Below are 113,761 nucleotides of genomic sequence, written 5' to 3' on the forward strand. Positions count from 1 at the left end.
CGATTCTGCCAGTTCGATCGCCGCGCGCAAGCCGGAACCGCCGGTGCCGATGACCAGAACAGAGGTGGATATTTGCTGTTCATTTCTCATGTTTTCCAGCATCGACCCGTGCCTGGAATACGTCCAATGAATTATTAGCATGATGTTGATAGCAGTAGGCTATCTATCATGAATCTAGAGCAATTGCGCGGCTTCACCACCGTCGCCGAGGTGGGGCACTTCACACGAGCTGCCGAGCAGCTGCATCTTGCCCAGCCATCGCTCAGCCGGCAGATCGCCACCCTGGAGCAGGAGCTGGGCTCCGAGCTGTTCCACCGGGCGCGCGGAAATATCACGCTCACCGCTGCCGGGCAGGCGTTGCTGCCCCGAGCCCGGCGGATGCTGGCCGACGAAGAATCAATCCGCACCGAAATGGCAGATTTGGCTGGACTGCGACGCGGGAGGGTTCGCCTGGGTGCACCGCCGACCCTCTGCGTGTCGCTGGTCGCCGAAGCGCTAACCATCTTCCGCGCCCGCTACCCCGGGGTGCAGCTGCAGATTATCGAAGCAGGCTCGCACAGGCTGCTCGAACAACTCAGCGGCGGCGAGCTGGACCTGGCGCTCATCGTGACCTCGGAGCACGCGGTGAACGACAAGCACCTGGAGAACCTGCCCCTGCTCGAAGAGGAATTGGTGGTCATCGATTCGCTGGAGCACCCGCACCTGGCTGGCTCGGAGCTGGATCTGCGCGCCCTGGCCTCGGTGCCGCAGCTGGCCTTCTCGCACAGCTACGATCTGCGCGCCAGCACCGCCCTTGCCTACAAGAACGCCGGCCTGGCCCCGAATATCGTCGTGGAAGGCGGGGAAATGGATGCGGTGCTGCGCTTCGTGCAACGCGGGCTCGGCGTTGCCGTGGTTCCGGCGACGGTGGCCCTGGATGCACCGGGAGTGTGCTCCATTGCCTTGCCCGAACCACTGACCCGCACTATCGGACTGGCGCATCGGCGCGATGTCTCACTGACCCGCGCCGCGACTGCCATGGCGGGGCTGCTGGCAGACACTGCCGGGCAGCTGGCCTCCGGGAACGGGCAAATCAGTTCGCTAGCTTGATCCCCAGATATCCGGCCATCTCTTCGGCCAGTACCCCCAGCTGCAGGGCGCTGATCTGCGCTCCACGCAGGAATTCAATGCCCTGCACTTGCGCAAAATCCAGCCCTTCGACGTTCACTTCGCGCAGTTGCGCCCCGGTGCAGGTCAGCAGGCCGGTACGCGAATCCTCAAAGGCCACCCGCTGGATCCTGCCGCCCAAGTCGATCTCCTCGAACTGGCAGTTGCGGAAAACCACGTCGCGCACTATCGCGCCGGCAAGGTTCAACCAGCCGAATTTGCAGTTCTCGAACACCACGCCATCCAATTCGGCCTCAGCGAAGTCGGCTGACCCGAAGCGGCTGTGTTCCACCCTCACGTCGTTGAGGAACGCCCCGGCGCCGGCCAAGGCCGGCGCCCCTGATTGTTCCAGTTCGCACTGGATCAGCCGGGCATTGCGCAACGACTGGATCTGCACGGAGCTGAACCTGCATTCTTCCAGCCGCGCGCCATCGGCCGCCAGCGGTTCGGCGAAATCCTTGAAGTGCAGCAACTCGATGTAGTCATCGCCAAAGTCGCCCGGGTAGCCAGTGGCCAGATCGGACAGGGTGAAGCGGCGGATTTTGGGTTTCATGGTTCCTAGCGTCGGGTTGGTGAAAGGGTGGCGGCCACGTCGTCCAGGGCCGGATCCAGATCCGGGTAGCGGAAGGTGTAGCCGGTGCGTTCCAGCACCGCTGGCAGCGCCCAGCGGGATTTGAGCAACATTTCCGGTTCCACGCGGAGCACGAACATGGCTGGTTCCAGCATCCACCGGTAGGAAGGCAGCCCGAATTTGGCGCCGGCCACGCGGCGAAGCGATGCCATGAGGGCGCGGTTGGCCACCGGATTCGGTGCGGCCAGATTCACCGGTCCGGAAATTTGCGGGTGCTCGATAATGTGCCAGATCGCTCCGAGCACATCCTCGACATGGATCCAGCTGAAAAGCTGGTTGCCGCCGCTGCGGTACCAGGTGCTGCGCTCCGGTCCGCTCGGGTTCGTGCCGATGCCGCGGTAGCGGCGGTGGGCCGGCCACCAGCTGTCGTGTTGCGCCCCGCCCAGGCCCCAGCGTGCGACGTTGAGCAATTTGGTGGTGGCAGGGCCATCGCCCAGCACGATCGCCATGCGCAGGGCGACCCGGCGCGTAGGAAGATCGCCGTTGAAGAATTCGCGCTCCCAGCTGCGTGCCACATCCACCGAGAAGCCTTCGCCGATCCGCCCATCTTCCTCGGTGTTCGGCGCATCCATGCTGTGCCGGTAGATGGTCGCGGTGGACGCGTTCAGCCACAGCTGCGGCGGGTTGGCCGCCCGGGACACCGCTTGATGCAGCACCCGGGTCGTTTCCACCCGCGAGGACAGGATTTCGTTGCGGGCCGCCTCGTGATAGCGGCAGCCGACATTCTTCCCGGCGAGATTCACCAGCAGCGCCGCACCATCAACCAGCGGACCCAGGTCCTCATCCCAGCTGGCATCGGCCTGCGAGGTTCGGCCGATGGTGGCCACCTGGTATCCGGCTTCGCGCAACCGCGCAACCAGCAGCCTGCCGATAAATCCGTTGGCCCCTGCAACCACTGCCCGGCGTTCGCTCGCCATGGATCCCCCGCTAAAATTCGTCGATCACCAGTTTCTTCATGCTCAGCATATGCTCGAAAGCATCTGGACGTTCCATCAGCTCGCCCATGTTCTCTGGCACGATTTGCCAACTCACCCCGAATTTATCGGTTAGCCAGCCACAGGCTTCGGCTTCGGGCACGGCAGACAGGGCCTGCCAGATGCGGTCGATCTCCGCCTGGTCGGCACAGGGCCATTCCAAGGAGACTCCGGTGGTGAAACTGAAGTCCTGCGGCACGGCCGAGTCCATGGCCGCCACACAATCATCGCCGAGGGTGAATTGCGCGAACATCAGTGCTTCAGCAGTGGCGGACTCGGTGGCCTGGCCATAGGGGAAGGCGCTATCGAGCTGCGCGCCCAGGACCTGCCCGTAGAATTCGATGGCTTCGGCGGCACGGTTCTGCGCTTCTCCGCCGAACATCAGCGAAGGGATCACCGATTCGGCCACAGCCACCGGCTCATCGGATTCCATCAGCTGCCAGGAAACCCCGTACTTGTCGGTAACCCAGCCATAGCGGGCGCTGAACGGGTAGGAATCCAGCGGCATCAGCGCGCTGCCGCCTTCCATCAGGGCCGTCCAGGTGCTCTCCAGCGAGGCCCGGTCATCGGCGTTGAAGCACAAGATGATCGAGATCGAGGGATTCGGACTGAATTCACCGCCGGCGTTGATCATGGTGATTTTGGTTTCGCGCACCCACAGCGAGACGGTCAGCGCCTTGCCGGCGAAAGGCTGCTGGAAGTCCAACAGTCCTTCGGTGGGATAACGTGATTCAATTTCGGTGCGGGCCTGCGGCAGGGCGCCGGCATAGAACTGCCCGGCCTCCTCGGCGTTGCCCTGCATCCATAGGTTGACGGTGAGCTTTTGCATGAGTCCTCCTTGGCGGGATGATGCTCATATGCTACCGCCGCGGCTTCGCGGCCAACAGGTGCGTCAGCGAACTTCCAGCCGCTCTTCACCGGTTGTTTCCCCTGTCCGCCCGGTGAACTCGTCCATCGAATGGTAGACGCCGATGACCTTGTCCGCGACGAAGTCCCAGGCCGGCCGCGGCAGCGCCCCACGCAGGAATTGGCCAAGCTTGCTGGTCCACGGCATGAGCACCAGCGGGGTACCGGCCAGCATCGCCCGCCAAGCGCGATCGACCACGACTTCAGGCTGCATCATCGGGATGAGCAGCATTGACTTGGCCCCGGCGAACATGCCGGTGTTGATGTAGGTCGGGCAGATGGTGCTGATGCCGATATTCGGATTGGCTTCCAGCTCCAGGCGCAGCGAGTCGCTCCACGACATGGCCGCGGCCTTGGAGGCGGCATACACGCTCATATTCGGATTCGATACCAGAGCGGCGGCCGAGGCCATGGTCAGCACCCGACCCCTTCCGCTGCGGCCCAGCTGTGGCAGCAAGGCATGGGTCAGATACATCGGTGCAAGTGCGTTGACCGCCATGGTGGCGGTAATCTGTGCGCTGCGGTGCTCGGCGAAGGAAGATCCGGTGACCACTCCTGCGTTGTTCACCAGCACGTCGACTCCCCCGGACTCGATCACCTGGGCAGCCTGTTCTTCGATCTGCTGCTGCTGGGCCAGATCCACGCGGTGGGCTTGGACGTTTCCGCCCAGCTGGCGCAGTTCTTCGGCAGCGGCCGCAAGCTTCGCTTCGTCGATATCCCAGATCACCACGCGGGCCGCACCCTCTCGGCAAGCCTGCTTGGCGAAGAGCAAGCCCATCCCCTGTGCTGCTCCGGTGATTAAAACATGCAGACCAGCAACCGATTCCATCTTTTCCACTGCCATGCCGAACTCCCTCATCACGTGCCATCGCCTTGGTGCCCTCCAGCTTATCCCGTGGCACAGCTAACACTTGGAACATTTTCGCAGGGGCCTTCCAAGGAACCGGGCTAGCCTAGGAACAGGACAGCTTTACCCATGAACTGAAGGGATGACCGTGCGCATTGACCGGCTCGACGCGGATTTGATCGAACTACTTACCGATTCGCCGATGCTCCCGGTTATGGAGTGTGCCCGACGGCTGGGCGTGGCCCGTGGCACCGTCAGCGCGCGCCTGGCCCGCCTGCATGAAGCCGGCGTCATCCAGGGCATCATCCCGCGAATCAAGCCGGCCGGGTTCGGCTACTCGCTGGTGGCCTTCTGCCAGGTGGAGATCATCCAGCGCTACGGGCACGACCCGGTAGCCAACGCATTGGAACAAACCATCCCGGAGATCGTGGACATGTACACCGTGACCGGCAGTTCGGATTTGCAGCTGCGCGTGGTCGCCCGGACCCCGGAAGACCTGCAGGCCATCTTCAACCGCATCAACAAGGTACCCGGTGTGGCCCGGACCTCATCATCCTTCGCACTGCATGAGCACTTCCAAGGAAGAACCCTGCCGCTAGTGGCAGCCTGCGCTAGAGAAGAACGCGATATGGAAAAGACTGCGCACAATGACTAGTAAAATGGGCTAGTTGGCGGCAATCGCTATACAACCTGCATAGAGACGGGTGCTGCGATTGCGCCGGAAGAACTAACCAACCTACAGTCGATGCTTGTGAATCGCGACACGCGAGGATGTAAGCAAGGCCACCGCTGCTCTTGACGGCTTGGTCAAACAATCAACTGCCACCCTCGATCAGTTATGGCAGCCGGAGAGGAAACTCATGACCCTTCACCAGCGTCCTTCGTTGCAGGAGGTCCCCGCTTACAAGCAGGGCAAGCCCGCAGCCGCTGGAGCTTCCAAGCTCTCATCCAATGAATCCCCGCACACCCCGTTGCCCTCGGTACTGGCCAGCATCCAGGAGGGCCTGGCCACCATCCACCGGTACCCGAGCATCGCAGCACCGGAATTAACCGGCGCGTTGAGCCAGCAGTTCGACATCCCGGCCGAGCACATCACCTTGGGTGCCGGTTCGGTCGAGGTCGCTGCCCAGCTCATCCATGCACTGGCCGCCGAAGGCGACGAGGTCATGTACGCATGGCGCTCCTTCGAGGCCTATCCTTCGCTGGTGCGCATCGCCGGAGCAACCCCGGTAGAAGTACCGCTGAACGCCGAGCACTGCCACGATCTGCCCGCAATGCTTGCCGCAATCACCAAGAAGACCCGGCTGATCTTCATCTGCAACCCGAACAACCCGACCGGTACCGTGGTGCAGGCAGAAGGGCTGGATGAGTTCATCAACGCCGTGCCGCGCAACGTGCTGGTCGTCGTCGACGAAGCCTATGTGCACTTTGACCGTTCGGAGCGCGCCGATGGTGTGGCTCTGTTCCGCAAGTACCCGCACGTGGCCGTGCTGCACACCTTCTCCAAGGCCTATGGCCTGGCCGGACTGCGCGTCGGCTACGCCATCAGCCCGCTGGAAGTAGCCGCCAACCTGCGCAAGGTAGCGGTGCCATTCGGCGTCTCGGACCTGGCCCAGCGCGCCGCGGTAGCCTCGCTGGCCGCCATCGAAGAACTCTCGGTACGCATCGAGGAAGTCGTTACCCAGCGCGAACGCATGTACGAGGGACTGGCCGCTGCCGGGTACCCGGTAGTGAAGTCCCAAGCGAACTTCGTCTGGGTCGATGCCGGTGAAGCCACCGAGCTGCTGGAAGCCAAACTCTCTGCAGGCGGTGTAGTGGTGCGCGCCTTCCCAGGCGAGGGCCTGCGCATCTCCTCGGGCACCGCAGAAGATGTTGACCGTGTGCTCGCCGCCCTGCCGGTAAAGGAGGCCACCGCGTGAGCGCAGTTAAAGCTCCCGAGCAGCTGCACACCGGGCTGACTCCGCGCCAGATCTCCATGATGGGACTGGGCGGGGCGATCGGCGCAGGCCTGTTCGTCGGTTCCGGCCAGGCGATCTCCATCGCCGGCCCGGCAGTGCTGGTCTCCTACCTGATCGCCGGCACCGTGATCATCGTGATCATGGCGATGCTCGCCGAAATGGTCGCGGCCAACCCATCCTCCGGCGCATTCTCCACCTTCGCCGGCAAGGCAATGGGCCGCAGTGCCGGTTCCACCCTTGGCTGGCTGTACTGGATCCAGCTGGTCGTGGTGATCGCCGCCGAAGCTACCGGTGCAGCGGCGATTACCGCCGGCTGGATCCCGTCCTTCCCGCAGTGGGCCTGGGTGCTCAGCTTCGTGGTGATCCTCACCGGAGCGAACCTGCTCGGCGTGCGCAACTACGGACGCTTCGAATACTGGTTCGCGGTGATCAAGGTGGCCGCCATCTTGGCCTTCCTGGCCTTCGGCGTCTTGGTGCTGACCCACGTGATTCCGACTCCGGAAGCGATCGGGTTCGCCAACCTGGCCGCGCATGGCGGATTCGCTCCCGGCGGCATGGCCGGCATTGCTGCCGCCGTGCTGATCGTCATCTTCTCCTTCGGCGGTACCGAAGTGGTCTCGATCGCCGCCGCTGAGTCCAAAGACCCGGCTGGCAATATCAAGCGCGTGGTCAAGTCCGTGATGTTACGCATCCTGTTCTTCTACCTCGGCTCGATCCTGGTGATCGTGGCCCTGGTGCCGTGGAATGACCCAGCAGTAGTTGACGGTCCGTTTGCCGCTGCGTTGAACGTCATCCACCTGCCGGGTGTGGGCTTCTTGATGAACGCCGTAGTCGTAGTTGCATTGCTCTCTGCGATGAATGCGAACATCTACGGTTCTTCGCGCATGCTCTACTCGCTGGGTCAGCGCAAGCTTGCCCCGAGCGCCGTCACTCATGTGACCGGCAAGGGCGTGCCTTCCAAGTCCGTCATCAGCTCGGTGGCTTTCTCGTTCCTGGCCGTGGGCCTGAACTGGATCTGGCCTGATGCGGTAATGCCGATCCTGCTGAACGTGGTGGGCTCGACCATCATCGTGATCTGGTCGTTCATCGCAGTAACCCAGCTGATTCTGCGTCGCCGCGCGGACCGCAATGGCGAGCACCTGCCGCTGCGCCTGTGGGGCTTCCCAGGGCTGTCAATCGCAACCATCGTAGTCTTGGCAGCAATCGTTGCCATTGCGATGACCGATCCAGCAGCACGCACCCAGCTCCTGCTCACCGGCGGGTTGACCGCCTTGATCTGGGTAGTCTCCAAGCTTGTGCTGCGTGATGATAATTCCGAAGCAGTCGATTCCTAATCAATTGCCCAAGCCTAGGTTCAGCATTCGCTGGACCTAGGCTTTTCTTTTTACCATCTCGGTGATCCAGATGGGTGCGAACGGAGAAACGCACCCGGCTGAGGTCGGGTAATCCGCAAGCACCTGCAAGGATTCTCCGATGGCCAGGGCTCGTGGGCGCAACGCCTCGTTTTCGATGCCGATCTGCGCTAGCGTCGTATTCATGGCCCACTGCAAGCGATCTGGGGCCGTGAGCATCTGGGCTTCGATCGTGTCCAGCAGCTGCTCCAGGTCCAGCAGTTCGGGTGCTTTCACCACCTGGTGGGCAGTTAGCTCCCAACCAGCCGCCAGCTGCACAGGATCTCCTTGTTCCAAGAGCACCAGACGCAGCTCTTCAAGCAGCTTGGTCTTTTTCACGATGTAGTTCAGGAACCAGGCTTGGACTTTGGGAGTTGTTGCGTCCTTGCTCCAAGCTTGCAGCTTTTCCACGCTGAAGGTGCGTGGTTTGGCAATGAGCAGTGCCACCAGCCGGCAGCCGGTGTCAGAGGTGGCCCAGAGGGCATCTGCAAGCTCCTGGTTGCTCTTCAGCGCTTTGGCCAAGGCACGGAGCTTGCTCAGGTTCACCCCAAAATCATCACCGTGTTTCTCATTGATCGTACGATGCTTGGGGTCCTCAAGTTCTTCTAGTGCTAACTGCACGTCTCGAACGCTGCTTTGTGGTGTCAGTTCCATTTCTCCCCTAATCACAATTATTCTACGGGTTGGCGCAGAATCGTACGAAGCTTTTCCGGCGCAGTCCTGCGCGGATCGCCGAAGTAGATTTCATGATGTTTTCCGGTCATGCGAAACCCATGGCCGGGGATGACCTCGTCATGCATCGCGGACAACGTTTCAGCCTCTGCGTCGTAGGGTCCGATGTGCAATGTCTGCACGCATTGACCTTCGGCGAGGGTTTCGAACCGGAGCTTCTCTGCACAAGGTAGTGGCTTTTGGGTATGGGCCGCTTCGAGAGACTTCATATAGTCATCTTCGCCGATCCAGGCAGGAACCATCAGCATCATGGTCCAGCACCATTTATTCTTGTCCCGCCGTTCGGTAAAGACGGCCATGTCTTCGGCCCACCATAAGCCTTCTAAAGGCGGGACGACGTAGTCGCGTCCGTGGGACTTACTCGCGAATTTGAGCTTGTAGGCCACCGGATACAGGGTTTGCAAGGCGTGTTGGTACGAGTCGCTGGTGTTCGGATCCCCAGCACCGTCAAGCATCAAGAACTGCATCACCGGAAGCTGCAGGACGCGGAATTGCCCTGCCTTTGCATGGTAGCCATCCAGCGTCTTCTTGAAGTCGATTTTCTCGGTCAATGTCCCACCTGAAGTTCTTCGGCTTAGAACCACTTACGCCATTTGAATACACCATACAACGCAGCGGCAAAGCCGAACATTACAAGGACAGCAACGGGATACCCGAAGGACCAGTCCAGTTCAGGCATGTTCTTAAAGTTCATCCCGTAGATCGCCGCGATCAGTGTCGGGGCAAAAAGGATCGCAGCCCAACCGGATATCTTCTTCATATCTTCGTTTTGGCGTTGGGCGACGAGGGTGGAGTTCACGCTCAAGATCTGCGAGAGCGCATCGCGGTATTCTACGGCCTGGGTATGAGCTCGGGTGAGGTGGTCGGTGACATCTTGCAGATAGGTTTCCAGCTCGTCGGGCACCGGATATTTTTTGAATCCGTCATCAAGCGACTGCACAACCTCTAGCAAGGATGCGGTCGCGTGCTGCATGTCGATAACTTCTTGGCTCAAGCGGTAGATGCGTTCGGTAACTGCGGCATCGCCGCTAAAGACTTGGCGTTCGATTTGCTCCTTGTCGATTCCCAATCCGTGGAGCACCGGGGCATATCCATCGACAATCTCGTCCAAGATCCGGTACAGCACGGACTCTGCCCCCAGACGGAGCAATTCAGGGTCTTTAAGCAGCACCTGGTCCTTGCGAAGATTGCCGCTCCTGATGGACTGGACAAACCCCTCACCGTCAGTACCGTCGATCCATCGGTGGTCCTGGCAGAGCACCGCTACAGCACCCTTGCGCATCAGAATGTGGAACTCGGACAGCTCGACTTCTTCTGTTTCATCCAGGTACAGGGCCGAACGGACTACCAGGAGCATGACTTCACCGTAGCGTTCGAGTTTTGGCCGCTGGCGCGCATGGACGAGGTCTTCGACGAGTACCGGGTGCAGTTGCCACGCTTCGGTGAGTTCTCGAATGTCAGCTTCATCCGGCGTCGGATAGAGGGACAAGGCAATGCGCTGATCGCCGGACTGGCCAAACGCCAGCGCATCGGCGGCGCTGGTTCCTTCCGGAGCAGTCGCTACGGTGCCATCGTCAATATAGCGGACGGTCATTGACGTATGAGACGAATTCTGGGTACCGAAGAATGGTCGGGCATCCGCGGCCCGGCGTTGAACACGTGACATTTTTGCTCCTGAATGATCCTCGTTCATTCAAGTATCGCAAGTCCGGGGAGAATTTCGTCGCTGATTCTTGCCAGTCGGGAGCCTAGGGATCGACTATTTCGACCTCTAGCTGCCCGGCACGCCACTTCGCAGTGGTTTCATCGGCTAGCGCTTGGGCTTCCAGTGCCTCTGCCGGGGTCATGAAATAGGTATTGATCCGCAGCTTCTGTTCGGGATCCAATTCCGGTGAAAGCAGCACCATCGGCCTGCTTCCTGGAATCTTTACTGCATGGAATAGCCCGCAATGCCGGCCAGTATGATGTATCAGGCAACTGAGTCCTGCAGATTTGATATCTGTTCGTCCGCCCTTTTCCCAGGCATCCAGATGATCAATTTCGCACCGTTCTGCGGGCATGCTGCACCCAGGGTAGGAACAGCCTCGGTAGGCTGCCCGAATTGCACGACGCTGGGCCCTGGAATACAGGCGTTGGGTCCGCCCTAGATCGAGAGGCAGGCTCTTGCCGTTGAGCACCACCGGATAGATTCCGGAATTGCATAGTGCGGCTCTTGCTTCGCCTGGTGAAAGTTGAATTCCTGAGGAAGTAACCGCAAAATCCTTAGCCTGGGCGAGCATTTTCTCGTAGTTCAAGATGATGCTCACCTGCGGGGTGGCCAGTGCCAACTTTCGATGTGGCCGACTACCGGTGCGATCGCTCATCAGCAGCGTCATCAGCCCAACCAGCCGCCTGCGTTCGGGCTTCAGATCCTCCCAGGAAGCTGATGCGGTGCGGTGCTCCGGCTGCTCGCCGGTTTCGGCTTCGGAGCTGTCTTCCGCCGTGGTTTCTTGGCTAGAGGACTGAGTGGCTTCGGCATCGCTAGTATCCGGGTGCTGGCTATCGTCAGCTGACTCTTCGTGTCCTGCCTCAGGCTGGGCCCAGTCGGGCATGGACGCCTCATCATCCCACTCGTTGACCTGTTCCCCCGTGAACTGTGCTTCGGCATCTTTGAGTCCCTCGCGATTGCCTGCCACTGTGGCCGGGTTATCGATCGAAGCGAAGAACGCTTCAATATAGGCTGCTTGGGACGGAAGCACACGCAGCACGTACTCGATCAGCCCTTGGCGTAGGCCCTTTTTGAAAATGCCGATGCTCTCAAGCAGAGCCTTGAGCGGACGTTGTCCAGCCTTCACTTCAGCGACCATGGCGCTGATGTGCTTGCGGGCGCTCTTCGGCTCAGCGTGCATGAAGGCCACGGATTCTCGTTCAAGTTTCGCCTTTTTGGCATTTGCCGCGGCACCTTCACCCAGGTCCTTGCGGGCCGAATGGAGTTTCGTGCTTGCTGCCATGACTAGCCGGGGGTCTATCGTCGGATCATTGTATTCTGCCGCCAGTTCAGGAAGCCACGGAGCCGTGGGTTGCCCGGAGTCGTCGACTCCGCCTAGTAGGCAGTCAGCAAGGATCAGCCGGTCACTGGCGGTGCCACGCGGGATGTCGAGCCAGTCGTGCATCATGCTGCGCGTGTTCCTGAAATGAGTGCGGCCGGTAATGGTACGTCCGGCAGCATCTTGCATGCTCTGCAGTGTTGGCTGTTCGAATGCTTTGCCAAGGTGCTGGAATGAAGCTTGATCAAGCTTGTGGGCACCGGTACGACGCAGCGCATGTGCTGCCCGGATTTTGGCACGGGACAGGCTCTGGTCGATTTCTTCGGTGTACTTGGCGTAGCCGGCGGCATGGCCGGGTGGAAGAGCAGCGGCGCCGAGCACAGCGTTGGCAGCGTCAATGAGCTCGCGTGCTTTAGCGAGCTGCAACGGGGCGTACGCTGTGTCGGTGGTCATGGGTACAGGATGTACCGATGGAGCCGGTCGTGGCCGTGGGTGTCGCCGAGCTGTGGAAAACAAAAAATCCCAAGATTCCGGCGAACCGAAATCTTAGGATTTAATTTGGTGGAGGTAAGGGGATTCGAACCCCTGACCTTCTGCATGCCATGCAGACGCGCTACCAACTGCGCCATACCCCCAAAAGGATTGCCGCCCTGATCAGGCAACTCCATAATCATAGATGACTACCTGATCAGGATGCAAATTGAGGATTACTTCTGGTCTGCAGAAAGTTCCTCAGGCAGCTCGATTACTGGGCAGTCGGCCCAGAGTCGTTCAAGGGCGTAGAAGATGCGGTCTTCCTGGTGCTGAACGTGAACGACGACGTCGCCGTAATCCAGCAAGACCCAGCGGCCCTGGCCGAAGCCTTCGCGGCGGATCGGACGCATGCTGTACTCTTCGAGTACTTCAGCGACGATTTCGTCGACAATGGCGTTGACCTGAGGTTCTGACCCACCAGAGACAATCAAGAAAGCGTCGGTAACGCCCAAGCGGTCGGCAACATCGAGTGCGACCATATTTTCTGCCATCTTTTCGGATGCTGCGTGTGCAGCAACCTTCACGAGGGCAATTGAATCTGCGTGTGCTCCCATAGAGTGGGGTGTCTCCTTATAGAGGTGTAGATCGAGAACTTAATTGTCCTACGAAAACTAGTTGCCTAGCAACATGATCAAGCCCGCAATCAATGCGGCGCCGCCCAAGCTGAGTGCGACGATCATCGCGATTAGCATGTTGTTGGCTCGGCGAAGGCCATGGGCCTGCACGTCAAGTGGCTGCAAGCCCTGTGCGTTGACCGCGTCGATGCGTGGCATTTCCACTCCGGCGGCGGGCTCGGAGGCCTGCGTCTTCGGCTTGGATCTTGCTGGCTCTTCGGCCACTGGCTTCGCTAGTGGTTTGGCAACCGGCTTTGCTGCTGGTTTCGCCGCAGGCTTGGCCGGAGCCTTCGCTGCTGGCTTTACCGGGGTCTTGGCTGCTGGTTTGGCCGGCTTGGCCATTGGCTTCTTGGCTGCAGGTGCGGCCTCATCCTTCTTGGAGCTGAGCTTGCCATCCGCATTCAGGTCCAGCGCAACGCTTTGGGTCTTGGGACCCTGCACGCCGATCTTGGCAATGCGGTCTTCAACCTCGCGAATGTTCCCCATGGCGCCAGTGAAAGGATCGGAAGCCTTATCGTCCTTGCCCTGGTTAGCGTTCTGGATGCGAAGGCGTTCACGTTCGGCGGCACGACGGGAAATGATAGCCGCGCGGGCAGCCATTTCGCGCTGGTGGGCGAGAACTTCCAAATCGATCTCGGAGTCGTCTTCCCCCAGCAGGTTAGGGTCGACCGGAGCATTAGGTGCGTGGGCGCGGCGGGCGGCCAGCGCCTGCTCGACACTCATAACCGTGGTTTCTGGGGTGTCTTCCTTGCCGGCAGGCTTGGCGGGGGCCTTAGGCTGCGGTTCGACCTTGCCCTGATCGGCCAGCGCCTGCAGGCGCAGCTGACGGCGGGTCAGCGGCTTGGGATCCTCGGCCGGGGAGACGGTTGGGATGTTGGTGGTCAGTGCGCCGACTTCTTCTTCCAGACGGCGGCGTTCGCGCAGGGCCTCGCGGTCACGGGCACGGCGCAATGAGGCGCGCTCCCCCAGTGGCTCTTCGGCCCCAGGTGCGGAAGCTGGCTTTGCCGCAGGCTTGGCGTTTTCAGCCTTAGCTGGGGCCTGCGCAGGCTTCGCTGCTGGTTTAACGGCTTGCTGCTTGGCGCCTGCTGGCTTGGGGTTTTCAGCCTTGGCGGCTGGTGCTTCCGAAACAGCTGGCTTGGGTGCTGGCTTAGCTGCAGGCTTGGCCTCGGATTTAGCCGCTGGCTTGGCCGCGGCGGATTTTGCAGGCTCTGCCTTGGGTGCTGGCTTGGCCTGTGGGGCCTGTCCAGATTTAGCTGGCTTAGCCGGCGCTTCAGCCTCGGCTGCGTTCTTTGACGCGAGCTCCTTGGCTGCTTGTTCGGCCTTGCTGTTTGCCAGCATTGCTTCCATCTCAGCACGTCGTTTTTCGCGCAGAGCTCGCCTGCTTGAAACCGGCTGCGAGTTATCGCTCATCCTGATACTTCTCCCGACCGCATAGACAAATACCGTCACCCTTACCTAGAGATTATGCCGTGTTACCCCACCCTATGTGAGGTTACGACTCGGTATACAGCCCATATTTTGCAATGTACTGCACCACACCGTCCGGCACAAGATACCAAACTGGCTTATCGGCTGCGACTCGTGCACGGCAATCCGTGGAGGAAATTGACAGTGCTGGAATTTCCAATTGCGAGACGTTGTCGCGACCCAAATCCGCGATGACATAACCTGGCCGGCTCACGCCAACGAAGTGCGCGAGATCGAAGACCTGGTCGATATCGCGCCAGCTCATAATCTGGCTCATCGCGTCCGCGCCGGTGATGAAGAATAGCTCCGCATCGGGGCGCAGTGCGCGTAGGTCGAGCAAGGTATCGCGAGTGTAGGTGGCGCCTTCACGGTCGATATCCACGCGGCTTACGGTGAAGCGCGGGTTCGACGCGGTGGCGATCACGGTCATCAGATAGCGGTGCTCGGCGCTGGTGACCTGTCGGTCTGCCTTCTGCCAGGGCTGTCCGGTGGGAACGAAAACAACCTCATCCAGGTCATATTCGGCCGCCACCTCGCTGGCAGCGACCAAGTGGCCATTGTGGATGGGGTCAAAAGTACCGCCCATTACGCCGAGGCGCAATGGGCGGTCTTGAGGCTTATGCTCTGCCAAGACTAGTGGCTGTGTGGCGTGTGAGTCTTGAACTGGCGGTGGGTATCCTCTGGTTCAGGCTTTGCATCGTGGCGGTTACCTACGTTGGTGTAGGAAACGGTGATCAGCAGCAGAACCATAAGTGCTGCGAAAATGCCGCCACCGACGAGCACAGCAAAAGTGTGTGGGTCCATGCCGTTGGAAGCGGCTTCCGAAGCCAAAATCAGCGCGTTCAAGATAATTCTCCAGTCGTTTTTACGAGTTCGCCGAGCCAGGCGCGAAGGCACCTGGATCAGCGGCTCGAAAAGTAACGTTACGTTTCTTCTACATCGTACCGAAAACGGCGGTCAGAAACTATTTGCGAATGTGCCCGTCGCCTTGGACGATCCACTTGGTCGTAGTCAGTTCGGCCAGGCCCATCGGACCACGAGCGTGCATCTTCTGGGTGGAGATGCCCACCTCTGCGCCCAGACCCAGCTGTCCACCATCGGTGAAGCGGGTCGAAGCGTTGACGATGACTGCCGCCGAGTCGATTTCCGCGACAAACCGCTCCGAAGCTGCCAACGACGAGGTGATGATTGCCTCGGTATGGCCGGTGGAGTAGGTGCGGATGTGCTCCAGCGCCTGGTCCATGTCGTCAACGACCTTCACTGCAATATCCAGATCCAGGTACTCATTGCGCCAGTCGTCCTCCCCTGCCGGGGTGGTTTTCAGCTGCGGAACCAGCGCCGCGGCACGATCGTCGGTGTGCAAGCTCACGCCGGCTTCGGACAGGGCTTTGAGCACTGCCGGAGCTACTGCTGCGTCCTTGTGGATCAACAGGCTCTCCACGGTGTTGCACACGCTTGGACGGTGGGTCTTGGCGTTGAGCAGGATATCGACGGCCATTTCCTCATCGGCGCTCGCGTCGAGGAAGATGTGCACGTTGCCTTCGCCGGTTTCAATGACCGGAACCTTGGCGGTGGTGACCACGCGCTGGATCAGCTCGCGGCCGCCGCGTGGGATCAGCACGTCGATCTTGCCGCGTGCGCCCATCATCGCGTCGGCGCCGGGGCGGCCGAATTCATCGATGGAGATCACGATGTCGCGAGGCAGGGAGACTGACTCCAGCGCGTCGCGGATTACCGCAACCAGCGCCTGGTTGGAGTTCAACGCCGCCGAACCGCCGCGCAGCAGTACTGCGTTGCCGCTCTTCAGCGCCAGGCCGGCGATATCGACGGTGACGTTGGGGCGTGCCTCGTAGATGGTGCCAATGACACCCATGGGCACGTTGACCTGGCGCATGCGCAGGCCATTAGGCAGGGTTTCGCCGCGTACGACGCGGCCCACTGGGTCCGGCAGGCCAGCGAGTTCGTGCAGGGCGCCGATCAGGCCGTCGATGCGCTGATCGTCGAGCTTCAGGCGGTCCAAAAGCGCTTCGGAGGTGCCGTTGGCCCGGCCGTTTTCCAGATCCTTTTCATTGGCGCGCAGGATCATCGCGCGGTTCTCATCGATGCGCGAAGCCATGGCTTGAAGCGCACGGTCTTTCCAGTCGCGGTTGGCGCGCTTGAGGATTCGTGATGCGCGGCGTGCGCGGTCGGCCAGCTGATGGACCGAGTTGGTGATGTCGGTATTCGTTTCTTCGGTGTTTACGGCATCCATACTCATGCTCCTCATTCTAGAAAATGGGTTCGATCAAAGCTAGGTCGTCGACATGCACGACGGATTTGTCGTATCCTTCGCCCAGTTCCTCGACCAGATCCGTGGTGTTGTGCCCGAGCATATCCGGCAGTTCTTCGGAGCCGAAGTTCACCAGGCCGCGGGCGAATGGCTTGCCCTTGGAATCGCAGATCTCTACTGCGTCTCCGGCCTCGAACTCGCCGCGAACCTCGATAATGCCGGCGGCCAGCAGCGAGTTGGTGCCGCGGGAGATGGCCTTGACGGCACCGGCATCCAGGATCAACTTGCCTTCGATCGAGGCCAGGTAAGCCAGCCAGACATCGCGGGCGGAGCGGCGGGAGTTGCGGGCGGCGAACCAGGTGCCGACATCTTGGCCGCGCAAGGCCTTGGCCGCGTTATCGGTGCTGGTCACCAGGGTCGGAATGCCCGCCGAGGAACTCATGGTCGCGGCGTCGACCTTGGTGATCATGCCGCCGGTGCCTACCCCGGCCGCACCTGGAGTGCCCAGGTCCACGGCTTCGAGTTCGTCGGGGTGCTCGATGGTGGTGATGCGGCTGCCGCCCTCATCCGGGTGCGCGTCGTAGACCGAGTCGACATCGGAGAAGAGCAGCAGCGCGTCGGCCTTGACCAGGTGGGCCACCAGGGCGGCCAGGCGGTCGTTGTCGCCGAAGCGGATTTCGCGGGTGGCTACCGCGTCATTTTCGTTCACAATCGGCAGTACGCCCAGGTTCAGCAAGCGGACCAGCGAACGCAGGGCGTTGGTGTAGGTTGAGCGGCGCATCAGGTCATCTGCGGTCAGCAGCACCTGGGCGACGCGAAGATCGTGCTCATCGAATAACTGGGTGTACTGCGCCAGCAGCAACCCCTGGCCCACTGCGGCGGCCGCCTGCTGGGTGGCCAGGTCCTTGGGACGCTTGGCCAACCCCAGCGGGGCGATGCCGGCTGCAATTGCACCGGAAGAAACGAGGATGACCTCGGTTCCGTTATTCACAGTTTCGGCGAGTGTGTCCACCAGAAACTTCAGTCTCTCATGCGATATTCCCCCGCTGACCGTGGTCAGCGAGCTGGATCCAACTTTCACTACAAGCCGCTTGGCCTGAGGTAGTTCGTGAGGTGAGGTAATAGCTGAAATTGTCTTAGTGGCGCTTTCACTCATACTTTAATTTTCCTCCTGGGTTGCCTTTGGTTCAGCGGTCTTTCGTCCGTACTTGGAGTCAACGGATTCAGTCCAGATACCGGCCTTGCGTTCGGCTTCCAGCTCTTGGCGAGCGGCAGCCTTGGCAGCTCTGCGCTCATCATGCTCGGCGCGCTTCTCTTCGCGGGTCTTGCGATCCCCGCGGTCCTCAAGGCGGATGTCTTCACCGCGTCGGCTTCCGCCGAGCAGTTCTGCACCGGCAGCCATGGTTGGCTCCCAGTCGAAGACCACTGCGTTGTCTTCTGCACCGATGATTACGGCGTCGCCTGGCTTGGCTCCGGCCTTGAACAGCTGGTTTTCAACACCCAGCTTGGCCAGGCGGTCAGCCAGGTAGCCCACTGCTTCGTCGTTGCGGAAGTCAGTCTGCATGATCCAGCGTTCGGGCTTCTCACCGATAACACGCCACATTGGTTCAAAGTTCTGTTCCTCGCGGCGGATGGTGAACTCAGCACGCTTGCTGGTATGCGGACGGATCACAGGTACCTCGACTACTGGGGCTTCAACCACCTGTTCGGCGCGGGCCTGTTCTACCAATTCAGCCATAGCGAAGGACAGATCGCGCAATCCGTTACGCGAGAGGGCCGAAATCTCGAAGACGCGGTAGCCGCGCTTTTCCAATTCCGGGCGCACGAATTCAGCCATGTCAGCGCCGTCCGGCATATCAACCTTGTTAAGGGCGATCAGCTTCGGGCGTTCGATCAACGGCACGATGGTGCCGTCGGTTCCAGCGAAGGTGGAGTCGGCCTCGTAATTGGCCAGCTCGGCTTCGATGATGTCCAGGTCGCTGATTGGATCGCGGTCCGCTTCCAGCGAAGCGCAGTCCAGCACGTGCACAATGGCAGCGCAGCGTTCGACGTGGCGCAGGAACTCGTGGCCCAGTCCCTTGCCTTCGGAGGCTCCTGGGATCAGACCTGGAACGTCGGCGACGGTGAAGCGGGTTTCGCCGGCTTCCACGACACCCAGGTTAGGCACCAGGGTGGTGAATGGGTAGTCGGCGATCTTCGGGCGCGCTGCCGAGACGGCGGCGATCAGCGAGGACTTGCCGGCCGATGGGTAGCCAACCAGCGCGATATCGGCCATGGACTTCAGCTCCAGGACGACGTCCTGGCTGGTGCCGGGAATGCCCAGCAGTGCGAAGCCCGGGGCCTTGCGCTTATCCGAGGCGATGGACGCATTGCCCAGGCCTCCCATGCCGCCAATGGCAGCAATGAATTCGTCGCCCTGCTTGACCAGGTCGCCGAGGATGTCGCCGTCCTTGGTCTTGATGACGGTGCCAGCTGGCACGCCGAGGATCAGGTCCTCGCCGTGCTTGCCCGGGTGCAAACCACCCTTGCCTGGTTCACCGTTGCCGGCCTTGCGGTGCGGCAGGTGGTGGAAGTCCAGCAGCGTGGTGACCTGCGGGTCAACGCGAAGAATGATGTCTCCGCCTTTGCCGCCGTTGCCGCCATCTGGACCGCCAAGCGGTTTGAACTTCTCACGCTTGATGGACACACAACCGTGGCCACCATTACCTGCGGTGACATGAAGGGTTACGCGATCAACGAATGCAGCCACGGGGCCATCTTCTCCTAGTACGGGGTTGCGAGGGATACTCGCTTAAAGTCTAACTATGCACGCAAGGGGCGGACCGAAATCGGCCCACCCCTTGTGTACTAAAAAATTTGCCTGTTGCCTGAAATTAGGCAGCAGCCACGATGTTCACCACGCGGCGACCACGACGGGTGCCGAACTCGACTGCGCCAGCAGCCAATGCGAACAGGGTGTCATCCTTGCCACGGCCTACGCCGGCGCCTGGGTGGAAGTGGGTGCCACGCTGGCGAACGATGATTTCGCCTGCCTTGACTTCCTGACCACCGTAGCGCTTTACGCCTAGGTACTGTGCGTTGGAATCGCGACCGTTGCGAGTGGAACTCGCACCTTTCTTATGTGCCATGCCTTTTAGCCTCTTTCGCTACAAAAATGGATTCTACGATTGCCTGAATTAGGCGATCGAGGTGACCTTGACCTTGGTCAGAGCGGCACGGAAGCCCTGGCGCTTCTTGTAACCGGTCTTGTTCTTGTACTTCTGGATTACGATCTTCTCGCCGCGAAGGTTTTCTACAACCTCAGCGGTGACCGTGACCTTAGCCAGATCGGCAGCTGCGGAAGTTACCTTCTCGCCATCTACCAACAGCAAAGCTGGAAGCTCGATGGAGCTGCCTGGGGCAGCCTGAAGACGGTCAACGGTGATGAGGTCTCCAACGGAAACCTTCTCCTGGTGGCCGCCTGCGCGGACAATTGCGTACACCACGTGGGTACTCACTTCTACTCGACGTTTATTGTCTTACCGGCGCAGATATCGACCCGTAAACACCCACAAAGTGGACGCGAGCACGGGGATCTCATGCGCTTGTGCCTTGACGCCGAGCGGACCAAAAGTCCGTGATCTTGGCGTTTAGCACCGATCAACTAGATTACGCTAGTCCACACCGCTGGAGCAAATAGAAACTGCCCCAGCGGGTGAAGCGTGATCAAGTTCATCTATTTCAGTTCGCGTACTGGAACACCCACACCGAACATTACCGGTTGCCCGGCAGGCTCAGCTGGCTTATCTTTCTTCGAACCGGAGGCGTCCATTTGAACTACCGAACCGGTAGCAGCGGATACCTCTGCCACGAGAACCTCTGCGGTCGCATCGCCCTGGGCCGAGGTGGCCCGACGACTACGGCGCTTTGGCTTCGTAGAATTCTGTGTGGTTGCCGCAGGTGCGGCAACGGGAGCGGAAACAGCGGTGCTGGTCTCAGCGGCTGCAGGTGCGCTGGCAGCAGGCATGGCCAGGCCGGTGATGACCGGCTGGTCCTGCTGTGCTGCGGCCTGCGGACGCGAAGCCCGGCGCGAACGCTTGCGGGGCTGCTCTTCGGACTTCGATGCCTGCTCCGGTGCAGGAGCAGCTGGCTGCTCCTGGGTAGCCGAAGCCTCATCGTTACCTGAAGTGCTTTCCTCAATCTGGTTCCGGTTGCGTCCACGGGAGCGTGAACGGCGGCGCGGCTTGCGACTGCCGTCCTGTTCCTCGCTGGACTCGCCCTTGCCCGGTAGCGCTGCTTCCAGCGCTTCCAGGGTCACCGCAGCAGCTTCGGAATCCGATGCTTGCGCCTTGGTGACAGGAATCTGCTCGCCATCGATGCTCACTGCGTTATCTGCAGCGGCATCCAGGTGCGAGGCTGCGGCAATGTTGGCCAGGGCGTGGCGCGTGGCCTCGTCCTTCTCCTCCGATACCGGCTCCTTCTTCTCAACTGGCTTAGCCTCGTCCTTCTCGCCACCGCGGCGGCGGCGGGAGTTGCGGCTTGGCTTGTCGTTGAACTTCTTGGTGTGCTGCTCGCCGGCCGAGTTGAAGGTCTTGCGGGTTTCAACTGGCTCGTCGTGGGTGATGACACCAGCACCGGCACAGTGCTCGCACTCTTCACCGAAGACTTCAAGCAAACCGGTGCCCATGCGCTTGCGGGTCATCTGGATCAGACCCAGCGAGGTCACCTCGGCCACCTGGTGCTTGGTCCGGTCCCGGCCCAGGCACTCCACCAGTCGGCGCAGCACCAGATCGCGGTTGGATTCAAGGACCATGTCGATGAAGTCGATGACGATGATGCCGCCGATGTCGCGCAGGCGCAGCTGGCGGACAACTTCCTCGGCCGCTTCCAAGTTGTTCTTGGTTACGGTTTCTTCGAGGTTGCCGCCCGAGCCGGTGAATTTGCCGGTGTTCACGTCGATGACGGTCATGGCTTCGGTGCGGTCGATGACCAGCGAACCGCCCGATGGCAGGAAGACCTTGCGGTCCAGTGCCTTGGCGATCTGCTCGTCGACGCGGAGGTTGGTGAAGATGTCCTCTTCGGCTTCCCACTTCTCCAAGCGGCCCATCAGATCCGGGGCTACGTACATGACGTAGGCCTCGATGGTGTCCCATGCGTGCTCGCCGGAGACGATCAGCTTGGTGAAGTCCTCGTTGAAGACGTCGCGCACTACCTTGATGGTCAGATCAGGCTCGGAGTACAGCAGTTCCGGAGCCAGGGTCTTGGTGGAGTTGGCCTGCTCTTCGATGCCTTCCCACTGCGCGCGCAGTCGGTTGATATCGTTGGTCAGCTCTTCCTCGGACGCGCCTTCGGCAGCGGTGCGCACGATGACGCCCGCGTTCTCCGGCAGGTGGTCCTTCAGGATCTTCTTCAGGCGCTGGCGCTCAACGTCAGGCAGCTTGCGGGAGATGCCGGTCATCGAACCGCCTGGCACGTAGACCAGGTAGCGGCCGGGCAGCGAGATCTGGCTGGTCAGGCGGGCACCCTTGTGACCCACTGGGTCCTTGGTGACCTGGACCAGTACCGAGTCGCCAGCCTTCAGCGCGTTCTCGATGCGGCGTGGTGCGCCTTCCAGCGCAGCAACATCCCAGTTGACTTCGCCGGCGTACAGCACGGCGTTGCGGCCGCGTCCGATATCCACGAAAGCAGCTTCCATCGATGGCAGCACGTTCTGGACCTTGCCGACGTACACGTTGCCGATCAGCGAATCCTGCTGGGTCTTGGAAACGAAGTGCTCAGCGAGCACCCCATCTTCCAGCACACCGATCTGGATGCGATCTTCGCGCTGGCGCACAATCATCTTGCGCTCAACGGACTCGCGGCGGGCCAAGAACTCGGCCTCGGTGATCACCTGGCGGCGACGACCGGTTTCGCGCGATTCGCGGCGACGCTGGCGCTTGGCTTCCAAACGGGTGGAGCCGCGCACCGAAGCAACCTTGTTGTTGACCGAGGCATGGCTCTCGATGGTGCCACGCGGTGCGCGCACACGGGTGACGGTGTTCGGCGGATCATCTTGCGAACCGCCTTCAAGTTCCAGGTCCACATCGCCACGGCGACGACGGCGGCGACGGCGCGAAGTGACATCGTCCTCGTCGGCCTCCGAAGCGGCGGCGGCACGGCGAGCAGGTTCCTGCTTCTTGGCCACGGCCTGTGCCAGCACTGCCTGTGCAGTTTCCGGCACGGCGAAAGGATTCAAGATCATGGTGCTGCCGTGTTCAGCCAGCAGCTTGCCGGTCTGATCGACGACTGGTGCTTCTTCAACCTTGGCGGTTTCCGGCTCGACTGGAGCAGCGGTTGGTGCTTCGGCTGCAGCTTCAGTTTCTTCCACAGCCTTCTGCTCTGAAGCTTCCTGCTTGGCTGCGGCTGCCTCGACTGCTTCGTCATTAGCGGCATTGCGTGCCGCCTGTGCACGGCGTTCAGCCTGGCGGCTTGCGCGCTTGGTGGAGTCAGGGGTCGATATCTGCGTGCGGCGAGTTGCCCGCCAGCGGTATGGGCTTTCTTCAACGCCGGCAGCGGCATTGAGTTCGGCCAGGGTCATGGCGCGACGCAGTGGTCGCGCAGGTGTGGTTGAAACGCTGGTACGGCGGGCTCGCGTTGAACGGTTGCCCCGCTTATTACCTTGCGCCCCACCCTTTCGTTGATTTGCTGCGCTCATTTAAATTCGCATACTCCTACTATGTCCCGCTCCGGCATCCTCCACAGACGGCGCCGCAACTGAAACTACAATCATCGCGTGTCCCCTTGGCCTACCTATTTTCCAGTGGGCCGGACACAAAAGCTCGCTATTTTCCGCGGGGTCGGCACTTGTCCAAGTTTCTGAACCATGCGCAAATCCTGCGGATCAACGTGGCCTAGGAAACCGGCTGCTTTCCTTTGCAGCCCTACGATCCGCGGTATTCCCTCGGGAGGCGCACATATTGGGCACTCAACCGAAGCGATGCATCGCCTGGCGATCTGTTGTTTCAAAAGTCTGTCGTCGGGTTGAAAGCAGACTGTGGATCCGCGAACAACCATTCCCATTCTCTCATATTTCGTTCACGCCTTGTTCATTGGTTCTCACCAGACACACAGAAATGCTCCTTAAGATGAAAAAGCCCTCGGCGGAATTCCCCGCTTTCCTATGAACTTATGGAATAGTCAAAACATGGTTTCATCACTAGAAAATAGCCATAGCTCGGGCGTGTTGCCCTGGTGGGCTAAGGAACGCGGCTTCGGGCTGTTCATCATCGTCACCGGGTTCATCTCCTGGCTCGCCGCCGGCATTTTGGTTTTGGAACGCCTTGAGCTCTATAAGAACCCCGATTACATCACCAGCTGCGATATCAATCCTTGGGTTTCCTGCGGCACCGTGATGAAATCAGAGCAGGCCGGGATCTTCGGCTTCCCCAATCCCTTCTTCGGGATCGTTTGCTTCGCCGTTGTCATCACCGTGGGCTTCGCCTTGCTGGCTGGGGCATCCAACCTCAAGCGCTGGTTCTGGCTGTGCTTCCAAGTCGGCGTCACCGCAGCGATGGGTTTGGTCATCTGGTTCTGGTCCCAGGCACTGTATGAGATCAACGCGCTGTGCCCTTACTGCATGGTGGTGTGGGCGATGACGATCCCGCTGTTCGTCTTTACGACCGCTCGCAATGTGTTGACCGGGGTAATTCCTGCCGGCGCTGGGGTGAAGAAGTTCTTCGCCGAGTGGAGCTGGATCATTACCGCCATCCTCTGGGTGCTCATAGCCGCTTCGATCGTTCTGCGTTTCCCCCTGGCTTTCTTCGGCTAGGGACCTGCTACTTAGCCCCTGACTTCCACGGGACCGCTGCCTCGGCAGCGGTCCCGTGGTGCTTTAATCTGTTCATCCAGCGCAGGGGCAATGAGGCTGAGCAGCCATGGATGTGTCACTGTTTGTTGCGCCTCGGCGCGTCGACCTGCAAATTTATGCCTGAATTCCACCTTCGATCTGCGCCATTGCCGAATTCCAGGTTGATCGAAAGGTTTCGCCATCAACGATTTCACACGTGCCATCAAGCTGAACCCGGTAGGTTAGAAGCATGGCAAGTGACATATGGAACACAGAAAATGCCCAAGACTACGGAATCAACCTGCTGATTTCCGAGCACCTGCGGCTGCGGGAATTGCAAGAAGAAGATCTTGCATTCCTCACCCAGTGGTGGAACAGCCCAGAATTCATGGCTTTGCAGGGCAACTTGGTCCTCCCCCACCCAATCACCGAAGCCGCAGAGCTATTCAAATCGCGCAGCCTGAACCGCGGGACCACCGACGGTGTTGGCCTTTCGATCACGCTGCCCGATGACACGCTGATCGGGCATACGGCTTTGTACAACTACAACGCACCGGCGCGTTCGGCAGAGCTGATGATCATGATCGGCGGTTCGAACGTGGGCCAGGGCTACGGCACCATGGCAACCAAGATGATCATCGATTACGGTTTCCGCGAGATGGGCCTGAACCGCATCGGCTTGACCGCGTGGGCCTACAACGAGCGCGCACTGCGCACGTTCAACCGTGCAGGGTTCCGTGAAGAAGGCCGAGTGCGACAGGCCGGGTTCCACGACGGGTCATTCCACGACAAGATCATCATGGGCTTGCTGGCCAAGGAATATTTCAAGGGTTGATTCGATCCTCCGGCTGAATCCGGCTTCATTCAACGCGGCGGTCCTGCAATTGCAGGGCTGCCGATTTGTCTACCATCGTGTCCCACCTGCGCTTCTTGAACCTTTCGGTAAGCCTCAAGGCCGATGCCCGGGGCCAAAATCAACCTTTCGGTGTTGCCTCGAAGGCAACTCAAGTCGCTAGCCTATTGTTAGAGCTATCAGTATTAGATAACAAGGAGCGACTATGGCTTTTTTCCGTAAGGTCAGGCCTGCCCAGTTGTTGAAGAAGCAACAGCAACCCGACAAGCCGACGCCTGCTGAGTACCATCGTGTTCCAGCCAAGGACGCCAAACCAGATTTCACGGTCACCAGTTTGTGGACGGACTTGCTAGGACGCTTGGGCATTCGAAGCGCACAGCTTTTGATCGTCGGCGCGCTGGCAACCTTCCTGATCATCGGCATGCTGCGGCTGACGATGATCGTGATCCCGACGTTGCTGGCCGTCATCATTTCCTGTGCGTTGTGGCCCCTGGTGATCAAGCTGCGCAGGGTCGTTTCCCCGATGCTTGCGGCGTGGATCGTGTTCCTGGGTTCGTTGCTGATCCTCGGCGGCATTGGCACCGGCTTGGTTTTCTCGGTCATCAAGGAATGGCCGAAGCTCGTTGATCAAGCTGTCCAGGGCTTCAACCAGCTCAATGAAATGGTCCAGGGATTCATCGGCACCATGCCATTCAACGTCGATCAGAGCCAAATCGATAATGTCGTTGAAACCGTGACCGGCTTCTTGACCAGTTCCCAGTTCGGCACCGGCGCGTTGAATACCCTCAGCGCCGCCGGCAGCTTCGTGACAGGGATGATTTTGCTTCTGGTCATCTTGTTCTTCTTCCTGAAGGACGGCGACAAGATCTGGGCCTTCGCCGTGTCCTGGACCCCGCGCCACTACCGCAATAAGTGGATCCTCTCCGGAGACCGCGCACTGCGCACCTTCGGCGGCTACATCCGCGGCACGGCCACTGTCGCAGCGGTGGATGCCTTGGGCATCACCGCTACGCTGCTGATCGTGCAGGTGCCACTGGCTATCCCGCTGGGCGTTATCGTCTTCCTGGGTTCGTTCGTTCCGATGGTCGGCGCGACCGTGGCCGGTATCCTGGCCACGCTGATCGCTCTGGTTACCAATGGCCCGGTGGTGGCACTGATCGTGCTTGCCGCGGTGATCCTGGTCAACCAGCTGGAAGGCAACTTCCTTCAGCCGGTCGTCATGGCCAACGCCCTGAGCCTGCATGCATTGGTCGTCTTGATGGCCCTGACCGCCGGCACCGTCTTGGCTGGCATCGTCGGAGCGGTCCTGTCGGTGCCGCTGGTTGCAGCTTCGTGGGCTGTGATCAAGGTGTGGACCGGACGAGATAAGTCCGATGCCGTGGCTGAAGCCAGCGAGGACATCAAGTCCGAAGTTGAAATCCACGAAGAGGAAGATGCTTTCGAAAAGCTCGAAGCCAAGGTAGCTCATAAGGAATCGACTAAGGGTTCCGAGTAGAAGCCGATGCTGGGGGGGGTGCTCTTGCATAGCAGGGGCACCCTTTCTCGTGCCCATAAATACTCTGGATCGAATTATTACCAACTAATTCAAAACTAGTTTGCCACGCCGCCAGCCCCGGTTTCTCGGGGTTTTTTGCTCGGCGCATGCCATTCGGAAGCTAAACTTACGTTGCCGTGGATGTGGTTTGTGTGTTTAATGTGACTGGAGTGATGAAAGTGGAGCGACGTGGGATGCGCAAGCACCTTGAGAAGTTTTGCTGCATGTCTTCGTTTTCCCCCACAGGGAAAATCCCGCGCCAGGCTTCGCCCGCAATCAATGCGCTAACGCGCACTGAAGACTGGGAGGTATCCACGTGCTGGAATACAGCAACGACGGAGCAGATAAGTATTTTTCGCACATAGTCGGGCCAATCACCGACCATCACCAGGTGGTCAGGATCGGCTCCGCAGAGCAACAGCCGCTGGAAGCGTCCGCGCCGTCCATCGCAGGCCCTGCGCAGAATGCGGCCTCTGGGCAGAGCGCTATGCTCGCCCAGGACAACTTGGATGACTGGTTCTAGAAACCGATTCCGGGCATGAAAAATCCCGGCAGTTCAAAACTGCCGGGATTTTTCTATTTCAGCTTACTTGCCGAACCATATGCCGATTTCGCGCTCTGCGGACTCAACCGAGTCCGAGCCGTGGACCAGGTTCTGCTGGACCTTCAGGCCCCAGTCGCGGCCGAAGTCGCCACGGATGGTGCCCGGAGCAGCAGTGGTCGGATCGGTGGTGCCTGCCAGCGAGCGGAAGCCCGGGATAACGCCCTGGCCTTCAGCTACGATCGCTACCACTGGGCCGGAGAGCATGAACTCAACCAGCGGCTCGTAGAACGGCTTGCCTTCGTGCTCTGCGTAGTGCTCGGCGAGCAGTTCGCGAGTCGCTTCCAGCTGCTGCAGCTTGGCGATGGCGTAGCCTTTGGCTTCAATGCGGGCAAGGATCTGTCCGGTCAAACCGCGCTTGACGCCGTCTGGCTTGACCAGGATCAGGGTACGTTCAGTCATGTGACTACCTCTTCGTATCGTTGATGTACTTCTTAGGTTCTTAGGCTTGCTCGGGGTTGGCTTGTTCCCAGGCTTCTTGGGCGGCGGCGCGGCGCTTATTCTCCACGTCGATTTCCTCGCCCTTGTACAGCGCGTACCACCAGCACAGGGCGAAGGCCGCTGCCAGATAGAACATGTCCACCAGCAGGAAGCCGGACAGGAAGAACACTACCTGCAGGGCCCAGCCGATGATGTAGCCGATCTTCTTGCCCAGCAGAGCGCAGTTGAAGATGCACAGCAGAGCAAGCACGGCGCCGAGGCTGAGCACGACTACCGGTTCCCCGCCGCGCTTGAGCCCGAAGGCCGCCAGGGTCACGAACACCGCGAGCAGCGCTTCGCAGACCAGCACGGTAGATGCGAACATCATCTTCGTGGAGCGCTGCTTCTTCTTCATGCCAGGACGCCACTCGCGCTGGGCGCGGGTGAGTTTTGCCATTAGGATTCGCCTCCCTTGAGCAATAGTGAAATCTCGCCCACCAGTGTAATCGAACCGGTGACCAGCACGCCGCCGGAGAGATCATTGCCGGCCTCGGCACGGCCTACCGACCACTCGATGGCGTCTTCCAGGTTCTCGGTCACGTGGATGTCCTCTTCAGGCCAGCCAGCTTCGATCGCCATGGTGGACAGCTCGCCGGCCGGGATGGCGCGCGGCGAGGACGACTGGGTAATGCAGATGTCTTCTACCATGTCGCCATACTCTTCACGCATGGTGTAGAGCATCGCTTCGGCGTCCTTCTCCGCCAGGATGCCAACCATCAGCACCAGGCGGGTGAAGCCGAAGGATTCCTTGATGGCCTCCGCGGTGACACGGATGCCATCAGGATTATGCCCGGCATCGACCAGGATGCTCGGTGCGCCGCGGACCAGTTCCAACCGGCCCGGGCTGGTCACCGCGGCAAAGCCGTCGCGGACCAGATCGGCGTTCAGCTCGCGCTGGCCGCCGCCGAGGAACGCTTCCACCGCGGCCAAGGCCACGGTGGCGTTCTGCGCCTGGTGGGCACCGAACAGCGGCAGGAAGATCTCGTCGTAGCGCGCGGCCTGGCCCTGGATGGACAGCAGCTGCCCGCCCACGCCGTGCTGGCGATCCAGCAGCTTGAAGTCCAGGGTGTCGAAGACGGCCGGCACTTCCAGCTCGCGGGCGCGGGCCAGCAGCACATCGGCGGCGTCCACCGGCTGCACCGAGGAGACCAGGTAGCCGCCGGGCTTGAGGATCCCGACCTTTTCCTGGGCGATCTCCCCTGGGGTGTCCCCCAGCAGGTCGGTGTGGTCCAGCGAAATCGGGGTGATCACCGAAACGTCGCCATCGGCCACGTTGGTGGCATCGGTGATGCCGCCCAAGCCGACTTCGAGCACCACGACATCCACGGGCGCCTCGGCGAAGATCGCGAAAGCCAGGACAGTGATCGCTTCGAAGTAGGTGAGCTTGTTCTCGCCGCGTTCCCCCAGTTCGGCGTCCACGATCTCGATGAACGGGCTGATCTCATCCCAGACGCGCACGAAGGTTTCCTCGTCCACCGGTGCACCGTCAATGGCGATGCGCTCGGTGACCGACACCAGATGCGGGGAGGAGTAGCGGCCGGTACGCAGATCGTGCGCTTCAAGCAGCGACTCGATCATGCGGGCGGTCGAGGTCTTGCCGTTGGTGCCGGTGATGTGGATGACCGGGCAGGCCTTATTCGGCTCGCCCAGGACCTCCATGGCACGGAACATCGGTTCCATGCGCGGTTCCATCTTGTTTTCCGGCGCACGGGCCAATAGCTGCGCGTAGACGCGGTCCAGATCGCTCACTAGTTGGCCTCCGCTTTGTCAGTTTCCAGCTTGGCCACGGTGACCTGTTCGCCTGCAACCGAATCATCGGCAACCAGTTGAAGCTGCGCGGTCAGGGTTTCCCCGGCGACCAGTTCGCGGTTGGCTTCCAGTGCGGTGATGGTTGCCGCGTTAGCGGTGATCACGGTGCGGATGCGGTCCGAGACCTGCAGGTCCGCGTCCTTGCGGGCGGACTGGATGGATCGGACCATGTCGCGGGCGGTGCCTTCGGCGGCCAGCGCTTCGGTAACCTCGGTGTCCAGCACCAGGAAGCCGCCGTCGATGACTGCTGCGGCGATTTCGCCGGCTGCATCCACCACGGTGTCCAGGGTGTACTCGCCCTCGGCCAGTTCCAGGCCGCCTGCGGTGACCACCCCGTCGGTGACCGACCAGTCCCCGGACTTGGCCCCCTTGATGGCCTGCTGAACGTTCTTGCCCAGGCGTGGGCCGGCGGCGCGGGCGTTGACGACCAGCTGCTGGCTGATGCCGTAGCTGGCCGCGTCCACTCCTTCGGCGTCGATCAGGGTGACGGCCTTGAGGTTCAGCTCGTCCTTGATGATCGAGGCGTAGGTGCCTTCCAGGCGTGCTGCGTCGGTGAGCACGACCTTCAGCTCAGCCAGTGGCAGGCGCACGCGCAGGTTCTTGGCCTTGCGCAGCGAGGAGCCCACCGAGCAGATCTTGCGGGTGGTTTGCATGGTTTCCAGCAGCGCGGTGTCGGTTGGGAATTCGCTGGCTTCTGGCCAGTCTTCCAGGTGCACCGAGCGCTTGCCGGTCAGCCCGCGGAAGATCTCTTCGCTGGCCAATGGCAGCAGCGAAGCGGTGACCTTCACCAGGGTTTCCAGTGCGGTGTACAGGGTGTCGAAGGCCTGGGTGTCTTCATCGAAGAAGCGCTGGCGGCTACGGCGCACGTACCAGTTGGTCAGCGTGTCCATGTAGTGGCGCACGGCCTCGGTGGCATCGGAGACCTCATAGGAATCCAGCGCCTCGGTGACTTCGCGCACCAGCTGGCCGGTGGCGGCCAGCATGTACTGGTCCAGCGGGTCGGTGGAGTCCATCGAGCGCTTGGCCTCGTAGCCGGCTCCGTTGTTCGCGGAGTTGGTGTAGAGGTTGAAGAAGTGCCAGACGTTCCACAGAGGCAGCAGTACCTGGCGCACGCCGTCGCGGATGCCCTGTTCGGTTACGACCAGGTTGCCGCCGCGCAGGATCGGGCTAGCCATCAGGAACCAGCGCATGGCATCGGAACCGTCGCGGTCCAGGACCTCGGTGACATCCGGGTAGTTGCGCAGGGACTTGGACATCTTCTGTCCGTCCGAGCCCAGCACGATGCCATGGGAGATCACGTTGGTATAGGCCGGGCGGTCGAAAAGCGCGGTGGAGAGCACGTGCATGGTGTAGAACCAGCCACGGGTCTGGCCGATGTACTCCACGATGAAGTCAGCCGGGTGGTGGCCGGAATCGAACCATTCCTGGTTGTTGAATGGGTAGTGCACCTGGGCGTACGGCATCGAACCGGAGTCGAACCAGACATCGAGCACGTCTTCCACGCGCTTGAGGGTCCCGCCTTCGGCACAGCCCTCGTGGGCCTTGGTCAGCTCGTCGATGAATGGGCGGTGCAGGTCAGGCTGGCCTTCGTGGTTCACCGGCAGGCGGCCGAAGAAGTCCTGCATCTCCTGCAGCGAGCCGAAGACTTCGCGGTGCTCGCATTCGGCGCCGGTGCATTCCCACACTGGGATCGGCGAACCCCAGTAGCGGTTGCGCGAGATGGACCAGTCGCGGGCGTTTTCCAGCCACTTGCCGAACTGGCCGTGCTTGACGTTGCCCGGGATCCAGTTGATCTGCTCGTTCAGCTCGACCATGCGGTCCTTGAACTTGGAGACCTCGACGTACCACGAGGAGATCGCGCGGTAGATCAGCGGGGTGCGGCAGCGCCAGCAATGCGGGTAGGAGTGCTCGTAGGAAGCCTGCTTGATGAGCTTGGCCTCGTCCTTGAGCACGTTGGTGATGGTCTTGTTCGCGTCGAAGACCTGCACGCCGACAATCTCGGCCAGCGGGCCATTGCCGAAGACCGGCAGGAACTTGGCGCCCTCGTCGACCGAGAGGATCACCGGGATGCCGTGCTCTTCGCAGACCTTCTGGTCATCTTCGCCGTAGGCCGGAGCCTGGTGGACGATGCCGGTACCGTCGGCCACGGTGACGTAGTCGGCGGTGAGAATCTGCCAGGCGTTTTCGGTGCCGTACTTCTCCGTGTCGGTGTAGGTGTCCCACAGCGGCTGGTAGCGCACGCCGGCAAGCTGCTCGCCGGTGTAGCTGGCGGTGATGGCCGCGGCGGCTTCCTTGGCGTCCTTGTAGCCCAGGTCCTTGGCGTAGGAGCCGAGCAGGTCGCGGGCCAGCAGGAATGGACCGGCGGCAGCCGAAGCCTTCACGCCGGCTTCGCCTGCAGGAACCACGACGTAGTCGATCGATGGGTGCACGGCCAGTGCGGCGTTGGTTGGCAGGGTCCATGGGGTGGTGGTCCAGGCCAGGGCCTGCACGCCGGCAAGTTCCTTGGAAGCTTCGGTTTCACCGGCAAGGATGGTGAAGCCAACGGTGACGGTCTGGTCCTGGCGGTTCTTGTAGACGTCGTCGTCCATGCGCAGCTCGTGGTTGGACAGCGGGGTCTCGTCCTTCCAGCAGTATGGAAGCACGCGGAAGCCCTTGTAGGTCAGGTCCTTGTCCGAGAGCTGCTTGAAGGCCCAGATGACCGATTCCATGAACTCGACGTTCAGGGTCTTGTAGTCGTTTTCGAAGTCGACCCAGCGAGCCTGGCGGTTCACGTACTGCTTCCACTCATCGGCGTACTTCATCACCGAGGTGCGGCAGGCGTCGTTGAACTTGTCGATGCCCATGGCTTCGATCTGCTTCTTGTCGGTCATGCCCAGCTGCTTCATGGCTTCCAGCTCGGCAGGCAGGCCGTGGGTGTCCCAGCCGAAGCGGCGCTCCACGCGCTTGCCGCGCTGGGTCTGGTAGCGGGCTACCAAGTCCTTGACGTAGCCGGTGAGCAGGTGGCCGTAGTGCGGCAGGCCGTTAGCGAAAGGAGGGCCATCGTAGAAGACGAATTCTTCGCCCTCACGCTGGTCGATGGAGGCCTGGAAAGTGTCGTCGTTCTTCCAGTATTCGAGGACGCGCTTCTCAAGATCTGGGAATCGCGGTGAAGCCGGGGTCGAACCGGTTGGGTCAGTAGTGACCTTCGGGTAGAAGCTCATCGAATGGGCCGTCCTTCAAGCGTAGGGTCGATAAATCCTTGCCTACGAGGACGGCGAAATTGCCGCGGTACCACCCCGCTTATCCCCCACCAAGATGATGGGGAATCGCTTATCTTCAGCTGTGACGGGCTGGTCCCGTTCGGTTCTACTTGGCGAACATGAGGTTCGCGGTTCTTCCGAAGACTCACCGGTGATAGCCGGATCAAAGTCGCAGTCCTTATATCCTACCGCGTGATGCGCCAGCAGAAAATTCCCGGCAGCCTTCCAAATGCAAGTGAGCGCAGGCTCACAGCTCGGCGAGCGCAGAACACCCGCTCCACCCGAAACACCATTCGAACATAGTTTCGAACCGGTTTCGTCTGACCTGCAGCAGAGTACAGTGACCCATGGCTTCGCGACCCGCGCTACGGGCAGGAACAAGCTAATGAACACGATAGAAAGGCGCGACAATGTGGGCTGAATACGGAATGGATGGAGCCGATGCACTGCGCATCGTGCTTTCCGCGGCAGGCTTGTATCTACTGGTTCTGGTTTTGATTCGCACTCTGGGTCAACGCACCATGGCAAACCTGTCCAGTTTCGACTTCGCGGCGGTTGTAGCCATCGGCGCAGTCGTGGGACGCGCGATCCTCGGCTATTCCCCAACCTTGGCCGCCGGCGCTCTGGCACTGGTGACCTTGCTAGTCTTGCAGGCGCTCACCGGGCAACTACGCAAATTCCCCATGGGGCGGGCCACCGTGAACAACAAGGCATACTTGCTCATGGCCGGACGCGACATGCTCCAACGCAATCTGCGGCGTACTCATGTCTCTGAGAACGAAATCATCGAGAAGCTGCGACTCAGCGGTGTGCGCAGCCGCGACGAGGTCGCGTGCGTGATCTTGGAGGGTACCGGACAGATCAGCGTGCTGCGCGCGGGGGTCGCTATCGAACGCGATCTATTGGAAAATGTGCGCGGCTCCGAGCTGATCCCCGATCATCTGCTGGCTGAGCCACGCGCTTAGCTCCTGAGGGCGCCCGGAGAGCCTGCGCCGGCTTTAGTAGGCTGATTCCCATGAGTACCACCGCGCAGCCTTGGGCTGACCCGCAGCAACAACACCGTTATTTCGGCTCCCCCGCACTTTTGCGCTGGGGCCAGCACCTGGTCACCTTCATCTTGGTGCTCATCGTGCTGCTGCGGGTCTTCGCCAGCGGGCAGCACCCTTGGCTCTCTCTTGGCCTCTCGATCCTTTTCGTCGCCTGGTATTCGGCCGGATTCATCCGCATGGCACGCAGCCAGGCGAAGCACCTGCCTGCCTGGTGGTTGGCGGTACTGCTAGTTATCTGGGTGGCCAGCTTGGCGTCCTCTCCCGAGTTCATGTGGCTGGCGTTCAGCCTCTGGCTGCTACTTGGCCACCAGCTCCCCCTGTTGCCCTCGATTCTCTGGTCAGTAGTGGTCTATGCCTTCACTCTCCTGGCGCCGTACCTGCACAACCTGGAAGTGACTCTGGCAGCCGCAGCCGGCCCCCTGGTCGGCGGACTCTTCGCTTGGGGCATCTCCCGCGGCTACCTGCAGATGGAGCGCGATGCTGAGGTGCGCACATCCTTGGTGGATTCACTGGTGCGCGCCCAACAGGAAATGGCGGACCTGCAAGGAGAGTTGGCCCGCTCCCAGCATGAAGCCGGCATCGCCACCGAACGCACCCGACTGGCCCGGGAAATCCATGACACCGTCGCCCAGCAGCTCTCCTCCATCGGATTGCATGCCAAAGCGGCGGAAGCTTCCAAGGATCCAGCAGCCGCCACCGCTGCACTGAGCCGGATCGATGAGCTTTCCGGGCAGGCGCTGACTGACTTGCGTCGCATCATCGCCGCCTTGGCCCCTGCAGAACTTGATTCCCAGGCGCTCGCCGGTGCCTTGGGTCGTATCTTGGAGAACTTCAAGACAGATTCGAAGCTGCAGACCCGTTTGGATATCGAGCCGGGGCTACCCGCGTTGCATCCCAATGTGCAGATCGCGCTGCTGCGCACTGCCCAGTCCGCCCTGTCCAATGTGCTGCGCCACGCCCAGGCTTCTACGGTGGCGCTCAGCCTGGGCTCCAGCGGCGACGAGGTACGTTTGGATATTGTCGATGACGGTATCGGCTTCATTCCGAACACTGGCCGCACGCAGACCAGTACGCACACCGGCGGGTTCGGCCTGACCGCAATGAATCAGCGTCTGCGCGAACTCGGCGGTGGTTTGGACGTTGAAAGTTCACCCGGTGAAGGCACCGCACTGTGCGCCCACCTTCCGCTTCGCTTAGCAAAGGACAACTCATGATCCGGATCCTGTTGGTTGATGACCATCCCATCGTGCGTACCGGGCTGCGCGCGCTATTCGAGAACTATGAGGACATCTCGGTCATTGGCGAAGCTTCCAGCGGCGAGGAAGCGGTGCAGTTCGTCAAGGCCAACCCCGTCGATGTGGTGCTCTGCGACTTGCGCCTAGGTGCTGGCATGAACGGTGCGCAAACCACCGCCGCGATCCGCCAACTTTCCAAGCCGCCCTTTGTGCTGATCCTGACCACCTTCGACAAGGACTCCGAGGTGCTCGCCTGCATCGAGGCTGGGGCCGCCGGCTACCTGCTCAAGGATGTCAGCGCCCAGACGATCGTGGATTCAATCCGCCAAGCCGCTCTCGGCAATGTGGTTCTGGCTCCGGAGATGACCCAGCGCGTTGTCGAAGGCATGCGACGACCCAAGGTGGAGCTGACCAAGCGCGAAAAGGATGTACTGGTCCAGCTTGCCACCGGAGCAGCTAATAAGCAGATCGCCAAGGCCCTGTTCGTCTCGGAGGCAACGGTCAAAACCCACCTGGTCCACATTTTCGACAAGCTTCAGGCAACCACGCGAACCGACGCGATCAACAAGGCTCAAGACCTCGGATTGCTGTAGTTGATCAATAGAATTAAAGTGACACGCCGACGGCCATCTCAACCTTTCGGTTGAACTTTTATTCACCCCATTCCACGATGGCCTAAGCTGCGAAATCTCATTAACTGGAACTATGAAAGTTCCAGTTATCTCCCGGGTCGGCGATTCGCTGACCAGCCGCCGCTCAGCTCGTATTTGGGCCGCCGCAGTTTTTGCAGTGATCCTCGTGCTCTTCGGCGCACTGAGCAGCATCCAAGCACCAACCCGTTCGGCCAGCTCCTTGGTCGAAGGCTCCGACTCGGCGCAGGTCGCCGAACTCCTGGCAGCCAACACCAGCGACTCGAAGAGCTCGGCCCTGCTGGTGGCCAGCCGCACCGATGGCCACGCACTGAGCGAAGCCGACAACACTGCCATCGATAAGCAAGCCGTTGCGCTAAGCCAAGACGCGGAGGTTGCAGCGGGCCGCACCATGGCCAGCGAAGACCAGCAGGCAGCGATGGTTCCACTGACCTGGGACACGGTCTCCGATACTGCTGACCGCCAGAAGCTAAATGAGATCCGCAACTGGATCCAAGAACATCCCATTCAGGAGCTGTCCGTGCAGGTCACTGGTGCTACCGCCTTCGCAGTTGATATCACCAATGCGTTCGCCGGGGCGGACTTCACCTTGCTGGCCGTGACGGTGGGCATCGTGGCAGTTTTGCTGATCCTCACCTACCGTTCGCCGGTACTCTGGCTGATCCCGCTTCTCGTCGTGGCCATCGCCGATCGCAGCGCCTCGCTAGTGGCGAATTTGCTCGGCAACGCCTTCAACTTGACCTTCGACTCCGGCGTGCTCAGCGTGCTGGTCTTCGGCGCCGGCACCAACTACGCATTGCTGCTGATCTCCCGCTACCGCGATGAACTGCAGAAGAACGATGACCACCGCCAGGCACTTTCCAAGGCCTGGGCAGCCAGCTTCGAAGCGATCCTGACCTCGAACCTCACCGTAGTGCTGGCCCTGCTGACTTTGGGACTGGCCGTCATGGAAGATACCCGCGGTCTGGGCATCGTCTGCGCCGCCGGCTTGCTGATCGCCGCAATCTTCGTGCTGTTCCTCCTTCCACCGGTCTTGGCCATGTGCGGGCGAAAGGCCTTCTGGCCGTTGATCCCCCGGCCAGGACAGGAAAGCAAGAAGGAAAACTTCTTCGGACGTGCTGCTCGTGCTGTCATGACCCGTCCGGGCCTGAACCTGGCAGCGTTGGCGGTATTGCTCATGGTTCTGGCTGGAGCGTTGACCGGTACCCGCATCGGCTTGGACCAGACCCAGCAGTTCCGCACCGCCACCGAGTCCTCCAGCGCGATGCAGACTCTGGCCGAGCACTTCCCAGCTGGCGAAACCCAGCCGATCACGATATTGGCACAGGGAACCGCCATCCAGGCACTGCGCGATGAATTCTCCGGGGTCGAAAACGTCAAGCGCGTTGGCGAATCCACTCAGCTGGGCACCACGCAATGGCAGCAGGTCTCTGTCATCTCGGCTGTCGATCCCAGCTCGGCGATGGCACAGGATCTGGTAGCCGACCTGCGTGATGCAGCGGCAACCGAGAGCGCAGGGCAGGTGCTGATCGGCGGGCAGAGCGCTGAACAGCTTGATTCGCACCAGATGCACCTGCGCGATCTGTTCGTGATCGCGCCACTGATCATGGTCATCTGCTTCGTGATGCTCGGCTGGCTGACCCGATCCTGGCGAACCGCACTGGCCTTAGGCCTGGTCAATCTGCTCAGCGCGGCCGCGGCCGTCGGTTTGGGTTCTCTGGTGTCCTCGGCAGTCTTCGAAGCCGACGCACTCGATGTCCAAGTGCCGCTGCTGGCCTTCGTCTTCTTGGTCGCCTTGGGCGTGGATTACACCATCTTCCTGACCCAGCGCGTGCGCCAAGACGCGCAGTCACTAACGCTGCGTGAAGCGGTGGTACTGGCTGCAAGCCGCACCGGTTCGGTGATCACCAGCGCTGGACTTGTGCTGGCCGGTGTCTTCGCGGCTCTGGCCACCTTGCCGCTGACCGTATTGGGCCAGCTGGGCCTGATCGTCGGACTCGGCGTCCTGCTGGACACCTTCGTCGTTCGCACCTTGCTGCTACCGGCGCTGTTCGCAGTCCTGGGTTCAAGCAAGCATCCACTCTTCGGCACAACTTCCTCCCCCGCAAAAGCAACCGCAGAACCAACCGTTCAGAAAGAAAACAAAATCAATGCGTAAGCTCGTGAATTTCTCCTTCGCCTACATGGTGCTCGGTGTAGCTTCCGGTCTCTTCTACCGTGAATTCACCAAGATGAACGACTTCCCTGAAGGCCAATGGACCCAGCTCTCCGTAGTCCACACCCACCTGTTGGTGCTGGGCTTCATCATCTTGCTGCTGGTGCTCCTTTTGGAAAAGGCTTTTGGACTCAGCCAGCACCGCAAGCTCTTCGCCTGGTTCATGGGAACCTACAACGCCGGGGTCATCTTGACCGGAGGCATGCAGCTGACCCACGGAATCATGACCGTGCTGGGCGTGGAATCCTCAAAGATGATTTCCGGTATCGCCGGGCTGGGACACATGTCTATCACCGCAGGCATGATCTTGCTGTTCATCATGCTGCGCCGCAGTGTTAGCGCTCAGAAGCCAGTCCAAAAGGTTGAGCTGGCCGGCTAACTCAACGACAAACCACAGCGGAACTGAAACTCGGCCCAGACGAAGATCGTCTGGGCCGAGTTCGCACGCGCTTCTGGCGTCCACTGCCAAGGCCCCGAAGAATGGCCACTTGGCTAAGGATAAAACGATCCGGAGCTGCTATAGATTGAACTAACAATCTTTCTCCCAGGAGCGGTCATGAGCGGCGAATTCTTTTCCATCGTGGATACCGAAACCACCGGGCTATTCCCCGGAGGGAACGACCGCATCGCCGAAATTGCGATAGTCACCATGAATCGGCAGGGCACGATAGTCGACTCTTGGGAAACATTAATCAACCCGCAACGCGATCTTGGCAAGCAATCAATCCATCGCATCCAGAGCCGCGATGTGCTCGATGCACCCAGCTTCAAGGACCTGGCAGAAGAACTGCATTGGAGGCTTTCGGGCACAGTGCTCGTGGCGCATAATCTGTCCTTCGATTCCAGATTCCTTGAGGCTGAATTCCGCAAGTGCGGCCTGCCGGTGCCCGAGACATTCCTGGCGCAAGGTATGTGCACCATGCGAATGTCCCACCGCTACCTTCAAGGCGCAGGCCGTTCGCTTCAAGACTGCTGCGATTCCTTTGGCATCGACTTGCAACAGGCCCACAGTGCAGTGGGAGATGCGACGGCCACAGCGACATTGCTTTCGCGCTACATGGAACTGGATCCCGATGAACCAGAATGGGACGGGCGGCTACGCCTCGCCGCGGCCGGGCGGTGGTTTGATTCCATGCCTCGTTCGCGAGTCGCGCCAGTTAAGCGCTCCCAGTACAGAACGGAATCCGCCGGGCATTTCCTTGAAAAGCTTGCAGCCCGGCTCCCGGAATTTTCGGGCACGGCTACGGAGGAGAACTACTTTGCCGTACTGGATTTAGCATTGATGGACCGCTATGTATCAGCCCATGAAGAAGCCCAGCTGCTCCAGACCGCCGCTGACATTGGCTTGGATAAGCACCAGGCCCTGAGACTGCACGAACTGTACTTCCAACAGCTTGTCGCAACAGCTTGGTCCGATGGCGTGCTGACCGAAGACGAAATAGCCGATCTGGTCAAAGTCATCGGATTACTAGGACTTCCATCGCAACTAATCGAGGTAGCCAAGGTGCCACCTGTGGCTTCCGAGGATAAAGAGCCCATCCGCAAACCGCAGGGCAATCATCAGCTCGATCCCGGCGCCATGGTGGTACTCACCGGAGATATGACACGCCCGCGTTCGGAGATTGAAGCTCAGCTAGCGTCCGCAGGGTTCACTCCTCATCGCGCGATCACCAAGAAAGTAGCCTTGTTGGTGGCCGCTGATCCTGATTCGCTCTCCGGCAAGGCCAAGAAAGCACGCGACTACGGCATCCCTGTTGTTGGCGAAGATTATCTCTGGAACACGTTGCTCAGCTGATACCTGCACCAGGTGCCGCAATGGGCGGTGTCCCTCGGCTAWTTTGCCGAGGGACACCGCCCATAGTTGCTAGAGCCCGGGGTGAAACTTACAGGCTCTCAACCAATTTTTTTGCCGAAGAGAATTCCATCATCTCTTCGCGCTCTACGACCTTGACGCGGTCACGAGTGATCTCGCCGAAACGAGTCGAAACGGTGCCGGCTGCAGCGCCCAGTTCCTTCTCGTGTGCATCCAGGTTCTTCCAGCCATCCCAGTTGGAGAAGTTCACGCCACGGCTTTCGAGCAGATCCGCGATCTTCTGGGAAGAATCAGGCTCAGCCAGCTTGGTGAGGTCTTCCAGCAGGTGGGTGATGGTTTCCAAGGCGTCGCCCTTGGTGTGGCCGATCAGGCCGATTGGACCGCGCTTGATCCAGCCGGTGGCATACAGGCCAGGAACGTGAGTGCCAGAAGCATCAAGTACGCGGCCTTCCACGTTTGGAAGCACGCCCTTGGCACCGTCGTATTCGATGTCATTGACAGCCGAACCGAAGTAGCCCACGGCGCGGTAGATTGCCTGCAGCGGGTATTCGATGAATTCGCCGGTGCCACGCGCGCCGCCGTTGCCATCGAGCTCGTTGCGCTCTACCTTGAGGCCGGTGACCTTCCCGTCTTCGCCCAGTACCTCGACTGGCGACTGCAGGAAGTGCAGGTGCAAGCGGCGCGAGGCGCTTGGAGCTTCTTCGCGCTCTTCCTGCTCGATCAGCCAGTTGGTCAGGGTGGAGACCATGGTCTTGGTCTGGTTATTGGTCTTCATGGCTTCATCCGAAGCCTTGTCGAACTCGAAGTCCTCTGGGTACAGGACGATGTCAACGTCCTTGGAGTGCGAGAGTTCGCGCAGTTCCAGCGGGGTGAACTTCACCTGGGCCGGGCCACGGCGGCCGAAGACATGCACGTCGGTGACGGCCGAGTCATTGAGCTGCTCGTAGATGTGCTCAGGGATTTCGGTCTCCAGCAGCTGGTCAGCGTGCTTGGAAAGGATGCGAGCTACGTCCAGGGCAACGTTGCCATTGCCGATGACAGCAACTTCCTTGGCCGACAGGTCCCAGTTCTTGTCAACATCTGGGTGTGCGTCATACCAGGACACGAAGTCGGCGCCGCCGAAGGAACCTTCAAGGTCGACACCTGGGATGTTCAGGTCTGCGTCCTTCTGGGCACCGGTGGAGATGATCACTGCGTCGTAACGGGTATTCAGGTCTTCCAGCGAGATGTCGCGGCCCAAGCCGACGTTGCCGTAGAAGTCGATCCAGTCGTTGTCCAGCACCTTGTGCAGGGCGTTGATGATGCCCTTGATACGCGGGTGATCCGGGGAAACGCCGTAGCGGATCAGGCCGAAAGGCGTAGGAAGCTCGTCGAAGAGGTCAACGTGCAGCTTCAGTTCACCCGATGCGACCGGCTGGCTCTTGTTGAGCAGGTCAGCGGCGTAGATGCCGGCCGGACCGGCACCAACGATGGCAACACGCAGCGCCCGGGAAGTGAGGTGCTCAGGGACGATAATTTCACTCATCAAACAACTTCTCTTTCTTAGTCAACGAATGAGGCCGGCGCGGTGGCATCGGCATTCTCTAGCGGCAGGAGGTCTACCAGTTGGTCGGAGGCTTCCGGGGCTAGCCGAACGACGTCACCAATAACGATAACGGCCGGATTCGCCACTGCGGCCTTGCGGGCGCGCTTTACTATCCCTTCTAGCGTACCGATAGTTGTGCGCTGCGTCTGTGAGTAACCTCGCTCAACTATCGCAATTGGTGTACTTGACGGTAAACCACGGGTAAGCAAAGTCTCAACAATTTGTGGCAAATTCGATACTCCCATCAGCACAGCGAGGGTGTGATCGGCGCGAATCGGCACGTCCGCGAGTTCACTGTGCCCGCTGACCACGGTAAAGCCGGCCGCAATTCCCCGGTGGGTGACAGGAATGCCAGCGGCCATGGGCACGGAGACAGCACTGGTAATGCCGGGAATCACTCGCGTAGGGATCCCGTATTTCGCGGCGTAGAGCATTTCCTCGCCGCCGCGGCCAAGTACAAACGGGTCGCCACCTTTAAGGCGAACTACCCGCTTCCCCTCTAAAGCGTACTTGACTAGTAATTCATTGGTTTCATCCTGGGTTTTGACGTGGCAGCCTGGTGACTTGCCCACATCGATGACCACCACATCATCGGAAAGTTCTGCCAGCAAGGCGGTAGGTCCGAGCTTGTCGGCTAAGACTACTTCCGCGGCGAGCAGGGCCTTATAGCCGGCGACGGTAATCAGCTCGGGATCCCCAGGTCCACCGCCAATCAGGGTGATATGCCCTTTAGCCATTGTTTTCTCCCGTTCGGGTCATTCCGCGATCGGCCATGAGTTTGCGTTCGATCGGGGCGAAGAATAAAAGTTCGATAAGTACGCCAACAAGCAAAATGGTCAATATGACCAACATCACCAACGGCAGGTCTGCAAGGTCTCGGCCGCGTTGCAGCAAGGAGCCAACGCCCAGGGCCAGTGATCCGCCGACCGCAATCAGTTCTGCTGCCATCAAGGATCTCCACGCGAAGGCCCAGCCTTGCCGCAGCCCTGCCACATAGCCAGGCAGAGCGGCAGGCAACTCGATATGCAGGATGTGTTCGCGCTTGGAGGCACCGAGCACCTTGGATAGCGCCTTGTACTGCGTGGGGATCATGTCGATGCCAGAGAGCAACCCGTTGATAATCGACGGGATCGCACCCAGCAGCAGCACCGTGTAGATGGTCGCGTCGGACAAGCCGAAAAGAATAATTGCCGCTGGCACCCACGCGATGGACGGCAAAACCTGCATGGCCGAAACCAGCGGTCCCACGCCTTGGCGCAAGAGCGGCTGGTGCGCCAATAACAGCGCGATAGGAGTTGCGATCAGCACGGCAATCACGAATCCGCTCAGCGCACGGAACAGCGAGGTGCCCACGGCAGAGACCAGCGAACCGTCAGCCAGCAGTTCTGGCAGCTTGCCTGCCACGGCGACCGGTCCAGGGAACAGGTCTTCACGCAAGGGGCTCGCCCAGGAGGCGATTTGCCATAGGCTCAGCAGCACCAGGACGGTCAAGATCGGGGCAACGAAAGCATCAACCTTGCGGCTTGGACGGAGCCGAGTCCGTCCAGGTGCCGCAGTTCTATCCGGCGTTTCGATCAGTGAGCTCATGCTTTCGTTGCTCCTTTCGCAAAATCGTTGTCAGTTCGTTGGCCAGCACAGCTGATTGCGCCGGATCGTTCCGCAGGTCATCGGTGATACAACGCGTTTCCAGGATTCTTCCCGGATGCGAGGAGAGCACCAGAATCCGTCCGGCCAGACGAATGGCTTCGCGGACGTTGTGGGTGACGAAGATGATCGTCTTGCCCGTCTGCGCCCACAGGGCCCGCAGCTGCTCATGGAGCATGTCCCTTGTAATGGCATCCAGGGCGGCGAACGGCTCATCCATCAACAAGACCTGGCGGTCCTGGGCCAAGGCCCTGGCCAGGGCAACTCGCTGGCGCATGCCGCCGGAAAGCTCATGGGGTTTCTTTTCCATGGCATGCCCAAGCTGCACCAGTTGAAGCAGCTCGGTCACGCGCCCGGCGCGCTGTGCTACCGGATAGTCCGCAAGTTTCAGCGCCAGTTCCACGTTCTTCCCGGCGGTAAGCCATGGAAGCAGATTGGAATCCTGGAACATGAAGGCCGCCCCGTCTTGAGGGACCTCCAACCAACCTGAGCTAGGTGCCAGCAAACCTGCAATCATATTCAGCAAGGAAGACTTGCCGCATCCGGAGGCACCGAGGACCGCAATGAATTCGCCATCTTCGATCTCTGCGCTCAGCTGCTCGATCACCAATCCGGTGCCGGGGTAAGTCAGTGAGACTTCATTGATTAGAACGCCCATCAGTGCTCCTGCGATGCAATAAAACGAGAGTCAACCAATCCATCGGCCGAGCCAGGCTCACCGATGCCGACCTGGGCCGCGTGGTCAATCAGCGTCTGATAGGTATCGGCCAGCGGATCTTCAGCGAAGGTCACTTCCTCCAAGGCTGCAGAAATCACTGGCTGGGCAAAGCTGCTGCCGTTGGCTGCGTTCAAGGCCTCTTGGACCGCCACGATCTTCTCTTCCTGTTCAGCTGAGTTCAGCCAATCGATTGCTTCCGAGTTCGCCTCAACAAGCTTTTCCACCGTTTCGGGGTGCTCGATCAGGAAGTCCTTGGCAACTACCAGCACGGTGGTCGGGAACTTGCCCTCAGGCCACAGGGAAGACTCATCGACTAATCGATGTCCCTCGTAATTCTCGACAAGCAGAGAGGCGTACGGCTCAGGCACCCATGCTCCGTCAATCGCGCCGCGCCCGAAGAGCTGGGTGAGCGTGCCATTGGAGCTGGGAGTCACCGTCGCATCATCAAGCAACTCGTTCTCGGCCAGATAATGGCGCAAGGCCACGTCCTGGGTTCCACCGAATTGCGGGGTGGCCAGTTCGGTACCAGCCAAGTCGCTCGGCTCGGCAATATCCTTCTTCACAACCAGGCTGGCGCCACCTGACGCGGCACCGGCAACGATCCGCAGCGAATTGCCTTTACTGGAGATATAGCTGTTCAGTGCAGGGCTGGGACCCAGATAGGCCGCATCGATCGCCCCGGAATTCAGGGCTTCGATGGCTGCCGGACCGGCATTGAAAAGCTGGGGTTCCAAGCCGGTTCCGTCCTGCTCCAATTTGCCTTCAAGCAAGCCTTTGCTATCGGAAATCAGTGCCGGCGCGTGGGTCAGGTTGGCGAAATAGCCCAGCTTGAGCTCAGTTGCCGGACCGCGGTCCGCTGCATGGGCCTGGACCTGGCTCGGACCTGGCACCAGGGTGGTGAGTACCGCTAGCGCGGTCAGCGCCCCCACCCCGGCCAATCCCAGCAGCCTGCCCCGAAACCCGCTTTTGGTTCCTGCTGCTCCTAGGCGGATTCGTGCCCCGTGGTCGATTCGATCGGCAGGATCAGGCCGCTGCATGTTCTGCCTCGATGATCCCGGCCGCCAGAGTACGGCCGGATGCGGGGTCGATGAGCAAGAAGCTGCCACCGGTACGCGACACGCTGTATTCATCGATCGCTACAGCAGCCGAGCTGCGCACGGTAATTCGTCCCAGGTCATTGAGCCCCAGGTTCTGCGCCTGCTGGTGGGAGTAGTCCGCCACGTCAATGACGTAGTTGATATCAGCGAGCTTGGCAGCGGCAACCTTGGTGCCGTGCTTGATCAGCACGCGCTGGCCCTTGCTCAACTGCACCGGATCCAGAACGCAGATATTCGCTTGGAATTCCCGCTGAATGCCCGGAAGCTCTCCTGCTACCAAGGTGTCTCCGCGGGCGATATCCAGGTCATTTTCCAGTTCAACCACAATCGCTTCCCCGGCCTGCGCCTGGGGTGCCGCGCCTGCTGGAGTGCTGATGGCCTTGATCCGGGTGCTCACCGGGTGCCCGTTGGAAAGCACCTGCACGGTATCCCCCACGTCCAAGGTTCCATCCACCAAGGTTCCTGCGTAGCCGCGGTAGTCGCGGTACTCTTCTGGGTCCAGACCCGGAGCCAGAGCACCTTGCGGACGCAGCACATACTGGACATCCAATCGGGCGGTGCCCTGCGGCTGTACAGGAGCAAGGTCTTCAAGCAGTCCCAGCAGGGTCGGGCCGGCGTACCAGTTGGCGGTAGCCGATGGCTCGACGATGTTATCTCCCTGAAGCGCGGAGACCGGGATGACAGTCGTTGACTGCAAGCCGAGTTCTTCGGCGAGCGCGAGCACTTCGGACTCGATCTGGCTGAAGGCCGCTTCGTCCCAATCGATCAGGTCCATCTTATTCACGGCGATGACCAGCTGCGGTACCCGGAGCAGGGCAAGTACGCCCAGGTGCCGGCGGGTTTGCTCCAATACGCCGTTGCGTGCATCAACCAGCACGATCGCTGCGTCAGCGGTGGATGCTCCGGTGACGGTATTGCGGGTGTACTGCACGTGTCCTGGGCAATCGGCCAGGATGAACGAGCGCTTGTCCGTGGAGAAGTAGCGGTAGGCCACGTCGATGGTGATGCCCTGTTCGCGTTCTGCACGCAGGCCATCGGTAACCAGGGCCAGGTCCAGGGATCCGTCACTGCCGCCAAAGCCGCGTTCGGCGCTGGTGCGGGCAATGTCATCCAGGGAGTCGGCAAGGATTGCCTTGGCGTCGTGCAGCAGGCGGCCAACGAGCGTGGACTTGCCGTCGTCGACCGAGCCGGCGGTGGCGATGCGCAAAAGTGTGGTGGTCATTTTAGAAGTACCCTTCGGTTTTGCGGTCTTCCATTCCCGCGGCGGAAATACGGTCATCGGCTCGGGTGGCCCCGCGTTCGGTGATGGTGGCGATGGCCAATTCATCGAGCACCTTTTCCACGGTGTCCGCGGCGGAGAGCACCGCTCCGGTGCAACTGGCATCGCCCACAGTGCGGTAGCGCACCTGCTTTACGACGACCGGCTCATCGGCGTTGGGCTGGCTGACCGGAGTCAGGGCCCGCCACATGCCGTCGCGTTCGAAGACCTGGCGGCAGTGCGCGAAATAGATCGGCGGCAGTTCGATGTTCTCGCGCTGGATGTAGGCCCAGATATCGCGTTCGGTCCAGTTGGAGATCGGGAAGGCGCGCACATGCCAGTCCGGTTCATGCCGTCCGTTGTACAGGCTCCAGATTTCCGGGCGCTGGTTGCGCGGATCCCACACGCCGAACTCATCGCGCAGGGACAGGATGCGTTCCTTGGCGCGGGCCTTGTCCTCGTCGCGGCGAGCCCCGCCGAAGACCACATCGAAGCCGTTGGATTCGATGGTGTCCAGCAGCACTCGGGTCTGCAGCCGGTTGCGGGTGCCATCGGGCAGCTCGGTGAGCTCGCCACGGTCGATGTACTCCTGCACGGAACCGACCACGAGGTTCAGCCCGTACTTCTGGACGACCGAATCGCGGAAGTTCAGTACTTCGGCGAAGTTGTGGCCGGTGTCGATGTGCACTACCGGGATGGGCACGCGTCCTGGGAAGACTGCCTTGGCCAGCAAATGCAGTACGACCACGGAGTCCTTGCCGCCGGAAAAGAGCAATCCCGGCTTTTCGAACTCTGCGAGGACTTCGCGGATGATGTGAATTGATTCGGCTTCCAGGGCGTCCAGGACGCTGCGCTGGGTGCCGGTGGCGGCGTTAGCGGTAATGGTCATGATTCGCTCCTTTAGACGTGGATTCCGCATTCGGTTTTGTTCAGTCCAGCCCAGCGTCCGGCACGCGGGTCTTCACCCTCGGAGACCGGGCGGGTGCATGGCTGGCAGCCAATGGATGGGTAGCCGTTGGAGAGCAGCAGGTTCACCGGCACTTGATGCTCGGTGGCGTAGTCGATGAGCTGATCGAAGTTCCAGTCGGCCACCGGATTGAATTTGACCAGTCCGTGCTTCTCATCGAAGGTGACCAGCGGGGTGTTGCTGCGGGTCGGTGCCTCGTCGCGGCGCACTCCGGTAAACCAGGCGCTGTATCCGGCCAGCGAGCCGGCCAGCGGATCCATCTTGCGCATCTGGCAGCAGGCCGCCGGATCCCGGGCGAACAGGTCCTTGCCGTATTTCTCATCTTGTTCGGCCACTGTCAGTTCCGGGAGCACATCGACGATATTCACGTCCAAGGTCTGTGCGACCTCTTGGCGAGTCCCATGGGTCTCGGCAAAGTGGTATCCGGTTTCCAAGAACAGCACGTCGACCTTGGGCAGTTGCACGCTGACCAGATGCGGCAGTACCGCATCGGCCATGGAACAAGCTACAGCTACCTCGTTGGCGCCAAGGTGCTTGGCGGCGAAGGCAACCACTTGCTGCGCGGTCGCATCCCAACCCAATTCGGCGGCACCGAGCTCGGCGATTTCGCGCAATTCAGCTTCGCTGCGGGTACGTACAGGGCTCTGCTGGCTCATTTCAGTTCATCCTCTTCAGCTCGGTGGGCCCACGCTGCGAAGGATTCGCCTTCGGAAGCTGAGGCCGAGTAGTTCTTCACAACCCGCTCGACGTAGTCAGGCAAGTCATCGGCAGCCACTTTCAAGCCGCGCACGGTGCGGCCCATGGCCGCTTCGCCGTTCTCGCGTCCGGCCAAGGTGCCGCCCAGATGCACCTGGAATCCGGAAACCTGTTCGCCGGCTTCATTGGTGATCAGCTGTCCCTTGAATCCAAGATCTGCAGTCTGGATGCGGGCACAGGAGTTCGGGCAGCCATTGACATGCAGGGACAAGGCACGAGGCAGCTTGCCGTCGTGGTCCGACAGGCGTTCCTCGATCTTTGCAACCGCATCGATCATCGTGTCCTTGGTGTCCACGATGGCCAGTTTGCAGAACTCGATTCCGGTGCAGGCAATCGCCGAACGCTTCAGCAGGCCCGGGTAGGCTTCCAGGCCGAGGGAACGCGCTTCGCCCACGAAGTCCTTGATCTGGTCCTGGGCAATATCCAAGGCAAGGATCTTCTGATGCGGGGTAGTCCGCAAGCGCGTGGAGCCCTTGGCTTCCACCAGATCTGCCAGAGCCAGAAGCTTGGATCCCGAGACGCGACCGGCAGGGACAGTCAGTCCGATGTAGAATCGGCCGTCTTTTTGCTCATGGACTCCGCTGTGGTCCCCGGCCTCGGTGGGCTGCGGCGGCAGATCGCAGTCAGGCAGGGCGTAGCCTAGGTATTCATCTTGCAGGACCTGGCGGAACTTCTCGGTTCCCCAGTCAGCCAGCAGGAACTTCAAGCGAGCACGATTGCGCAACCGGCGGTATCCGTAGTCGCGGAAGATCGAGGTGACTGCTTCCCACACGTCCGGCGCCTGCTCTTCAGTCACGAAGGCGCCGAGGCGCTCTCCAAGGCGCGGGTTGGCTGAAAGTCCCCCGCCAACCCACAGGTCATAGCCCGGGCCAAGTTCCGGGTGCTGTGCTGCGATCAGTGCGAAGTCGTTGATCTCGTGCACCACGTCTTGGCTTGGGTGGCCGGTGATGGCGGTCTTGTACTTGCGCGGAAGGTTGGAGAATTCCGGGTTGCCGATATAGCGGCGGGAAATTTCGGCAATGACCGGGGTGGGATCGATGATCTCGTCCTTGGCGATGCCGGCTACCGGGGAACCGAGGATGACGCGCGGCACATCGCCGCAGGCCTCGGTGGTGTGCAGTCCAACGCTTTCAAGCCGGCGCCAGATTTCGGGAACGTCGATGATATCGACCCAGTGCAGCTGGACGTTCTGCCGGTCGGTGAGGTCCGCAGTATCGCGGGCGAAATCCTTGGAGATCTGTCCGATCACGCGCAGCTGCTCGGTGCTCAGTGCCCCGCCATCGATGCGTACACGCATCATGAAGTAGCGGTCTTCGAGTTCTTCAGGGCTCAGCGTGGCGGTTTTGCCGCCGGGGATTCCCTGGGCGCGCTGGGTGTACAAACCCCACCAGCGAAAACGTCCGTGCAGGTCTTCCGGGTCAATCGAGTCGAAGCCCTGCACGGAATAGATCTCTTCAATCCGCTGGCGTACGTTCAAGCCATTGTCGGCGGCCTTCATCTCTTCGCTGGGGTTCAGCGGAGCTTTGCCATCGACTTTCCATTGGCCGTTTGGCTTGGCCGCTCTTTTGGGGCGAACTGGTGTGGTTGTCTGCGTCATGTCCATCAGCCTAGAAACTGACCCCAGGGGGTCGGCAACCTGCTGATGTCACATGGCTACAGGTTGACTAACGGGTTAGAAGTTCGTCATCTGGAGACATGAAAACCCGCTGTTGAAGAACCTTTTGCAGACGCACAAGGAAACATTGAGCGATCATTACGTCAGGAAGCAACGGGCTTGTCACCACGTCGGCTGCCGTGCTAGCCAGCTTGTGTTGGAAATACCCGTCGGAGAGCAAAGAGCTGAGCACCAGCACTGGACGGTCACTAGCGCTTGCTACGACCTGGGCAATGCGCGGTTCAGCTCCCGCGCAATACCCCACCAGCACTTCTCGCCCGAGAAGGTCGGTAAGTTGAGCTGCCAGGTGCTTGACCTGGTCCTGCCCGACTTCCAGCCTGGTTCCCGCGGCCGCCAAGATGACCAGCGGGTCGTTTTCAAGATGCTCAGCGGCGCGCTGGGCCAAGACCGCTGCCAGTTCCGGAAGCGGGCCCAGCGGCTGGGCGGCGAAGGTATTAGGGCGCGAGGAGACTGCCTGGGCAATATCGTGCGTCGTGTGCACGCCGTCGGAAACCAGCAGTGGCAGGACCACTGCTGGTTCGTCGTGCGGCAGCCCGGAGATGACCGATTCAAGCCGAGGTTGCTGAACGTCCACGTAGGCTTCATGCCACTGCAGCAGGCCCGGGTATAGTTTCGCGCTCTGTGCTTCGAGTTCTGCGCGCAGATCATGGATCAGTTGTTGCCCGTTGGCGTTATCCGTGCCATGGGATGTTGCTACGACATTGATTTTTTGCTGTTTTACTTGGCTCATGAATCGGTCCTCAGCGATGATGTTGGGCGACTATTTGGCGTTGCGAATAAGCTTGTGGTTTGCCGCCTGCACCTGCGGACGGATCACGATCTCATCCAAATTCACATGGGCCGGAGCACTGACCGCGTAGCGAATCACCTCTGCAACGTCTTCACCGGTCAGTGGATTATCCACTCCGGCATAGACATCGTCTGCAGCGCTCTGGCTGCCTAGCCGCCGTAGCGAGAACTCTTCCGTCTGAACCAGTCCGGGCAAGATCTCGATAACGCGCAACCCATTTTCGACTTCTTCGAGTCGCAGCGCCTGTGTCATTGCACGTTCGGCAGCCTTAGCTGCGTTGTACCCGCTACCGCCTTCGTAGCTGGCAAGTGCTGCGGTGGAGGTGACGTTCAAGACGGTGCCGCGTGCTGCACGCAGCTGGGGCAGCAACGCACGGGTTAAACGCATAGTTCCCATGACGTTGGACTGCCACATGAATTCCCAGTTTTCATCGATTGCGTCGCCCCAGGTTTCGGTGCCGCGGGCGCCACCAGCACAGTTGATCAGCGTATCTGCGCCACCACGTTCACTCACGGCAGCTACCAGTGCGTCGACATCTGCCTGCACGCTTACGTCAGCCGGTACCGCAATCGCGCCGCTTTCGGCGGCCAGGGACTCCAAGCGTTCTGCGCGGCGCGCCACAGCGAACACGGTCCAGCCTTGGGCACGCAAGGCACGGACAGTAGCCTGCCCGATTCCGCTAGAAGCTCCGGTGACTACGGCTGAACGGGAGGAAGAATTATCTGTAGTTGTCATGCATCAACTCTATGACCAGATGATTTCCAGTTGGTAAGCCGTGAATTTCTCTTACGTTTCAGTTTGCATGCACCCTGGACCGGTACCACCGCCGATGCTCGGAAGCCGAATCGGCTCCCCGGGGCGCTTTGGATGCGATCTGGCGTGGTGCAAGCCATGGGCAACAATGTCTTGGCGCCCGGCAAAACATGGAAGAATGGAGCTATGGCAGAAGAAAACTTGGGCACAGACACGCCCGCAACGGTTTCCGTTCCTGACAAGCCCGCTTTGGAAGGCTTGGAAGAACGTCTTTCGTCCCGGTGGCGCACCGAGGGCACTTATCACTTCAATGAGGACACGACTCGCGAAGCCGTGTACTCCATCGACACTCCCCCGCCTACGGCGTCCGGTTCCCTGCACGTAGGACACATGTTCTCCTACACGCAGACTGACGTGTTGGCCCGCTACCAGCGCATGATCGGCAAGAACGTTTTCTACCCATTGGGTTGGGATGACAACGGACTGCCAACTGAGCGCCGCGTGCAGAATTACTTCGGCGTCCGCTGCGACCCGACCAAGCCTTACATCGAGGGCTACCGTCCACCGGCGAAGCCAGCGAAGAACCAGCGCGACTGGGATGTCATCAGCCGCAAGAACTTCATCGAGGTCTGTGAAGAGCTGGCGGTTGAAGACGAAAAGGTCTTCGAACAGCTGTTCACCACCTTGGGCCTGTCTGTTGACTGGCGCATGACCTACCGCACCATCGATGACAACTCACGCGCCGCTTCCCAGCGTGCTTTCTTGGACAACCTGGAAAAGGGCGACGCCTACATGGCCGAAGCCCCGACACTGTGGGATGTAACTTTCCGTACCGCAGTTGCCCAGGCTGAACTCGAAGACCGAGAAATGCCTGGCGCCTACTACCGCTACGCATTCAACGCAGAAGACGGCGAACAGGTCTTCATTGAGACCACCCGTCCGGAACTGCTAGCTGCATGTGCTGCCTTGGTGGCTCACCCGGATGACGAGCGTTACCAGCACCTGTTCGGCAAGACCGTCACCTCGCCAATCTTCGGCGTTCCAGTAACTGTGCACCCGCACCCATTGGCCCAGGCCGACAAGGGCTCGGGTATCGCCATGGTGTGTACCTTCGGCGACCTGACCGACGTTACCTGGTGGCGTGAGCTGCAGTTGCCTACCCGTCCGATCATCGGACGCGACGGCCGTATCCTTGCTGACACCCCTGAGTGGATTACCACCGAAGCCGGCAAGGAAGCTTACGCGCAGATCTCGGCAAAGACCGTGTTCTCCGCGAAGGAAACCGTCGTTGAGATGCTCTCCGAAGCTGGCCTGCTAGACGGCGAACCGAAGAAGATTTCCCGTCCGGTGAACTTCTTCGAAAAGGGCGACAAGCCTCTGGAAATCGTCACCTCCCGCCAGTGGTACATCCGCAATGGCGGCCGTGACGAAGAGCGTCGCCACCAGATGATCGCTCGCGGCAAGGAAATTGATTTCCACCCATCGTTCATGCGTTCGCGCTACGAAAACTGGGTTTCGGGCCTGAATGGCGACTGGCTCGTTTCGCGCCAGCGCTTCTTCGGCGTACCTGTACCAGTGTGGTACCAGGTCAATGAGCATGGCGAGCCAAACTACGATGCACCGATCCTGCCGACCATCGAGCAGCTTCCGGTTGACCCGGCAGCCGATGCGCCAACCGGTTACACCGAAGACCAGCGTGGAGCCGCTAATGGCTTCATCGGTGATGCTGATGTTCTCGATACCTGGGCAACCAGCTCGCTGACCCCGCAGATCGCAGGCCGCTGGGGCCGCGACGACGAGTTCTTCTCGAAGGTCTACCCATTTGACCTGCGCCCACAGGGCCACGACATCATCCGTACTTGGCTGTTCTCGACCGCGGTTCGTGCAGATTCCCTGCACGATAACGCTCCATGGAAGCACGCGGCCATCTCAGGCTGGATCCTGGATCCGGACCGTAAGAAGATGTCCAAGTCCAAGGGCAACGTCGTTGTTCCTAATGAAGTTCTGGATAAGTTCGGTGCAGATGCCGTGCGCTACTGGGCTGCCAGCGCCAAGCTGGGTGCCGATACCGCGTACGAAATCAATCAGATGAAGATCGGCCGTCGTTTGGCCATCAAGATCCTGAACGCTTCGAAGTTCGTACTGAACTTGGGTGCTACCGATGCCAACATCCTGACCGATGATGCTTCGGTAGTCACCAACGGCCTTGATCGTTCATTGCTCGCTCGCCTGTCGACGGTGATCGAAGATGCCAAACGCGCCTTCGATAACTACGACTACGCCCGTGCGCTGGATATCACCGAGTCGTTCTTCTGGTCGTTCACCGATGACTACGTAGAGCTGGTCAAGGACCGCGCCTACGGTGGCCATGGCGAAGCCGAACAGGCTTCGGTACTGGCAACCTTGGCAACGACCTTGGATTCGGTACTGCGCCTCTTCGCACCGTTCCTGCCTTTCGCAACCGAAGAGGTATGGGGCTGGTGGCGCACCGGATCGGTACACCTGACCCAGTGGCCAAGCACCGAACACCTGGCTTCCGCTGTAGAGGGTGCCGATCCAGCAGTACTGCCGCTGGTTGGCGTAGCGCTTTCGGGTATCCGCAAGGCCAAGTCTGATGCCAAGGTCAAGCAGCGTACCGAGGTGCTCTCTGGCGAGATCCACGCTCCGGCTGCACAGGTAGCCCAGCTTAAGGCTGGTTTCGAGGACCTCAAGTCTGCTGCCAACGCTCGTGAGCTCTCCCTGGTTGAAGCCGAAGGCGAGTTGACCGTCGAAAACGTTGAGTTGGCTCCAACCGACGAAGCGTAATAGCGATTAACCCAAAACCGGTTGCCATCCATAACCTGGATGACAACCGGTTTTGTCGTCTCTACTCTTGCTTCTCCCCCGTTTCGGAATGATCGGTCTGCGGAGGAAAATCAATATTCTTTTGCATGGGAACAGCTGCGCGTCGACGCTGTTCGGTGAAATACTTCAGTTGGTCTTCCGCGCTGAGCTCAAGATGATGCTTCTGGGCTGGGCCTTTCGCCCCATCAGCTGGCGAGTGTCCATCGGTCATCTTCTCTTCCCTTCGTTCAATGTCAACGGCTAAATCCCCATCGATGTCCAACCGTTAACATTTCGACGCCTAGTTCTGTGCGGTCTGGTATGCCTGCTGGATCACTGAGCCCCAGTATGGACCGAACATGGTATCGCGAACTGAGCTGTAGCCGAAGCTATTGACGGAGTTCTGGTATCCATCCGAGCCGCTGCCCAAGAACCATGGGCCGCCCGAGGAACCGCCGGTCATGTTGCATGGAATGCCCTGGGACTGGGTCTGGCCGAATGGATCATCGCTGGCATAGCCCTTGCATGACTGCAGCGTCTGTCCATTGAACGGGGAAGCTGCTGGATAGCCATATGCGGTGTAGTACTGGCCGCGTGCCTGGTTGAAGGCAACACCCGAAGCGCCGACAGCGTCACTCAGAGCCGAACCGCCGCTGGTGCCAACGACTGCGAATCCGGTGTCGTAAGTGATGTCACCGCCGTTTGACCACTCGGTGGGTGCTACCAGCTCGGTGGCTGCGAAGGTACCGTATGGAGCGTTGCCGTTCTCATAAGCTGGGGCGAATACCCAACGGGTAGCGAATGATCCTGGACCTTCATTCAAGCAGTGTCCTGCGGTCGAGACCGTTGATTCATTTGCTGAGACCACTGAGTTGCCGGAGCAAACGTAGTCAGAGCCACCGAGGGTGAAGAAGACCTTTCCGATATGAGAAACCGGAGATTCCTGGGTTGCGCGGGTCTTGCCGCCCTTCGTCTGAGCTTTCTTGGCTGCGGCAGCGTCTGCTTTGTGCCCGGCAACCTTTGCTGGCTTTCCAGCTTCTACCTTGGCGGCAGAGCCTGACTTTCCAGCCACTAGTGAATCTGCGTTCTTTGCGGCCTTCATCCGTTCCGGAGTCCAGTATTCGACTGCTGATTCAGCCTTCTGTTCCGAGATGGTGATTGACTCGATGTCGCCACCACTGGTCGTCGGCGCTGCCGAGGCCATTGGTGCCACGCTGAGCATCAGTGCGCCGGCAAGAACCGCTGCGCTTGCCAGCTTGCGACGTCCCTTGCCTTTGGACGAATCCGTAATTAGAGAACGAATTTGCACGATTTAACTCCTTGTCCAGTGGCTTCTTTGCCACTATCGATGGGGGTGTTGTTGCACTCGTGGAAAATAGTCAAACACACACTTCAAGCATTTTCCATAGGAATATTTCCCTCCGTAAATGCCAACCACCACTACCAACGTTCTGTATTTTCTGAAATAAAACGACTCTGTTTCAGATACTTCATCGAGTTCGACTCCATGGTTGACCCCACCTGGAAATCACGCATAGCTCTTGGTGAATTTAATTCGACCCCGGAATCTCTTGTGATTGTGCTCACTAGGTACTCTTGAAGAACCGGATTGAGCGGTGGGATCCGCTACGGCAAAATTATGAAACAGAACCTTCGGTAACACACACTTTTTCGGTGGCAGAGGATGCACAGAACAAGGAGAAAATCGGTGGGAATTAGGCTTTAAAATCGAGCTTATTCACCACCGAGCTTTGGGAGAGCTTTCCAGAGACATTGTGCTCCACTGTTTTTTTGCCTGGCTAAGAACTGATGTCCGACAAGATTATGAGGATTCGATTGAACCCGTGGAGTATTCGACAACTGTGCCGAGGCTGTTAGAGCTGTCTGAGCGTCTGGCCGGGAGTCTCAATACAGACAAGGCAATCCCGAAGCTTTAAGTACAACAACGTGCGAACACCATTACTGCGCCAGTTTGCAAAGTATGTTCGTCGGTCAGTCGAAGTGGCGTCCAGAAACAGTAGACGCATAATACGCTGGCATAGCCGATCAAAAAAGGACTAAGCGGAAACCTAGAAGCTGCTCCCCCGGTAAACTTCGGTCGGCTGCTTAAAGTACAAGGACGCCACCTCATATTGAGCTGACGTCCTTGAAAGTTTGAAATTCCGCTTAGTCGAAAACAGGGCTCTCGGAGCGAGTGCGCTTCATCTCGAAGAAGTATGGGAAAGAGGCGAGCTGAGCTGCAGCGTCAAACATCTTTCCAGCGTCTTCGCCAGTTGGAACGCGAGTGATAACCGGACCGAAGAAAGCAACCCCGTCGACAGCAACGATCGGCGTACCGACATCCTGTCCAACCTTGTTGATCCCCACTTCGTGGCTAGCACGCAGAGCTTCATCGTTGGCATCGGTATGGGCGGCTTCAGCAAGTTCAGCCGGCAGGCCTACCTTTTCCAAGGCCTTAGCGACAACTTCGTCGCGGTCTTCAATCTTCTCGTAGTGGAAGAGTTCACCCATAGCGGTGTAAAGACTGTCCTTGACTTCATCACCATGCTCTTGGGCGGCCTTGATGATCACTCGAACCGGACCCCAGGAAGAATCCATCGAGGCACGGTAGTCCTCCGGCAAATCCCGACCCTCGTTGAGCATCGACAAGCTCATGACATTCCAGGTCACGTCAATGTCGCGAACCTTTTCTACTTCCTTGATCCAACGGCTCGTCGCCCAGGCGAATGGGCAGATCGGATCAAACCAAAAGTCGACGTGCTGACGCTCAGCCATGAAATACCAGCTTTCTTTCGAACAGTTATTAATGTCTTGGGGGTGCTATGCGGACTTCTTGTCGCGTTTAGCCACCATCGCGTGCGAGAGCAGGGTGGGTACCTCACGATCGATCACGGTTGCTCGGGTAATGACTACCTCAGCAACATCGTCACGACTTGGCAGGTCGAACATGACTCCGCCTAGCGTTTCTTCGAGAATCGAGCGCAGACCACGGGCACCAGTCTCACGTGCAATGGCAAGTTCTGCAATTGCTTCCAGCGCAGATTGGTCGAAGCTCAATGCCACGCCATCCATCTGGAACATCTTCTGGTACTGCTTGAGCAGAGCATTCTTTGGTTCGGTCAGAACGCGAACCAACGCATCCTTGTCCAAGTGCTCTACCGTGGTGATAACCGGCAAGCGACCAATAAATTCTGGGATTAGGCCGAACTTAAGCAAATCTTCAGGACGCACATCCGAATAGGAAGCGGTCGCAGACTTCAGTGCGGTCAAAGGAGCGCCGAAGCCGATGCCTTTTTGTCCTGCACGGGAAGAGATGATTTCTTCCAACCCAGCAAAGGCGCCAGCAACAATGAACAGGATGTTAGTGGTGTCGAGCTGAATGAAATCCTGATGAGGATGCTTGCGTCCACCCTGAGGTGGTACTGCGGCGACGGTACCTTCGAGAATCTTCAGCAGAGCCTGCTGAACGCCTTCACCGGAAACGTCTCGGGTGATCGACGGGTTCTCGCTCTTGCGCGAAATCTTGTCGATCTCGTCAATGTAAATAATGCCAGTTTCGGCCTTCTTGACATCATAGTCAGCAGCCTGGAGCAGCTTGAGGAGGATATTTTCAACGTCCTCACCCACGTACCCGGCTTCTGTCAGGCTCGTAGCATCGGCGACTGCGAACGGAACGTTCAGCTTCTTCGCCAGCGACTGCGCCAGGTATGTCTTACCGCAACCGGTAGGCCCGATGAGCATGATGTTGGACTTCGAGACTTCCACATCATCTAGTGGATCTTCGTTAGTCAGTGCCGCAACAGGACCATGGTCCTGGTTCCCGTGGATACGCTTGTAATGGTTATAGACAGCGACAGAGAGCGCACGCTTGGCGTTCTCCTGACCGATGACGTATTCCTGCAGCGAATCAAAGATTTCTCGTGGCTTGGCCAGGGAGAACTCTTCATGAACCTGCTCTTCAGCAAACTCTTCGGCAATGATTTCATTGCAAAGTTCGATGCATTCAGTACAAATGTAGACACCATGGCCTGCAATTAGCTTCTTAACCTGCTTTTGGCTCTTCCCGCAGAAAGAGCATTTCAACAGATCCGAGCCTTCACCCATGCGTCCCATCGCACCATTCTCCCGTTTACTTGAGTAGCTGTGGACTTACTCAATTCTAGGCTAGTAGTCCCCCAAATTAGATGAATATGGCGGTTTACCTGTGTTGCGCCCTTTGTCCATCGACAGAGCGTCACTTAGGCAAACCGCCATTCATCATGGATTATTCCAAGTATGCGCTAGCTTCCCAGCTGAGCTCGGTTCAGCTTGCGAGGAGTCAATACCTCGTCAACGATGCCGTACACCTTGGCTTCGCTAGCAGTCATGAACAAGTCACGCTCAACGTCGTCACGAACCTTCTCAACGTCCTGGCCGGAGTGGGACGCAATGGTCTCTTCCAACCAGCTACGCATGCGCATAACTTCTTCAGCCTGGATCTGCAGGTCAGTCGCGGTACCGCGTTCGCCGCCACCCATCGCTGGCTGGTGGATCAGTACACGCGCGTTCGGCAGAGCCAAGCGCTTGCCAGGGGTACCGGCTGCGAGCAATACTGCTGCGGCCGAGGCGGCCTGGCCGAGGCAAACGGTCTGGACCTCTGGACGGATGAACTGAATTGTGTCGTAGATTGCAGTCATCGCGGTGAAGGAACCACCCGGCGAGTTGATGTACAAGGTGACATCGCGCTCTGGATCCATCGATTCCAAGACCAGCAGCTGGGCCATTACGTCATCAGCCGATGCGTCATCAACCTGAGCGCCGAGGAAGATAATGCGATCCTCGAACAGCTTTGCGTAAGGGTCCTGGCGCTTGAAACCGTATGGTGTGCGCTCTTCGAACTGTGGCAGGATGTAGCGAGCCGACGGCATCTGGCCGCTAACGGCTTCCGGATTGAAGTTCATGGTTTTCTCCTAGGACAAATCTTTGGGTAACAAGCGGTGCGGTGCGACTACTTGTCGTCGCCTACAACACCGGTGACCGAACCTGCGTGGGTTGCGATCTGATCGAAGAAGCCGTATTCCAGGGCGTCTTGAGCGGTGAACCACTTATCACGCTGGTTGTCGATGAGGATCTGCTCGACGGTCTGACCGGTCTGTTCTGCAGTCAGCTCACTCATGACCTTCTTCATGTGCATGATCAGTTCAGCCTGGATCTTGATATCCGAGGCAGTACCGCCGATGCCGCCGGAAGGCTGGTGCATCAGGATACGGGCATTCGGCGTAGCGAAGCGCTTGCCTGGAGTACCCGAGGACAGCAGGAACTGGCCCATCGAAGCTGCCAGACCGGTTGCTACGGTCACGACATCGTTCGGGATGAAGTTCATGGTGTCATAGATGGCCATGCCTGCAGTGATCGAACCACCTGGCGAGTTGATGTACAGGTAGATGTCCTTTTCAGGATCCTCTGCCGAGAGCAGCAGCAACTGCGAGCAGATGGCATTCGCGTTGTCATCGCGGACATCGGAGCCCAGCCAGATGATGCGCTCCTTGAGCAGGCGGTTGTAGATGTAGTCATCACGGCCGGCCGGCTCTGAGGCTGCCATCGTGGGAGTGCGCGAATCATTGGACATGTTCTCTACCTCTTCCAAACGTGTAGATCAGTTTCTGGAATCTCTATTTCTAATCCCATAGCTGCAACTGGTTACTTTGAGATTACTTACTTCAAGTCATTCATGGGACGTTTCATGCCCCTGTTTCGCTCACGGCGCATGATGCACGCCCGGAGCGAACAAAAATAGCCATCGGCAGCTTGTTTTACACAAGCGGCCGATGGCCATCAGAGTTTAGTGAAGACTACTTAGCTTCTTCGGCCTCAACCTCAGCAGCTTCTTCTTCACCGGCTGGCTTGACGAAGGAAGTCAGGTCAACTGCGGAACCGTTGGAATCGGTAACCTTAGCGAACTCCAGAACCTTCGCCAGTGCCTTGCGGCGGCGAACTTCGCCCATCAGCATTGGGACCTGGCCTGCGCCGTCCAGCATCTGTGCGAACTGGTTTGGCTCCATGCCGTACTGGCCTGCAGTCTGAACGATGTAGTCGATCAGCTCGGACTGCTCAACGCCAACTTCCTCAGCGTCTGCAACAGCGTCGAGGATGATTTCGTTCTTGAAGGCACGCTCGGTGTTCTCGCGAACCTCTGCACGGTGCTCTTCGGTGTCGTGGTCAGCTTCAGCGTCTGGTGCGTTGAAGTGCTGTTCGATCTGCTCGTCGATTACCGAAGCAGGAACAGGAACCTCAACCAGCTCAACCAGCTTGTCCAGGACCAGCTCGCGAGCCTCTACGCCCTGCTCAACAACCTTGCCCTCTGCAGCGTCCTTCGACAGGTTCTCGCGCAGTTCGGCGATGGTGTCGAATTCCGATGCCAGCTGAGCGAAGTCATCGTTAGCTTCTGGCAGTTCGCGCTGCTTCACAGCGTTGACAACAACCTTGACGGTCGCGGTCTTGCCGGCGTGCTCGCCGCCAGCCAAGGTGGTCTCGAAGGTTGCGTCTTCGCCAGCGGACAGGCCGGTAACAGCCTCGTCCATGCCCTCAAGCATGTTGCCCGAACCGATCTGGTAGGACAGGCCCTGTGCCGAGTCGACTTCTTCGCCTTCTACGGAAGCGGTCAGGTCGATGGTCACGAAGGAGTCTGCAGCTGCTGGAGCTTCAACTTCCTTCAGGGTGCCGAAGCGACCGCGCAGGTCATCAAGAGCCTTCTCGATGTCTTCGTCAGCAACTTCCTTGGCTTCAACAGAAACCTCGATGCCCTTGTAGTCCGGCAGTTCAACCTTCGGACGTACATCAACCTCGAGGGTGAAGACCAGCTGGCCTTCACCTTCCTTTTCGAGGGATGGCAATTCGGTGATGTCTACCTCTGGGCGCGACAGTGGGGTGAGTTCGTTCTCAACCATTGCCTTCTGGTAGTACTCGTTCAGACCTTCGTTGACGGCAGTCTCGATGACATGGCCGCGACCGACGCGCTGGTCGATCATCTTTGCAGGAACTTTGCCCTTGCGGAAGCCTGGGATCTGGATCTGCTGAGCGATGGTCTTGTACGCCTCATCGACGCGGGGCTTCAGTTCCTCGTAAGGAACTTCAACGGTCAGCTTAACCCGGGTCGGGTTGACGTTTTCGACGGCGCTCTTCACAGCGTTGTACTCCTGAGTTGTCTAATATTAGGTCTAATCTGCAAAAACCCCGCAACATGGTGGCGTTGCGGGGTTGTTCGACAGAGTCGGGGTGACAGGATTCGAACCTGCGACCTCACGCTCCCAAAGCGCGCGCTCTAGCCAAGCTGAGCTACACCCCGATTAGCAGTGAACAGTCTAACCCGAGTCATCCTGTATCCACTAATCGTTTGTGATGCTTACTAGTTACTTTTTACAGTTCTTAGTGATCACAAGATCTAAATTATATTTAGCTCTCAATTTTCACTAGCTAAATCCGAGGATTTTCGCCGGTAAAGTCGGGGTGACAGGATTCGAACCTGCGACTTCACGCTCCCAAAGCGCGCGCTCTAGCCAAGCTGAGCTACACCCCGATTAGCAGGGCAACCACGTCATAAAATAACTGGCTACCACTAACCGTGTTTTTTGAATACTTAAGATTTTTCAATCTTCACTACTCACGAGAATCAATTTCTTGGTTCTCAATTCTACGGCTGAATTGCTTCAACCATAAAGTCGGGGTGACAGGATTCGAACCTGCGACCTCACGCTCCCAAAGCGCGCGCTCTAGCCAAGCTGAGCTACACCCCGGTGAAGTTCAGAAGAAAGCTTGTTTCATCTGGACTAACCGTTCTGCAATCGGTCCGGGAATGTTTTGTTTCCCGTGCTGATCACAAGAAACTAAGTTACACGGGTTCGAACCAAAAGCAAAATCGAGGGATTCGCGTGTCACAGAAAGACATCCGCATGATCTCGCGGTTTTTCAGGTTTCACCTGCCTGAATCTGGGCAAAGATCGAATTTTCGTGAGTTGAATTACAGGTAGATTTTCCATCCTGCTTCATTGGGATCGCGAGTCAGGCCAGGCCCCTTGGGTTGCCGGCGTCTTCAGCATCCGCCGCAAGCAGCAAGACAGGATCCATGCGTTTCAGCCAGCGGCCCGGGGTCAGTTGTTTCTAGCGAAGCTTCGAAAGGTAGGCGGGTTGCGGCTCGATTCGAAGGAACCCAAACCCCCTGTCACCGCAAACTGTTATTCCCGTAGGCCTGGGACCCGCCTGCTGATTGCTGTCTTGGCCGTGGCTTTGGATTCATGAAGTAATCCCAGAAAAGCAAACCCTTGGTACGAGGCAAGGCACTTGGGCCGGTTTGCTCATCCAGTAGTCAGGAAGAAGGCGTGCGAGCCTTCGTTATTAGCCGCCGGTCCCTTTAGGGGACTATTCGGGCTTCGAGAGGCGTGTGGAAATTCGCTGGCCATGAGGCATTGCGACGGGTCAGGCGTTTTTCGAACCAAACCCATTCAGATCGGATTTTGGTTGCAAAAGCAAAATGACCCCACCGAAGTGAGGTCATTTATTTGGAGGGGATGACGGGAATCGAACCCGCATCATTAGTTTGGAAGACTAAGGCTTTACCACTAAGCTACATCCCCATTTCGAAGCAACTGCGCTTCGAACAAGATTCAGTCTAGACCATGAAAGTCATGCATTGCAAATCGAGGATTCCGCGTCTCACTTGGCTCCTCTTCCTTATCACCGTGACCTGCCACTGGTTGGCAAAACACGCCGGTGAGTCTGAAGGAAAAGGATTCCGTTAGTCTCACCGACGTGTTCGCAACTCACACAGCAGACTTCTTGCGCGGAAGCTTCTGGCAACGCGGACACCAGTACAGTTTGCGAGCTGCCACTTCGGCTAGCGAGATCTGTGCTGAGCATTTACGGCAGCCCATCCCCTGCCTTTGATAAACGTAGTATGCGTTATCCGGCCAAACCACACCCAATGGATCCCGGTCTTCAGGCAATGTTGTAATGATCTTGCCATCGCGAACACCGTCTTCCATGACCGAGACGATATCCCACCAGAGTTTTTTGGCCTTTTGAGTGCTGAGCTCGTTGGCCGGCAGCTGCGGAGAGATTCGGTTGCGGAACAGAGCTTCAGCTCGGTAGATATTGCCGACACCGGAGATCAACGCCTGATTCATGAGCACAATTCCAATAGCTGTCTTGGTCTTCAGCAAGTTTGCCCGAAATTCGTTGAATCCAGCTTCAAGTTCTGTAGCTGCCAGCGACGGGTCGACTTGGCCCTTGGCCGCTCTAATGCGCAGTGCGGATCCAATCAACGGATCTGGACCAAGTTTGCCTAGCTGGATTTGGACCTGGTCGTGGTCCAATACCTCGCAAGCGGTTGGGCCACGTAAGTCTGCCCATCCATGCTCAGAGACAATTCGGGCGCGAACGGCACCTACCGGCTCAGGCGGGCCAGTGTATTGCTCTGACTCTGGGCTGGGGCCTGATTCCCGTTCTCCAATTTTCCGAGGAGCACCAATGGATGATGCACCCGTAAAGTAGTGGTCTCCCCCAAAGCTGAAGGCGCCGTAAAGCCCCAGATGCACCCGCAGGTACAAATCATTGGAAAAGCGGCAGAAGAGCTGCTTCCCCTTGGCGAAGGCATGCTCAAGGTGGTGCCCATCGATCCGCTCGGCGTCCGAAGCGAACCGGCCCTGCGGAGAAGTAACGGCAACCACTTGCCCGCCAAAGACATCGTCAAATTGGCGGGCAAGTCGGTGGAGGGAATGTCCTTCTGGCACGACTAGTCGATAACCTCGCCAGTCGTCTCGTAAGTTGCGATCTTGCCGATCCGGCGTACGTGGCGTTCTGCTTCGCTGAATGGTTCGGCGAGGAAAGCTTCAATCAGCTCTGCAGCCTCTTCTACGGTGTGCTGGCGCCCGCCAACAGCAATCACGTTCGCGTTGTTGTGCTCGCGAGCCAACTTGGCAGTGTCCAAGTTCCATGCCAGTGCGGCGCGGATACCTTCGACCTTGTTAGCGGCAATCTGCTCACCGTTGCCCGAGCCGCCCAGCACGATGCCCAATGCGTCCACGCCTGCGCGCTGGTCTTCTACAACTGCTTTGGCTGCGTTGATGCAGAACGCCGGGTAGTCATCCTCTGGGTCGTAAGACTTCGGGCCATGGTTAACCATTTCGTAGCCCTTGGCGGTCAGGTGCTTGACCAGGTGGTCACTGAGCTCTAGTCCTGCATGGTCAGTAGCGATATGCACGCGCATGGTCGATTGCCTCATTTACTTGGGAGGGTACATTTACTGTCCTATCTAGGATAGCGACCGCAAGACGTACTCTGGCTACCCACCAGTTGCACGCTCCGGACTATTAACTAAAAAAGTCTCATAGCCCTCTCGAAACGCGGATGTCACGGCTCCTGTTGGAAAATTGGATAAATTGCTCGGCCAAATGACTTGCGCGATGCCCGGTCACAGGTGACACAATAGATAGATATTCAATATTCATTTCACAACTTCCGGTGATGGATGCCCATCATCAAGAATTGGAGACCCCATGCCAGGAATGAACCTCACTCGTGCCGAGGCCAGCGAGCGCGCGAACCTGCTCAACGTTGACAGCTATGAGGTAAGCCTGGATCTTACTCGCGGTGAGCGCATCTTCACTTCCAAAACGACCGTTCGGTTCACCGCGACTGCTGGCGCATCAACTTTCATCGATGCCGTCACCGATTCGGTGCGTTCCATCAATCTCAACGGCGTAGAGCTGGATCCCGCCGAGCATTCCGATGGCATCCGCATCCAGCTGCCGAACCTAGGCGCGCAGAACGTCTTGGTGATTGATGCAGATGCGCTGTACATGAACACCGGTGAAGGCTTGCACCGTTTCGTGGACCCAGTGGATCAGGAAGTCTACTTGTACTCGCAGTTCGAAGTCGCTGACTGCCGTCGCATGTTTGCTGTCTTCGAACAGCCGGATTTGAAGGCCACCTTCCAGTTCTCGGTTACGGCACCGAAATACTGGAATGTCGTATCGAATGCACCAACTCCTGAGCCAATCGAAAACGGCGATTCTGCAACTTGGGACTTCGCTGCCACGCAGCGAATTTCCTGCTACATCACGGCCTTAATAGCCGGCCCTTATCAGGTAGCTCGCGATTCGCTGGTCTCCTCCAGCGGACGCACCGTTGAGCTTGGGGTGTTCGCCCGCGCGTCGATGATGCAGTACCTGGACGTCGAGAACATCGTGACGATCACTCGTCAGGGTTTCGAGTTCTACGAAAAGAACTTCGGAGCGTCCTACCCGTTCGAGAAGTACGACCAGCTGTTCGTACCTGAGTTCAACGCCGGCGCCATGGAGAATGCTGGAGCGGTGACTTTCCTGGAAGAATACGTCTTCCGCTCTCGTCCCACCGGTGCCATGGTCGAACGCCGGGCAATCACCATTTTGCACGAGTTGGCACACATGTGGTTCGGCGACCTCGTCACCATGAAGTGGTGGAATGATCTGTGGCTCAATGAATCCTTCGCTGAATTCATGTCCACGCTAGCTGCAGCACAGAACACCGAGTTCACCAGCGCATGGACAACCTTCAACACATTGGAGAAGAACTGGGCCTACCGCCAGGACCAGCTGCCATCCACCCACCCAATTGTCGCTGAAATCAACGATCTTGAAGATGTTGAAGTCAACTTCGATGGCATCACCTACGCCAAGGGCGCCAGCGTGCTGCGCCAGCTGGTAGCTTTCGTCGGCCAGGAAGAATTCATGGCGGGAGTACGTGAATACTTCGCCAAGCATGCCTGGTCGAACACGGAGCTGCCAGATCTCCTCAGGGAATTGGAAGCAGCCAGCGGCCGCGATTTGAGTGGCTGGGGCGCTGCATGGTTGGAAACCGCTGGGGTAAATACGCTCAAGGCGGAGATGGCCACCGATGATGACGGTGTCATCACTTCGTTCGCGATTCGCCAGTCGGCTATCTCCGAATACCCTACGTTGCGTCAGCACCGCCTGGCCGTTGGCTTCTACTCGCTCGATGATGCCGGCGTCCTGAAGCGTGTGCACCGCGAAGAACTAGATATCGATGGTGAACTCACCGAGGTCCCCGCACTGACCGGCCAGGCGCGCCCGGATCTAGTTTTGCTCAACGATGACGACCTGACCTACGCGAAGATCCGTTTGGATGAAGTTTCCCTGGCTACTGCCACTGAGCATCTGAAAGACTTCGAAGATTCGCTGCCACGCACGCTGGTTTGGTCAGCTGCATGGGATTCGGTTCGTGACGCAGAAGCGCCAGCGAGCACCTATGTCCAGTTGCTCCTGAACAATATTGGGCACGAAGTGGACTCCACCGTAATCATGGTGCTGTTGCGTCAGCTGAACACCTCGCTGGATCTATATGTTGCAGCAGAGCACAGTGAAGAGCTTTCGGTGCAGGCCGCTGCCAGCCTGTGGAAGTTGGCTGTCGAAGCTGAGGCCGGCTCGGATGCACAGTTGCAATTCGTCAAGGCATTCGCGCACCGCTCGCGCACTGCCGAGCAGCTGGACCAGGTCCAGAGCCTGTTCGATGGCTCGGTGGCCCTGGATGGCCTCACCGTAGACACCGATTTGCGCTGGTCCTTCACGATTGCGTTGAGCGCAGGTGGCCGAATGAGCGAAGCCACGCTCGACTCGGTGCTGGCCAACGATGACACGGCCAAGGGCAAGGCCTCCTGGTACACCGCGCGTGCATCGCGCCCAACGGCAGAGGCTAAGGAAGAAGCGTTTGCCGCAGCTACCTCGGCTACCTTGTCCAATGACCAGCAGAGCGCTGTCATCTCGGGTTTCAATAACGTGCACCATAAAGAGCTGATCTCCGGTTACACCGAGAAGTACTTCGGCCTGCTGATCAACGCCTGGGAGTCGTTCTCCCATGAAATGGCCAAGCAGATCGTCTTGGGCTTCTACCCGAGCTCCAACGTCTCGCAGAAAACTCTGGAGCAGACCGACGCTTTCTTGGAATCATTGGGTTCCAAGCACGCAGCAATGCGTCGTCTGCTAGTCGAATCACGTGCAGACGTGGTCCGAGCTTTGGCCGCGCGCCAGGCTGATGCCTAAGCGCTAGCAATATCTGCTCATGCAGTTGGTGGTGCCTTCCGCTCAATGCGGAAGACACCACCAACTTCTGTTTGAAAGTGGGACAATAGACCCATGGACCTCTCGCAACATGAATATCGGGTGGACCTCGAATGGACCGGCAATCGTGGGACTGGAACCGAAAGCTACCGCAGCTACGGCAGGGACCATGTATTGCGAGCATCGGGGTTGCCAGACTTACCGGGCACCGCGGATCCAACCTTCCATGGGGACCGCGACCGGTGGAATCCGGAGCAGCTGCTCTTAGCAGCGTTGAGCCAGTGCCACATGCTCTCTTACTTGCATGTGGCAGTTACCCACGGCGTGAATATCACCGGTTACACAGATGAAGCCATGGGAACCCTGCGTTTGAACCGCGATAACAGCGGCGAGTTCACCCAGGTCATATTGCGACCCACGATCTATCTAGCTGATGAATCCCAACGTGAGCTGGCAGATTCTCTGCATGCGCAGGCCAACAGGGTTTGTTTCATCGCCCGCTCCGTCAATTTTCCGGTTCTCCATGAGCCGGTAACTCCTACCGTCTCTTGAGGAACTTCACGAATGACTGAAAGCCAGCCAACTGCGCACGACCCGAAGAAGGACCCTTTCAGCAACCCTTTGGTTTTAGGGCGCTCTAGCCAAGAGTTCTTAGATGCCGCTGAGGCACCAATAGATGCCGCAGACTACCCAGGCACCTTCTACGCTGAGGTGGGAGGGCGTAAGATCTTCGCTCAGCTCACCAAGAACTTCTATGCTTCGGTGGCTGAAGATGAAGACTTCCGCCGCATGTATCCAGAGCAGGAACTTCATGCTGCACAAGTTCGTCTCCAACTGTTCCTAGAACAGTACTGGGGCGGACCAACGACGTTCTCCGAGCACCGAGGCCACCCGCGCCTGCGCATGCGCCATGCCAACTACCCGGTAAACAGCCACTACAGAGATGTTTGGCTGGGCCACATGAATAAGGCCATCGAGCAGCTGGAGTTGCCGATGCTGCAGGCTGAAACCCTGCGCGACTATTTTGAACGCGCAGCCCACTCGCTGCAGAACACTCCTGATGGACATCAGAATCTGCTTTAAATAGTGATGGACTAGAACCCCGACACATGGGTTCTAGTCCATTTTTCTATTGCGCTTTAGCCAAGCAAGGAAGCCTTGCGAACCAGGACATGTCCTCGTTCGTTGCTCAGTCGAGTCCAGCTTCCATTGCGAAGCACTCGACATTGGCCGCCAGTCATCAAGAAACCCAAGGCATGCATCGCAAACGCAGCGCCCATAGGGACTTCAATTTCCAGATCTGGCACATCGGCTGCCCAGATTTGTTGGCGTACCTGTACAAGCACCGGCAAGCCGGGGTTTTCTGGCAAGGCTTGCGCAACGGCATCGATTCCGCGTTGCGCAGCGGATGATAAGAGATCACTCTCTACCGTTCCCGCATCTTCCCAGCCCGAAAGCGGGACGGAGATGCCGGCCCATTTAGGATTCTCTTCAACCGGCGGGAGGGCAAAGTCGACCGAGGACTCCCCCATGCGCGCAAGTCGATCTTGGATGGATGCCAGCGAATAGCTCGCATTAATTTCTGCAGGCTTAGCCAAGCGATGCACTCGCATCCCAAGGATGGTGTATCCACCTTGTCCCAGATCGGCAGGGACCAACACTGGTACGTATACTGCCAAGGCCGTATTTCGTGCGACGAAAAGGGCCGCGTCATCTTCAATTGTTTTCGCGCGGCTAATAAAGTTCGCTAAATCGCTTACTGAATTATTGTCGTCAAAAATTACTGCATCACTAGCCATGCATTAATCGTCTCATGTCGCGAGCACGACGCGTGGCGAGTTTGCTCATGGCGTGATGTCGACTTAATAATCGTATAGTTTTCCTATGAGTCGGAATCAAAACTAGTTCTTATTACCCTCTAGTAACATTGATTCTGATCCTGATTTCACTAATGCATTCCAAGGAGCTCCTACCGTGACCGAAGACTTAGGCACAACGCAGATCCTGCTAGACCTGTTGAATCTGGATGGAGAAGACCAGGCCCGCACGGATGAGGATATCTTCATCGGTCATACCCCTGCCCAAACTCGGCCTCGCGTTTTCGGCGGGCAAGTTCTGGCCCAGTCGATCATGGCCGCTACACGTACGGTTGAGCCGTCGCGCGCGATTCATTCCTTGCACGGATACTTCCTGCGCCCAGGAGACCCTTCGCAGAACATTACCTTCGGCGTTCAACGATTACGCGATGGCCGCTCATTCTCGGCCCGCCGGGTCCATGCCTACCAAAACGGCGAGCCAATCTTGTCAATGATCACCTCATTCCAGGAACCGGCAGCTGGCCTTGAACATCACGATCCTATGCCGATCGATGTCCCTGCACCGGAATCTCTTCCAACTACTGCCGATCTGGTGGGGCATTTCGACCATCCAGTAGCCAAGGAATGGGCTTTTGAACGCCCCTTCGATGTTCGGCACATCTCTGAGCCGATTTATCTTCCAAGCGATTCGCCCAATGCCGCCGATAGCGCAGTCTGGCTGCGCACGACTTCCTCAATGCCAGACGACCCTGCATTGCATCGTGCAGCCCTGGCCTATGCCAGCGATTACTTGCTGCTGGAGCCTGTCCTGCGAGCTCACGGTGTGCCATGGATCCATCGAGGGCTGAGCATTGCCAGCCTTGATCACGCGATGTGGTGGCATCGAGATTTCCGAGTCGACGAATGGCTACTTTATGTGCTGCATTCTCCCTCGGCTTCTTCAGCACGCGGTTTGGGTACTGGCAAGTTCTACAACCAGGCAGGAGAGCTCGTCGCTACGGTTGCCCAAGAAGGCATGATCCGACTTCCTGAGTTCAGCGAAGTATCCTAAGGCTGCTTATTGAAGCGCAAGCGTCCGTATGGTTTACATGCCCAGTTCGACATCGCCTGCAGGTACCGCCATGCAGGTCAGGACATCTCCGGGTTCCATGCGGGCGCTTGGCTCCAAAGGATAGGAAACTTTTCCTGCCAGTAATTTCACCGCGCATTCGCCACAGGACCCCGACCGGCAAAGGCTAGCTGGTTCTAGCCCGTGCTCTTCTAGTGCACCCAGAAGCACTCCTGCGTTGGCACTCCACGTAAATTTCTTGTTGCTGTCCCTGCAGGAAACTTCAGCTGGCGGATAATTTTCAAATAGTCGCTCTAGGCTCGTGGTGGGAGAAGCAAAAATTTCACTGTGAATCATCGAAGTGGGAATTCCTGCTCGTTCGCACGCCTCAAACACCATTTTGGTGAATTCGACCGGACCGCACACCATCACGCTTTGGCTATCCCCAAGCTCTCTGGCTATCTCGACAGCATCTGGACGCACCGAAGTGGTATCAACCCGTTTCATGCTGATGGACGCTGTCGATAATTTATCGACCACTTGCTCCAGCCGGGAGTACAGCGTGCTGGCACGTCCACGCTCTACGTGGATGATACGTAGCCGCTGACTCGATCTTGCAGCTGTTGCATCACCCAGCACGCCCAATGTCGTGGTGATGCCAATTCCAGCGCTGACTATGGCAGTACGGGAACCAAGCACCTTGGCCGAGGTAAGCACCCCGTAAGGCCCTGAAGCTAGGACCTGGTCCCCTTCATTCAGCTGGGAAATCTTCTGGGAGGCATCACCCTGAATACGAACCGCGATACTAGCGCCCTGGTCGTCAACCGACGTAATCGTATAGTTCCGCCACAGTGGGTCTGGCAAATGAATCCTCAAGTGCATGCCCGGTTCATACTCCTTTTGCATCCATTTGAAAGGATCCTGCAGCAAAAGTTCCGCTACGCCCGTGTCATAGTTATCTTTCCGCACTACGGTCATGAATCGTGGCGAAAGTTTCACCGGAACAAGGTCTTCGGCATCGTTGGCTTCGCCGACTATTTCAATTGACGCGCCAGTCTCCAATTTGCCTGACTCCAGGACGGTTCCGTAAATGCCGCAGTGGATGTGGCCAAAGTGTGTCGCCAACAGTCGGGGTCCGTTGGTGTCTACTTCAGTGGTGTGCGGATTTACCGATGTTGCCGAGCAACGTGCAATCGACTTTGTGATCGCAATTCGGGCTTTTCCTATGCGAAGGACCTTTCCGATCAGCCCATATTCTGCGAATGCTGGCAGACCCTCGACTAGAAGGTTGCCTCGGAACCGCCGGGGATCCATATCAGCCCCCGAAACACGCGAAAGTTCTGCAACTGTATTGGGGTTGATGATCGAAACTCCGGACAGACGGGAGTCAAACATTCCCTGCGGCGCAGAAACTAATTTTCGAGGATTCGGCCCCTGTGGCGGCAAGAATCTGGATAGGTAGGCGCCAGCCTCGTCCAGATCACGCTGATTGCCGACGTCAAAGGTCAAAGGTTGGGCACAATTAGCGGCCGGAGCAGTCATGGTGATTAGCGGAGGTTCGGAATGAACTTCCCATTTCTGAAGGCTCTTGTTGTTTTTAAGGATCGTGAAGTTGAGGCAACTCTCCCATTCACCATTGCCAAGCTCAGTAGTTCCGTTGCCGAAAGCCACACGACGGTCGCCTTCAAGCCCCTTTCCCTTGCTGATGTCCACCGAAGTAACGACTTCTCCCGGTAGCCCTTTGATGGGGAAACGAAACATTTGAGCAATCTTCATGATTGCAGTCTAGCTATTGTCCCGCGCACAATAAAAGCCCAAGACAGCGTCGGAAGGGCCATCAAGATTCGCCGGAATACCCTGGCGAGAGCATACGGCTCGCACCGTCTATTTGGCTTCCTCCTCGTCTACTCCTGGTGTTTCCAATCGCCGGGCCCCAGCCCCCTCACGTGCCAATTGGTCTTCTGGATTCAGAAGACTGCAGGCCTGCATCGACAAGCATCCACAACCGATGCACCCCATAAGCCGATCTTCTAGTTCCTCGATGGCACGACGCCGGGCTTCGAGGACATTTTTCCATCCCTCTGTTGCGCGCAGCCAGTCTGTTTCAGTCGGCACTTTTTCCATTGGGACCGGGGCCAATGCACGCTTGATGTCACTGAGCGGGATACCTAATTTACTGCCGACAGCGATCAAGGAGATGCGACGGAGTAAGTGGCGCGCATATCGTCTCTGGTTTCCTGCCGTCCGCGTTGAAGCTATTAGTCCGATTTCTTCGTAGTAATGAAGCGCGGATCTGGCCACACCCGTGCGTTCACTAACCTGGCCAATGCTTAGAAGTTCTTGACCATGATATTCCTGTCCACCATCGCCAAGTCCTGTTGTGCGAAGCATCACTACCCCCTTTCTTGACCTCAAGTTTACTTGAGGTTCTAGGGTGGAAGTAATCAAAGTTGTTGGCAAGAGCTAGGGTTCTTGCATCAGTTACTGAAGTTTGCAGCCCAACTTCAGACAGAGGAGCTACTCAGTGAGCGAATTATCAGTTGACTTCCGTACAGCCTTCCGCCATCATCCAGCTGGCGTAGCGTTGATCACCGCCGCAGTCGATGGGGAATTCTACGGTTTAACGATTTCCTCACTCGCTTCGCTATCCATCGATCCAGTAGCAGTGTCCTTCTCGCTGGCTAAGGAATCAGGCGCCGCCGGTGCTGTACTTGCCGCACAGAGTTTCGTGATCCACATGCTTGGCGAAGACCAGCAAATTCTGGCAAACAATTTCGCTCGTCCCGGTGCCCCACGCTTCACCAGTGATCAGAATTTCCGTGTCTTGCCGACCGGCGAACCATACTTTATAGATTCACCAGTAGCTTTTCGCGCAAGCATCCATTCTTCAATCAGCGTTGGTGGGTCCAGATTGATTGCAGCCGAAGTTCATGAAGTGCTCCACGGTCAGGAGCACAAGCAGCACCTCCTCTATCAGGATCGCGAGTACCTGAATCTGTCCGGTTTGCGAGCAGAGTCGTCAATGCGCTAGATGGCGCAGTACTTCCGAGCATAAAAATGGCCGCCACAAATGTGGCGGCCATTTTTTATACCCTAGCTTAGTCTCGGGTCAGGCGACGGTGGGTAACGCGGTGCGGCTTAGCAGCATCGGCGCCCAGTCGTTCAACCTTGTTGCTCTCGTAAGAGTCGAAGTTACCCTCGAACCAGTACCAGTTCGATGGGTTCTCTTCAGTGCCCTCGTAAGACAAGATGTGAGTCGCAACTCGGTCGAGGAACCAACGGTCGTGGGAGACCACGACTGCGCAACCTGGGAACTCAAGCAATGCATTTTCCAGCGAAGAAAGAGTCTCAACGTCCAAGTCGTTAGTAGGCTCATCGAGCAGCAACAGGTTGCCACCCTGCTTCAGGGTCAGCGCAAGGTTTAAGCGGTTGCGCTCACCACCGGAAAGCACACCCGCCTTTTTCTGCTGGTCTGGACCCTTGAAACCGAAAGCCGAGACGTACGCACGCGAAGGCATCTCAACCTGGCCGACGTTGATGTAATCGAGGCCGTCAGAGACGACTTCCCACAACGACTTTTCAGGATCGATGTTTTCGCGGTTCTGGTCAACGTAGGAAATTTTGACCGTGTCACCGATCTTCAGGGTGCCACCATCAAGTTCTTCAAGGCCAACAATGGTCTTGAACAAGGTTGACTTACCGACACCGTTAGGTCCGATCACACCAACAATGCCGTTACGGGGCAAGGAGAAGGATAATCCATCGATCAACACACGGTCGCCGAAGCCCTTCTTCAAATTATCTGCTTCGATGACCAGCTGGCCCAGACGCGGGCCTGGTGGAATCTGGATTTCTTCGAAGTCGAGTTTACGGGTGCGCTCAGCTTCCGCAGCCATTTCTTCGTATCGCGCAAGACGAGCCTTCGACTTGGTCTGACGACCCTTGGCATTCGAACGAACCCATTCGAGTTCTTCTGCCAGGCGCTTAGCAAGCTTCTGATCTTTCTTGCCCTGTACTTCCATACGTTCGCGCTTCTTCTCCAGGTAAGTGGAGTAGTTGCCCTCGTATGGGTGCAGGCGACCGCGGTCAACTTCACAGATCCATTCGGCGACGTGGTCCAGGAAGTAGCGGTCGTGGGTTACGGCCAATACGGCGCCTGGGTAAGAAGCCAGGTGCTGTTCCAGCCACAGTACGGATTCAGCATCCAAGTGGTTAGTAGGCTCATCGAGCAGCAACAGGTCTGGCTTCTGCAGGAGAAGCTTGCACAGTGCCACACGGCGACGTTCACCACCGGAGAGATGGGTGACCATCTCGTCGCCCGGTGGGCAACGCAAAGCGTCCATTGCCTGTTCGAGCTGGTTGTCGATGTCCCACGCGTCGGCAGCGTCGATAGCTTCCTGCAGCTTGCCCATCTCTTCCAGAAGGGCGTCGAAGTCGGCGCCTTCCTGTGCCATCTCTTCAGAGATTTCGTTGAAGCGGGTGATCTTTTCGTAGATCTCGCCGACACCTTCCTGGACGTTGCCCAGAACGGTCTTTTCTTCATTCAGTGGTGGTTCCTGCAGCAGGATGCCTACCGAGTAGCCTGGTGAAAGACGTGCCTCACCATTGGACGGGGTATCGAGCCCCGCCATGATCTTCAGGATCGTTGACTTACCAGCACCGTTAGGACCCACGACACCAATTTTGGCACCAGGGAAGAACGACATGCTGACGTTGTCAAGGATGACTTTGTCACCAACGGCCTTGCGAGCCTTGGTCATCGTGTAAATGAATTCCGCCATGCTCTTAAGGCTAGTCGGTTACGGTGGTCATTTCCGAATCCACACACCACTATTTTGGGTTGGTGGTGCCCGGATTCACAAGAATCCATCGAACACCACCAAAACCACGCGATTTAGGCCGCTTCTCCTTCGTCGCTTTGCCAGCTCGCTTCGGTGCCGGATAAGCGTGACGGCTGCTGCACGTGGTCAGATTCGCTGGCATCAACGCGTATCCGGTTGAACGAGGACGTTCCGAACCGCATGTCATGTCCAATCGAAAATGCTTCGATATCTGCACTATTTCCGCGAGAGCCATCGGCCCGTTCAAACTCCCGGATCTGCAACTTGCCGAAAATCATTACGTGGTCTCCCTGAGCCAGAGACTCCATCGAGTTCTCCCCCAGTGCGCGAAAGGCCGAGACCGCGTACCAGTTGGTTGGCCCGTCAGCCCATTGACCCGTTTCGAGGTCGCGTTTCCGTTCATGGGTAGCAACGCGGAACTTCAATATAGCCACACCCTTAGGCGTAATGCTGAGCTGCGGCTCCGTGCCAACAATGCCGCGAATTGTCACAAGATCGCTCATGGGTCCATCTCCTTATGATCCAAATGACAGAAACCTTTCCCGTCATGGAATCTGATCTTGGACCGTCCGGTGGATTGTTCTTCGGCAGAATCAACGTATTGTGGATAAATTTGTTGTCCTCTTTAGGTTGTAGGCGCCGCATAAGAGCATGACGGCTATGACCAAGGTCGGGAGCAACCAGCCAGACCAACCCAGGATAGATGCTTGCGTAGTGTCCAAGGGAGCTCCCATCACTATGAATAAAGAGACGAGTCCGACGCTGGCGTTGAATACTCCATGCGCCAGCGCTGCTGGCCACACTGAGTCGCTGAAATTTCGCAACCAGCCAAGGAAGGCACCAAACACGATGCACATGCCGCACATGGCCATTACTCCCCAAGGCCCAGTGGCAAAGGGATAGTTATATCCAAGGAGAATCAGCGGCGCGTGCCAAATTCCCCAGATCCCCCCGGAGATCACGATTGAGATGAGCTGGCCGTACGCTTGCAACCGGCTCCAAAGCCATCCTCGCCATCCAATTTCCTCCCCTAGGGCAAGCACGGAATTCATGAGACTCGCGACAGCTATCAGTCCGGCCTGTCCCAGGAGGTACTGGAACGGCCCTGCTTCTCCAGCGAGGATATGCAAGATCGTGTAGTTCTCCAGATCGCCCGGAAAGACTCCCAGCCACGTACCGATGAATGGTGCCTGAAGGATCAGTCCGAGCGGAATGACATAAGACAGGACAATTGCGACTACAAATTTTCCAGGACGATTGATGGGCCAGAGCCCGACGTCAGAGGAGAAACTCCTGATGCGCCGCTCTGCTAATGCGATCACCAGCACGGCGACAGTCGGGGTAAACATCATGAACGAGGCGATGACGGGAAGTTTCGTGTCATATATCCCGTTGCCTAGCCATAACGGCGCTGCGACGGCCCACGCCAGGCTCACGCTCAGGACACAGAACCATACGATGCTCCATACGCCACCGATTCTAAACTTCGGCAACTTAACTACCCCTACTCAGACGATGACATCTGTACATTTCTAGAGCCTATCGGCCTCAAGTCGTATTTTGAGTGATCCATGGGCTAGAATATTTTCGGTTATGCCTCCGTAGCTCAGCTGGATAGAGCAAGAGCCTTCTAATCTCTAGGTCGCCGGTTCGAATCCGGCCGGGGGTACAAGCACAAGAACCGCTGTTCACTTGGATAAACAAGTGAACAGCGGTTCTTTTTTGGCCAAATTCAGCACCACAACTGCTTCCAAGACCGCAAATATCACCACGGTTTTAGTTTTGTTCCTAGCTTGGCGCTATCGCACAGCGTCCACGACAGCTCGCCCGACCTGTCTACCGCTAAATAAGCACCCGCCCAAGAACGTTCCTTCAAGAGCGTTGTATCCGTGAATCCCACCTCCGCCAAATCCTGATGCTTCACCAGCTGCATAGAGTCCTTCAAAGACCGTTCCATCTTGTTGGAGAACACGCCCAGAAAGGTCTGTCTGCAGACCGCCTAATGACTTTCGCGTCAAAATATGCAGCTTTACAGCTACTAACGGCCTCGCTGCAGGGTCGAGGATTTTATGCGGGGCGACCACACGTGTCAGACGGTCACCGATGTACTTTCGGGCGTTGCGTATCGATTGAATTTGCTGATCTTTGCTGAATGCGTTATCTATTTGCGAATCCCGTACGAGCAACTGTTGGTGCAGCTTACTTGCATCAACCACTGTATCTGGCGCAATTGCATTCATCTTGCTGGCCAGTTCTTCTACGGTGGTCGCTGCTACAAAGTCTGCGCCTCGATTCAAGAAGTCATTAACCGGCCCTGGAGCGCCTGTTCCAAAGACTCTGTCTTTGATCACTCCGGCCTTATCTCGATTAGTCAGATCAGGATTTTGCTCGGATCCCGAGAGAGCAAACTCTTTTTCCAAAATTCTTTGGTTCAGGACAAACCATGAATAGTCGTATTTCTTGGCAACTGGATCAGTTCGAAGGTATTTCAACGTGCCTAGCGTGTCATGTCCTGGCAGGCAGGGGGCACCAAGCCGGTTTCCTTCTGCATCAAACCACATGGAACTAGGACCGGGAAGAATTCTTATCCCATGATTTGGCCAAATGGAATTCCAGTTCTGAATTCCCTCGGTGTAGTGCCACATCCTGTCCCGATTAACTAAACGGGCACCTGCCGCTTCTGACAGTTCAATGCCGCTGCCATCTACATACTCCGGAACGCCGGTAATCATATGCCCGGGCGCTGAGCCGAGCCGGGATGGCCAGAATCTGCGAACCAAGTCATGGTTCCCACCAATTCCGCCTGTTGCAATCACAACCGCTTCAGCTGAAAATTCGAATTCGGATTCGACGTTTCGTGTCGATTTCCACCCTCGAAGAGCGTTGTCGGGAGACAAGATTTCTCCTCGAACTCCGGTAACGGAACCGCCTTCCACCACCAGTCCGGTAACACGGTGCCGATTGAGCAGCTGCACTTTCCCGGTCCGCATGCCTTCACGCACCTTGTTGGCGAATGGTTCGGAGACCCCGGTGCCAGTTCCCCACGCGATATGGAATCTCGGCACAGAGTTGCCATGCCCCTCTGCGCGGCCGTCTCCTCGCTCAGCCCAACCCACCACTGGTGTCAGGTCAATGCCTTTTTGCTTGATCCAGGATCGCTTTTCAGTGGCGGCAAATTCGACATATGCCTTAGCCCAACGGTGCGCCCACAAATCTTCGTCGGCTAATCGGTCAAACTGTGCGCTATGCTGCCAATCAGACCACGCAAGGTCAAAGGAATCATGAACTCCCAAACGGCGCTGTTCAGGGGTACCGACCAAAAAGAGTCCACCGAACGACCAGTACGCCTGGCCTCCGAGATTTGCGTCATTTTCCTGATCGAGAATTCGGATTTTCAATCCAGCATCTAAAGCTTCTGAGGCCGCAACCAGACCAGCCAGTCCGGCGCCAATTATGACCACGCCACCTTGTTCGCAATTCATCGGCCTGCCTCCACCTCTGCACGCAAGTATTTAACGGGTATTCATCTTGAGCCTACTTGCCAGATCGGAAGGTGACTATCCCCAAATTGCCATTTGAATTGGGCTGAATCGTGTCGGATATTAGCCTCTGTCGTAGTTGTTTTCCTGAGAGCGGCTTTCGAACCTGTGAATGCCATGTTCACCAGCAGTGCAACGGCGCATAATAATCGGAAATGCCAACTGGACAGTAACTTATCGTCGTAATTTGCGATAAACTCTAGGCATTATAGAAATAGAAAGGAACAGTGTCTGATGGCCCAACCGGTCGCTCACCTCACGCGACAGAGAGTTACGGAACGCACCAGTATCAACCTAATATTCCTCCTTGCAGGATTATCTTTTGCAACTTGGGCCGGCCGCCTTTCCATCATCGACGCTGTTTTTGATTTCTCCGGTTTGAACCTCGGGTCATTCCTGATCTGCAGCACCATTGGCATCTTGCTGGGCATTGCGCTCATCCCGACGGTAAGCAAATTCGTTCCGACGGGTCGATTGCTCTGTTGCCTGCCACTGGGATTAGCAGCCTGCCTGGTCATCCTTGGCATCGCGATTTCGGTTACCGAAGACGCCACTCTCGCATACATAACCCTGTTCTTTTATGGGCTTGTTTTCGGCTGTCTAGACATCATGATGAATGTCAGCGGCGCACAGGTGGAACGTCGTGCTGGACGTAGCATCATGCCTTCGCTTCACGGTTTCTTTAGTTTGGGCACGCTCATTGGTGCTGGCATGGCCACGGCCACCATCGCTTTGAAGATCCCCTCGATTTGGCATTTCGCTTTCGTAGCAGTCCTAATCGCTGCATTCGCATACATTGCCCGTCAAGGGACAACACACTGGGAAAATGAAAGCATCTCGCCCACCAAGAGGAATGTTCAGTACGACCGCGCCAAGTCAGCAAAGAGGCTAGGTCTTTTGCTCTTGCTTGGCCTCATGGTTGCCGGGCTGAGCTTCACCGAAGGCGCGGCCAATGACTGGATCGCTGTGGCCTCTGTTAACGGTCATGGGTTCAAACACCAAATTGGGGCGCTCATGTTCACCCTATTCGTCGGGGCCATGACGCTGGGACGCTTTGCCGGCGGTCGTCTGGTGGACCGCTTCGGAACGAGAAATACCCTTTTGCTCATGGGCACTGTCGGCCTACTCGGCGTTGCCTTATTCATCACCGGCACGAACCCTTATATTGTCGGTCTCGGCGCAACCGCGTGGGGCCTTGGCAGCTCTCTGGGCTTCCCATTGGGGATGAGCATCGCTGCTTCGCGCGGTGAACGCCTGGGACCAAAGGCCGTGAGCATCGTCAGCGCATTTGGCTATGGCGCAATGCTCGGGGGCCCTCCCTTTATCGGTTTCGTCGTCGACACCATAAGGTTGCCTCAAGCCCTGTGGATTTGCGCTGTTGTCCTGGTCATCTCATTGTTGCTAACGCCTGCGGTGACGCGCATTCGCAAGCCAGCGTACAAGGATGCCTAAACGGGAAGCGTTGCCCGCTCTTTGATATTCCGCATGACAATAGTGCTCGTGAGCTTTTCCACTCCAGGTAGATCCACGAGCACCTCGTCATAGACGCGTTGATAGTGCGGCAGGTCTTTTGCGAAGACGCGTAGCAAGAAGTCTGGCTCGCCAAAGAGCCGTTGCGCATCGACGATCAGTTCTTCACGTTCTACAGCCAGCTCGAAATTCTTAAGTTGTGCCCGGTCCTTGAGCGTAACGAAAACGAGCGCTTCGAATCCCAAACCAACTTGCTCCGGGTCAATTACGGCTTGATACCCGGTAATCACTCCCCTGCGCTCTAGATCCTTAATCCTCCGATGGCAGGGGGCGACCGATAGCCCCACTTTGGCAGCCACTGCAGTGGCACTCATACGCCCGTCATTCTGCAGCTCAGCCAAGATAGAGCGATCTAATTCATCCATGCTTCCAGACTACAGCACAAGAATTTTGTGCTAATTCCGCATATTGGCGGATTTTATTGTTGAAAAACAGAATCTTTCCAAAGATTCGGCAACCACATTTCGTGCATTTTTCCCTACTGTTATGACAGTACGGAAATATAGATGGTAGGAGTAGCAATGGACCTCGCGCAGTTCACCGGATTCCTCTTGGTGTCGGTAACCTTGGCCTGCACTCCCGGGGCCGACTGGGCGTACATCATTTCCTCTGCACTCGGTAAAACAAGTTACCGCCCCGCGGTCTGGGGATTGCTTTCTGGCTACCTGGTCCACACGGCATTACTCGTGTGCGGAATCGCAACTTTAGTGGCCAGTTCACCAACCCTGCTGATGTGGCTCACTGCAGCTGGTTCGATTTACTTGTTGTGGCTCGGCATCTCTACTCTACGTTCAGCCAAACGAGCCAAATTCTTTGCACCCGATACGTCTACAAGGTTCGATCCTGCTACCGGAAACCTCGATTCGCCCCCGCACCCACGCGATGAAACCGGCAGCCCTACTGCGGTACTAGAAAAAGTGCGCCATCAGTCACCGAGCAAGCAGTTCTTCAAGGGATCGCTCACGAGTGGCACAAACCCCAAAGCATTGTTGCTATATGTAGCACTCATTCCGCAGTACCTGGATTCCTCGCAGAAGCTCCCCTTGTCCCTGCAGACCGGCGCCCTCGGATTGACTCATTTCGCGGTATCCGTCCTCGTATACTTCTCGGTAGCCATGGCAGCCAAGGCCCTGCTTCGATCCCGACCGCTGGCAGCGCGAATCGTAACCCTCTGCTCCGGAATCATCATGATCCTCCTTTCCTTGGGCCTGATCTATGAGCAATTCTTCGTCGCATAAGAAAAAATTGAACACCGATCAAGACAATTGAACGGTGATCAAGTATGCTCGTAATCGATGGCTTTCCGGTCATCGATAACGCAGGCCTGAGACACTACTCCATCGCTGAGTTAGTCGTTCAAGCTATGACCTCGCGCTGGAGCATACGTGGAACTACCCCCAATTCTTTTTGAGAATGTCACCGTCAAATTTGAAGATCGTGATGTTCTCAAAGATGTTTGCCTTACGCTAAGCGAGCAGCGCATCGGTATCATCGGGGCAAACGGAGCAGGAAAGAGCACTCTCTCCCGGCTGATTAACGGGCTTGTTTTACCGACGCACGGTACCGTGCACGTGGGCAACTTGAACACCCACAAGCATGCGAAGCAGATCCGCCGTGATGTCGGTTTTGTCTTTCAAAATCCAGCCAATCAAATCATCATGCCGCTCGTTTCCGAAGACATCGCATTCGGACTGAAGAATCTGCAGATCTCTAAAGTCGAACGCCAAACAAGAGTGCAGGAAACCTTGGCGGAATTGAACATCTCGCACTTATCAGATCGCGAAAGCCACACCCTGTCCGGCGGCGAACAGCAGATGGTTGCACTTGCTTCCGTATTGGCGATGCAACCACGAACAATTGTCTTCGATGAACCGACGACGATGTTGGATCTGCGCAATCGGCTGGCCTTCCAAGAGGAAGTCGCCAAACTCGCCCAACGTGCGATTGTTGTGACCCATGATTTGGAGATTCTCGAAGATTTCGACAGGGTTCTGGTAGTGACTGATGGGGCGATCGCATTCGACGGTCACCCTATGGAAGCAATCGCTCATTACCGTCAGTGGAGCCACGCATGATCGCATCCAAAAATCGGTCATATCTGGCACGCATTAGACCAGGCTGGAAATTCGGTGCCTTGCTGGTGCTGAGCATTGGCCTGTATTTGATCAACTCATGGCTGATCTTGTTGTCGATTTTCATCCTAAGTGTGGTGTTGCTTCTTACGGCCAGAGTTGATTTCAAGCAGTTGCGTATGCCGTTACTGTCACTTGCCATGATTCTGAGCGTTGTGTTTATTCTCCTCGGTCTGCAAACAGATTGGACTAACGCCGTCGTTTCGGTTCTGCGGCTGTTGACCATGTGCCTTCTGGCTTATTCGGTAAGCCTCACAACAAGCTTTGATGCCATGTTGGAGTTGTTTCAACAAGTTGCTTCACCGTTGCGCTTCATCGGGGCAAATCCAGCACAAATCGCCTTGGGACTGTCCATGACGATTCGCTTCATCCCGGAACTCAAAAAGGTCTATCTCGAAGTTCGCGAGGCGCAGCATGCGCGCGGACTTGGCAATAATCCACTGGCCGTGAGTGTCCCCCTCGTTATCCGTTCTCTTAAGATCGCTGACGAAACCGCCGAAGCACTAGACGCCCGCGGTTATGATTCAGCGTCCTACCAGCGCTAATTGCGCAATCACCTTTCACCTTCACTCGTATTCCAAGGATCACCCATGTCGATAAATACTGCTTCAACATCCCAAACTCGAAATACGGTCTATGTCGCTGTCTTTGCGGCCATGATCGCGGCCATGGGGCTCCTCCCGCCCATCACTTTAGGGATCATTCCTGTACCCATTACCCTGCAGACCTTGGGCGTCATGCTGGCAGGAGCACTGTTGGGCCCTTGGCGCGGAGCCTTAGCCTCGTCGGTGGTGGTGATTCTGTCTTTGGCTGGGTTGCCACTCCTGGCAGGCGGACGCGGCGGACTCGGTATCCTGTTTGGACCAACCGGAGGTTACCTGGTTGGTTGGATTTTCGGATCATTGGTGATTGGAGCACTCTTCAAGTACTGGGTTCTGCGCAATGAAAATAAGACCGTACGCTTCATCACCGGTCTGTTCTCAGTCCTCGTTGGCGGCGTCGCAGTCATCTACTTGTTCGGAGTCCCTTGGACCGCAGTTGTGACCGGCCTGGATCTGCGCACTTCGCTGATTGGTTCCTTGGGTTTTCTGCCAGGTGACATCTTGAAAGCAGTCGTGACCACTCTGGTAGCGCTCACCGTGCATCACAGCTACCGTGGCTTGATGAAGTAGAAAAATGAAACTGTGGCAGGAGCTGGCACGATGGGCCAACGAACGACCGGAGCATCTTGCCGTCCTGACTCCAGAACACCAGCTGACTTACGCGCAGCTACACCGACGAAGCTACTGCCTTGCCAACCAATTAACGGAATTATCTGGTCATCGCATCGCAGTGCATACCAACGATCCCGTTGAGATGGCCATTGCCTTCTACGGGATTGTACGCAGCGGGAAAAACATGGTGATCGTCGACCCTGCGTGGCCCTCGAATCTGGCAACGTCAATGGTGTCCAGACTTCGCTGCGATTTATCGCTGACCTCCTGGAATTCGCTCTCACACCTTGGCCGTTCTGCCCAATCCGGGAATCACGAGTCACCACTGGCCGAAACACCCGTTGAAACCGCCACGGATAGTTCCGATACACACGGCCTGCTCGTCATCTGCACTTCCGGTAGCTCTTCGTATCCAAAACCGGTACTCCGGACTTTCGCCTCGTGGGAGCAATCCCTGAATTGCGGCGCTGATATCTTGGGAGCAACACCAATTGCAGCCACCCTCTGTCCTGGGCCGATATCCCATGGGCTGGGGCTCTACGCAATGATCGAATCATTGCATACCGGCGGTACATTCTTGGCTACCGGCAAGTGGGATCCAACCGGCGTGCGCACGTTGGTCGAGAAGACTATTTGCACAAGAATCGTGACCGTCCCTACGATTCTCTCCAAACTACTTTCTCTTCTTGGACCCGAACTGCTCTCCAACCTTCGTACGGTGGTCAGCGGAGGTGAGGCTCTGAACCAAGACACAGTTCGAGAACTGTACCGGGTCGCACCGAGAGTACAGTGCCTCGAATACTTCGGCAGTAGTGAACACAGCCTGATCGCCTACCGGGAGCGCGGCTTAGCCCAATCAGCTCCACCGCATTTTGCCGGGCAGTTATTCCCTGGAGTTCGAGCGCACATCCATGAAATGGATCCGCAAACCGGATTCGGGCAGCTCTATGTTGATAGCCCATTCAATTCAAAAGGCTACGACCCCAGTTCTGAGACCAATATTTCCCGATGCGGATCATCGATCTGCATTGGAGATCGTGCACGAATAGAGGAAACCGGACGCATCATGATCTCCCGCCGTGATGATCAGATGCTCAATTTGAATGGAAACAATATCCATACCGGCGAAGTCAGCGCAGCACTTGAAGCCGTGGGACTGCCGAATGCCATCGTGCAACTGGTTGAACTGGATGGGACACCGGCGTTGGTTGCCTACACCGTTGATCCACCAAAAAATCCAGCGACACTGCTAGCCGAGCTTCAGGCATATTTGCCGCAATACAAGGTTCCGCATCAAATCATTTACCTACGAGCCTGGCCAGAATCCTTCAGCGGAAAACTGAAAACCAAGGATCTCAATATCCAGCACCTCGAAATCCAACGGAGCGACGATCTGCGATGAACAATGCATACATCATCAATGCTGCACGCACCCCCATCGTGCGAGCAGGCAAAGAGTACTCGCGGATTACTGCCGACCAACTGCTCGCGCAGGTAATCGATGAGCTAGTGGAGCGAAGCGGTATCTCGCCTTTGGAAGTGGACCATGTATTTGCTGGTAGTGCGGCAGGACCAGGTGGAAATATTGCGCGCGTAGCAACTTTGGCATCTGTTCTGCCCGCTACGGTCAGTGCTACTTCGATCGATGCCCAATGCGCCAGTGGGCTGGAAGCCATTGCCGCTGGAGCACGAATGATCCGAAGCGGAGAAGCGCATTTCGTTGTGGCCGGCGGTGTTGAATCCGTGAGCACTGCTCCGTGGCGAGTCGAAAAGCAGTCCTCGGCTCTCACCCCGCCGCGCGTGTACTCGCGGGCGCGTTTCACCCCTGCTCCAGATCCTGATCCCGAGATGGGTGAAGCTGCAGAAAATATCGCCCGGGCTTATGGAATTTCTCGAGAACGGCAAGATGCTTTCGCATTGCGCAGCCACCAACGGGCGCTGCAGGCAAACTTCGACGGACACTTCATCCAAGAAATGGTCCCTATCGAAACTAGCAGCGGACGCATAGCGGCAGATTCCTGCCCCAGGTCCGGCCTCACGTTGAGAAAACTCGCTGCGCTCAAGCCAGCATTTGTTCCCGGTGGCACTGTTACTGCAGGAAATTCCTGTCCAATCAATGACGGGGCCGCTGCAGTCATCTTGGTGAGTGATCAAATGCGCCGAAGGCTCAAGGCGAACTTCTCCCTCAAATACCTGGCTGCAGCATCCGGAGCCTGCGACCCTCAAATTCTCGGAATGGCCGCCGTACCGGCATACCGTAAACTCAAGGGCCTACTGCCGCCTGCCAGCGGGACCGGTACTCCCCTGATCGAATTCAACGAGGCTTTTGCCGTACAGGCCCTGGCCTGCCTCGATGAGCTGGAGATTCCCGAGGAACAGGTGAACATCAATGGTGGAGCACTCGCGTTAGGACACCCCTACGGAGCCAGCGGAGCTATTTTGGCGACCCGACTCTATTGGCAGGCAAAACAAGCACATCTGAACGGCCAGAGGGCCATCGCCCTTATGGCTGCGGCAGGAGGCACCGGAGGCGCCGTGGCCTTTGAATCGGTGTTGGGACTGCAAACCGGAGAATAGCTGGCGTAGCGAGCGAATACGAAAGCATCCGCTTGTCTCTGAAGCGCTTCTGCTATCTTTTCCGCCTTCGAGTACGCGAAGGCAGTGGAGATAACGCAAAGAACCGCTCACCTTTCGCAGTGAGCGGTTCTTTGCGTATTAGCCGTGATTAGATGTTGAACCCTAGGGCTCGCATCTGATCGCGACCATCATCGGTAATGCGTTCTGGACCCCATGGTGGCATCCAAACCCAGTTCAGTCGGTGCTCGTCTACAACGCTCTCCAGCGCCTGGCCAACCTGCTCCTCGATGATATCGGTGAGCGGGCAAGCAGCGGTGGTCAGCGTAAGGTCCAGCAAGAGTACGCCGTCTTCTGCGTACTTCAGGCCGTACAGCAAACCCAGGTCGACAATATTGACACCCAATTCAGGGTCAATGACGTCCTTGAGCGCTTCCTCAACGTCTTCCAGAGGAGTCGTAGTGGCTCCCGTGCTCTGTTCGGTCGATTCGCTCATGACTGTAACCTTAGGCCTTGACGTTCAGGTAGCGGTCGTAGCCTTCTTCTTCCAGACGGTCAGCCAGCTCCGGGCCGCCCTGTTCTGCAACGCGGCCGTCCACGAACACGTGCACGAATTCTGGCTTGATGTAGCGCAGGATGCGGGTGTAGTGGGTGATGAGCAGGGTGCCCATTTCATTTTCTTCCTGAGCGCGGTTAACGCCTTCGGAGACAACCTTCAGCGCGTCAACGTCCAGACCGGAGTCGGTCTCGTCCAGTACTGCGAACTTAGGCTTGAACAGTTCCAGCTGCAGGATTTCTACGCGCTTCTTCTCGCCACCGGAGAAGCCTTCGTTGACGTTACGGCCAGCGAAGTCGGCATCGATCTTCAGCTTGCTCATGGCTTCCTTGACGTCCTTGGTCCAGGTACGCAGCTTCGGAGCTTCGCCGTCGATTGCGGTCTTGGCGGTACGCAGGAAGTTGGTCATGGTTACGCCTGGTACCTCTACTGGGTACTGCATAGCCAGGAACAGGCCAGCCTTGGCACGCTCGTCAACGCTCATCTCCAGGACATCTTCACCGTCGAGGGTGATGGTGCCGGAGGTGACGTTGTAGCGTGGGTGGCCAGCGATGGTCGAAGCCAAGGTCGACTTGCCCGAGCCGTTAGGGCCCATGATTGCGTGGGTTTCGCCGGTCTTGATGGTCAGGGTTACACCCTTGAGAATTTCCTTCTCGCCCTGCTCGGTGTCAATCGAGACGTGCAGGTCCTTGATTTCCAGAGTAGACATACGTCGTTCCGTTTCTTTCTAAAAAGCTCTAAGGCTAAAAACTGGTGAAGCAAGCACTGACTAGTTGTCAGTTGCCGCCAATTCGTCTTCGATGGTGTCGGTCAGACGCTCCTGTAGAGCTTCATCGCCGATATGCTGAACGATTTCGTTCAGGAAGCCGCGCACTACCAGACGGCGGGCGGTCTTTTCATCGATGCCGCGAGCCATCAGGTAGAAGAGGTGCTCATCATCGAAACGACCGGTGGTCGATGCGTGGCCAGCACCATCGATCAAACCAGTTTCGATTTCCAGGTTAGGAACCGAGTCGGCACGAGCGCCGTCGGTCAGAACCAGGTTGCGGTTCGCTTCATAGGAATCGGTGCCCACTGCTTCCTTCTGGATCAGCACGTCGCCAACCCAAACGGTGTGTGCATCCTTGCCCTGCAGTGCACCCTTGTACAGCACGTTGGACTTGCAGTTGGCCACAGCGTGGTCAACGAACAAGCGGTGCTCAAGGTGCTGGCCGGCGTCAGCGAAGTACAAGCCGTACAGCTCGATCTCCGCACGTTCGCCGGTGAAGCGAGCCGATGGGTTCACGCGCACCAAGTCGCCACCGAAGGTGACTGCGATGTGCTTGAACGAACCGCCAGCGGCAACCAGTGCCTGCTGCGAGGAAGCATGAACAGCGTCATCCTCCCAGGCCTGCAGCGAAATCACGGTCAGACGGGCGTTGGCCTGAACGTCGAATTCGACGTTCTGTGCCAGCACTGCCGAGCCCACGTGGTCAAGGACCACGGTAGCTTCGGAGTTTTCCTCGGCGACAACGATGATGTGCTGTGCTGCAGCAGCCAGCGACTCACCGGTGATGCGCAAGGTCGCCTGGGCGCCCTCAGCGTTCTTCGGGATGGTCAGGACCTGGGTCTCGGAAGCATACTTCCAAGCGTTGGCCGAAACACGGTCATCCGGGGTGTGAGCCACGCCGTTCAGCGCGTCATCAGCGGACACTACCGAAAGCTTGGCGATCTCGTTTCCGGTCAGTTCAACCTTCGGAGCTGCACCGGTCAGTTCATCGGTGTGCAGGCCCTTCAGGCGCTTGAGCGGGGTGAAACGCCAGTCTTCTTCACGACCGGTCAGCTTGGCGAAGTCATCAACGTTGGTGCTGGTCAGACGACCGGCACGCGAAGAATCCTGCACGCCAACGCCGCCACCGTGGCTGTGTGCCTTGGAAGAGGCGCCGGCCAGCGGCGAGCTGTCGTTGTCGTTGATGGGCGAAAGGTCTTCGCCCTCTTCGGTGAAACCAGGAATCGATGGTGCGCCGATGCGCGCCTTCTCTTCTGGGATATGGGTGGTGGTCTCCGACATTCTTAGCCGACCGATCCTTCCATCTGAAGTTCAATAAGGCGGTTCAGTTCCAGCGCGTACTCCATAGGCAGCTCGCGTGCGATTGGCTCAACGAAGCCGCGCACGATCATTGCCATGGCCTCGTCCTCGGCCATGCCGCGGGACATGAGGTAGAACAGCTGTTCCTCGGACACGCGCGAAACGGTTGCCTCGTGGCCCATGGTCACGTCATCCTCGCGGACGTCGATGTATGGGTAGGTATCCGAACGCGAGATCTGGTCAACCAGCAATGCGTCACAAACTACCGAGTTCTTGGTGCCCTTGGCGCCTTCCTGAACCTGTACCAGGCCGCGGTAAGCAGAACGGCCACCGTTACGAGCCACCGACTTGGCAACAATTGCCGAGGAGGTGTTCGGTGCGATGTGGACCATCTTCGAACCGGTGTCCTGGTGCTGGCCCTCGCCGGCGAAGGCGATGGACAGGGTCTCGCCCTTGGCATGCTCGCCAACCAGGTAGACAGCTGGGTACTTCATGGTGACCTTGGAACCGATGTTGCCATCGACCCATTCCATGGTGGCGCCCTCTTCACAGACAGCACGCTTGGTCACCAGGTTGTACACGTTGTTCGACCAGTTCTGGATCGTGGTGTAGCGAACGCGGGCGTTCTTCTTCACGATGATCTCGACTACTGCCGAGTGCAGCGAGTCCGACTGGTAGATCGGCGCGGTGCAACCCTCGATGTAGTGAACGTAGGAATCCTCATCGGCGATGATCAGGGTACGTTCGAACTGACCCATGTTTTCCGTGTTGATACGGAAGTAAGCCTGCAGTGGGATTTCGACGTGAACGCCCTTGGGGACATAAACGAACGAGCCACCGGACCATACAGCGGTGTTCAGCGAAGCGAACTTGTTATCGCCTGCCGGAATAACCGAGCCGAAGTATTCCTGGAAGATCTCAGGGTGTTCCTTCAAACCGGTATCGGTATCAAGGAAGATGACGCCCTGGGCTTCAAGGTCTTCACGCAGCTGGTGGTAGACAACCTCAGACTCGTACTGAGCGGCAACGCCGGAAACCAGGCGCTGCTTTTCAGCCTCAGGAATACCCAGCTTGTCGTAGGTGTTCTTGATGTCTTCTGGAAGCTCGTCCCAGGTGGTTGCCTGCTTCTCAGTGGAGCGGACGAAGTACTTGATGTTGTCGAAGTCAATGCCCGAGAGGTCTGGACCCCAGGTAGGCATTGGCTTGCGATCGAAGTACTTCAGCGCCTTCTGGCGGCGCTCCAGCATCCATTCTGGCTCGGACTTGAGGGCGGAAATGTTCGCCACAACGTCCTTGTCGACGCCGCGGCGTGCATTCGCACCCGCGTCATTCTTGTCTGACCAGCCGTATTCGTAATTGCCGATTCCATGGAGTTCGGGGTTCTTCTCCAGAATTTCGGAAATTACACCCGGGTCGGCAGACTCCTGTGCAATCTGATCCGTCATCGCGGCCTCTCCTGCTTCGTGAACTGAATTCGAGTTCTCTTCTCGGCGCGCATTGGCGCCTTTTCACGCCCCACAGGGATGTGGGTCGTGCACACGTGTCCGCCGCCGGCCAACGTTGACAATCGTCGAACGTCAACGCCCAGCAAGCGAGCGAACATTTCCGTTTCCATGTCGCAAAACACTGGAAACTCTCGTGCCAAGTCTTGTATCGGGCAGTGCCCCTGGCACAGCTGAACGCTGTGCATCAGTGCGGTTGCCACTTTTGTATCAACTTTTCGGGTGTATCCCACGAATCCGTCGGCGCTGAGCAAGTTGCCCAGTACCTCGGCTCGTGCTTCCAGCCCTTCAACGCCGGCAAGTGCCTTGGCATATCGGTCTTCCATCGATGCGAAACGATTACGCGCAAACTTCTGAATTGCGTCCTCGCCTGCTGCATCACCGAGCATCTTCAATGCGTCAGTGGCGATTTCCAGATAATCGTTGCCCAACTTCGTCTGGCCACGGTGCGAAAGCACGTAGCGGCGAGATGGACGTCCGGCTCCGGTCTTCTGGTTCGCCACCAGTTTTACCTCAACGAGTCCCGACTTCGAGAGCGCGTCGAGGTGGCGTCGGACCGCAGCGGGCGTGAAGCCAAGCTTGCTTCCAAGCTCAGCCGCACTGACCGGCCCGTCCTCAAGTACTGCATAAAGGACGCGGTCTCGCGTGCGCTCCTCGGTATCCCCAACTGCGCCAACCGTCGCGGCAGTCGAGCCACTAGCTGATTCTGAATTTGATGAATACACAACACAATCATGCGTAAATTTTTGCGCTAGGTCTAGTAAGGAAGCACTTACTAAGGAATGGCTTGCCCCGCTAGTACTTTTGCTTGTTTCAAACTTCTGGCACTTCTATTGTCTCGTCACCTGCAACGGAACTCGAGGGTTGGTGACTAACCACTCAGCACAGCTACTTCGACATGACGTAGAATGTTTCAGTGTCTTCTGTAACTCCCAGCCTCGTAATCAACGAGCTGGCTAAAGATCTAGGTCCAGTTCCCGCCATGGGCAACCGCATGTTGCGAGTCCTGGAGTCGGTGTCGCTAAAAGCCTATCCGGGGCAGGTTACCACCCTGTTGGGTGCAAACGGGGCCGGCAAATCAACGACCCTCGCTTGCGCTCAGGGGTTGCTGCAGCCCGAGGGTGGCACCGTCGAACTTCTGGGACAAAACCCCTTCGGTGATAATCCGGACTTGCGCTCCCGTGTCGGAGTCATGCTCCAAGATGGCGGACTGCCACCATCGATGCGACCAGTGCCTTTACTACGCCATGTTGCTTCGCTTTACCAGAATCCCATCGACATCGATGCCTTGATCAAGCGCCTGGATCTCGAATCATTCGGCACCCGCACCATCCGCCGCCTCTCAGGCGGGCAAAAACAGCGTGTCGCCTTGGCCCTGGCACTTGCCGGTGATCCAGAAGTACTGTTCCTCGATGAACCAAGTGCAGGTCTGGACCCGCAGTCCCGCCAGGTAGTTTTCGATCTCATTGCCGAACTTCGCGATGCCGGCAAGGCCATCATCCTCACCACCCACCTCATGGATGACGCACAGCGCCTGAGCGACTACGTCTACATCATCGACAAGGGCTGCACCGTTGCGCAGGGAACCGTTGCTGAGCTGACAGCCCGCGCAGCCGAGGATCAAGACACCCGCCCCGTATCCTTCTGCGCACCCGCAAGTTTGGCTCTTCCCGAACCGCCTGCAGGATTGCATCTAGCGGAGACCGAGTCTGGCCAGTACCGGCTTGATGGAGTCAACTCCCCCGAACATTTGAATTGGCTGACCAGTTGGTGGCTCCGGGAGGGCATTTTGCCAACTCAGCTGAACTTGCAGTCACGAAGCCTCGAAGACGTCTTCCTCGAAATCGCCCAGAAGGAGGGACGGGTTTGAGCCATACGCAGACTCAGTCCAATGCTGTTTCGCCACTACGCCGAATCCTGAACCAGGGCAAGTACGAGTCAATCCAGATGCTCAGCAATGGCGAGCAGCTGATTCTCGCTGTTGTCATGCCGCTCATTGCGCTGTTCGTACTGACCCTGACCGATCTGGTCAAGGACGTCGCCGAGCGCAGCATCGATGCCGCGGTCCCCGGCGTGCTGGCCTTATGCGTCATTTCCACGGCCTTCACCGGCCAGGGAATCGGCACAGGTTTCGACCGCCGCTACGGTGTGCTCACCATGTTCTCGACAACGCCACTAGGCAAGACGGGCTTGATTTTCGGCAAGGTTATTGCCGTGCTTTCGGTCTTGCTGATCCAGGTCATACTGATCTGCTCGGTCGCGTTGCTGTTCTTGGACTGGCACCCGAATCTCTGGGGCATCGCTCCGGCCATCCTCTTCCTGCTCTTGGGTGCAGCGGCGTTTACGGCGCTGGGCCTGCTCATCGCCGGAACTGTGCGCCCAGAGGCGACCTTGGCAATCACTAACTTGGCATGGATCCTGCTGGCCGGCGCCGGCGGTGTCCTCTACCCGCTGAGCATGGCACCTGATTGGGCCCAGCCAACGTTGAATGCTTTGCCTTCCGCCGCGCTGGGCGATGCCATGCGCGATGCACTGATCCACGGCCAGTTCAGCCTCGCTGGCCTCATCTTCTTGGTCCTTTGGACAGTAGCTGGCTCCTTTGCAGCCATCAAGCTGTTCAAATGGAGCTAGCCACCACTCAATTTCAAAAGGGAGATTCCAATGTCTTCAGTCCTAGCCTCCAACAGCTGGGCCGATAAGCTGCCCACGAAGGTAACCCGCCTCGTGCACGCTCTGGCGATCGCATCCCTGGTCTCCCAGATTGGCATTATCGTCACCGGTGGAGCAGTAAGGCTCACGGAGTCGGGCCTCGGTTGCTCCCAATGGCCCAACTGCGTCCCGGGGTCGATGACCCCTGTCCCGGAAATGGGCATCCACGGAATCATCGAGTTCGGCAACCGCCTGCTGACCTTCGTCCTGCTGGTAATCGCCGTCGCCTTCCTGATTTCCATCTGGAAGATGCGCCCTACCCACCGCACCCTGTACAAGCTGTCCATCGGCTTGCTCGCTGGCATCGCGCTTCAGGCGCTGGTTGGCGCCATTACCGTGTGGACCGGCCTGAACGCATGGGTTGTTTCGGTGCACTTCCTGATTTCCGGAGCCCTGGTCATCATGGCCACCTTCCAGGTCAATCGCACCGCCAAGGAGCTGAAGGGCCGCACGATCGAACACAGCAGCAAGTCGATCCGCCAGGTCTCCTTCGCGGCATGGATCTTCTCCCTGCTGGCGGTAGCTTTCGGAACTATCGTTACCGGCACCGGCCCGCACGCAGGCGACGCCGATGCACCGCGTCACTTGTTTGATCCGCTGCTGGTCACCCGCATGCATACCGCTCCGGTGTACCTGCTGGTATTTGCCACCATCGTGGTACTGGTCCTGGCCTACAGGCAGGTTGGCAACGCCCAGCTTCGCACCGCCATCTGGTGGCTTGTAGCGGCCATTGCGATCCAGGCAGCCATCGGCTACATCCAGCACTTCAATGGCCTGCCTGTCGCCTTGGTGCTCTCTCACATGCTGGGCGCCAGCTTGCTTCTTTCAGCTTCGGCAAACGTCTGGGACCGGGCAGCTATCCTTCCGGATTACCAGCGCAGCGATGCCTAGGATTCCGCATTAGATAACTCAGGGTTGCCCTGCACTTTAGGTGCAGGGCAACCCTGAGTCGTTAAGGGCTATCGGCTTTGAGCCGCCCGGCGTTTGAACCGCAGCAGCCCATGAAGTCCAAAGAAGAAATAGACGGTTCCTACCAACCAAATTCCCGCAAGCAGCAGACCCTGATCGATAACGGAAGCCACCAAGAGTGCGGCACCGCTGGTACAGGTGACCCAGAGAGCAGGGCGGAAATTGGCCAAGAACCCAATGCCGCAGGCCAATCCCAGCGCCAGATAGAGGTATGCTGCCACGCTCGGCTCGATCCCCGAGAACAATCCTGACACGAGGAATACGACCGGCAACAGCAGGCAGATGCCTCCGATGGTACGCATCCGTTTCACTCGCCCCGCACGATGCACTGACCCGGCAGTTCCCCTATGAATTCCAACGAACATCCACGCCGTGACCATCGAGGGAACATAGAAGATGCCACTGCTGGTGATAAAACCAGCAACCAGTATGCTCATGCAACCGGCAATCACATAGCTGTAGATGAGTGCTGCTCTCCCCTTCATGACGGCAGAGGCAGATACGCCAAGTCCGAAGATCGCGAAGATCAAAAGCTGTAACGCGCCAAACTTATAGATTGAGTCATAGCCTCCTTGGATCGGAGGCGCCTGATTGCCCACAATCCGATCGCCAAGAGTATCCGCCATTGACCCGTCAATGATGGAGACAAGGACTCCCAGGATTAGTGCCACGGCACCGAGCACGAGGCTTTTCCTGCGCAGCGGAGCTCGCTCTCGGGATGCCTTGAGTTGGGCCGTCAGTGGGGCGGCAACAGTCTCCGGGGCGCCTAGCGCGCCCAGGATCTGCTCATCTCTCCTGCCCAGTGCCCTACCCTCCTCGATATGCTGCGCCACATCTTCCAAAAGCTCGGCTCCCATATCCCTTGGCGCATCGCGCAGGAGCTTGCCCAAGGCCTGCAGGTACGTTTCCGCACTTTGGTACTCAGCTGTCGATGCCATGTTGCCCTCCAAGAAGTTCGGTTACCTGCAGTGAAATTGCTTCCCATACTTCACGGAACTCGCCAAGCATCAGATGCCCGTGCTCCGTAATCGTGTAGTACTTGCGCTTGCGGCCCGACCCGCCTTCTTCCCAGTAGGTCTCAACCAGGCCCGTGGTTTTCATGCGTGCCAAGAGTGGATACAGACTTCCCTCGCTGGCGGTGAGCTGCCGCGCAGTGAGTTCTTCTGCCAGTTCCAGCCCGTATTTATCTCCGCCGGCTAGCGAACCCAGCACGCAGTACTCAAGGACACCCTTGCGTATGTTGGTAGCGATTTTTTCGCGTTGATCGGACATGGAATGAGAATACCTTGCGTAACAAGACTTGCATAGCAAGATTTAGGATATTCCTCTGTCAAGAGCAACCACTGATTCTGAGGATCACGCTTTGATGCCACGCGGGCCGGTGAACAAGTACGCCCACAACGCAGAAAAGTGCCCTGCCGGGAAACCAACTGATGCTGGTTCCCCGGCAGGGCACTTTCTGAATCTAAGCTGCCGTTCTAGCTTCTAGCCGAACAGCGGGCTGCCTACGAACGGGTCAACGGCCAGAGCCAGGAATACGATCGTGAGGTAGGTGATGGAGATGTGGAAGACCTTCATGGCCTTGCGGTTGACCTCGGCTGGCTTATGGTTGCCCTGCGCTTCGCGGTAGAGCACGTGGGATTCGTAGACGAACCAGATGCCTGCACCACCAGCGATTGCGGTGTAGAGAATGCCTGCGTTGCCCAGCGGCACCAGCAGCATCGAGCAAACGACAGTAGCCCATGCGTAGAGCACTACCTGCACCGAAACGCGACGTGCGTTGGCAATAGCACCGAGCATCGGCACCGAAGCTGCGTTGTAGTCATCTGCGTACTTCATGGACAGTGGCCAGTAGTGCGGCGGGGTCCAGAGGAAGATCACCAGGAACAGAATGACTGCTGGCCATTCGATGGTGTTCTTTACAGCGGCCCAAGCAATCAGCACCGGCATGCATCCGGCGATGCCGCCCCAGACGATATTCTGCGCGGTACGACGCTTGAGAATCAACGTGTAGAAGACGACGTAGAGCAGGATGGCGGCCAAGCCCAATGCAGTGGTCAGCGGGTTAGTCCCGACCCACAACACGATCAGGGACGCAACGGCCAGGCTCCACGAGAAAATCAGCGCTTCCTTCGGAGTCAGGTCACCGGTCACCAGCGGACGGCCCTTGGTACGCTTCATCAACTTGTCCATATCGCGGTCGATATAGCAGTTGAATGCGCCCGAAGCACCTGCGGCCATGGCACCACCAACGAGGGTGGAGATCATCAGCCAAACGGCGGGGAATCCGCGCTCGGCAAAGATCATGGTCGGAAGGGTGCTCACAAGCAGCAACTCGATCACGCGAGGCTTCGTCAATGCTAGATAGGCGAGAGCCTTACGCTTCATAAAGTCTCCGGTGCTTTCACCAGGTTGACGCGAGGCGCGTGGCACTGATGCTCCGGCGACACTTTGAGTCTTCAATTAAACGCACTCAGTTCTTCATGGGTACAAGACAGACACTGTCATTCTACGCTGGATAGAAATTGATTGAAACTCCCCACGGAGAGGATCACATCCCAAACAAGGTGATTTGGATCAATTAGTACCCCTTCGCCTCGACTCCTGCACAACATATAAGCCACACCCCTGCCGCACAACCAATGCCGCCGTACGACTCCCGCCGGCAGTGGCGCATACCGCCGAGCACGGCCCTTCGATTCCCCCAGCGGCGCAACAGCGCCTCAAGCCTCCTCGGTCAGAACCATCTTGCCAACGACCCCTAGCCGCTGGAGGGAACAGTCGAACCCGATGAAATGCCTACGTTCCGAACTTTCCGCATCCAAGGAAACGGCAACTCCTGCCACCAGCGAAACAAAGCCTTAATCAGATAATTCCTCGTGGCACAAAAATTGTGTTTTGTAAGTCTCGCTTCGTCCGCACGCTAAGGCAGAGCATCTTCGGCAGAATTGGCCGCAAGTTAAGGCAGGAGAGCACAAATGCACAGAATGATTGACGCGTTTGCTCACGCCATGGCACTAATGCCCGCTGGCGCGCAACCTCCTGTGCAAACTGATTAATTCTGTGTCATCTTGCAAAATTCAACGCCTGAAAACGTCAATTCGCGATAGGGTTGACTCAGATTGCGCCGTCGCGACCTGCCATCCCCCTGTTATGAAGCAAAGCCGGGGCATGAGGAGGCGACGGCGTATTGCGTGTCAGCGGGAGAAATTTCCCGTCCAAGCCCGAATGGAAGGAACGCCGCTGTGGCGACTGAATCCTTAGTAGAAGAATTCTCACTGACCGAGTTGGATCGTAAGGCCATTGACACCACTCGTGTCTTGGCAGCCGACGCCGTCGAAAAAGTTGGCAATGGCCACCCCGGTACCGCAATGAGCTTGGCTCCGGCCGCCTACTTGATTTTCCAGAAGCACCTGCGCCATGATCCGAAGGATCCTAACTGGATCGGCCGCGACCGCTTCGTGCTCTCCCCCGGACACACCTCGCTGACTTTGTACCTGCAGCTGTTCCTCTCCGGCTACGGCTTGGAGATGGAAGACATCGAAGCACTACGTACCTGGGGTGCCAAGACCCCGGGCCACCCTGAGTTCGGCCACACCGCCGGCGTTGAGATTACCACCGGCCCACTGGGCCAGGGCCTGGCCTCCGCCGTTGGCTTCGCCTACTCCCAGCGCCGCATGCGTGGCCTGCTGGATCCTGCCGCTGAAGCCGGCACCAGCCCATTCGACCACACCGTGTACGTCATCGCTTCCGATGGCGACCTGCAGGAGGGCGTCACCTCCGAGGCTTCCTCGCTGGCCGGCCACCAGGAACTGGGCAACCTTGTTGTGATCTACGATGACAACAAGATCTCCATCGAGAACGACACCGACATCGCCTTCACCGAAGACGTGCTGGGCCGCTACGCGTCCTACGGCTGGCACACCCAGCGCGTTGACTGGACCGTCACCGGCGAATACGTCGAGGACATGGCTGCACTGGATGCAGCAATCCGCGCAGCCAAGGCCGAAACCTCGCGCCCATCGATCATCAGCCTGCGCACCATCATCGGCTGGCCTTCGCCAACCAAGCAGAACACCGGCGGCATCCACGGCTCCAAGCTGGGCACCGAAGAAGTAGCTGGCCTAAAGAAGGTTCTGGGCTTCGACCCGGAGAAGAACTTCCAGATCGAAGATGACGTGCTGGCTCACGCCCGCGAGATCGTCACCCGCGGTGCGCAGCTGCACGCCTCGTGGAACGAGACCTTCGAAGCTTGGAAGTCCGCCAACCCTGAAGAAGCCGCACTGCTTGCACGCCTGCAGGCCGGCGAGCTGCCAGAAGGCTGGACCGAGAAGATCCCAACCTTCGAGCCAGGCTCCACCATGGCTACCCGCGCCGCGTCGGGCAAGGTCATCAACGCGATCGCCGATGAATTGCCAGAACTCTGGGGCGGCTCTGCCGACCTGGCCGGTTCGAACAACACCACCATCGAGACCGCGAAGTCCTTCGCACCTGAGCGCCGCTCCACCGATACCTGGTCCGCCAGCCCATACGGCCGCGTACTGCACTTCGGCATCCGCGAGCACGCTGCCGCTTCGATCGTGAACGGCATTGTGCTCTCCAGCCCAACCCGTGCATTCTCCGGCACCTTCCTGATCTTCTCGGACTACCAGCGTCCGGCCATCCGCTTGGCCGCACTGATGGGCGTCCCGTCGATCTTCGTATGGACCCACGACTCCATCGGCCTGGGCGAAGACGGCCCGACCCACCAGCCAGTGGAGCAGCTCGCTAGCCTGCGCATCATCCCGAACTTCGATGTGGTCCGCCCAGCGGATGCCAACGAGGTCGCCTACGCATGGCGCGGCATGCTGGAATTGACCGATACCCCATCGGGCATCGTGCTTTCCCGCCAGAACCTGCCAATCTACGACCGCGCGGCCACCGGCTTCCGCGGCGCAGAAGGCACCCTGAAGGGCGGCTACATCCTGGCCGAAGCCGTCCGCGACGGCGCAGAGACCACCCCGGATGTCATCTTGCTGGCTACCGGTTCCGAGGTTGAGCTGGCCGTTGAGGCCCGTGAAGCACTGGCAGCCAAGAACATCGCTGCCCGCGTGGTATCCCTGCCTTCGCTGGAATGGTTCGCCAAGCAGGATGCTGCCTACCGCGAAGAGGTCCTGCCCGCCGCGATCACCGCCCGCGTTTCGGTTGAAGCCGGCGTAGCCCAGGGCTGGCGCGAGCTGGTCGGGGCACATGGCGAAATCATTTCGCTCGATCACTTCGGCGCTTCCGCCGATTACAAGAAGCTGTACTCGGAGTTCGGCATCACCACCGAGGCTGTTGTAGCCGCCGCCGAAACCTCCCTGCAGAACGCTGCCAAGTAAGGAACTGAAGTAACTATTATGAGCAACCCGAATACTCAGGCCCTGTCCGACGCTGGCGTCTCCATCTGGTTGGACGACCTTTCGCGTGAACGACTGACCAGCGGCTCGCTGGCCAAGCTGATCGAAGAGAAGAACGTGGTCGGCGTGACCACCAACCCATCGATCTTCGCCGCGGCACTGTCCAAGGCAGAGGTCTATGGCCAGGCGATTGCCGAGCAGAAGCACCGCTCGGTAGAAGACGCGATCACCGAGATCACCAGCGATGACGTGGCAGCAGCCTGCGACCTGTTCAAGGGCATCTACGAGTCCTCCAAGGGCTTCGATGGCCGCGTGTCCATCGAGGTTGATCCCCGCCTGGCTCACGAGACCGCACCAACCATCGCCCAGGCCAAGGCCCTGTACGAGCGCGTGAACCGCGAGAACGTGCTGATCAAGATCCCGGCAACCGTCGAGGGCCTGGAAGCAATCACCGAAACCATTGCCGCTGGCATTTCGGTGAACGTCACCCTGATCTTCTCGCTGGAACGCTACCGCGAGGTCATCAACGCCTACCTGCTGGGCCTGGAGAAGGCCAAGGCCGAGGGCCTGGACCTGTCCAAGATCCACTCGGTCGCTTCCTTCTTCGTTTCCCGCGTGGATTCGGAAATCGACAAGCGCCTGGATGCCATCGGCACCGATGCGGCAGCAGCCGTACGCGGACAGGCCGGCGTAGCCAACGCCCGCTTGGCCTACCAGGTCTTCGAAGAGTCCTTCGCTTCGGCACGCTACGAGGTGCTGGCAGCTGCCGGCGCCAACGTCCAGCGTCCACTGTGGGCTTCGACCGGCGTGAAGGATCCTGCCTACCCATCGACCCTGTACGTCACCGAGCTGGTTGCACCGCAGACCGTGAACACCATGCCGGAGAAGACCCTGGACGCCACCGCGGCTGAAGCAGAGGTCCGCGGCAACGCGATCGCCGGCAGCTACGACGCCGCCAACCGCGTGCTGGACAAGCTCGCTGCGCTGGGCATCGACTACAACGAGGTCGTGGACCTGCTTGAGGTTGAAGGCGTATCGAAGTTCGACGTTGCATGGAACGAACTGCTTGAGGACATGGCTGTGGCACTGAAGGGAGCCAAGTAGATGGAGCTTGGTCTTGTAACCTCCGGCGAGGCCCTGGCCTCCGTCGACGCGTTGCTCCCGAAGCTGATCGAAGCGAAGATCGGCAGCCGCATCGCCGCCCAGGACCCAACCATTTGGGGTCCTGAGGCAGAAGCTGAATCAGCCATCCGCCTCGGTTGGGTCAGTCCCTTCGAGGCCGCAGGCAAGCTGATCCCGCAGATCCTGGATCTGCGCGACGAGCTGCAAGAAGAGGGCCTGACCCGCATCGTGCTGTGCGGCATGGGCGGCTCCTCGCTGGCCCCTGAGGTCATCACCGCCAATGACGAGGTGGAACTGGTCATCTGCGACACCACCGATCCGTCGATGGTCAAGCAGATTGTGGAGACCGACCTGGAGCACACCGTCGTGGTGGTTGCTTCCAAGTCGGGTTCCACCGTGGAAACCGACTCGCAGCGCCGTGCCTTCACCGCAGCCTTCCAGGCTGCAGGCATCGATCCAGCCACCCGCCTGGTGCTTATCACCGATCCGGGCTCGCCAATGGATAAGCCTGAAGGCGTGCGCGCGGTGTTCAACGCTGATCCGAACGTTGGCGGGCGCTACTCGGCGCTGACCGCTTTCGGCCTGGTCCCTTCGGGCCTGGCCGGTGCGGACATCGAAGCCCTGGTTGAAGAATCCGGGCTGGTCAACGACGTGCTGGCATTGGACGACGAGGACAACCTCGCGCTGCACCTGGGTGCCGCCATGGCTACCGCGGGCCGCGACAAGCTGCTGATTGCCTGTGTTGGCGACGCCCTGCCGGGCTTCGGCGACTGGGCCGAGCAGCTGATCGCCGAGTCCACAGGCAAGGAAGGCAAGGGCGTGCTGCCTGTTGCCGCGCATGTGGATGCTCCGGAGCTGAAGAACCTGGCTGCGGACGTGCTGCCGCTGTTCGTCTACGACGCGCTGCCTGAGGATTTCGACGAGGACGCCACCGCTGTGCACTTCAGTGCACCGCTGGGCACCGCGTTCATGATCTTCGAGTACGCCACCGCCGTAGCCGGCTACCTGCTGGGCATCAGCCCCTTCGACCAGCCTGATGTCGAGGCTGCGAAGATTGCTGCCCGTTCCATGCTTGATGCTCCAGCGGAAACTGCACCGGATGCAGTGGATGGGCCAGTTGAGCTCTACGGCACCGAGGCCAAGACCTTGGATGCGGCGCTGGAGCAGCTCACCGCGCAGCTGCCTGCAGACGGCTACCTGGCCATCCAGGCGTACCTGAACCGCACTGCGGATCAGGAGCTTGCCGCGCTGCGTGATCTGCTGGCTGAAAAGGCCGGCCGTCCAGTCACCTTCGGCTGGGGTCCGCGCTTCTTGCACTCCACCGGCCAATACCACAAGGGCGGCCCGGCACAGGGCGTGTTCTTGCAGGTCACCGCGGACCACAAGGAAGACCTTGAGATCCCGGAACGTCCGTACACCTTCGGCGGCTTGATCACCGCCCAGGCGATCGGCGATGGCGCAGTACTGGCTGACGCCGAACATAACCGCCCAGTGCTGCGCGTGAACCTCACGGACCGCGCCGCAGGAATCGCTGCCCTGATTGAGGCAGCGAAGTAAGGCACTATGAGCAATCCACTACGCGACGCCCGCGACCGGCGGCTTAACCGCATTGCCGGTCCGGGCGCGCTGGTGTTCTTCGGAATCACCGGCGACCTTGCCCGCAAAAAACTCATGCCAGCGGTCTACGACCTGGCTAACCGCGGACTGCTTCCCCCGAACTTCGCGATCGTCGGCTTCGGCCGCCGAGACTGGACGGCGCAGGACTTCGCCAACCAGGCCCGCGAATGGATTCTGGCCAGCGCCCGCACCCCCTTCAACGAAACAGTTTTCGCCCAGCTGGCCGCCGGAATGCGCTTCATCTCCGGTGCCTTCGACGACGACGGTGCCTACGAGAAGCTGGCCGAAACCCTTGATGAGCTGGCCGAATCGCGTTCCACCGGACGCAACCACGCCTTCTACCTCTCGATTCCGCCTAGCTGGTTCGAAGTGGTCTGCCAGAAGCTGGCCGAGCACAAGCTGGCCAAGGACAAGAACCCGGGCTGGGAACGCGTGGTCATCGAGAAGCCATTCGGCCATGACCTGGAAAGCGCCCGCGAGCTGAACGAAATCGTGGAATCGGTGTTCCCACCGGATGCGGTCTTCCGCATCGACCACTATCTGGGCAAGGAAACGGTGCAGAACCTGCTTGCCCTTCGCTTCGGCAACCAGATGTTCGAACCATTGTGGAACAACAAGTACGTGGACCACGTGCAGATCACCATGGCCGAGGACATCGGCATAGGCGGGCGTGCCAGCTACTACGACGGCGTGGGCGCGGCCCGCGACGTCATCCAGAACCACCTGCTGCAGCTGCTCGCGCTGACTGCGATGGAAGAACCGATCTCCTTCGACGCGGACCACCTGCGCAGCGAAAAGGAAAAGGTGCTCACCGCAGTCCAGCTGCCCGAGGACCTGGGAGCGGCCAGTGCCCGCGGCCAGTACACCTCCGGGTGGCAGGGAGCTGAAGAAGTCGTCGGCTTCCTGGACGAAGAGGGCTTCAACCCGAAATCCAAGACCGAAACCTATGCGGCGGTGCGGTTGAACATCAACACCCGCCGCTGGTCCGGGGTGCCGTTCTACCTGCGCGCCGGCAAGCGCCTGGGACGACGCGTCACCGAGATCGCGGTGGTATTCAAGAAGGCCCCGAACCTGCTGTTCACCGACCACGAGGATGACGAGTTCGGCCAGAACGCCTTCGTGATCCGCGTGCAGCCAGACGAAGGCGCTACCATCCGCTTCTCCTCCAAGGTGCCCGGCACCCAGATGGAGATCCGCGATGTGACCATGGACTTCGGCTACGGCAACGCCTTCACCGAATCCTCCCCCGAGGCCTACGAACGTTTGATCCTCGACGTGCTGCTGGGCGAACCGCCGCTGTTCCCCCGCCACGAAGAAGTCGAGCAGTCCTGGCGCATCCTGGATCCCTTCGAGGAATACTGGGCTTCGCTGCCCACCCAGCCCGAGCCTTACGCTCCGGGTTCGTGGGGCCCGGAAAGCAGCGATGAGCTGATGGCGAAAGATGGCAGGAGCTGGCGACGACCATGATGATCGACCTTCCAAACACCACCACCTCCAAGGTGGCCAAGAAGCTGATCTCCTCGCGCCGCACCCACGGCGTAGTAGCCCTGTCGCGGGTCATGACCCTGGTTGTCATCACCCGCGAAGGCTTCGCCGAGAACGCCATCGAGGCCGCCAACTTAGCTAGCCGCGAGCACCCCTGCCGAATCATCGTCGTGGTGCGCGGCAACAAGTCCGAGGCCAACCGGTTGGACGTGCAGATCCGCGTAGGCGGAGACGCAGGTGCCTCCGAAGTCATCGTCATGCGCACCTACGGTCCGGATGTCGTGGCCGACGAGGCACTGATCTCCGCCCTGCTGCTGCCCGATGCACCGATCGTGGCCTGGTGGCCGCACGGAGTGCCGCAGGACCCTGCCGGCACCGCGCTGGGCAAGCTGGCGCACCGCAGGATCACCGATTCGGCTGAAACCGAAGATCCCACGGCCGCACTGTTCAGCCGCATTGCCACCTACCGGGCCGGCGATACCGACCTGGCGTGGACCCGGCTGACCCTGTGGCGTGCCCAGCTGGCCAGCATCATCGACCTGATCGGCACCGACGGGCTGAACGGCATCACGGTGAAGGGGTCGGATAATTCTCCGTCCACCACCTTGCTGGCAGCCTGGCTGACCATGTGCCTGGACGTGCCGGTGACCATCGCCGCGGACAAGTCCAACGGCGGGCTATCGAGCGTGCGGCTGGCTCGTGAAGCCGGCGACGTCGAGCTCTCGCGGCCTTCCGGGGCCGTCGCGCACCTCTACCTGCCAGGTTCCGCCCCGCAGCGCATCTCCTTGCCGCGCCGTTCGGTGGCCGAATGCCTGGCCGAGGAAATGCGCCGGCTGGACGCTGACGATGTCTTCGGCGAAGTCATCACCAAGGGCTTGAACCTGACCAATCTAAGGAGCATCAGATCCAGTGATCGCTAGGCAAATTCTCATCCATGAAGACCCTGAAGCTACCGCCAACGCCATTGCGGCCCGGCTGATCACCTCGATCGCCGACGCACTAGCCGCCCGCGGTGTCGCCCACGTGGTGGTCACCGGAGGTTCGCTGGGCATCGCCGCCTTGGAGGCTGTTGCCGCCAACCCGGCCAAGACCTCGGTGAACTGGTCGCAGGTGCACTTCTGGTGGGGCGACGAGCGTTTTGTCGCCACCGATTCGGCTGACCGCAACGTATTGCAGGCCGAAGCGCTGTTCGCAGCACTGGATGAATTGGGCCTGGATCGATCCACCGTGCATGCCATGGGTGCCAGCGACAAGTACTACACCGCTGAGCAGGCTGCCGAAGCCTACGCGGCCGAACTGGCAGCTGAAGCCGAACAAGGCGCCTTGAACCCCGCGTTCGACGTGCTGATGCTCGGCATGGGCCCGGACTCGCATGTGGCCTCGCTCTTCCCGAACCACACTCGTTCGGATCAGCCAGGGGTCATCGCCGTCCACGATTCCCCCAAGCCGCCTCCGCACCGTGTCACGCTCACCATGGGCACGATCAACACCGCCAAAGAGGTGTGGCTGATCGTCACCGGCGCCGACAAGGCTCCAGCGTTGGCCAAGGCCCAGCACGAGATCAATGAGGTTGCTGTTCCAGCCTCGGCCGTGCACGGCACTGAAGCCACCCGCTGGATCATCGACCGCGCTGCGGCAACTCTGCTCTAGCAACCACGGCTCGGCCGGTGTCCTGATCTTCGATCACGGCACCGGCCTTTGCTCTCCCTCCTCCCGTATTTGAAAGGTTCGCATGCCTACCGCCTCGCTGTCCGACGCCGCACAGCCATCTGCCCGGATCACCGTGATCGGTGCCGGCGTCATCGGCCTGTCCACCGCCCATGAACTAGCTTCCGCCGGACACCAGGTCACCGTCATCCACGACCAGGATCCGCTGGAGACCGTCTCTGCGGTCGCCGCCGCGATCTGGTTCCCCTACCACTCCGAGAACTCTCAAGCCGCCGATCTGCTGCTGCGCCGGTCCCTGGCTCGCTTTGAACAGCTCGCGGAGAATCCGGAGACCGGTGTGGACCTGCGTTACGGCCTGAACTTGGAAGGCTCGGCCGACGAAGACCGCTCCTGGGCACAAATCGTCACCAACGCCACCGAGGCCCCGTCAGCCGATCTTCCGCAGATCGCGGCAGCCGGCATGTACGCCACCGTCCCGGTCATCACCATGTCCACCTACCTGTCCTGGCTGCACGCCCAGGTCCAGGTCCAAGGCGTGCAGTTCATCAAGCGCAACCTCCAGTCCCTGAATGACCTGGAGGGCGAAGCAGATCTCGTGGTACTGGCTACTGGCCTGCGCGGGGCGGAACTGACCGGGGATGATCAGAGCGTCTACCCCATCCGTGGCCAAGTGATCCGTCTGGCCAACTCCCCGGGCCTGGCTAACTGGCTGTGCTACGACGAGCATCCGCACGGAGTTTCCTACATCATTCCGCGCCGAACTGACATCATCGTTGGCGGAACCGACGTAGCCAACGACTACAACCTAGAAGTTGACGCGCAAACGGCCGAGGACATGCTCAGCCGTGCCACCGGGCTGGTCCCCCAACTGGCCGGCTGCGAAGTCCTGGAACACAAGGTGGGGCTGCGCCCTGCACGCGAGACGATCCGCCTGGAGCGCATCGACGGCCACGCAATGCCTGTCATTGCCGCTTATGGCCACGGTGGAGCCGGAGTCACCTTGTCCTGGGGCACCGCGCAACGCGTGGTCGAGCTGCTCCAAAGCTAGAATTCCCAACTGCTAACCGGTGGCCTCGCATTCCTGCACGGCTGCCGGTCTGCATATCCGAGGCATCGGCTAGCATTGCTCGGATCGGCTTGAGCGGTAGCAGGATTTCGTACCGCGCCCAAGTGGCGCGAATCACCATTGACAGCCTCAAAACCGGGCGTAGTATTTCATTCGTACTACTCGTCCCACGGTTTCGCGAGACGATATTCCGAGCATTGCGATCCCATGATTCTTCACCCTTTCCGGCGCTCTGCGAAAGCGCAGCACAACGTTCTGGCTAGGCCAGCGCGCGCAGTAGCCTTCGCATTTGCCGGAGCAATCCTCGTGGGCGGTCTGCTCCTGTCTTCCCCTGCCGCCAACACCCAAGGCACCTTCACTCCCCTGGTAGACGGGATCTTCACCGCTACTTCGGCCATTTGCGTCACTGGCCTGACGGTGCTGGACACGGCAACCCACTACACCCTCTTCGGCAAAATCGTCATTCTAGTGCTGATCCAGGCTGGCGGCTTGGGCCTGATGCTGATTGCCTCGTTGCTGAGCATGCTGGTCATGGGTCGAATCGGCTACCTGACCCGGCTTTCCACCCAACGCGAGAGTTCGGCTGTTTCCGGCGCGGATGTGCGCACAGCAGCATTGATGATCCTGAAATTATCGCTGGCAATCGAATCCATGGTGGCCATCATCCTGACCGTTCGCTTCTGGCTGGCCTACGACCATGAACCGATCCGAGCGATCTGGCATGGGGTGTTCCATGCGGTCTCGGCCTTCAATAACGCAGGATTCGCCCTGTATTCGAACAACCTGATGGATTTCGTTGCAGACCCATGGCTATGCATTCCCATCAGCGGGGCCATCATTCTGGGTGGACTGGGATTCCCTGTGCTTCTCCAGCTGCGGCATCATTGGCGCCATTCGCTGAAGTGGTCCATGAACACCCGTCTGGTCCTGCTCATGACAGCATTGCTGCTCATCATGGGCACCGTGTTCATCACTGCCATGGAATGGAACAATCCACGTACACTGGGAAACCTTGAACCGGGACAGCGGATCCTGGCCGGATTCTTCCACTCGGTGCAGACGCGTACTGCGGGCTTCAATTCCATCGATATCGGCGCGATGCATTCCGCCTCATGGCTTGGCATGGACGTGCTGATGTTCATCGGCGGCGGGCCAGCGGGCACCGCCGGCGGAATCAAGATCACCACAGCGGCGGTCCTGCTATTCATCATGCTGACCGAACTGCGTGGCGAGACGGCCGTGAATATCCTCGGCAAGCGGTTGTCCCGCTCGGTGCACCGCCAAGCCATCACCGTCGCCTTGCTGGGTGTCGGGGCGGTATTCTTGGGCACGATGGGACTGTTGCTGCTCACCGATTATTCCCTGGATCGTTGCCTCTTCGAGGCCACTTCCGCCTTTGGCACTGTTGGGCTGTCCACCGGGATCACTCCGGAACTGCCGGACCCTGCCAAAGCCATCCTCATCGCATTAATGTATCTCGGCCGTGTCGGCGTCCTCTCGCTGGGTTCCGCACTGGCCTTGCGCGATCGAAAAGCACTCTACGAACTCCCGAAGGAAAGGCCGGCCATTGGCTAAGCTGTTTAATTTTCGAAATGGTGCCAATGGGCTGTCGAAAGCCGATTCAGTGGCGGTGATCGGCCTCGGACGCTTTGGCCAATCCCTAGCCTTGGAACTGATGCAATCCGGCACCCACGTTCTGGGCATTGATGTGCATGAGAACAATGTCCAGTCCATGAATGGGCAGCTGACGCACGTGGTACGAGCCGATGCTTCAAGCCGCGAGACCCTCGAACAGCTCTCAATCCAAGAATTCCACCACGTGGTGGTCGCCGTAGGCAGCCACTTGCAGTCATCCATCTTGTGCTGCTCCCTATTGATGAGCATGGGGATCCCGGAAATCTGGGCCAAGGCCCAAGATGACCGGCACGGACTCATCCTGGAACAGCTGGGAATCCACCATATCGTTTACCCGGAAAAAGACATGGGCAAGCGGGTTGCACACCTGGTGCGCGGTTCCCTGATGGACTACCTGGAGGTCGATCCCGGGTATGCCATGGTGAAAATGACCGCACCTTCGGTTTTGCATGGGATCAAGCTCAGTGATGCCGCAGTTCGCAATAAATACCGGGTGACCATTGCGGCCACCGCTAACGCCGCCGGTGAATGGAAGAACACGGATGGGAATACCGTATTGCAGACCGGCGACCGCATCCTGGTCCTCGGTTCAATCGCCGATACGGAAAAATTCGCGCAGCTCACCTAGGGTCCAGTCGGCCTTCACAAGTGCGGTTAGCGCAACAGGCGCCTTCCCGAAGGAAGACGCCTGTTGCATGCTTGGTAAGAACTATTGCCTAGCCTTCAGCACTGAATCTCAGAACCAGGGCGAGACCGATGATCACGGCACCCCAGACCAGACCAAGAATAATGGTGATGCGGTTCAGGTTGCGTTCGGCAACTCCCGACGATCCCATTGAGCTGGTCATGCCGCCGCCGAACATGTCGGACATACCGCCACCACGGCCCTTATGCAAAAGGATCAAAAGGGTGAGCAGGACGCTGGTAATGCCCAGCAATACCTGCAAAATGATCTTGATAATATCCAAGTCGACGGTTCCTTAGTTAGATTCAGTCGGTGACGAGATGATGCTCGAACCTGACAATATTAGCAAATTCTTCAGCGTCTAGGCTGGCACCGCCAACCAACACGCCATCAACATCGCGTTCACGCATGATCGATGCGGCGTTTGCTGCCTTAACACTACCGCCATAGAGCAGTTGGGTCTTCTCAGCAATCTCCGTACCGAAGCGTTCAGCAAGCGCACCGCGAATGGCGGCGCACATTTCCTGGGCGTCAGCTGGTCCTGCAACTTCACCGGTGCCGATGGCCCACACTGGTTCGTAAGCGATGACCAGGTTTTCGGCCTGCTCAGCGGATACGCCTTCCAGCGACTGTGCCAACTGCTCCAAGGTGAATGCAACATGCTCGCCAGCCTTGCGCACGTCCAGGCCTTCTCCGACGCAAAGCATCGGGGTCAGCTCGTGGCGGTAAGCGGCTGCCAGCTTCGCGGCAATCACCTGGTTGGTTTCGTTGTGGTACTCGCGCCGCTCGGAGTGGCCAACGAGTACGTAGCTGCAACCGAGCTTCTTGAGGAACTGACCGGAAATTTCGCCGGTGTACGCACCTGAATCCTGTGCGGACAGGTCCTGGGCACCGTAAACGATATCCAGCTTGTCACCCAAGGTCAGGGTCTGCACGCCACGGATGTCGGTGAAGGGAGGGAACACTGCAACCTCGGCACGATCGTAATCATGCTCGTGGTCTTTCAGGGTCCACGCCAGCTTCTGCACCAGGGTGATGCCCTGGACGTGGTCCATGTTCATCTTCCAGTTGCCGGCAATCAGCGGCTGGCGCACGTAGGCGCCGTTCTGCGAAATGGTCATTATTTAGCCTTCCAATGCGGCAACACCCGGCAGGGTCTTGCCTTCGAGGTACTCCAGCGAAGCACCGCCACCGGTGGAGATATGGCCGAAGTCATCCTCCGAGAAGCCCAGTGCGCGTACGGCTGCAGCGGAGTCGCCGCCGCCTACAACGCTGAACGCTTCCGAGTCCGCCAGAGCCTGCGCGACGGTACGGGTACCCTCGGCGAAAGCTGGGATCTCGAAGACGCCCATTGGGCCGTTCCAGAACACGGTGTTTGCGCTGGTGATGTAGCTTGCGAACAGTTCAGCGGACTTCGGACCGATGTCCAGGCCAAGGCCGTTGGAGCCAAAGCTGGCTTCTTCGATCTTGTCTGCGGCCAGCACCTCATGCTCAGCATCTGCACCGAACTTGCTTGCCACGACGACGTCGCTTGGCACGATGATGTCGCAACCGAGCTTCTCAGCGCGCTGCAGGTACTCCTGGCAGACAGCGATCTGGTCTTCTTCAAGCAGCGAGCCGCCAATGGCGTAGCCCTGGGCCTTGAGGAAGGTGAACGCCATGCCGCCGCCGATCAGAAGCTGATCGGCCTTGCCCAGCAGGTTGTCGATGACAGCGAGCTTGTCCGATACCTTCGAACCGCCAAGTACCACAACATATGGGCGCTTCGGGGCTTCGGTCAGGGTCTTGAGAACCTTAACCTCGGTAGCCACCAGGTCCCCCTGGTAGCTCGGCAGCAGGCCAGCAATGTCGTAAACCGAGGCATGCTTGCGGTGCACGGCGCCGAAAGCGTCGTTCACGTAAGCGCCATTCTCACCGGTCAGTGCAGCCAGTTCCTTGGCGAGCTCTTCTCGCTCGGCATCCACCTTGGAGGTTTCGCGAGCATCGAAGCGGACGTTTTCCAGAACCAGTACGGAGCCTTCAGCGAGGTTCGCCGCACCCTGGCGAGCGGAATCGCCCACCACGTCTTCGGCGGTAGTTACCTCGAAATCAGCGAGTTCGTTCAAGCGGTGAGCCGCTGGAGCGATGGAGTACTTGGCATCGACCTGGCCCTTGGGACGTCCCAAGTGGGCCATTACGATGACCTTTGCGCCGGCTTCAGCCAGCTTCGAGATGACTGGCAGCGAGGCACGCACGCGCCCGTCATCGGTCACAGTTGCACCGTCGAGCGGTACGTTCAGGTCACTACGGACCAGAACGTACCGTCCGCGGACACCGTCGTCAGCGATCAATTCGTCAATGGTGTGAGAAGACATGTCTCTAGGTTATCTACTAGAGGCTGGATCCCACGAATTCAACGAGGTCAACAAGTCGCGAGGAGTAGCCCCACTCGTTGTCGTACCACGCGACGACCTTGACGCTGTTGCCCATCACGGTGGTCAGACCGGAGTCGAAAACTGCCGAGTGCGGGTTGGTCACGATGTCCGAAGAGACCAGTGGATCGGTCGAGTACTCAAGGTATTCGCTCAAGGAACCTTCAGCAGCTGCCTTCTCGAATGCTGCGTTGATTTCTTCCACGGTTGCGGTGCGAGCCAGGTTGACGGTCAGGTCAGTGGCCGAACCGGTTGGAACTGGTACGCGCATAGCGTAACCGTGCAGTTTACCCTTGAGCTCTGGGAGCACCACGCCGATGGCCTTGGCGGCACCGGTGGAGGTCGGGATGACGTTCAGTGCTGCGGCGCGGGCACGGCGTGGGTCGCTGTGCGGTGCGTCCTGCAGGCGCTGGTCTGCGGTGTAAGCGTGGATGGTGGTCATCAGGCCATCAACAATGCCGAACTCTTCGTTCAGCACCTTGGCTACTGGAGCCAGGCAGTTGGTGGTGCATGATGCGTTCGAAATGATGGCGTGGTTTGCAGGATCGTACTTGTCCTGGTTGACGCCCATCACGATGGTGATGTCTTCGTTCTTGGCCGGAGCCGAGATGATGACCTTCTTGGCGCCAGCAGCAACGTGCTTCTTGGCGTCTTCTGCGTTGGTGAAGAATCCGGTCGACTCGATAACGACATCGACGTTCAACTCGCCCCATGGAAGGTTGGCTGGCTCGCGCTCAGACAGGACCTTGATACGGCGTTCTCCGACGACGATGGTATCGCCATCTACGGATACCGACTCGCCCACTGGGCCGAGAACGGAATCAAACTTCACCAGGTGAGCAAGCGAATCGATTGAACCAAGGTCATTGACGGCGACGATTTCAATGTCTGCCTTGTGGGCCAGAACTGCACGCAAGAAGTTGCGTCCGATACGACCGAAACCATTGATTCCAACACGGGTTGTCACGTGACTATCTCCTCTAAATGGGATGATGATGCCACGACCGCACACAAGCGGAAGTGGCCTTCTTTTAAGAGGACACTCCGTTGTGCCGTGATTGCGGATCCCAGCAAATGCTGGGATCCGCAACACACTTGAAACATACTACGCTAAATTAGCGCAGAATGTGAGCTGCCTTACCAGATAAGTCTTACTTACCTGGAACGATCAGCGATGCTGCACCCTTGCGGGCCGCTTCGAAACGAGCCTGGACATCTGCCCAGTTCACGATGTTCCAGAAGGCCTTGACGTAGTCAGCCTTCACGTTGACGTAGTCCAGGTAGAAGGCGTGCTCCCACATGTCCAGCATCAGCAGCGGGGTGGTTGCCACTGGGATGTTGCCCTGCTGATCGTAGAGCTGCTCGATGACCAGCTGGCCGCCCAGTGCGTCGTAAGCCAGAACTGCCCAGCCGGAGCCCTGCAGGCTCATGGCCGAAGCGGTGAAGTGGCCGCGGAAAGCGTCGAAGGAACCGAAGAAGTCGTCGATGGCTGCTGCCAACTCGCCCTCTGGCTTGTCGCCGCCTTCTGGGGACAGGTTGTTCCAGAAGATCGAGTGGTTGGTGTGGCCACCGAGGTGGAATGCCAGGTCCTTGGACAGCTTAGGGATGTTGCCGAATTCGCCCTTTTCGCGAGCTTCAGCCAACTGCTCCAGTGCCGAGTTTGCGCCAGCAACGTAGGTTGCGTGGTGCTTGGAGTGGTGCAGCTCCATGATGCGAGCCGAGATGTTCGGCTCCAGTGCGGCGTAGTCGTACTGCAGTTCTGGCAGTGAATAAACAGCCATGATTCTCCTCAATCTTTTCAATTGGTTGAATCTCCACGGGAGGGCTCCCGCGGGGACATTTTAGTGTTCCAGTTCTTCTCCTGGAACGCTGGACTCCGTACCTGGTATTCCCAGATCGCTGGCTTTCTTATCCGCCATAGCTAAAAGGCGGCGGATTCGACCAGCAATGGCGTCCTTGGTCATTGGAGGTTCGGCCATGCGGCCAAGCTCATCCAAGGAAGCTTGCTTGTGTTCCAGACGCAGCAGTCCTGCATAGCGCAGGTGCTCAGGAACTTCGTCGCCCAAGATGCTCAGCGCGCGTTCCACGCGAGCACCCGCAGCTACCGCTGCCTGCGCACTGCGGCGCAGATTAGCGTCGTCGAAGTTTGCCAAGCGGTTGGCAGTGGCACGCACTTCCTTGCGCATGCGCCGTTCTTCCCAGACCATGAGCGCATCGTGTGCGCCCATGCGGGTCAGCAGCTGGGCAATGGCATCGCCATCACGGATCACTACACGGTCTACACCGCGCACCTCGCGGGCCTTGACGGTCAGGCCAAGGCGGCGTGCTGCACCAACCAGCGCCAATGCGGCTTCTGGTCCTGGGCAAGTGATTTCCAAAGCGGAGCTGCGCCCTGGTTCGGTCAGCGATCCGTGGGAGAGGAACGCCCCGCGCCATACTGCTTCGGCGTCGGCGGTGGAACCGTTGACGATGACCGAAGGCAGGCCGCGCACTGGCCGTCCACGCTGGTCAAGCAGACCGGTTTGGCGTGCAAGTACTTCGCCGTCTTTGGAAACACGCACAATGTAGCGGCTGCCCTTGCGAATGCCCGAGCCGGAAACCATGACGATCTCAGCGTCGTGGCCGTAGAGCTCGCCGATCGCAATCTTCAACCGCCGGGCAGTGGCTGCCAGGTCAACTTCAGCTTCGATGACAATTCGCCCGGAGACAATGTGCAGTCCGCCGCTGAAGCGGAGCATGGTCGAAACCTCAGCCTTGCGGACCGATGGCTTGCGAATCTCTACCCGCGACAGCTCGTCTTTGACGGAAGCCGTCAATGCCATGAATCAAACTCCCTTACTTGGATCTTCCTAAGACCCGATCGCGGTAAACACCTCGTGATAGGCCGCCGCTAGTCGCAACGGGTCGTGCACGGCACGACCGTCAGATACTCCTACTGTACTAAAAAAGACACGCGCTCCGAGTTTTTGCGCTGCCAGCTCAAATCGCTCCTTGTTACGAATCTTCGATTCGTCGGCGATAATTGCATCGAATTTGACCTCCGGCGCATAGCGCACCAGGACTTCCAAGTGGGCTGCGGCATCCATCCCGGAAGTCTCTGCAGTCTCGAATGCCAGATTCATCGTCAGCAGCTTCTTGGCCGTGGTCGAGGACAGCGCTTGGCGCATATCGGGCAACAGCAGATGCGGAAGCACCGAGGTGTACCAAGAGCCAGGTCCCAGGATCACCCAGTCGGCCAGGTCGATGGATTCCAACGCTTCGGAG

General features: G+C 58.6%; 105 protein-coding genes and 6 tRNA genes (2 of these 111 cut by a window edge). 40 read left to right on the forward strand and 71 right to left on the reverse strand.

The genetic code is table 11. The annotated features are described in order from the left end of the window. Window positions 1–90, reverse strand: partial view of an FAD-dependent oxidoreductase gene (locus AB4Y71_RS11055; protein WP_441720422.1) — the beginning only. The gene continues 1,635 nt to the left of window position 1, outside the view; only the first 90 of its 1,725 coding nucleotides appear in the window; its start codon is at window positions 88–90; its stop codon lies off the left edge, out of view. Between the two features lie 78 nt (window positions 91–168). Between AB4Y71_RS11055 and AB4Y71_RS11060 the strand changes: the two genes are divergently transcribed. Continuing rightward, window positions 169–1,089, forward strand: coding sequence for a LysR family transcriptional regulator (locus tag AB4Y71_RS11060; RefSeq protein ID WP_441720424.1), 921 nt, complete (start codon window positions 169–171; stop codon window positions 1,087–1,089). Here the strand turns inward: AB4Y71_RS11060 and AB4Y71_RS11065 are convergent. The 4 genes from AB4Y71_RS11065 to AB4Y71_RS11080 all read right to left on the reverse strand — a co-directional run bounded on the left by AB4Y71_RS11065 (window position 1,073) and on the right by AB4Y71_RS11080 (window position 4,501). Beyond that, complete coding sequence (locus AB4Y71_RS11065; RefSeq protein ID WP_441720425.1) at window positions 1,073–1,699, reverse strand: pentapeptide repeat-containing protein; 627 nt, start codon at window positions 1,697–1,699, stop codon at window positions 1,073–1,075. The genes AB4Y71_RS11060 and AB4Y71_RS11065 overlap by 17 nt on opposite strands. Before the next feature lie 5 nt (window positions 1,700–1,704). Further along, window positions 1,705–2,694, reverse strand: a complete 990-nt coding sequence (locus AB4Y71_RS11070) for an epimerase (RefSeq protein WP_441720426.1) — start codon at window positions 2,692–2,694, stop codon at window positions 1,705–1,707. 10 nt (window positions 2,695–2,704) lie between these two features. Continuing rightward, window positions 2,705–3,580: a VOC family protein gene (locus AB4Y71_RS11075; protein WP_441720428.1), complete on the reverse strand. Its 876-nt coding sequence runs from the start codon at window positions 3,578–3,580 to the stop codon at window positions 2,705–2,707. A 63-nt stretch (window positions 3,581–3,643) separates the two neighbouring features. Then, window positions 3,644–4,501: an SDR family NAD(P)-dependent oxidoreductase gene (locus AB4Y71_RS11080; protein WP_441720430.1), complete on the reverse strand. Its 858-nt coding sequence runs from the start codon at window positions 4,499–4,501 to the stop codon at window positions 3,644–3,646. A gap of 145 nt (window positions 4,502–4,646) precedes the next feature. On the opposite strand from AB4Y71_RS11080, the gene AB4Y71_RS11085 reads away from it, so the two are divergent. The 3 genes from AB4Y71_RS11085 (at window position 4,647) to AB4Y71_RS11095 (ending at window position 7,796) form a co-directional block, all read left to right on the forward strand. Next, window positions 4,647–5,159, forward strand: coding sequence for an Lrp/AsnC family transcriptional regulator (locus tag AB4Y71_RS11085; RefSeq protein ID WP_441688077.1), 513 nt, complete (start codon window positions 4,647–4,649; stop codon window positions 5,157–5,159). Between the two features lie 205 nt (window positions 5,160–5,364). Further along, on the forward strand, window positions 5,365–6,423 hold the full coding sequence (hisC, locus tag AB4Y71_RS11090) for a histidinol-phosphate transaminase (protein WP_441720432.1): 1,059 nt from the start codon (window positions 5,365–5,367) through the stop codon (window positions 6,421–6,423). Beyond that, window positions 6,420–7,796 (forward strand): amino acid permease, encoded by a 1,377-nt coding sequence (locus AB4Y71_RS11095; protein ID WP_441720434.1) that lies wholly within the window; start codon window positions 6,420–6,422, stop codon window positions 7,794–7,796. Before hisC ends, AB4Y71_RS11095 begins: the two co-directional genes overlap by 4 nt. Window positions 7,797–7,832: 36 nt before the next feature. Here AB4Y71_RS11095 and AB4Y71_RS11100 read toward each other — a convergent pair whose 3' ends face one another. The 15 genes from AB4Y71_RS11100 to AB4Y71_RS11170 all read right to left on the reverse strand — a co-directional run bounded on the left by AB4Y71_RS11100 (window position 7,833) and on the right by AB4Y71_RS11170 (window position 23,051). Then, complete coding sequence (locus AB4Y71_RS11100; protein WP_441720436.1) at window positions 7,833–8,507, reverse strand: DNA alkylation repair protein; 675 nt, start codon at window positions 8,505–8,507, stop codon at window positions 7,833–7,835. A gap of 17 nt (window positions 8,508–8,524) precedes the next feature. Beyond that, window positions 8,525–9,136, reverse strand: a complete 612-nt coding sequence (locus AB4Y71_RS11105) for a GyrI-like domain-containing protein (RefSeq protein WP_441720438.1) — start codon at window positions 9,134–9,136, stop codon at window positions 8,525–8,527. A 23-nt stretch (window positions 9,137–9,159) separates the two neighbouring features. Continuing rightward, window positions 9,160–10,251, reverse strand: coding sequence for a magnesium and cobalt transport protein CorA (locus tag AB4Y71_RS11110; RefSeq protein ID WP_441720440.1), 1,092 nt, complete (start codon window positions 10,249–10,251; stop codon window positions 9,160–9,162). A gap of 82 nt (window positions 10,252–10,333) precedes the next feature. Beyond that, entirely contained in the window at window positions 10,334–12,064 is a 1,731-nt protein-coding gene (locus AB4Y71_RS11115) for an HNH endonuclease signature motif containing protein (RefSeq protein WP_441720442.1), read from the reverse strand. 106 nt (window positions 12,065–12,170) lie between these two features. Then, a tRNA-Ala gene (locus tag AB4Y71_RS11120) sits at window positions 12,171–12,246 on the reverse strand. Window positions 12,247–12,318: 72 nt separating this feature from the next. Then, window positions 12,319–12,699: a ribosome silencing factor gene (rsfS, locus tag AB4Y71_RS11125; protein ID WP_013349155.1), complete on the reverse strand. Its 381-nt coding sequence runs from the start codon at window positions 12,697–12,699 to the stop codon at window positions 12,319–12,321. 57 nt (window positions 12,700–12,756) lie between these two features. Further along, window positions 12,757–14,169 (reverse strand): hypothetical protein, encoded by a 1,413-nt coding sequence (locus tag AB4Y71_RS11130; RefSeq protein ID WP_441720444.1) that lies wholly within the window; start codon window positions 14,167–14,169, stop codon window positions 12,757–12,759. 82 nt (window positions 14,170–14,251) lie between these two features. Further along, a complete protein-coding gene (nadD, locus tag AB4Y71_RS11135) occupies window positions 14,252–14,857 on the reverse strand; it encodes a nicotinate-nucleotide adenylyltransferase (protein WP_013349157.1) in 606 nt (201 codons plus the stop codon). A 2-nt stretch (window positions 14,858–14,859) separates the two neighbouring features. After that, on the reverse strand, window positions 14,860–15,072 hold the full coding sequence (locus tag AB4Y71_RS11140) for a hypothetical protein (RefSeq protein ID WP_013349158.1): 213 nt from the start codon (window positions 15,070–15,072) through the stop codon (window positions 14,860–14,862). A gap of 118 nt (window positions 15,073–15,190) precedes the next feature. Beyond that, entirely contained in the window at window positions 15,191–16,477 is a 1,287-nt protein-coding gene (locus tag AB4Y71_RS11145; protein WP_102597556.1) for a glutamate-5-semialdehyde dehydrogenase, read from the reverse strand. A 16-nt stretch (window positions 16,478–16,493) separates the two neighbouring features. Further along, window positions 16,494–17,651 carry a glutamate 5-kinase gene (proB, locus tag AB4Y71_RS11150; protein WP_013349160.1) on the reverse strand — a complete coding sequence of 386 codons (1,158 nt, stop codon included), beginning with the start codon at window positions 17,649–17,651 and terminating at the stop codon, window positions 16,494–16,496. A gap of 3 nt (window positions 17,652–17,654) precedes the next feature. Further along, a complete protein-coding gene (gene obgE / locus AB4Y71_RS11155) occupies window positions 17,655–19,244 on the reverse strand; it encodes a GTPase ObgE (protein ID WP_441720446.1) in 1,590 nt (529 codons plus the stop codon). 124 nt (window positions 19,245–19,368) lie between these two features. Beyond that, the gene (rpmA, locus tag AB4Y71_RS11160) at window positions 19,369–19,623 is read right to left on the reverse strand and encodes a 50S ribosomal protein L27 (protein ID WP_013349162.1); all 255 of its coding nucleotides are present in this window, start codon (window positions 19,621–19,623) and stop codon (window positions 19,369–19,371) included. Between the two features lie 48 nt (window positions 19,624–19,671). Next, window positions 19,672–19,980, reverse strand: a complete 309-nt coding sequence (gene rplU / locus AB4Y71_RS11165; protein ID WP_013349163.1) for a 50S ribosomal protein L21 — start codon at window positions 19,978–19,980, stop codon at window positions 19,672–19,674. A 230-nt stretch (window positions 19,981–20,210) separates the two neighbouring features. Then, window positions 20,211–23,051: an Rne/Rng family ribonuclease gene (locus AB4Y71_RS11170; RefSeq protein ID WP_441720596.1), complete on the reverse strand. Its 2,841-nt coding sequence runs from the start codon at window positions 23,049–23,051 to the stop codon at window positions 20,211–20,213. Window positions 23,052–23,657: 606 nt separating this feature from the next. On the opposite strand from AB4Y71_RS11170, the gene AB4Y71_RS11175 reads away from it, so the two are divergent. The 4 genes from AB4Y71_RS11175 (at window position 23,658) to AB4Y71_RS11190 (ending at window position 27,209) form a co-directional block, all read left to right on the forward strand. Then, entirely contained in the window at window positions 23,658–24,281 is a 624-nt protein-coding gene (locus AB4Y71_RS11175) for a vitamin K epoxide reductase family protein (RefSeq protein ID WP_013349165.1), read from the forward strand. Between the two features lie 268 nt (window positions 24,282–24,549). After that, window positions 24,550–25,134: a GNAT family N-acetyltransferase gene (locus AB4Y71_RS11180; RefSeq protein WP_134780030.1), complete on the forward strand. Its 585-nt coding sequence runs from the start codon at window positions 24,550–24,552 to the stop codon at window positions 25,132–25,134. A gap of 223 nt (window positions 25,135–25,357) precedes the next feature. After that, a complete protein-coding gene (locus AB4Y71_RS11185; protein WP_441720448.1) occupies window positions 25,358–26,647 on the forward strand; it encodes an AI-2E family transporter in 1,290 nt (429 codons plus the stop codon). A 355-nt stretch (window positions 26,648–27,002) separates the two neighbouring features. Beyond that, window positions 27,003–27,209, forward strand: coding sequence for a hypothetical protein (locus AB4Y71_RS11190; protein ID WP_441720450.1), 207 nt, complete (start codon window positions 27,003–27,005; stop codon window positions 27,207–27,209). A gap of 63 nt (window positions 27,210–27,272) precedes the next feature. Here the strand turns inward: AB4Y71_RS11190 and ndk are convergent, their stop codons facing one another. The 4 genes from ndk to ileS are packed head-to-tail and all read right to left on the reverse strand — an operon-like array spanning window position 27,273 to window position 32,776. Further along, window positions 27,273–27,689 (reverse strand): nucleoside-diphosphate kinase, encoded by a 417-nt coding sequence (gene ndk, locus AB4Y71_RS11195; RefSeq protein ID WP_102597553.1) that lies wholly within the window; start codon window positions 27,687–27,689, stop codon window positions 27,273–27,275. Window positions 27,690–27,729: 40 nt separating this feature from the next. Then, entirely contained in the window at window positions 27,730–28,164 is a 435-nt protein-coding gene (locus AB4Y71_RS11200; protein WP_013349170.1) for a DUF4233 domain-containing protein, read from the reverse strand. After that, complete coding sequence (locus tag AB4Y71_RS11205) at window positions 28,164–29,516, reverse strand: bifunctional folylpolyglutamate synthase/dihydrofolate synthase (protein ID WP_102597552.1); 1,353 nt, start codon at window positions 29,514–29,516, stop codon at window positions 28,164–28,166. The genes AB4Y71_RS11200 and AB4Y71_RS11205 overlap by 1 nt, the downstream gene beginning before the upstream one ends. Further along, entirely contained in the window at window positions 29,516–32,776 is a 3,261-nt protein-coding gene (gene ileS, locus AB4Y71_RS11210) for an isoleucine--tRNA ligase (RefSeq protein WP_441720452.1), read from the reverse strand. Before ileS ends, AB4Y71_RS11205 begins: the two co-directional genes overlap by 1 nt. 449 nt (window positions 32,777–33,225) lie before the next feature. On the opposite strand from ileS, the gene AB4Y71_RS11215 reads away from it, so the two are divergent. The 6 genes from AB4Y71_RS11215 (at window position 33,226) to AB4Y71_RS11240 (ending at window position 39,759) form a co-directional block, all read left to right on the forward strand. Further along, complete coding sequence (locus AB4Y71_RS11215; RefSeq protein ID WP_013349173.1) at window positions 33,226–33,780, forward strand: DUF421 domain-containing protein; 555 nt, start codon at window positions 33,226–33,228, stop codon at window positions 33,778–33,780. A 50-nt stretch (window positions 33,781–33,830) separates the two neighbouring features. Continuing rightward, window positions 33,831–35,078: a sensor histidine kinase gene (locus tag AB4Y71_RS11220; protein WP_441720453.1), complete on the forward strand. Its 1,248-nt coding sequence runs from the start codon at window positions 33,831–33,833 to the stop codon at window positions 35,076–35,078. Continuing rightward, window positions 35,075–35,692 carry a response regulator gene (locus tag AB4Y71_RS11225; RefSeq protein WP_013349175.1) on the forward strand — a complete coding sequence of 206 codons (618 nt, stop codon included), beginning with the start codon at window positions 35,075–35,077 and terminating at the stop codon, window positions 35,690–35,692. The genes AB4Y71_RS11220 and AB4Y71_RS11225 overlap by 4 nt, the downstream gene beginning before the upstream one ends. A 112-nt stretch (window positions 35,693–35,804) precedes the next feature. Then, window positions 35,805–37,907 (forward strand): MMPL family transporter, encoded by a 2,103-nt coding sequence (locus AB4Y71_RS11230; RefSeq protein WP_441720455.1) that lies wholly within the window; start codon window positions 35,805–35,807, stop codon window positions 37,905–37,907. After that, a complete protein-coding gene (locus tag AB4Y71_RS11235) occupies window positions 37,900–38,343 on the forward strand; it encodes a DUF2871 domain-containing protein (protein ID WP_180993023.1) in 444 nt (147 codons plus the stop codon). Before AB4Y71_RS11230 ends, AB4Y71_RS11235 begins: the two co-directional genes overlap by 8 nt. Window positions 38,344–38,520: 177 nt before the next feature. Next, a complete protein-coding gene (locus AB4Y71_RS11240; protein WP_417363956.1) occupies window positions 38,521–39,759 on the forward strand; it encodes an exonuclease domain-containing protein in 1,239 nt (412 codons plus the stop codon). Window positions 39,760–39,847: 88 nt separating this feature from the next. Here the strand turns inward: AB4Y71_RS11240 and AB4Y71_RS11245 are convergent, their stop codons facing one another. The 11 genes from AB4Y71_RS11245 to AB4Y71_RS11295 all read right to left on the reverse strand — a co-directional run bounded on the left by AB4Y71_RS11245 (window position 39,848) and on the right by AB4Y71_RS11295 (window position 51,002). Next, window positions 39,848–41,302 (reverse strand): FAD-dependent oxidoreductase, encoded by a 1,455-nt coding sequence (locus AB4Y71_RS11245; RefSeq protein ID WP_013349179.1) that lies wholly within the window; start codon window positions 41,300–41,302, stop codon window positions 39,848–39,850. 17 nt (window positions 41,303–41,319) lie between these two features. Further along, entirely contained in the window at window positions 41,320–42,099 is a 780-nt protein-coding gene (cobA, locus tag AB4Y71_RS11250) for a uroporphyrinogen-III C-methyltransferase (protein ID WP_134780025.1), read from the reverse strand. Beyond that, complete coding sequence (locus AB4Y71_RS11255; RefSeq protein WP_013349181.1) at window positions 42,092–42,949, reverse strand: ABC transporter permease; 858 nt, start codon at window positions 42,947–42,949, stop codon at window positions 42,092–42,094. The genes cobA and AB4Y71_RS11255 overlap by 8 nt, the downstream gene beginning before the upstream one ends. After that, window positions 42,921–43,664, reverse strand: a complete 744-nt coding sequence (locus AB4Y71_RS11260) for an ABC transporter ATP-binding protein (RefSeq protein WP_441720457.1) — start codon at window positions 43,662–43,664, stop codon at window positions 42,921–42,923. Before AB4Y71_RS11260 ends, AB4Y71_RS11255 begins: the two co-directional genes overlap by 29 nt. Further along, window positions 43,664–44,761 carry an ABC transporter substrate-binding protein gene (locus tag AB4Y71_RS11265; RefSeq protein ID WP_441720458.1) on the reverse strand — a complete coding sequence of 366 codons (1,098 nt, stop codon included), beginning with the start codon at window positions 44,759–44,761 and terminating at the stop codon, window positions 43,664–43,666. The genes AB4Y71_RS11260 and AB4Y71_RS11265 overlap by 1 nt, the downstream gene beginning before the upstream one ends. After that, the gene (locus AB4Y71_RS11270; RefSeq protein WP_417363959.1) at window positions 44,748–46,043 is read right to left on the reverse strand and encodes a sulfate adenylyltransferase subunit 1; all 1,296 of its coding nucleotides are present in this window, start codon (window positions 46,041–46,043) and stop codon (window positions 44,748–44,750) included. The genes AB4Y71_RS11265 and AB4Y71_RS11270 overlap by 14 nt, the downstream gene beginning before the upstream one ends. A 1-nt stretch (window position 46,044) precedes the next feature. Further along, on the reverse strand, window positions 46,045–46,968 hold the full coding sequence (gene cysD, locus AB4Y71_RS11275; protein ID WP_013349185.1) for a sulfate adenylyltransferase subunit CysD: 924 nt from the start codon (window positions 46,966–46,968) through the stop codon (window positions 46,045–46,047). 11 nt (window positions 46,969–46,979) lie between these two features. Then, window positions 46,980–47,702, reverse strand: a complete 723-nt coding sequence (locus tag AB4Y71_RS11280) for a phosphoadenylyl-sulfate reductase (RefSeq protein WP_417363962.1) — start codon at window positions 47,700–47,702, stop codon at window positions 46,980–46,982. Next, window positions 47,699–49,399, reverse strand: a complete 1,701-nt coding sequence (locus AB4Y71_RS11285) for a nitrite/sulfite reductase (protein WP_134780020.1) — start codon at window positions 49,397–49,399, stop codon at window positions 47,699–47,701. The genes AB4Y71_RS11280 and AB4Y71_RS11285 overlap by 4 nt, the downstream gene beginning before the upstream one ends. 67 nt (window positions 49,400–49,466) lie before the next feature. Beyond that, the gene (locus AB4Y71_RS11290) at window positions 49,467–50,207 is read right to left on the reverse strand and encodes a sirohydrochlorin chelatase (RefSeq protein WP_441720460.1); all 741 of its coding nucleotides are present in this window, start codon (window positions 50,205–50,207) and stop codon (window positions 49,467–49,469) included. A 30-nt stretch (window positions 50,208–50,237) separates the two neighbouring features. Then, the gene (locus tag AB4Y71_RS11295; protein WP_013349189.1) at window positions 50,238–51,002 is read right to left on the reverse strand and encodes an SDR family oxidoreductase; all 765 of its coding nucleotides are present in this window, start codon (window positions 51,000–51,002) and stop codon (window positions 50,238–50,240) included. 204 nt (window positions 51,003–51,206) lie between these two features. Between AB4Y71_RS11295 and valS the strand changes: the two genes are divergently transcribed. Then, complete coding sequence (valS, locus tag AB4Y71_RS11300; protein WP_441720462.1) at window positions 51,207–53,825, forward strand: valine--tRNA ligase; 2,619 nt, start codon at window positions 51,207–51,209, stop codon at window positions 53,823–53,825. Between the two features lie 61 nt (window positions 53,826–53,886). On the opposite strand, the gene AB4Y71_RS11305 is transcribed toward valS, so the two are convergent. From AB4Y71_RS11305 to AB4Y71_RS11365, 13 genes are all read right to left on the reverse strand, one after another. Beyond that, the gene (locus AB4Y71_RS11305; RefSeq protein ID WP_102597541.1) at window positions 53,887–54,075 is read right to left on the reverse strand and encodes a hypothetical protein; all 189 of its coding nucleotides are present in this window, start codon (window positions 54,073–54,075) and stop codon (window positions 53,887–53,889) included. A gap of 69 nt (window positions 54,076–54,144) precedes the next feature. Continuing rightward, window positions 54,145–55,152, reverse strand: a complete 1,008-nt coding sequence (locus tag AB4Y71_RS11310) for a trypsin-like serine peptidase (protein WP_441720464.1) — start codon at window positions 55,150–55,152, stop codon at window positions 54,145–54,147. 857 nt (window positions 55,153–56,009) lie between these two features. After that, window positions 56,010–56,618, reverse strand: a complete 609-nt coding sequence (locus AB4Y71_RS11315) for a DsbA family oxidoreductase (protein ID WP_013349194.1) — start codon at window positions 56,616–56,618, stop codon at window positions 56,010–56,012. Window positions 56,619–56,663: 45 nt separating this feature from the next. Beyond that, window positions 56,664–57,956, reverse strand: a complete 1,293-nt coding sequence (gene clpX, locus AB4Y71_RS11320) for an ATP-dependent Clp protease ATP-binding subunit ClpX (RefSeq protein WP_013349195.1) — start codon at window positions 57,954–57,956, stop codon at window positions 56,664–56,666. Window positions 57,957–58,123: 167 nt separating this feature from the next. Then, complete coding sequence (locus AB4Y71_RS11325) at window positions 58,124–58,783, reverse strand: ATP-dependent Clp protease proteolytic subunit (protein WP_013349196.1); 660 nt, start codon at window positions 58,781–58,783, stop codon at window positions 58,124–58,126. Between the two features lie 47 nt (window positions 58,784–58,830). Continuing rightward, window positions 58,831–59,451 (reverse strand): ATP-dependent Clp protease proteolytic subunit, encoded by a 621-nt coding sequence (locus AB4Y71_RS11330; protein WP_013349197.1) that lies wholly within the window; start codon window positions 59,449–59,451, stop codon window positions 58,831–58,833. Window positions 59,452–59,674: 223 nt separating this feature from the next. Continuing rightward, complete coding sequence (gene tig, locus AB4Y71_RS11335) at window positions 59,675–61,006, reverse strand: trigger factor (RefSeq protein WP_102597538.1); 1,332 nt, start codon at window positions 61,004–61,006, stop codon at window positions 59,675–59,677. Between the two features lie 86 nt (window positions 61,007–61,092). Beyond that, window positions 61,093–61,167: transfer RNA gene (locus tag AB4Y71_RS11340), tRNA-Pro, on the reverse strand. 156 nt (window positions 61,168–61,323) lie between these two features. Beyond that, window positions 61,324–61,398: transfer RNA gene (locus tag AB4Y71_RS11345), tRNA-Pro, on the reverse strand. 142 nt (window positions 61,399–61,540) lie between these two features. After that, window positions 61,541–61,615, reverse strand: a tRNA-Pro gene (locus tag AB4Y71_RS11350). 763 nt (window positions 61,616–62,378) lie between these two features. Then, window positions 62,379–62,452, reverse strand: a tRNA-Gly gene (locus tag AB4Y71_RS11355). A gap of 186 nt (window positions 62,453–62,638) precedes the next feature. Continuing rightward, on the reverse strand, window positions 62,639–63,607 hold the full coding sequence (locus tag AB4Y71_RS11360) for an Fpg/Nei family DNA glycosylase (RefSeq protein WP_441720466.1): 969 nt from the start codon (window positions 63,605–63,607) through the stop codon (window positions 62,639–62,641). 2 nt (window positions 63,608–63,609) lie between these two features. Further along, window positions 63,610–64,083 carry a ribose-5-phosphate isomerase gene (locus AB4Y71_RS11365; protein ID WP_013349200.1) on the reverse strand — a complete coding sequence of 158 codons (474 nt, stop codon included), beginning with the start codon at window positions 64,081–64,083 and terminating at the stop codon, window positions 63,610–63,612. 289 nt (window positions 64,084–64,372) lie between these two features. On the opposite strand from AB4Y71_RS11365, the gene pepN reads away from it, so the two are divergent. The 3 genes from pepN to AB4Y71_RS11380 all read left to right on the forward strand — a co-directional run bounded on the left by pepN (window position 64,373) and on the right by AB4Y71_RS11380 (window position 68,014). Beyond that, window positions 64,373–66,913, forward strand: a complete 2,541-nt coding sequence (gene pepN, locus AB4Y71_RS11370) for an aminopeptidase N (RefSeq protein ID WP_441720468.1) — start codon at window positions 64,373–64,375, stop codon at window positions 66,911–66,913. Window positions 66,914–67,006: 93 nt separating this feature from the next. Next, entirely contained in the window at window positions 67,007–67,483 is a 477-nt protein-coding gene (locus AB4Y71_RS11375) for an OsmC family protein (RefSeq protein WP_013349203.1), read from the forward strand. A 12-nt stretch (window positions 67,484–67,495) separates the two neighbouring features. Further along, window positions 67,496–68,014 carry a globin gene (locus AB4Y71_RS11380; RefSeq protein ID WP_013349204.1) on the forward strand — a complete coding sequence of 173 codons (519 nt, stop codon included), beginning with the start codon at window positions 67,496–67,498 and terminating at the stop codon, window positions 68,012–68,014. A gap of 56 nt (window positions 68,015–68,070) precedes the next feature. Here the strand turns inward: AB4Y71_RS11380 and AB4Y71_RS11385 are convergent, their stop codons facing one another. After that, window positions 68,071–68,730: a hypothetical protein gene (locus tag AB4Y71_RS11385; RefSeq protein WP_134780014.1), complete on the reverse strand. Its 660-nt coding sequence runs from the start codon at window positions 68,728–68,730 to the stop codon at window positions 68,071–68,073. A gap of 175 nt (window positions 68,731–68,905) precedes the next feature. Between AB4Y71_RS11385 and AB4Y71_RS11390 the strand changes: the two genes are divergently transcribed. Continuing rightward, window positions 68,906–69,799, forward strand: coding sequence for an acyl-CoA thioesterase (locus AB4Y71_RS11390; RefSeq protein WP_013349206.1), 894 nt, complete (start codon window positions 68,906–68,908; stop codon window positions 69,797–69,799). A gap of 33 nt (window positions 69,800–69,832) precedes the next feature. On the opposite strand, the gene AB4Y71_RS11395 is transcribed toward AB4Y71_RS11390, so the two are convergent. Then, a complete protein-coding gene (locus tag AB4Y71_RS11395) occupies window positions 69,833–71,572 on the reverse strand; it encodes an MOSC domain-containing protein (RefSeq protein ID WP_441720470.1) in 1,740 nt (579 codons plus the stop codon). Between the two features lie 108 nt (window positions 71,573–71,680). Then, window positions 71,681–72,187 carry a redox-sensitive transcriptional activator SoxR gene (gene soxR / locus AB4Y71_RS11400; protein ID WP_441720472.1) on the reverse strand — a complete coding sequence of 169 codons (507 nt, stop codon included), beginning with the start codon at window positions 72,185–72,187 and terminating at the stop codon, window positions 71,681–71,683. A 133-nt stretch (window positions 72,188–72,320) separates the two neighbouring features. On the opposite strand from soxR, the gene AB4Y71_RS11405 reads away from it, so the two are divergent. Then, a complete protein-coding gene (locus tag AB4Y71_RS11405; RefSeq protein WP_189638413.1) occupies window positions 72,321–72,827 on the forward strand; it encodes a flavin reductase family protein in 507 nt (168 codons plus the stop codon). A gap of 67 nt (window positions 72,828–72,894) precedes the next feature. On the opposite strand, the gene ettA is transcribed toward AB4Y71_RS11405, so the two are convergent. From ettA to AB4Y71_RS11420, 3 genes are all read right to left on the reverse strand, one after another. Beyond that, window positions 72,895–74,577, reverse strand: a complete 1,683-nt coding sequence (gene ettA, locus AB4Y71_RS11410) for an energy-dependent translational throttle protein EttA (protein WP_013349210.1) — start codon at window positions 74,575–74,577, stop codon at window positions 72,895–72,897. Window positions 74,578–74,690: 113 nt separating this feature from the next. Beyond that, window positions 74,691–75,140, reverse strand: a complete 450-nt coding sequence (locus AB4Y71_RS11415; RefSeq protein ID WP_013349211.1) for a single-stranded DNA-binding protein — start codon at window positions 75,138–75,140, stop codon at window positions 74,691–74,693. 90 nt (window positions 75,141–75,230) lie between these two features. Next, a complete protein-coding gene (locus AB4Y71_RS11420; RefSeq protein WP_049862627.1) occupies window positions 75,231–76,073 on the reverse strand; it encodes a CPBP family intramembrane glutamic endopeptidase in 843 nt (280 codons plus the stop codon). A 159-nt stretch (window positions 76,074–76,232) separates the two neighbouring features. Here AB4Y71_RS11420 and AB4Y71_RS11425 point away from each other — a divergent pair. Further along, window positions 76,233–76,306: transfer RNA gene (locus AB4Y71_RS11425), tRNA-Arg, on the forward strand. A 130-nt stretch (window positions 76,307–76,436) separates the two neighbouring features. Here the strand turns inward: AB4Y71_RS11425 and AB4Y71_RS11430 are convergent. Next, window positions 76,437–78,119, reverse strand: coding sequence for an FAD-binding dehydrogenase (locus tag AB4Y71_RS11430; RefSeq protein ID WP_441720474.1), 1,683 nt, complete (start codon window positions 78,117–78,119; stop codon window positions 76,437–76,439). A gap of 291 nt (window positions 78,120–78,410) precedes the next feature. On the opposite strand from AB4Y71_RS11430, the gene AB4Y71_RS11435 reads away from it, so the two are divergent. Beyond that, a complete protein-coding gene (locus tag AB4Y71_RS11435) occupies window positions 78,411–79,628 on the forward strand; it encodes an MFS transporter (protein ID WP_134780007.1) in 1,218 nt (405 codons plus the stop codon). Here AB4Y71_RS11435 and AB4Y71_RS11440 read toward each other — a convergent pair. Beyond that, window positions 79,625–80,071: an Lrp/AsnC family transcriptional regulator gene (locus AB4Y71_RS11440; protein WP_013349215.1), complete on the reverse strand. Its 447-nt coding sequence runs from the start codon at window positions 80,069–80,071 to the stop codon at window positions 79,625–79,627. The genes AB4Y71_RS11435 and AB4Y71_RS11440 overlap by 4 nt on opposite strands. Window positions 80,072–80,227: 156 nt before the next feature. On the opposite strand from AB4Y71_RS11440, the gene AB4Y71_RS11445 reads away from it, so the two are divergent. The 6 genes from AB4Y71_RS11445 (at window position 80,228) to AB4Y71_RS11470 (ending at window position 85,629) form a co-directional block, all read left to right on the forward strand. Next, entirely contained in the window at window positions 80,228–80,944 is a 717-nt protein-coding gene (locus AB4Y71_RS11445) for a LysE family translocator (protein ID WP_441720476.1), read from the forward strand. Window positions 80,945–81,091: 147 nt separating this feature from the next. Next, window positions 81,092–81,781, forward strand: a complete 690-nt coding sequence (locus AB4Y71_RS11450; RefSeq protein ID WP_013349217.1) for an energy-coupling factor ABC transporter ATP-binding protein — start codon at window positions 81,092–81,094, stop codon at window positions 81,779–81,781. Beyond that, on the forward strand, window positions 81,778–82,383 hold the full coding sequence (locus AB4Y71_RS11455) for an energy-coupling factor transporter transmembrane component T family protein (RefSeq protein WP_193057603.1): 606 nt from the start codon (window positions 81,778–81,780) through the stop codon (window positions 82,381–82,383). The genes AB4Y71_RS11450 and AB4Y71_RS11455 overlap by 4 nt, the downstream gene beginning before the upstream one ends. Before the next feature lie 45 nt (window positions 82,384–82,428). Next, the gene (locus AB4Y71_RS11460; RefSeq protein ID WP_013349219.1) at window positions 82,429–83,010 is read left to right on the forward strand and encodes a biotin transporter BioY; all 582 of its coding nucleotides are present in this window, start codon (window positions 82,429–82,431) and stop codon (window positions 83,008–83,010) included. 4 nt (window positions 83,011–83,014) lie between these two features. Beyond that, window positions 83,015–84,454, forward strand: a complete 1,440-nt coding sequence (locus AB4Y71_RS11465; RefSeq protein ID WP_441720478.1) for a class I adenylate-forming enzyme family protein — start codon at window positions 83,015–83,017, stop codon at window positions 84,452–84,454. Continuing rightward, on the forward strand, window positions 84,451–85,629 hold the full coding sequence (locus AB4Y71_RS11470) for a thiolase family protein (protein ID WP_441720480.1): 1,179 nt from the start codon (window positions 84,451–84,453) through the stop codon (window positions 85,627–85,629). The genes AB4Y71_RS11465 and AB4Y71_RS11470 overlap by 4 nt, the downstream gene beginning before the upstream one ends. 148 nt (window positions 85,630–85,777) lie before the next feature. Here AB4Y71_RS11470 and AB4Y71_RS11475 read toward each other — a convergent pair whose 3' ends face one another. The 5 genes from AB4Y71_RS11475 to AB4Y71_RS11495 are packed head-to-tail and all read right to left on the reverse strand — an operon-like array spanning window position 85,778 to window position 90,477. Further along, on the reverse strand, window positions 85,778–86,122 hold the full coding sequence (locus AB4Y71_RS11475; protein WP_013349222.1) for a metal-sulfur cluster assembly factor: 345 nt from the start codon (window positions 86,120–86,122) through the stop codon (window positions 85,778–85,780). A 10-nt stretch (window positions 86,123–86,132) separates the two neighbouring features. Continuing rightward, window positions 86,133–86,891, reverse strand: a complete 759-nt coding sequence (gene sufC, locus AB4Y71_RS11480) for a Fe-S cluster assembly ATPase SufC (RefSeq protein ID WP_417364116.1) — start codon at window positions 86,889–86,891, stop codon at window positions 86,133–86,135. 60 nt (window positions 86,892–86,951) lie between these two features. Further along, window positions 86,952–88,232 (reverse strand): Fe-S cluster assembly protein SufD, encoded by a 1,281-nt coding sequence (gene sufD, locus AB4Y71_RS11485; RefSeq protein WP_417364118.1) that lies wholly within the window; start codon window positions 88,230–88,232, stop codon window positions 86,952–86,954. A gap of 2 nt (window positions 88,233–88,234) precedes the next feature. Continuing rightward, on the reverse strand, window positions 88,235–89,695 hold the full coding sequence (gene sufB / locus AB4Y71_RS11490; protein ID WP_134780002.1) for a Fe-S cluster assembly protein SufB: 1,461 nt from the start codon (window positions 89,693–89,695) through the stop codon (window positions 88,235–88,237). After that, window positions 89,692–90,477 (reverse strand): helix-turn-helix transcriptional regulator, encoded by a 786-nt coding sequence (locus AB4Y71_RS11495; RefSeq protein ID WP_102597531.1) that lies wholly within the window; start codon window positions 90,475–90,477, stop codon window positions 89,692–89,694. Before AB4Y71_RS11495 ends, sufB begins: the two co-directional genes overlap by 4 nt. A gap of 191 nt (window positions 90,478–90,668) precedes the next feature. Between AB4Y71_RS11495 and AB4Y71_RS11500 the strand changes: the two genes are divergently transcribed. Genes AB4Y71_RS11500 through AB4Y71_RS11510 form a run of 3 tightly spaced genes read left to right on the forward strand, consistent with a single transcriptional unit; the run spans window position 90,669 to window position 93,352 of the window. Then, on the forward strand, window positions 90,669–91,622 hold the full coding sequence (locus AB4Y71_RS11500) for an ABC transporter ATP-binding protein (RefSeq protein WP_013349227.1): 954 nt from the start codon (window positions 90,669–90,671) through the stop codon (window positions 91,620–91,622). Next, window positions 91,619–92,383, forward strand: coding sequence for an ABC transporter permease (locus tag AB4Y71_RS11505; protein ID WP_013349228.1), 765 nt, complete (start codon window positions 91,619–91,621; stop codon window positions 92,381–92,383). The genes AB4Y71_RS11500 and AB4Y71_RS11505 overlap by 4 nt, the downstream gene beginning before the upstream one ends. 30 nt (window positions 92,384–92,413) lie before the next feature. Continuing rightward, window positions 92,414–93,352 (forward strand): COX15/CtaA family protein, encoded by a 939-nt coding sequence (locus AB4Y71_RS11510; protein WP_441720482.1) that lies wholly within the window; start codon window positions 92,414–92,416, stop codon window positions 93,350–93,352. Window positions 93,353–93,420: 68 nt separating this feature from the next. Here AB4Y71_RS11510 and AB4Y71_RS11515 read toward each other — a convergent pair whose 3' ends face one another. The 3 genes from AB4Y71_RS11515 to AB4Y71_RS11525 form a co-directional block, all read right to left on the reverse strand. Next, a complete protein-coding gene (locus tag AB4Y71_RS11515; protein ID WP_441720484.1) occupies window positions 93,421–94,368 on the reverse strand; it encodes an HAAS signaling domain-containing protein in 948 nt (315 codons plus the stop codon). Beyond that, window positions 94,352–94,702 (reverse strand): PadR family transcriptional regulator, encoded by a 351-nt coding sequence (locus AB4Y71_RS11520; RefSeq protein WP_441720486.1) that lies wholly within the window; start codon window positions 94,700–94,702, stop codon window positions 94,352–94,354. Before AB4Y71_RS11520 ends, AB4Y71_RS11515 begins: the two co-directional genes overlap by 17 nt. 213 nt (window positions 94,703–94,915) lie before the next feature. Beyond that, entirely contained in the window at window positions 94,916–95,818 is a 903-nt protein-coding gene (locus AB4Y71_RS11525) for a heme o synthase (protein ID WP_013349232.1), read from the reverse strand. 857 nt (window positions 95,819–96,675) lie between these two features. On the opposite strand from AB4Y71_RS11525, the gene tkt reads away from it, so the two are divergent. From tkt to AB4Y71_RS11570, 9 genes are all read left to right on the forward strand, one after another. Then, the gene (gene tkt / locus AB4Y71_RS11530) at window positions 96,676–98,790 is read left to right on the forward strand and encodes a transketolase (protein ID WP_441720488.1); all 2,115 of its coding nucleotides are present in this window, start codon (window positions 96,676–96,678) and stop codon (window positions 98,788–98,790) included. A gap of 18 nt (window positions 98,791–98,808) precedes the next feature. Then, complete coding sequence (tal, locus tag AB4Y71_RS11535) at window positions 98,809–99,912, forward strand: transaldolase (RefSeq protein WP_134779997.1); 1,104 nt, start codon at window positions 98,809–98,811, stop codon at window positions 99,910–99,912. Continuing rightward, window positions 99,913–101,487: a glucose-6-phosphate isomerase gene (locus AB4Y71_RS11540; RefSeq protein WP_441720490.1), complete on the forward strand. Its 1,575-nt coding sequence runs from the start codon at window positions 99,913–99,915 to the stop codon at window positions 101,485–101,487. It begins immediately after the preceding gene. Between the two features lie 6 nt (window positions 101,488–101,493). Continuing rightward, complete coding sequence (zwf, locus tag AB4Y71_RS11545; RefSeq protein WP_102597527.1) at window positions 101,494–103,014, forward strand: glucose-6-phosphate dehydrogenase; 1,521 nt, start codon at window positions 101,494–101,496, stop codon at window positions 103,012–103,014. Next, window positions 103,011–103,952 (forward strand): glucose-6-phosphate dehydrogenase assembly protein OpcA, encoded by a 942-nt coding sequence (locus tag AB4Y71_RS11550; protein WP_013349237.1) that lies wholly within the window; start codon window positions 103,011–103,013, stop codon window positions 103,950–103,952. Before zwf ends, AB4Y71_RS11550 begins: the two co-directional genes overlap by 4 nt. After that, window positions 103,942–104,682, forward strand: a complete 741-nt coding sequence (gene pgl / locus AB4Y71_RS11555; RefSeq protein WP_441720492.1) for a 6-phosphogluconolactonase — start codon at window positions 103,942–103,944, stop codon at window positions 104,680–104,682. Before AB4Y71_RS11550 ends, pgl begins: the two co-directional genes overlap by 11 nt. Before the next feature lie 82 nt (window positions 104,683–104,764). Beyond that, window positions 104,765–105,748 carry an NAD(P)/FAD-dependent oxidoreductase gene (locus tag AB4Y71_RS11560; RefSeq protein WP_441720494.1) on the forward strand — a complete coding sequence of 328 codons (984 nt, stop codon included), beginning with the start codon at window positions 104,765–104,767 and terminating at the stop codon, window positions 105,746–105,748. 225 nt (window positions 105,749–105,973) lie between these two features. Further along, the gene (locus AB4Y71_RS11565; protein WP_441720496.1) at window positions 105,974–107,341 is read left to right on the forward strand and encodes a TrkH family potassium uptake protein; all 1,368 of its coding nucleotides are present in this window, start codon (window positions 105,974–105,976) and stop codon (window positions 107,339–107,341) included. Next, entirely contained in the window at window positions 107,334–108,029 is a 696-nt protein-coding gene (locus tag AB4Y71_RS11570) for a potassium channel family protein (protein ID WP_441720498.1), read from the forward strand. Before AB4Y71_RS11565 ends, AB4Y71_RS11570 begins: the two co-directional genes overlap by 8 nt. Window positions 108,030–108,117: 88 nt before the next feature. On the opposite strand, the gene secG is transcribed toward AB4Y71_RS11570, so the two are convergent. The 7 genes from secG to AB4Y71_RS11605 all read right to left on the reverse strand — a co-directional run. Next, the gene (gene secG / locus AB4Y71_RS11575) at window positions 108,118–108,369 is read right to left on the reverse strand and encodes a preprotein translocase subunit SecG (RefSeq protein ID WP_102597522.1); all 252 of its coding nucleotides are present in this window, start codon (window positions 108,367–108,369) and stop codon (window positions 108,118–108,120) included. 22 nt (window positions 108,370–108,391) lie between these two features. After that, window positions 108,392–109,207, reverse strand: coding sequence for a triose-phosphate isomerase (gene tpiA, locus AB4Y71_RS11580; protein WP_134779992.1), 816 nt, complete (start codon window positions 109,205–109,207; stop codon window positions 108,392–108,394). Window positions 109,208–109,210: 3 nt separating this feature from the next. Next, window positions 109,211–110,440 carry a phosphoglycerate kinase gene (locus AB4Y71_RS11585; RefSeq protein WP_441720500.1) on the reverse strand — a complete coding sequence of 410 codons (1,230 nt, stop codon included), beginning with the start codon at window positions 110,438–110,440 and terminating at the stop codon, window positions 109,211–109,213. Between the two features lie 16 nt (window positions 110,441–110,456). Continuing rightward, the gene (gene gap, locus AB4Y71_RS11590; RefSeq protein ID WP_013349247.1) at window positions 110,457–111,464 is read right to left on the reverse strand and encodes a type I glyceraldehyde-3-phosphate dehydrogenase; all 1,008 of its coding nucleotides are present in this window, start codon (window positions 111,462–111,464) and stop codon (window positions 110,457–110,459) included. 184 nt (window positions 111,465–111,648) lie between these two features. Beyond that, window positions 111,649–112,278, reverse strand: a complete 630-nt coding sequence (locus AB4Y71_RS11595) for a superoxide dismutase (RefSeq protein ID WP_013349248.1) — start codon at window positions 112,276–112,278, stop codon at window positions 111,649–111,651. A gap of 60 nt (window positions 112,279–112,338) precedes the next feature. Next, window positions 112,339–113,319 (reverse strand): DNA-binding protein WhiA, encoded by a 981-nt coding sequence (whiA, locus tag AB4Y71_RS11600; RefSeq protein ID WP_134779990.1) that lies wholly within the window; start codon window positions 113,317–113,319, stop codon window positions 112,339–112,341. A gap of 27 nt (window positions 113,320–113,346) precedes the next feature. Next, window positions 113,347–113,761 carry the final stretch of a gluconeogenesis factor YvcK family protein gene (locus AB4Y71_RS11605; RefSeq protein ID WP_102597517.1) on the reverse strand. Its footprint extends 611 nt past the window's final position, so 415 of the gene's 1,026 nt are visible here — the last part of the coding sequence; the start codon falls outside the window, past its right edge; its stop codon occupies window positions 113,347–113,349.

The sequence above is a fragment of the Glutamicibacter sp. MCAF14 genome (assembly GCF_052114325.1).
GTDB lineage: Bacteria > Actinomycetota > Actinomycetes > Actinomycetales > Micrococcaceae > Glutamicibacter > Glutamicibacter arilaitensis.

What these genes read in the sequence shown, in the direction of transcription:
- AB4Y71_RS11540 (WP_441720490.1), top strand. Translation starts at nt 99,913, where the DNA reads ATGGAGCTTGGTCTTGTAACCTCCGGCGAGGCCCTGGCCTCCGTCGAC.
- AB4Y71_RS11240 (WP_417363956.1), top strand. Translation starts at nt 38,521, where the DNA reads ATGAGCGGCGAATTCTTTTCCATCGTGGATACCGAAACCACCGGGCTA.
- tpiA (WP_134779992.1), bottom strand. Translation starts at nt 109,207, where the DNA reads ATGACCATTTCGCAGAACGGCGCCTACGTGCGCCAGCCGCTGATTGCC.
- AB4Y71_RS11145 (WP_102597556.1), bottom strand. Translation starts at nt 16,477, where the DNA reads ATGGATGCCGTAAACACCGAAGAAACGAATACCGACATCACCAACTCG.
- AB4Y71_RS11365 (WP_013349200.1), bottom strand. Translation starts at nt 64,083, where the DNA reads ATGCGCGTGCATATCGCTACTGACCATGCAGGACTAGAGCTCAGTGAC.
- AB4Y71_RS11445 (WP_441720476.1), top strand. Translation starts at nt 80,228, where the DNA reads ATGGACCTCGCGCAGTTCACCGGATTCCTCTTGGTGTCGGTAACCTTG.
- AB4Y71_RS11255 (WP_013349181.1), bottom strand. Translation starts at nt 42,949, where the DNA reads ATGAGCTCACTGATCGAAACGCCGGATAGAACTGCGGCACCTGGACGG.
- AB4Y71_RS11220 (WP_441720453.1), top strand. Translation starts at nt 33,831, where the DNA reads ATGAGTACCACCGCGCAGCCTTGGGCTGACCCGCAGCAACAACACCGT.
- AB4Y71_RS11325 (WP_013349196.1), bottom strand. Translation starts at nt 58,783, where the DNA reads ATGAACTTCAATCCGGAAGCCGTTAGCGGCCAGATGCCGTCGGCTCGC.
- soxR (WP_441720472.1), bottom strand. Translation starts at nt 72,187, where the DNA reads ATGCTTCGCACAACAGGACTTGGCGATGGTGGACAGGAATATCATGGT.
- AB4Y71_RS11130 (WP_441720444.1), bottom strand. Translation starts at nt 14,169, where the DNA reads ATGAGCGATAACTCGCAGCCGGTTTCAAGCAGGCGAGCTCTGCGCGAA.
- sufB (WP_134780002.1), bottom strand. Translation starts at nt 89,695, where the DNA reads ATGACGGATCAGATTGCACAGGAGTCTGCCGACCCGGGTGTAATTTCC.
- AB4Y71_RS11245 (WP_013349179.1), bottom strand. Translation starts at nt 41,302, where the DNA reads ATGAGTGAAATTATCGTCCCTGAGCACCTCACTTCCCGGGCGCTGCGT.
- ileS (WP_441720452.1), bottom strand. Translation starts at nt 32,776, where the DNA reads ATGAGCTTCTACCCGAAGGTCACTACTGACCCAACCGGTTCGACCCCG.
- AB4Y71_RS11315 (WP_013349194.1), bottom strand. Translation starts at nt 56,618, where the DNA reads ATGGCTGAGCGTCAGCACGTCGACTTTTGGTTTGATCCGATCTGCCCA.
- AB4Y71_RS11285 (WP_134780020.1), bottom strand. Translation starts at nt 49,399, where the DNA reads ATGACGCAGACAACCACACCAGTTCGCCCCAAAAGAGCGGCCAAGCCA.
- proB (WP_013349160.1), bottom strand. Translation starts at nt 17,651, where the DNA reads ATGAGTGAAAGCGCCACTAAGACAATTTCAGCTATTACCTCACCTCAC.
- sufC (WP_417364116.1), bottom strand. Translation starts at nt 86,891, where the DNA reads ATGTCTACTCTGGAAATCAAGGACCTGCACGTCTCGATTGACACCGAG.
- AB4Y71_RS11330 (WP_013349197.1), bottom strand. Translation starts at nt 59,451, where the DNA reads ATGTCCAATGATTCGCGCACTCCCACGATGGCAGCCTCAGAGCCGGCC.
- AB4Y71_RS11455 (WP_193057603.1), top strand. Translation starts at nt 81,778, where the DNA reads ATGATCGCATCCAAAAATCGGTCATATCTGGCACGCATTAGACCAGGC.
- AB4Y71_RS11560 (WP_441720494.1), top strand. Translation starts at nt 104,765, where the DNA reads ATGCCTACCGCCTCGCTGTCCGACGCCGCACAGCCATCTGCCCGGATC.
- rsfS (WP_013349155.1), bottom strand. Translation starts at nt 12,699, where the DNA reads ATGGGAGCACACGCAGATTCAATTGCCCTCGTGAAGGTTGCTGCACAC.
- AB4Y71_RS11470 (WP_441720480.1), top strand. Translation starts at nt 84,451, where the DNA reads ATGAACAATGCATACATCATCAATGCTGCACGCACCCCCATCGTGCGA.
- AB4Y71_RS11290 (WP_441720460.1), bottom strand. Translation starts at nt 50,207, where the DNA reads ATGAGCCAAGTAAAACAGCAAAAAATCAATGTCGTAGCAACATCCCAT.
- AB4Y71_RS11225 (WP_013349175.1), top strand. Translation starts at nt 35,075, where the DNA reads ATGATCCGGATCCTGTTGGTTGATGACCATCCCATCGTGCGTACCGGG.
- AB4Y71_RS11185 (WP_441720448.1), top strand. Translation starts at nt 25,358, where the DNA reads ATGGCTTTTTTCCGTAAGGTCAGGCCTGCCCAGTTGTTGAAGAAGCAA.
- AB4Y71_RS11510 (WP_441720482.1), top strand. Translation starts at nt 92,414, where the DNA reads ATGTCTTCAGTCCTAGCCTCCAACAGCTGGGCCGATAAGCTGCCCACG.
- AB4Y71_RS11175 (WP_013349165.1), top strand. Translation starts at nt 23,658, where the DNA reads ATGGTTTCATCACTAGAAAATAGCCATAGCTCGGGCGTGTTGCCCTGG.
- AB4Y71_RS11060 (WP_441720424.1), top strand. Translation starts at nt 169, where the DNA reads ATGAATCTAGAGCAATTGCGCGGCTTCACCACCGTCGCCGAGGTGGGG.
- AB4Y71_RS11100 (WP_441720436.1), bottom strand. Translation starts at nt 8,507, where the DNA reads ATGGAACTGACACCACAAAGCAGCGTTCGAGACGTGCAGTTAGCACTA.
- AB4Y71_RS11515 (WP_441720484.1), bottom strand. Translation starts at nt 94,368, where the DNA reads ATGGCATCGACAGCTGAGTACCAAAGTGCGGAAACGTACCTGCAGGCC.
- AB4Y71_RS11305 (WP_102597541.1), bottom strand. Translation starts at nt 54,075, where the DNA reads ATGACCGATGGACACTCGCCAGCTGATGGGGCGAAAGGCCCAGCCCAG.
- AB4Y71_RS11235 (WP_180993023.1), top strand. Translation starts at nt 37,900, where the DNA reads ATGCGTAAGCTCGTGAATTTCTCCTTCGCCTACATGGTGCTCGGTGTA.
- AB4Y71_RS11595 (WP_013349248.1), bottom strand. Translation starts at nt 112,278, where the DNA reads ATGGCTGTTTATTCACTGCCAGAACTGCAGTACGACTACGCCGCACTG.
- AB4Y71_RS11525 (WP_013349232.1), bottom strand. Translation starts at nt 95,818, where the DNA reads ATGAAGCGTAAGGCTCTCGCCTATCTAGCATTGACGAAGCCTCGCGTG.
- AB4Y71_RS11475 (WP_013349222.1), bottom strand. Translation starts at nt 86,122, where the DNA reads ATGAGCGAATCGACCGAACAGAGCACGGGAGCCACTACGACTCCTCTG.
- AB4Y71_RS11085 (WP_441688077.1), top strand. Translation starts at nt 4,647, where the DNA reads ATGACCGTGCGCATTGACCGGCTCGACGCGGATTTGATCGAACTACTT.
- rpmA (WP_013349162.1), bottom strand. Translation starts at nt 19,623, where the DNA reads ATGGCACATAAGAAAGGTGCGAGTTCCACTCGCAACGGTCGCGATTCC.
- AB4Y71_RS11565 (WP_441720496.1), top strand. Translation starts at nt 105,974, where the DNA reads ATGATTCTTCACCCTTTCCGGCGCTCTGCGAAAGCGCAGCACAACGTT.
- AB4Y71_RS11415 (WP_013349211.1), bottom strand. Translation starts at nt 75,140, where the DNA reads ATGAGCGATCTTGTGACAATTCGCGGCATTGTTGGCACGGAGCCGCAG.
- AB4Y71_RS11430 (WP_441720474.1), bottom strand. Translation starts at nt 78,119, where the DNA reads ATGAATTGCGAACAAGGTGGCGTGGTCATAATTGGCGCCGGACTGGCT.
- pepN (WP_441720468.1), top strand. Translation starts at nt 64,373, where the DNA reads ATGCCAGGAATGAACCTCACTCGTGCCGAGGCCAGCGAGCGCGCGAAC.
- AB4Y71_RS11070 (WP_441720426.1), bottom strand. Translation starts at nt 2,694, where the DNA reads ATGGCGAGCGAACGCCGGGCAGTGGTTGCAGGGGCCAACGGATTTATC.
- AB4Y71_RS11460 (WP_013349219.1), top strand. Translation starts at nt 82,429, where the DNA reads ATGTCGATAAATACTGCTTCAACATCCCAAACTCGAAATACGGTCTAT.
- AB4Y71_RS11110 (WP_441720440.1), bottom strand. Translation starts at nt 10,251, where the DNA reads ATGTCACGTGTTCAACGCCGGGCCGCGGATGCCCGACCATTCTTCGGT.
- clpX (WP_013349195.1), bottom strand. Translation starts at nt 57,956, where the DNA reads ATGGGACGCATGGGTGAAGGCTCGGATCTGTTGAAATGCTCTTTCTGC.
- valS (WP_441720462.1), top strand. Translation starts at nt 51,207, where the DNA reads ATGGCAGAAGAAAACTTGGGCACAGACACGCCCGCAACGGTTTCCGTT.
- tal (WP_134779997.1), top strand. Translation starts at nt 98,809, where the DNA reads ATGAGCAACCCGAATACTCAGGCCCTGTCCGACGCTGGCGTCTCCATC.
- AB4Y71_RS11260 (WP_441720457.1), bottom strand. Translation starts at nt 43,664, where the DNA reads ATGGGCGTTCTAATCAATGAAGTCTCACTGACTTACCCCGGCACCGGA.
- AB4Y71_RS11520 (WP_441720486.1), bottom strand. Translation starts at nt 94,702, where the DNA reads ATGTCCGATCAACGCGAAAAAATCGCTACCAACATACGCAAGGGTGTC.
- AB4Y71_RS11435 (WP_134780007.1), top strand. Translation starts at nt 78,411, where the DNA reads ATGGCCCAACCGGTCGCTCACCTCACGCGACAGAGAGTTACGGAACGC.
- AB4Y71_RS11550 (WP_013349237.1), top strand. Translation starts at nt 103,011, where the DNA reads ATGATGATCGACCTTCCAAACACCACCACCTCCAAGGTGGCCAAGAAG.
- zwf (WP_102597527.1), top strand. Translation starts at nt 101,494, where the DNA reads ATGAGCAATCCACTACGCGACGCCCGCGACCGGCGGCTTAACCGCATT.
- AB4Y71_RS11295 (WP_013349189.1), bottom strand. Translation starts at nt 51,002, where the DNA reads ATGACAACTACAGATAATTCTTCCTCCCGTTCAGCCGTAGTCACCGGA.
- AB4Y71_RS11230 (WP_441720455.1), top strand. Translation starts at nt 35,805, where the DNA reads ATGAAAGTTCCAGTTATCTCCCGGGTCGGCGATTCGCTGACCAGCCGC.
- AB4Y71_RS11395 (WP_441720470.1), bottom strand. Translation starts at nt 71,572, where the DNA reads ATGAAGATTGCTCAAATGTTTCGTTTCCCCATCAAAGGGCTACCGGGA.
- ettA (WP_013349210.1), bottom strand. Translation starts at nt 74,577, where the DNA reads ATGGCGGAATTCATTTACACGATGACCAAGGCTCGCAAGGCCGTTGGT.
- AB4Y71_RS11180 (WP_134780030.1), top strand. Translation starts at nt 24,550, where the DNA reads ATGGCAAGTGACATATGGAACACAGAAAATGCCCAAGACTACGGAATC.
- AB4Y71_RS11585 (WP_441720500.1), bottom strand. Translation starts at nt 110,440, where the DNA reads ATGTCTTCTCACACCATTGACGAATTGATCGCTGACGACGGTGTCCGC.
- AB4Y71_RS11440 (WP_013349215.1), bottom strand. Translation starts at nt 80,071, where the DNA reads ATGGATGAATTAGATCGCTCTATCTTGGCTGAGCTGCAGAATGACGGG.
- hisC (WP_441720432.1), top strand. Translation starts at nt 5,365, where the DNA reads ATGACCCTTCACCAGCGTCCTTCGTTGCAGGAGGTCCCCGCTTACAAG.
- AB4Y71_RS11265 (WP_441720458.1), bottom strand. Translation starts at nt 44,761, where the DNA reads ATGCAGCGGCCTGATCCTGCCGATCGAATCGACCACGGGGCACGAATC.
- cobA (WP_134780025.1), bottom strand. Translation starts at nt 42,099, where the DNA reads ATGGCTAAAGGGCATATCACCCTGATTGGCGGTGGACCTGGGGATCCC.
- AB4Y71_RS11270 (WP_417363959.1), bottom strand. Translation starts at nt 46,043, where the DNA reads ATGACCACCACACTTTTGCGCATCGCCACCGCCGGCTCGGTCGACGAC.
- sufD (WP_417364118.1), bottom strand. Translation starts at nt 88,232, where the DNA reads ATGTCGGAGACCACCACCCATATCCCAGAAGAGAAGGCGCGCATCGGC.
- whiA (WP_134779990.1), bottom strand. Translation starts at nt 113,319, where the DNA reads ATGGCATTGACGGCTTCCGTCAAAGACGAGCTGTCGCGGGTAGAGATT.
- AB4Y71_RS11075 (WP_441720428.1), bottom strand. Translation starts at nt 3,580, where the DNA reads ATGCAAAAGCTCACCGTCAACCTATGGATGCAGGGCAACGCCGAGGAG.
- AB4Y71_RS11065 (WP_441720425.1), bottom strand. Translation starts at nt 1,699, where the DNA reads ATGAAACCCAAAATCCGCCGCTTCACCCTGTCCGATCTGGCCACTGGC.
- AB4Y71_RS11170 (WP_441720596.1), bottom strand. Translation starts at nt 23,051, where the DNA reads ATGACCCTGGCCGAACTCAATGCCGCTGCCGGCGTTGAAGAAAGCCCA.
- AB4Y71_RS11215 (WP_013349173.1), top strand. Translation starts at nt 33,226, where the DNA reads ATGTGGGCTGAATACGGAATGGATGGAGCCGATGCACTGCGCATCGTG.
- ndk (WP_102597553.1), bottom strand. Translation starts at nt 27,689, where the DNA reads ATGACTGAACGTACCCTGATCCTGGTCAAGCCAGACGGCGTCAAGCGC.
- AB4Y71_RS11385 (WP_134780014.1), bottom strand. Translation starts at nt 68,730, where the DNA reads ATGGCTAGTGATGCAGTAATTTTTGACGACAATAATTCAGTAAGCGAT.
- AB4Y71_RS11200 (WP_013349170.1), bottom strand. Translation starts at nt 28,164, where the DNA reads ATGGCAAAACTCACCCGCGCCCAGCGCGAGTGGCGTCCTGGCATGAAG.
- AB4Y71_RS11080 (WP_441720430.1), bottom strand. Translation starts at nt 4,501, where the DNA reads ATGGCAGTGGAAAAGATGGAATCGGTTGCTGGTCTGCATGTTTTAATC.
- AB4Y71_RS11280 (WP_417363962.1), bottom strand. Translation starts at nt 47,702, where the DNA reads ATGAGCCAGCAGAGCCCTGTACGTACCCGCAGCGAAGCTGAATTGCGC.
- AB4Y71_RS11380 (WP_013349204.1), top strand. Translation starts at nt 67,496, where the DNA reads ATGACTGAAAGCCAGCCAACTGCGCACGACCCGAAGAAGGACCCTTTC.
- AB4Y71_RS11465 (WP_441720478.1), top strand. Translation starts at nt 83,015, where the DNA reads ATGAAACTGTGGCAGGAGCTGGCACGATGGGCCAACGAACGACCGGAG.
- AB4Y71_RS11115 (WP_441720442.1), bottom strand. Translation starts at nt 12,064, where the DNA reads ATGACCACCGACACAGCGTACGCCCCGTTGCAGCTCGCTAAAGCACGC.
- AB4Y71_RS11375 (WP_013349203.1), top strand. Translation starts at nt 67,007, where the DNA reads ATGGACCTCTCGCAACATGAATATCGGGTGGACCTCGAATGGACCGGC.
- cysD (WP_013349185.1), bottom strand. Translation starts at nt 46,968, where the DNA reads ATGACCATTACCGCTAACGCCGCCACCGGCACCCAGCGCAGCGTCCTG.